The 115,343-nt window shown below is 55.3% G+C and carries 106 protein-coding genes, 2 pseudogenes and 1 riboswitch (1 of these 109 running past the window's edge); of the genes and pseudogenes, 81 read left to right on the forward strand and 27 right to left on the reverse strand.

Annotated elements, in window-relative coordinates; translation table 11 throughout:
- Window positions 1-198 precede the first annotated feature (198 nt).
- The 5 genes from H522_RS0104415 to rfbC all read left to right on the forward strand — a co-directional run bounded on the left by H522_RS0104415 (window position 199) and on the right by rfbC (window position 5,461).
- Window positions 199-1,065: a 3-hydroxyacyl-CoA dehydrogenase family protein gene (locus H522_RS0104415; protein WP_035452618.1), complete on the forward strand. Its 867-nt coding sequence runs from the start codon at window positions 199-201 to the stop codon at window positions 1,063-1,065.
- Window positions 1,066-1,506: 441 nt separating this feature from the next.
- Entirely contained in the window at window positions 1,507-1,770 is a 264-nt protein-coding gene (locus H522_RS0104420; protein WP_026961378.1) for a hypothetical protein, read from the forward strand.
- A 202-nt stretch (window positions 1,771-1,972) separates the two neighbouring features.
- Window positions 1,973-3,121 (forward strand): glycosyltransferase family 4 protein, encoded by a 1,149-nt coding sequence (locus H522_RS17565; RefSeq protein ID WP_035452620.1) that lies wholly within the window; start codon window positions 1,973-1,975, stop codon window positions 3,119-3,121.
- A 55-nt stretch (window positions 3,122-3,176) separates the two neighbouring features.
- Window positions 3,177-4,769 (forward strand): oligosaccharide flippase family protein, encoded by a 1,593-nt coding sequence (locus tag H522_RS0104430; RefSeq protein WP_026961379.1) that lies wholly within the window; start codon window positions 3,177-3,179, stop codon window positions 4,767-4,769.
- Between the two features lie 116 nt (window positions 4,770-4,885).
- Window positions 4,886-5,461: a dTDP-4-dehydrorhamnose 3,5-epimerase gene (gene rfbC, locus H522_RS0104435; protein ID WP_026961380.1), complete on the forward strand. Its 576-nt coding sequence runs from the start codon at window positions 4,886-4,888 to the stop codon at window positions 5,459-5,461.
- A 186-nt stretch (window positions 5,462-5,647) separates the two neighbouring features.
- Here the strand turns inward: rfbC and H522_RS21410 are convergent, their stop codons facing one another.
- Complete coding sequence (locus tag H522_RS21410; RefSeq protein WP_155836184.1) at window positions 5,648-5,845, reverse strand: hypothetical protein; 198 nt, start codon at window positions 5,843-5,845, stop codon at window positions 5,648-5,650.
- Between the two features lie 451 nt (window positions 5,846-6,296).
- On the opposite strand from H522_RS21410, the gene H522_RS0104445 reads away from it, so the two are divergent.
- From H522_RS0104445 to H522_RS0104455, 3 genes are read left to right on the forward strand one after another with little or no spacing between them, the layout of a single operon-like run.
- Window positions 6,297-6,698 (forward strand): hypothetical protein, encoded by a 402-nt coding sequence (locus H522_RS0104445; protein WP_026961382.1) that lies wholly within the window; start codon window positions 6,297-6,299, stop codon window positions 6,696-6,698.
- A gap of 47 nt (window positions 6,699-6,745) precedes the next feature.
- The gene (locus H522_RS0104450) at window positions 6,746-7,150 is read left to right on the forward strand and encodes a hypothetical protein (RefSeq protein WP_026961383.1); all 405 of its coding nucleotides are present in this window, start codon (window positions 6,746-6,748) and stop codon (window positions 7,148-7,150) included.
- A 50-nt stretch (window positions 7,151-7,200) separates the two neighbouring features.
- Window positions 7,201-8,307 (forward strand): alpha/beta hydrolase family protein, encoded by a 1,107-nt coding sequence (locus H522_RS0104455; RefSeq protein WP_281173069.1) that lies wholly within the window; start codon window positions 7,201-7,203, stop codon window positions 8,305-8,307.
- 145 nt (window positions 8,308-8,452) lie between these two features.
- On the opposite strand, the pseudogene H522_RS17570 reads toward H522_RS0104455, so the two are convergent.
- Together H522_RS17570 and H522_RS0104465 are read right to left on the reverse strand one after the other, a co-directional pair.
- A pseudogene (locus H522_RS17570) lies at window positions 8,453-8,623 on the reverse strand (VOC family protein); the annotation flags it as partial.
- A 183-nt stretch (window positions 8,624-8,806) separates the two neighbouring features.
- Complete coding sequence (locus H522_RS0104465) at window positions 8,807-9,850, reverse strand: hypothetical protein (protein ID WP_026961385.1); 1,044 nt, start codon at window positions 9,848-9,850, stop codon at window positions 8,807-8,809.
- A 225-nt stretch (window positions 9,851-10,075) separates the two neighbouring features.
- On the opposite strand from H522_RS0104465, the gene H522_RS17575 reads away from it, so the two are divergent.
- The 4 genes from H522_RS17575 to H522_RS0104485 all read left to right on the forward strand — a co-directional run bounded on the left by H522_RS17575 (window position 10,076) and on the right by H522_RS0104485 (window position 14,286).
- Window positions 10,076-11,002: an AraC family transcriptional regulator gene (locus H522_RS17575; protein WP_051343889.1), complete on the forward strand. Its 927-nt coding sequence runs from the start codon at window positions 10,076-10,078 to the stop codon at window positions 11,000-11,002.
- A gap of 120 nt (window positions 11,003-11,122) precedes the next feature.
- The gene (locus H522_RS0104475; RefSeq protein ID WP_026961386.1) at window positions 11,123-12,418 is read left to right on the forward strand and encodes an ABC transporter substrate-binding protein; all 1,296 of its coding nucleotides are present in this window, start codon (window positions 11,123-11,125) and stop codon (window positions 12,416-12,418) included.
- A gap of 70 nt (window positions 12,419-12,488) precedes the next feature.
- Complete coding sequence (locus H522_RS0104480) at window positions 12,489-13,361, forward strand: carbohydrate ABC transporter permease (protein ID WP_026961387.1); 873 nt, start codon at window positions 12,489-12,491, stop codon at window positions 13,359-13,361.
- Between the two features lie 31 nt (window positions 13,362-13,392).
- Window positions 13,393-14,286 carry a carbohydrate ABC transporter permease gene (locus H522_RS0104485; protein ID WP_425386996.1) on the forward strand — a complete coding sequence of 298 codons (894 nt, stop codon included), beginning with the start codon at window positions 13,393-13,395 and terminating at the stop codon, window positions 14,284-14,286.
- 133 nt (window positions 14,287-14,419) lie between these two features.
- Here the strand turns inward: H522_RS0104485 and H522_RS0104490 are convergent, their stop codons facing one another.
- Together H522_RS0104490 and H522_RS0104495 are read right to left on the reverse strand one after the other, a co-directional pair.
- Window positions 14,420-15,286, reverse strand: a complete 867-nt coding sequence (locus tag H522_RS0104490) for a phytanoyl-CoA dioxygenase family protein (protein ID WP_026961389.1) — start codon at window positions 15,284-15,286, stop codon at window positions 14,420-14,422.
- 141 nt (window positions 15,287-15,427) lie between these two features.
- Window positions 15,428-16,207 (reverse strand): phytanoyl-CoA dioxygenase family protein, encoded by a 780-nt coding sequence (locus tag H522_RS0104495; protein ID WP_026961390.1) that lies wholly within the window; start codon window positions 16,205-16,207, stop codon window positions 15,428-15,430.
- A 96-nt stretch (window positions 16,208-16,303) separates the two neighbouring features.
- Here H522_RS0104495 and H522_RS17580 point away from each other — a divergent pair, with 96 nt between their 5' ends.
- Window positions 16,304-17,236 (forward strand): AraC family transcriptional regulator, encoded by a 933-nt coding sequence (locus H522_RS17580; RefSeq protein ID WP_051343891.1) that lies wholly within the window; start codon window positions 16,304-16,306, stop codon window positions 17,234-17,236.
- A 123-nt stretch (window positions 17,237-17,359) separates the two neighbouring features.
- Window positions 17,360-17,863, forward strand: a complete 504-nt coding sequence (locus H522_RS17585; RefSeq protein WP_051343893.1) for an alcohol dehydrogenase catalytic domain-containing protein — start codon at window positions 17,360-17,362, stop codon at window positions 17,861-17,863.
- Between the two features lie 196 nt (window positions 17,864-18,059).
- Here H522_RS17585 and H522_RS0104510 read toward each other — a convergent pair whose 3' ends face one another.
- Window positions 18,060-19,235 (reverse strand): helix-turn-helix transcriptional regulator, encoded by a 1,176-nt coding sequence (locus H522_RS0104510; RefSeq protein WP_026961391.1) that lies wholly within the window; start codon window positions 19,233-19,235, stop codon window positions 18,060-18,062.
- Window positions 19,236-19,525: 290 nt separating this feature from the next.
- Between H522_RS0104510 and H522_RS0104515 the strand changes: the two genes are divergently transcribed.
- The 12 genes from H522_RS0104515 to H522_RS0104570 all read left to right on the forward strand — a co-directional run bounded on the left by H522_RS0104515 (window position 19,526) and on the right by H522_RS0104570 (window position 33,018).
- A complete protein-coding gene (locus tag H522_RS0104515; RefSeq protein WP_026961392.1) occupies window positions 19,526-20,680 on the forward strand; it encodes an acyl-CoA dehydrogenase family protein in 1,155 nt (384 codons plus the stop codon).
- Window positions 20,677-21,897, forward strand: coding sequence for an acyl-CoA dehydrogenase family protein (locus H522_RS0104520; protein WP_026961393.1), 1,221 nt, complete (start codon window positions 20,677-20,679; stop codon window positions 21,895-21,897). Before H522_RS0104515 ends, H522_RS0104520 begins: the two co-directional genes overlap by 4 nt.
- A gap of 36 nt (window positions 21,898-21,933) precedes the next feature.
- Window positions 21,934-22,746, forward strand: a complete 813-nt coding sequence (locus H522_RS0104525) for an enoyl-CoA hydratase/isomerase family protein (RefSeq protein WP_026961394.1) — start codon at window positions 21,934-21,936, stop codon at window positions 22,744-22,746.
- 65 nt (window positions 22,747-22,811) lie between these two features.
- On the forward strand, window positions 22,812-23,654 hold the full coding sequence (locus H522_RS0104530) for an SDR family NAD(P)-dependent oxidoreductase (RefSeq protein ID WP_026961395.1): 843 nt from the start codon (window positions 22,812-22,814) through the stop codon (window positions 23,652-23,654).
- 64 nt (window positions 23,655-23,718) lie between these two features.
- A complete protein-coding gene (locus H522_RS0104535) occupies window positions 23,719-24,867 on the forward strand; it encodes a thiolase family protein (protein WP_026961396.1) in 1,149 nt (382 codons plus the stop codon).
- A 19-nt stretch (window positions 24,868-24,886) separates the two neighbouring features.
- On the forward strand, window positions 24,887-25,810 hold the full coding sequence (locus H522_RS17590) for a R2-like ligand-binding oxidase (protein WP_245578013.1): 924 nt from the start codon (window positions 24,887-24,889) through the stop codon (window positions 25,808-25,810).
- A gap of 25 nt (window positions 25,811-25,835) precedes the next feature.
- Window positions 25,836-27,353: an aldehyde dehydrogenase family protein gene (locus H522_RS0104545; protein ID WP_245578014.1), complete on the forward strand. Its 1,518-nt coding sequence runs from the start codon at window positions 25,836-25,838 to the stop codon at window positions 27,351-27,353.
- A 47-nt stretch (window positions 27,354-27,400) separates the two neighbouring features.
- Complete coding sequence (locus H522_RS0104550; protein ID WP_026961398.1) at window positions 27,401-28,591, forward strand: iron-containing alcohol dehydrogenase; 1,191 nt, start codon at window positions 27,401-27,403, stop codon at window positions 28,589-28,591.
- A 37-nt stretch (window positions 28,592-28,628) separates the two neighbouring features.
- Window positions 28,629-30,326, forward strand: a complete 1,698-nt coding sequence (locus H522_RS0104555; protein WP_035452631.1) for an ABC1 kinase family protein — start codon at window positions 28,629-28,631, stop codon at window positions 30,324-30,326.
- Window positions 30,327-30,365: 39 nt separating this feature from the next.
- On the forward strand, window positions 30,366-30,770 hold the full coding sequence (locus H522_RS17595) for a hypothetical protein (RefSeq protein ID WP_051343896.1): 405 nt from the start codon (window positions 30,366-30,368) through the stop codon (window positions 30,768-30,770).
- A 192-nt stretch (window positions 30,771-30,962) separates the two neighbouring features.
- Window positions 30,963-31,298 carry an SCP2 sterol-binding domain-containing protein gene (locus H522_RS0104565; protein ID WP_026961400.1) on the forward strand — a complete coding sequence of 112 codons (336 nt, stop codon included), beginning with the start codon at window positions 30,963-30,965 and terminating at the stop codon, window positions 31,296-31,298.
- Window positions 31,299-31,476: 178 nt separating this feature from the next.
- Complete coding sequence (locus H522_RS0104570; protein ID WP_026961401.1) at window positions 31,477-33,018, forward strand: long-chain-fatty-acid--CoA ligase; 1,542 nt, start codon at window positions 31,477-31,479, stop codon at window positions 33,016-33,018.
- 121 nt (window positions 33,019-33,139) lie between these two features.
- Here H522_RS0104570 and H522_RS0104575 read toward each other — a convergent pair whose 3' ends face one another.
- The 3 genes from H522_RS0104575 to H522_RS20340 form a co-directional block, all read right to left on the reverse strand.
- A complete protein-coding gene (locus H522_RS0104575) occupies window positions 33,140-33,652 on the reverse strand; it encodes a hypothetical protein (RefSeq protein WP_026961402.1) in 513 nt (170 codons plus the stop codon).
- Between the two features lie 148 nt (window positions 33,653-33,800).
- Window positions 33,801-34,340: a DUF6230 family protein gene (locus H522_RS17600; protein WP_051343898.1), complete on the reverse strand. Its 540-nt coding sequence runs from the start codon at window positions 34,338-34,340 to the stop codon at window positions 33,801-33,803.
- Window positions 34,341-34,440: 100 nt separating this feature from the next.
- The gene (locus H522_RS20340; protein WP_051343900.1) at window positions 34,441-34,977 is read right to left on the reverse strand and encodes a DUF6114 domain-containing protein; all 537 of its coding nucleotides are present in this window, start codon (window positions 34,975-34,977) and stop codon (window positions 34,441-34,443) included.
- Between the two features lie 306 nt (window positions 34,978-35,283).
- Here H522_RS20340 and H522_RS0104590 point away from each other — a divergent pair, with 306 nt between their 5' ends.
- Window positions 35,284-36,801: a response regulator transcription factor gene (locus tag H522_RS0104590; protein ID WP_026961403.1), complete on the forward strand. Its 1,518-nt coding sequence runs from the start codon at window positions 35,284-35,286 to the stop codon at window positions 36,799-36,801.
- A gap of 302 nt (window positions 36,802-37,103) precedes the next feature.
- Here H522_RS0104590 and H522_RS0104595 read toward each other — a convergent pair whose 3' ends face one another.
- Window positions 37,104-38,555: an MFS transporter gene (locus H522_RS0104595; RefSeq protein WP_245578015.1), complete on the reverse strand. Its 1,452-nt coding sequence runs from the start codon at window positions 38,553-38,555 to the stop codon at window positions 37,104-37,106.
- Window positions 38,556-38,705: 150 nt separating this feature from the next.
- A riboswitch (cyclic di-AMP (ydaO/yuaA leader) is annotated at window positions 38,706-38,837 on the reverse strand.
- Window positions 38,838-39,478: 641 nt separating this feature from the next.
- Here H522_RS0104595 and H522_RS0104600 point away from each other — a divergent pair.
- The gene (locus H522_RS0104600; RefSeq protein WP_155836190.1) at window positions 39,479-40,108 is read left to right on the forward strand and encodes a hypothetical protein; all 630 of its coding nucleotides are present in this window, start codon (window positions 39,479-39,481) and stop codon (window positions 40,106-40,108) included.
- A 109-nt stretch (window positions 40,109-40,217) separates the two neighbouring features.
- Complete coding sequence (locus H522_RS17610; protein WP_051343902.1) at window positions 40,218-41,324, forward strand: MFS transporter; 1,107 nt, start codon at window positions 40,218-40,220, stop codon at window positions 41,322-41,324.
- Window positions 41,325-41,431: 107 nt separating this feature from the next.
- Here H522_RS17610 and H522_RS0104610 read toward each other — a convergent pair whose 3' ends face one another.
- The gene (locus tag H522_RS0104610) at window positions 41,432-42,481 is read right to left on the reverse strand and encodes a zinc-dependent alcohol dehydrogenase family protein (RefSeq protein ID WP_026961406.1); all 1,050 of its coding nucleotides are present in this window, start codon (window positions 42,479-42,481) and stop codon (window positions 41,432-41,434) included.
- Between the two features lie 313 nt (window positions 42,482-42,794).
- Here H522_RS0104610 and H522_RS0104615 point away from each other — a divergent pair, with 313 nt between their 5' ends.
- Together H522_RS0104615 and H522_RS17615 are read left to right on the forward strand one after the other, a co-directional pair.
- Complete coding sequence (locus H522_RS0104615) at window positions 42,795-43,814, forward strand: LCP family protein (RefSeq protein ID WP_245578016.1); 1,020 nt, start codon at window positions 42,795-42,797, stop codon at window positions 43,812-43,814.
- A 22-nt stretch (window positions 43,815-43,836) separates the two neighbouring features.
- Window positions 43,837-44,523, forward strand: a complete 687-nt coding sequence (locus H522_RS17615) for a FadR/GntR family transcriptional regulator (protein WP_051343903.1) — start codon at window positions 43,837-43,839, stop codon at window positions 44,521-44,523.
- 11 nt (window positions 44,524-44,534) lie between these two features.
- Here H522_RS17615 and H522_RS0104625 read toward each other — a convergent pair whose 3' ends face one another.
- On the reverse strand, window positions 44,535-45,425 hold the full coding sequence (locus tag H522_RS0104625; RefSeq protein ID WP_026961408.1) for a fumarylacetoacetate hydrolase family protein: 891 nt from the start codon (window positions 45,423-45,425) through the stop codon (window positions 44,535-44,537).
- 300 nt (window positions 45,426-45,725) lie between these two features.
- Here H522_RS0104625 and H522_RS0104630 point away from each other — a divergent pair, with 300 nt between their 5' ends.
- The 9 genes from H522_RS0104630 (at window position 45,726) to H522_RS0104675 (ending at window position 52,602) form a co-directional block, all read left to right on the forward strand.
- Window positions 45,726-46,514, forward strand: coding sequence for an alpha/beta fold hydrolase (locus H522_RS0104630; RefSeq protein ID WP_026961409.1), 789 nt, complete (start codon window positions 45,726-45,728; stop codon window positions 46,512-46,514).
- 24 nt (window positions 46,515-46,538) lie between these two features.
- The gene (locus tag H522_RS17620; protein ID WP_035452641.1) at window positions 46,539-47,834 is read left to right on the forward strand and encodes a metal-dependent hydrolase family protein; all 1,296 of its coding nucleotides are present in this window, start codon (window positions 46,539-46,541) and stop codon (window positions 47,832-47,834) included.
- 78 nt (window positions 47,835-47,912) lie between these two features.
- Window positions 47,913-48,194, forward strand: coding sequence for a hypothetical protein (locus H522_RS0104640; protein WP_026961410.1), 282 nt, complete (start codon window positions 47,913-47,915; stop codon window positions 48,192-48,194).
- 301 nt (window positions 48,195-48,495) lie between these two features.
- Window positions 48,496-48,669: a hypothetical protein gene (locus H522_RS21415; RefSeq protein ID WP_155836192.1), complete on the forward strand. Its 174-nt coding sequence runs from the start codon at window positions 48,496-48,498 to the stop codon at window positions 48,667-48,669.
- An 83-nt stretch (window positions 48,670-48,752) separates the two neighbouring features.
- On the forward strand, window positions 48,753-49,058 hold the full coding sequence (locus H522_RS21420; protein ID WP_155836194.1) for a hypothetical protein: 306 nt from the start codon (window positions 48,753-48,755) through the stop codon (window positions 49,056-49,058).
- A 24-nt stretch (window positions 49,059-49,082) separates the two neighbouring features.
- The gene (locus H522_RS0104660) at window positions 49,083-50,093 is read left to right on the forward strand and encodes a DMT family transporter (protein ID WP_026961412.1); all 1,011 of its coding nucleotides are present in this window, start codon (window positions 49,083-49,085) and stop codon (window positions 50,091-50,093) included.
- Window positions 50,094-50,107: 14 nt separating this feature from the next.
- Entirely contained in the window at window positions 50,108-50,374 is a 267-nt protein-coding gene (locus H522_RS0104665; protein ID WP_026961413.1) for a hypothetical protein, read from the forward strand.
- A gap of 163 nt (window positions 50,375-50,537) precedes the next feature.
- Entirely contained in the window at window positions 50,538-51,791 is a 1,254-nt protein-coding gene (locus H522_RS0104670; protein WP_026961414.1) for a Tm-1-like ATP-binding domain-containing protein, read from the forward strand.
- The gene (locus H522_RS0104675) at window positions 51,775-52,602 is read left to right on the forward strand and encodes a phosphoenolpyruvate hydrolase family protein (RefSeq protein ID WP_026961415.1); all 828 of its coding nucleotides are present in this window, start codon (window positions 51,775-51,777) and stop codon (window positions 52,600-52,602) included. Before H522_RS0104670 ends, H522_RS0104675 begins: the two co-directional genes overlap by 17 nt.
- Before the next feature lie 131 nt (window positions 52,603-52,733).
- Here H522_RS0104675 and H522_RS0104680 read toward each other — a convergent pair whose 3' ends face one another.
- Together H522_RS0104680 and H522_RS0104685 are read right to left on the reverse strand one after the other, a co-directional pair.
- Window positions 52,734-53,639, reverse strand: coding sequence for a DMT family transporter (locus H522_RS0104680; RefSeq protein WP_155836195.1), 906 nt, complete (start codon window positions 53,637-53,639; stop codon window positions 52,734-52,736).
- Between the two features lie 271 nt (window positions 53,640-53,910).
- Window positions 53,911-54,687 carry an IclR family transcriptional regulator gene (locus H522_RS0104685; protein ID WP_026961417.1) on the reverse strand — a complete coding sequence of 259 codons (777 nt, stop codon included), beginning with the start codon at window positions 54,685-54,687 and terminating at the stop codon, window positions 53,911-53,913.
- Between the two features lie 187 nt (window positions 54,688-54,874).
- Between H522_RS0104685 and H522_RS0104690 the strand changes: the two genes are divergently transcribed.
- Entirely contained in the window at window positions 54,875-55,945 is a 1,071-nt protein-coding gene (locus H522_RS0104690) for an LLM class flavin-dependent oxidoreductase (protein WP_026961418.1), read from the forward strand.
- A gap of 49 nt (window positions 55,946-55,994) precedes the next feature.
- The gene (locus H522_RS0104695; protein WP_026961419.1) at window positions 55,995-56,468 is read left to right on the forward strand and encodes a flavin reductase family protein; all 474 of its coding nucleotides are present in this window, start codon (window positions 55,995-55,997) and stop codon (window positions 56,466-56,468) included.
- Window positions 56,469-56,596: 128 nt separating this feature from the next.
- Here the strand turns inward: H522_RS0104695 and H522_RS17625 are convergent.
- Window positions 56,597-57,560 (reverse strand): annotated as a pseudogene (locus H522_RS17625) (NAD(P)H-dependent flavin oxidoreductase).
- A 219-nt stretch (window positions 57,561-57,779) separates the two neighbouring features.
- On the opposite strand from H522_RS17625, the gene H522_RS17630 reads away from it, so the two are divergent.
- The 11 genes from H522_RS17630 (at window position 57,780) to H522_RS20345 (ending at window position 68,809) form a co-directional block, all read left to right on the forward strand.
- Window positions 57,780-58,730, forward strand: coding sequence for an ROK family protein (locus H522_RS17630; RefSeq protein ID WP_051343904.1), 951 nt, complete (start codon window positions 57,780-57,782; stop codon window positions 58,728-58,730).
- 20 nt (window positions 58,731-58,750) lie between these two features.
- A complete protein-coding gene (locus H522_RS22275; protein ID WP_035452644.1) occupies window positions 58,751-58,969 on the forward strand; it encodes a hypothetical protein in 219 nt (72 codons plus the stop codon).
- Between the two features lie 142 nt (window positions 58,970-59,111).
- Window positions 59,112-60,494, forward strand: coding sequence for an ABC transporter substrate-binding protein (locus H522_RS0104710; protein ID WP_026961420.1), 1,383 nt, complete (start codon window positions 59,112-59,114; stop codon window positions 60,492-60,494).
- Window positions 60,495-60,545: 51 nt separating this feature from the next.
- Window positions 60,546-61,526 carry a carbohydrate ABC transporter permease gene (locus H522_RS0104715; protein ID WP_211230649.1) on the forward strand — a complete coding sequence of 327 codons (981 nt, stop codon included), beginning with the start codon at window positions 60,546-60,548 and terminating at the stop codon, window positions 61,524-61,526.
- Complete coding sequence (locus H522_RS0104720; protein WP_026961422.1) at window positions 61,523-62,389, forward strand: carbohydrate ABC transporter permease; 867 nt, start codon at window positions 61,523-61,525, stop codon at window positions 62,387-62,389. The genes H522_RS0104715 and H522_RS0104720 overlap by 4 nt, the downstream gene beginning before the upstream one ends.
- A gap of 64 nt (window positions 62,390-62,453) precedes the next feature.
- Window positions 62,454-63,005, forward strand: coding sequence for a sugar phosphate isomerase/epimerase family protein (locus H522_RS17640; RefSeq protein ID WP_035452706.1), 552 nt, complete (start codon window positions 62,454-62,456; stop codon window positions 63,003-63,005).
- A gap of 105 nt (window positions 63,006-63,110) precedes the next feature.
- The gene (locus H522_RS17645; protein ID WP_051343905.1) at window positions 63,111-63,998 is read left to right on the forward strand and encodes a sugar phosphate isomerase/epimerase family protein; all 888 of its coding nucleotides are present in this window, start codon (window positions 63,111-63,113) and stop codon (window positions 63,996-63,998) included.
- 111 nt (window positions 63,999-64,109) lie between these two features.
- Window positions 64,110-65,300, forward strand: coding sequence for a Gfo/Idh/MocA family protein (locus tag H522_RS0104735; protein ID WP_026961423.1), 1,191 nt, complete (start codon window positions 64,110-64,112; stop codon window positions 65,298-65,300).
- Window positions 65,301-65,411: 111 nt separating this feature from the next.
- Entirely contained in the window at window positions 65,412-66,428 is a 1,017-nt protein-coding gene (locus H522_RS17650; RefSeq protein ID WP_035452648.1) for a thiamine pyrophosphate-dependent dehydrogenase E1 component subunit alpha, read from the forward strand.
- Between the two features lie 47 nt (window positions 66,429-66,475).
- The gene (locus tag H522_RS0104745; protein WP_035452710.1) at window positions 66,476-67,474 is read left to right on the forward strand and encodes an alpha-ketoacid dehydrogenase subunit beta; all 999 of its coding nucleotides are present in this window, start codon (window positions 66,476-66,478) and stop codon (window positions 67,472-67,474) included.
- A 111-nt stretch (window positions 67,475-67,585) separates the two neighbouring features.
- On the forward strand, window positions 67,586-68,809 hold the full coding sequence (locus tag H522_RS20345; protein WP_051343906.1) for a dihydrolipoamide acetyltransferase family protein: 1,224 nt from the start codon (window positions 67,586-67,588) through the stop codon (window positions 68,807-68,809).
- Window positions 68,810-69,089: 280 nt separating this feature from the next.
- Here H522_RS20345 and H522_RS0104755 read toward each other — a convergent pair whose 3' ends face one another.
- The 7 genes from H522_RS0104755 to H522_RS0104785 all read right to left on the reverse strand — a co-directional run bounded on the left by H522_RS0104755 (window position 69,090) and on the right by H522_RS0104785 (window position 77,616).
- Window positions 69,090-70,589: a sodium:solute symporter family protein gene (locus tag H522_RS0104755; protein WP_026961425.1), complete on the reverse strand. Its 1,500-nt coding sequence runs from the start codon at window positions 70,587-70,589 to the stop codon at window positions 69,090-69,092.
- On the reverse strand, window positions 70,589-70,786 hold the full coding sequence (locus H522_RS0104760; RefSeq protein WP_155836197.1) for a DUF3311 domain-containing protein: 198 nt from the start codon (window positions 70,784-70,786) through the stop codon (window positions 70,589-70,591). Before H522_RS0104760 ends, H522_RS0104755 begins: the two co-directional genes overlap by 1 nt.
- A gap of 240 nt (window positions 70,787-71,026) precedes the next feature.
- Entirely contained in the window at window positions 71,027-71,851 is an 825-nt protein-coding gene (locus H522_RS0104765; protein WP_245578017.1) for a carbohydrate ABC transporter permease, read from the reverse strand.
- A gap of 50 nt (window positions 71,852-71,901) precedes the next feature.
- Complete coding sequence (locus H522_RS0104770) at window positions 71,902-72,819, reverse strand: carbohydrate ABC transporter permease (RefSeq protein WP_035452650.1); 918 nt, start codon at window positions 72,817-72,819, stop codon at window positions 71,902-71,904.
- An 80-nt stretch (window positions 72,820-72,899) separates the two neighbouring features.
- Window positions 72,900-74,171, reverse strand: a complete 1,272-nt coding sequence (locus H522_RS0104775) for an ABC transporter substrate-binding protein (RefSeq protein WP_026961429.1) — start codon at window positions 74,169-74,171, stop codon at window positions 72,900-72,902.
- Window positions 74,172-74,229: 58 nt separating this feature from the next.
- The gene (locus H522_RS17660; protein WP_051343907.1) at window positions 74,230-76,470 is read right to left on the reverse strand and encodes an amylo-alpha-1,6-glucosidase; all 2,241 of its coding nucleotides are present in this window, start codon (window positions 76,468-76,470) and stop codon (window positions 74,230-74,232) included.
- A gap of 141 nt (window positions 76,471-76,611) precedes the next feature.
- Window positions 76,612-77,616, reverse strand: coding sequence for a LacI family DNA-binding transcriptional regulator (locus H522_RS0104785; protein ID WP_026961430.1), 1,005 nt, complete (start codon window positions 77,614-77,616; stop codon window positions 76,612-76,614).
- A gap of 221 nt (window positions 77,617-77,837) precedes the next feature.
- Here H522_RS0104785 and H522_RS0104790 point away from each other — a divergent pair, with 221 nt between their 5' ends.
- The 15 genes from H522_RS0104790 (at window position 77,838) to H522_RS0104850 (ending at window position 94,177) form a co-directional block, all read left to right on the forward strand.
- On the forward strand, window positions 77,838-79,001 hold the full coding sequence (locus H522_RS0104790) for an ROK family transcriptional regulator (RefSeq protein ID WP_026961431.1): 1,164 nt from the start codon (window positions 77,838-77,840) through the stop codon (window positions 78,999-79,001).
- Between the two features lie 76 nt (window positions 79,002-79,077).
- On the forward strand, window positions 79,078-80,136 hold the full coding sequence (locus tag H522_RS0104795) for a BtaManbiosPhlase (protein ID WP_026961432.1): 1,059 nt from the start codon (window positions 79,078-79,080) through the stop codon (window positions 80,134-80,136).
- A 17-nt stretch (window positions 80,137-80,153) separates the two neighbouring features.
- Window positions 80,154-81,470, forward strand: coding sequence for an ABC transporter substrate-binding protein (locus H522_RS20350; protein WP_081411879.1), 1,317 nt, complete (start codon window positions 80,154-80,156; stop codon window positions 81,468-81,470).
- Window positions 81,471-81,608: 138 nt separating this feature from the next.
- Window positions 81,609-82,511, forward strand: coding sequence for a carbohydrate ABC transporter permease (locus tag H522_RS0104805; protein WP_026961434.1), 903 nt, complete (start codon window positions 81,609-81,611; stop codon window positions 82,509-82,511).
- Entirely contained in the window at window positions 82,508-83,392 is an 885-nt protein-coding gene (locus H522_RS0104810; protein ID WP_081411880.1) for a carbohydrate ABC transporter permease, read from the forward strand. The genes H522_RS0104805 and H522_RS0104810 overlap by 4 nt, the downstream gene beginning before the upstream one ends.
- 82 nt (window positions 83,393-83,474) lie before the next feature.
- Entirely contained in the window at window positions 83,475-84,452 is a 978-nt protein-coding gene (locus H522_RS0104815) for a glycoside hydrolase family 130 protein (RefSeq protein WP_026961436.1), read from the forward strand.
- A 229-nt stretch (window positions 84,453-84,681) separates the two neighbouring features.
- On the forward strand, window positions 84,682-84,891 hold the full coding sequence (locus H522_RS21425) for a hypothetical protein (protein WP_051343908.1): 210 nt from the start codon (window positions 84,682-84,684) through the stop codon (window positions 84,889-84,891).
- Window positions 84,863-85,393 (forward strand): MFS transporter, encoded by a 531-nt coding sequence (locus H522_RS17670; protein ID WP_245578018.1) that lies wholly within the window; start codon window positions 84,863-84,865, stop codon window positions 85,391-85,393. The genes H522_RS21425 and H522_RS17670 overlap by 29 nt, the downstream gene beginning before the upstream one ends.
- A gap of 14 nt (window positions 85,394-85,407) precedes the next feature.
- Window positions 85,408-85,938 carry an MFS transporter gene (locus H522_RS17675; protein WP_035452655.1) on the forward strand — a complete coding sequence of 177 codons (531 nt, stop codon included), beginning with the start codon at window positions 85,408-85,410 and terminating at the stop codon, window positions 85,936-85,938.
- 278 nt (window positions 85,939-86,216) lie between these two features.
- Entirely contained in the window at window positions 86,217-86,936 is a 720-nt protein-coding gene (locus H522_RS17680) for a sugar transferase (protein ID WP_051343910.1), read from the forward strand.
- A 42-nt stretch (window positions 86,937-86,978) separates the two neighbouring features.
- Complete coding sequence (locus H522_RS21905; protein ID WP_081411883.1) at window positions 86,979-89,513, forward strand: nucleotide sugar dehydrogenase; 2,535 nt, start codon at window positions 86,979-86,981, stop codon at window positions 89,511-89,513.
- Window positions 89,501-90,661 carry a glycosyltransferase family 4 protein gene (locus H522_RS0104835; protein ID WP_026961437.1) on the forward strand — a complete coding sequence of 387 codons (1,161 nt, stop codon included), beginning with the start codon at window positions 89,501-89,503 and terminating at the stop codon, window positions 90,659-90,661. The genes H522_RS21905 and H522_RS0104835 overlap by 13 nt, the downstream gene beginning before the upstream one ends.
- 24 nt (window positions 90,662-90,685) lie before the next feature.
- Complete coding sequence (locus H522_RS20360) at window positions 90,686-91,864, forward strand: glycosyltransferase family 4 protein (protein WP_051343911.1); 1,179 nt, start codon at window positions 90,686-90,688, stop codon at window positions 91,862-91,864.
- Complete coding sequence (locus H522_RS0104845; RefSeq protein WP_026961438.1) at window positions 91,861-93,294, forward strand: O-antigen ligase family protein; 1,434 nt, start codon at window positions 91,861-91,863, stop codon at window positions 93,292-93,294. Before H522_RS20360 ends, H522_RS0104845 begins: the two co-directional genes overlap by 4 nt.
- Before the next feature lie 22 nt (window positions 93,295-93,316).
- A complete protein-coding gene (locus H522_RS0104850; RefSeq protein ID WP_155836199.1) occupies window positions 93,317-94,177 on the forward strand; it encodes a glycosyltransferase family 2 protein in 861 nt (286 codons plus the stop codon).
- A gap of 182 nt (window positions 94,178-94,359) precedes the next feature.
- Here the strand turns inward: H522_RS0104850 and H522_RS0104855 are convergent, their stop codons facing one another.
- A complete protein-coding gene (locus tag H522_RS0104855; RefSeq protein WP_026961440.1) occupies window positions 94,360-94,722 on the reverse strand; it encodes a helix-turn-helix domain-containing protein in 363 nt (120 codons plus the stop codon).
- Window positions 94,723-95,046: 324 nt separating this feature from the next.
- On the opposite strand from H522_RS0104855, the gene H522_RS0104860 reads away from it, so the two are divergent.
- The 11 genes from H522_RS0104860 (at window position 95,047) to H522_RS0104910 (ending at window position 109,370) form a co-directional block, all read left to right on the forward strand.
- Window positions 95,047-95,313: a PqqD family protein gene (locus tag H522_RS0104860; protein ID WP_026961441.1), complete on the forward strand. Its 267-nt coding sequence runs from the start codon at window positions 95,047-95,049 to the stop codon at window positions 95,311-95,313.
- Window positions 95,314-95,318: 5 nt separating this feature from the next.
- A complete protein-coding gene (locus H522_RS0104865; protein WP_026961442.1) occupies window positions 95,319-95,933 on the forward strand; it encodes a S24/S26 family peptidase in 615 nt (204 codons plus the stop codon).
- A 14-nt stretch (window positions 95,934-95,947) separates the two neighbouring features.
- A complete protein-coding gene (locus H522_RS0104870) occupies window positions 95,948-96,490 on the forward strand; it encodes an ABC transporter transmembrane domain-containing protein (protein WP_026961443.1) in 543 nt (180 codons plus the stop codon).
- Window positions 96,491-96,601: 111 nt separating this feature from the next.
- A complete protein-coding gene (locus tag H522_RS0104875) occupies window positions 96,602-98,470 on the forward strand; it encodes a sigma-54-dependent Fis family transcriptional regulator (protein WP_026961444.1) in 1,869 nt (622 codons plus the stop codon).
- A 271-nt stretch (window positions 98,471-98,741) separates the two neighbouring features.
- A complete protein-coding gene (locus H522_RS0104880) occupies window positions 98,742-99,734 on the forward strand; it encodes a thiamine pyrophosphate-dependent dehydrogenase E1 component subunit alpha (protein ID WP_026961445.1) in 993 nt (330 codons plus the stop codon).
- A 21-nt stretch (window positions 99,735-99,755) separates the two neighbouring features.
- Complete coding sequence (locus H522_RS0104885) at window positions 99,756-100,796, forward strand: alpha-ketoacid dehydrogenase subunit beta (protein WP_026961446.1); 1,041 nt, start codon at window positions 99,756-99,758, stop codon at window positions 100,794-100,796.
- 22 nt (window positions 100,797-100,818) lie between these two features.
- A complete protein-coding gene (locus H522_RS0104890) occupies window positions 100,819-102,117 on the forward strand; it encodes a dihydrolipoamide acetyltransferase family protein (RefSeq protein ID WP_026961447.1) in 1,299 nt (432 codons plus the stop codon).
- A gap of 265 nt (window positions 102,118-102,382) precedes the next feature.
- Window positions 102,383-103,909, forward strand: coding sequence for a Wadjet anti-phage system protein JetA family protein (locus tag H522_RS0104895; protein ID WP_026961448.1), 1,527 nt, complete (start codon window positions 102,383-102,385; stop codon window positions 103,907-103,909).
- 3 nt (window positions 103,910-103,912) lie between these two features.
- Window positions 103,913-104,596, forward strand: a complete 684-nt coding sequence (locus H522_RS17695) for a DUF4194 domain-containing protein (protein ID WP_051343912.1) — start codon at window positions 103,913-103,915, stop codon at window positions 104,594-104,596.
- Window positions 104,593-108,102, forward strand: coding sequence for an ATP-binding protein (locus H522_RS0104905; RefSeq protein ID WP_026961449.1), 3,510 nt, complete (start codon window positions 104,593-104,595; stop codon window positions 108,100-108,102). Before H522_RS17695 ends, H522_RS0104905 begins: the two co-directional genes overlap by 4 nt.
- A complete protein-coding gene (locus tag H522_RS0104910) occupies window positions 108,099-109,370 on the forward strand; it encodes a Wadjet anti-phage system protein JetD domain-containing protein (RefSeq protein WP_026961450.1) in 1,272 nt (423 codons plus the stop codon). Before H522_RS0104905 ends, H522_RS0104910 begins: the two co-directional genes overlap by 4 nt.
- 327 nt (window positions 109,371-109,697) lie before the next feature.
- On the opposite strand, the gene H522_RS0104915 is transcribed toward H522_RS0104910, so the two are convergent.
- Window positions 109,698-110,033 carry a hypothetical protein gene (locus tag H522_RS0104915; RefSeq protein WP_026961451.1) on the reverse strand — a complete coding sequence of 112 codons (336 nt, stop codon included), beginning with the start codon at window positions 110,031-110,033 and terminating at the stop codon, window positions 109,698-109,700.
- 227 nt (window positions 110,034-110,260) lie between these two features.
- Here H522_RS0104915 and H522_RS0104920 point away from each other — a divergent pair, with 227 nt between their 5' ends.
- The gene (locus tag H522_RS0104920; RefSeq protein WP_026961452.1) at window positions 110,261-110,812 is read left to right on the forward strand and encodes a hypothetical protein; all 552 of its coding nucleotides are present in this window, start codon (window positions 110,261-110,263) and stop codon (window positions 110,810-110,812) included.
- Window positions 110,813-110,989: 177 nt separating this feature from the next.
- Here H522_RS0104920 and H522_RS0104925 read toward each other — a convergent pair whose 3' ends face one another.
- The 3 genes from H522_RS0104925 to H522_RS17700 all read right to left on the reverse strand — a co-directional run bounded on the left by H522_RS0104925 (window position 110,990) and on the right by H522_RS17700 (window position 114,251).
- Complete coding sequence (locus H522_RS0104925) at window positions 110,990-112,429, reverse strand: aldehyde dehydrogenase family protein (RefSeq protein WP_026961453.1); 1,440 nt, start codon at window positions 112,427-112,429, stop codon at window positions 110,990-110,992.
- A gap of 145 nt (window positions 112,430-112,574) precedes the next feature.
- Window positions 112,575-113,513 carry a hypothetical protein gene (locus H522_RS0104930; protein WP_026961454.1) on the reverse strand — a complete coding sequence of 313 codons (939 nt, stop codon included), beginning with the start codon at window positions 113,511-113,513 and terminating at the stop codon, window positions 112,575-112,577.
- A gap of 66 nt (window positions 113,514-113,579) precedes the next feature.
- Window positions 113,580-114,251 (reverse strand): FadR/GntR family transcriptional regulator, encoded by a 672-nt coding sequence (locus tag H522_RS17700; RefSeq protein ID WP_051343913.1) that lies wholly within the window; start codon window positions 114,249-114,251, stop codon window positions 113,580-113,582.
- A 471-nt stretch (window positions 114,252-114,722) separates the two neighbouring features.
- On the opposite strand from H522_RS17700, the gene H522_RS0104940 reads away from it, so the two are divergent.
- A protein-coding gene (locus H522_RS0104940; protein WP_026961455.1) for an MFS transporter crosses the window boundary here: on the forward strand, window positions 114,723-115,343 show its 5' portion. The gene runs 705 nt beyond the window's last position; 621 of the gene's 1,326 nt are visible here — the first part of the coding sequence; its start codon is at window positions 114,723-114,725; the stop codon falls past the right edge of the window.

Raw genomic sequence — 115,343 nt, forward strand, 5'->3', positions numbered from 1 at the left:
TCCTGGTCGATGGTTGGTTTGGGCAACTACCACGATACCAGGAGGTTTTTTCATGCCGCAAACCTCAAATTACTTCGTTACAGGACTGCTCATATCAGAGGAATTATACCAGTTCTATTGATAGAATGTACCTATTTATCAGATGTGAGCTTCAATTTATATTGTGAGCGATAGAATCCTTGGGTTGAGGTGAAGTGAATGAGCGACGTGAAGAGGATTGGTGTGGTCGGAGCCGGCAGTATGGGAACCGGGATTGCGCATCTGGCGGCGCTGAGCGGATTTCAGGTGACTCTTACGGACACGGTGGAGGCGGCGCTCGGCCGGGCGCTTGGACACATGCGCAAGCTGATGGACCGGTCCATTTCGAAAGGGAAACTGACGCCTGAGCAGATGCACGAGACGCTGGCGCGTATCTCGGTCGTGCGCGAACTGGAGGCAATGGCCGAGGCGGACTTCGTCATCGAGGCCATCATTGAGGATCAGGCGGCGAAACAAGACCTGTTTACCCGCTTGGACAAGATCTGCCGGACCGGTGTGGTGCTGGCGACCAACACCTCCTCCATCTCCATCACCAGCATCGCTGCTGCCACGGGGCGCCCCGAACGGGTAGTGGGGATGCACTTTTTCAATCCCCCGCAGGTGATGCGTCTCGTCGAGGTGGTGCGCGGTTACGAGACCAGCGACGCCACCGTCGCCGAGACGAAGGCGCTAGCTGAACGGATGCGCAAGACGACGGTCGAGGTCAAGCGGGATACCCCGGGATTCATCGTGAACCGGGTGATGATTCCGCAGCTCATCGAGGCCATTCGGTTGGTGGAAGAGGGGGTGGCGAGCAAGGAGGACGTGGACACCGCCGTCAAGCTAGGCCTGAACTACCCGATGGGTCCCTTTGAACTGCAGGACTTCGCGGGGGTGGACATAGGGCTGCACGTGATGGACGTGTTTTACAACGAACTGAAAGACCCTCGTTACGCGGCGCCGCAGTCGCTGCGCGCCCTCGTTCGCGCGGGGCGGTTGGGAAAAAAGGTGAAGAAGGGCTGGTACGATTACGGGGACAAGGATTGACGCGCCATCTCCACGCCGCGGCTATGCGTTCTGGAGACCGGGTGACACCCATCGTCTCCAGGCGCCCGTTCAACAGCGGCTACTGGATGTGCAGGAGCTGCTCCGAAATAGACGATCGAGAGTTCATTCTCTTGTTTGGCTGTACGGCTCGCTCGGTGTTGTTATGACTTTAGCAGCTGGAATCGTGATTATGCAGTTCTCAGGTCGCGTGTGACAGCAAGTCCCTATGCGAGCCGTGGACACAACTAGAGAACTTTTTCATTTCCAAATCAACGACCGCCAGGTCGCCGACTCTTGCTCGCGGAGATACTCAACCTGAACAACATTGCTTGTTCACGAACGGATGGGTACAATGGTCATGAGATGTTCTTTATAACGAACAATATTCGTGGAACATCCTTCATGGTCGTCCTATGGCCCGGGGGACGGAGGCTGAGCGGAGTGGGGATTTTGCATATTTTGAACCATATGAAAAACGTTGGGAATGGCATCGTGAATGTTTGCGTCGACCTGGCATGTGTTCAGGCTCGTCATGGTCGCAAGGTGGCTGTGGTTTCTGCAGGCGGCGGGTTTGTCGAACTGTTGAACCAACACGGGGTGGGTCACTACGAATTGGACCAGCGACGTAATGTGTCCTGCAAAATCCTGCCCTTAAAAATGAATTGTCGATCCGCTCGCGCACCGGGATCGAGCGGTTCCATGTGAACCGAGTATACGAGGAAACCCAAGCGGTCTATGAGGAGGCGACGGCACGGGGACACGGAACGTCGTTTCCGGTGAAAGCCGTTCATATGTAGGTGTATATAGCGGATTCCCCATAGAAGGGAACCATGAAGGAACATGTCGATGCTTTTTGCCGAACTGGAGGGCCGTTTAAACTCAGCCGGTATGGGGTGGGGGAGCACGCATGAAGGTTTGCATCGTCACACACAGGGTGGTGCAGGGGGATGGGCAGGGCCGGGTCAACTACGAGATCGCCAGGCGTTTGTTAGACATGGGGTACAAACTGATTCTGATTGCCAGCGAGACTGAGGATACACTCACCGATGACCCACGCGTAGAGTGGGTTCGAGTTGATGTCCGTGCCTATCCGACAGAACTGCTCAGAAAACAGGTCTTTGCGCTGCGGAGCGTGCTCTGGCTTCGTCGCCATCGTCAGCGATATGACATTCTTCACGTCAACGGGTTCATCACATGGTTTCCGGCAGACGTAAACACGGCTCATTTTGTACATAGTGCCTGGATGCATTCATCGGTCCATACCGCGAAGATTCGCCGTGGGCCATACGGTTGGTACCAGTGGCTGTATACGACGCTGAACGCCGCCCTTGAGCGACGCGCCTACCACCAGGCCCATGAAGTCGTTGCGGTGTCTGAATTGGTGCGCAATCAGTTGACTAACTTCTGCAGGGTTCCGAAGGCTTGCATTCAGGTCGTCGTGAACGGTGTCGACACCGAGGAGTTTCGGCCGGATAGCCTTTCACGCCCTTCATTAGGACTTCCGGAGCAGGTGCCACTGGCCTTGTTTGCAGGGGACCTGCGTACGCCTAGAAAGAATTTGGAAACCGTATTGGCGGCGGTGGCTCGGGTGCCAAGGGTGCATCTGGCTGTGCTGGGGGATGTGGAACGGAGCATCTATCCCAAAATGGCGGAAGGCCTTGGGATACTGGAGCGTGTTCACTTTCTGGGTTACCGGAGTGACGTGGCTCGGGTCATGCAGGCCGCGGACCTGTTTTTGTTTCCATCAAGATATGAGCCATGCGGCCTGGTGATTCTGGAAGCGCTCGCGAGTGGACTCCCCGTTATCACGGCAAGAACGGCAGGGGGAGCGGAACTGGTGACTTCCGAATGCGGTTTTGTGCTCGAAGACCCAGACGATGTGAATGCACTCACGCGGTATCTAACGTACTTAGTGGATAATCCCGAGGCTCGGCTGCGATTCGGTCGTGAGGCAAGGGACGTTGCTGAAAGGAATCACTGGAACAGGATGACGGACGAGTACATCAAGATTTACCATCGGGTGGTTCAAGCGAAACCACGAGGAGTCTGCGTGTGACCTTTTTTGCGACGGGGCCATGGGTGCCTTTGTTTGTGCGGATGGGGGCTCGAAAATGAGGGGTGCCGGCAACGCCACGAGGAGGGTGTTTTTCAATAGTACCGCTCTGACTGCCATGAAAATGTTAGGATTGCTTATTAGCTTCTTCGTGACCCCCATCACCATTCATCAGCTGGGGATGGCCGATTATGGCCTGTGGGCGATCTTAAGTGGGATGGTCAGTTACTTTACGCTGCTGGATTTCGGGACGGGTAGCACGTTCATGACCCAGTTTGCGTTGTTTTATGCTGCGGACAATCGTCAGAGAATCCGCGAAGTGATGACCTTTGGTATCGTCTTTTACCTTGGACTGGGTATCTTGATGGTTCCTGTCGCCTGGCTTGTGGCGTCCCACCTAGTCCGTTGGTTCCATGTTTCAGCCGCCGAATCCTCGATGGTCGTTCGCGTGTTCTGGTACACGTATGCTTACCTATTCGTCTCCCGGGCACTGGGCGGATTTGGTACACTACTGAACGCGGCACAGAAGATGGTATTTATGTCCGCTCTCGGATTTGCATGCCAAGGGCTTAATTCGGCGGTGTTGCTCATCGCTCTCGTGCTGCACCTATCGCTGGATTCATTCGTGATTGCGAACTATCTGTCGCTCATAGTGAGTATAGTGGTCACAGTCGTGGCTGCCAGGCGCCTAGTTCGGGGGCGGCTTACTTGCGCCCCATGGCATATTCGAGGAGACACGGTCAAAGGGCTGCTTTCTTTCGGTGGATGGATGCAGCTCACGAACTTGGCCAACCAGGTGAATATGGAAACAGATAGGATTCTCATTGGCCACTTCGTAGGCGCTGGGGCCACCGGAGTTTATCAACTGGGGAATAAGCTGGCCCTCATGTCGAGATACCTTCCCTTAACGATGCTGAGTGCCATGCTTCCGGCCATCTCCGAGCAGTACGCCACCCACTCGGAACACAAGATTCGCTCCTCCTACATCGAAGGGACTCGGTGGCTGGCCCTCGTTACATTTCTCGTCTCCGGTTTTCTCATCAGTGCAAACGATCCGCTGCAGGTGTTGTGGCTTGGTCATTCCATCCCCTCCCTTTCGTTCATGACGGAAGCTTTGTTGGTCGGGTATGTGACCAACAATTTGACCGGCGTTGGAACAACCATCCTCCGTGCAGTTGGAACTCCGCGACTGGAAGCCTACTACATGGTTGTCGGCGCCGTGTTAAACATCCTGTTGACAGTCGTGCTGGCGCCAAGGTTTGGCGTGTGGGGGATTCTTTGGGGGACCGCATTGGGGATGACCCTGAGTTCGTGGTACTTCCTTTTCGCGTTTCACAGGTACCTAAACATCCGATGGTGGTCCGAATTTCTACGATATATCGTAGAGCTTGCGATTGCGGCTGTCGGTGCGGGATTACCCACCTATGAAATCTCGCGGACGATAGGCGAGCTACCGAACCGAATCCTCGCCTTGACTGCGGTTTTCGGCCTTGGGGCCTTCTTTACCTTGACTTTCTTATTCCTGGTGACCGTACTTCGCTTCTTTCAGCCGCGAGACGTCGAACGCCTGAAGAGATTGGTTCCATTCAGATTTGTGGACTCGCGTTGGTCACGTTTGCTATTGGATGTGGCGGATCGGATGGTTCGATGATGAAAGCCTCCACGAGGCTGAAGCCTTGGGCTGGTTATGTCACGGCTATACACGCCAGCAGGGATGAACCTAGCCTTTGGCCTTAGATAACATGTCATCGAAACGGAGGATGGAAATTGAAGATTACCCCTACTGATCTGGAGGGCGTCATCCTTATCGAACCGGACGTCTTTGGCGACCACCGTGGCTATTTCACGGAAACCTACAACAAAGCTCGCCTTGCCGAGGTCGGTATTGAGCTTGATTTTGTTCAAGACAACCAATCCTTGTCCGCTCAGCCAGGCACTCTCCGCGGTCTCCACTACCAACTGACGCCCAAGGCACAGACGAAACTCGTCCGTGTCATACAGGGCGCCGTTTACGATATCGCCGTTGACATTCGCAAAGGTTCCCCCACCTTTGGCAAGTGGGTTGCGGTCATTCTCACGGCCGACAACCACCGCCAACTCCTGATTCCCAAAGGCTACGCCCATGGTTTTTGTACCCTGGTACCCAATACAATTGTCGCCTACAAGGTGGATGAGTACTATTCTCCAGAACACGACCGAGGTATTTTGTGGAACGACCCGACGCTGTCGATTCCATGGCCGACTTCAAATCCGGTATTGTCGGCGAAGGATGAGAGGCATCCAGGGTTGGAAGAGGCGGAGGTGTTTGAAATAGAGAACTGGAAATGTCTACAAGATGCGTAGTACTTCGCGGACGGGTTACAGGCCACCGAGTTCCCGTCGCGCACCCATCCAGACAACGACATTCGCGTGGAAAACCCGGACGGCACGTATACGGATTACTCTGTAAAGTCCTATGCCGATCCGTCCGAGTTTGCGCACGCGGTCGCTTCACACCCGAATTCCCATCATTACATCATTAACCACGATCTATACACGCAACTGTCCCAAGATGGATTGCTTCAATCGTATGCGGACAACGGGATCGACATCCAAGATGGTGGATATTTGCATGCGGATTTGCAAGCGCAAGCCACTGACGCTTTGGATAACATCCACCAGGCTGCCGATGTAGGGCATCACATCCCATACATCGGACTGGTCATGCTCGGTATCCGGAGTTTTCATAATATCCGACGCTTCAAAAAAAGAGCAAAGTAAGGATGAACTGGCTGTACATCTGGTAGGGGACGGTACTCGTACGGTAGCAGCAACGGGTGCAGCGTGAACTCGTGATTCAGAGCGAGGACCCTTTTAGTACCTGGATTGGCCTGGTGCTATGTCGACGAATTAGCTGCATACCAGAAAAAGGCCGCGAAGTATCCCCATTACCCGCACCGTTTTTCAAAACCCGCCGTTCAAATTGTTGAGGCACTGGCCTGGGATGCGTTAATGCGGACTCCGGAACCAGATACCTCAAGGAAGCGGCATAGACCGCACTTACTTCCTCTGGTCGCAGCTTTGTCGGGGATTGGAGCCGTACTTTTCGCGTGGTGACTCAGATTTTAAGTGCAGGCTCAGTGCGATTTTACCGTTTATGAGTCATTGCAAATTATTATGGGGTTGGGTGACATGAAACGTGAAACGGGATGGAATTAAAATCTTGGTCGGCGTACTTTTGGCGCTTGCTCTGGCTTTGATGCATTTGTTGTTCTGGGGGATTGTGGTATGTGCCGCTCTGTGGTATTTGTGGAGAACGGATACCTTTTCTTTTCGTACGAAACTTCTTGCTATCTGGTCGCGGCGCGATCAGCATCTCTCTGACATGGAGATCATGGCGCACCGATTACTACAAGAGATAGAGAAACGGCTTTACGGCCAGCAAGACAGATTCCTGACATTTCTACAAAGGCGTAACGAAATGTACCAAGAATTATTGGTGAAAGAAAGCGCCTTGCATCAATTTCGACAAGAGGCGGCCGAGTCACAAAGACAGCTTAGAGGCCCAGCAAAAACTAGTTCATGCCACTACACAACTTGATACCTTACGTCAAGCCCATGAGGAAGCACTTGGGCGCTTAAGGCAGCTTGAGAACGCTCAGCAGGCTAAAGGAGTTAGACTCCCTGCGGACGCAGCATGAAAACGCCTTAGTTCAGGCCGAGGATGCTGAGCACCGGGCATCGCTCTATCAATCCGAATTACAACAGTTCGAACAGCAACTGCGAGAGAGAGTAGAAGCGGAACAAAAGCTGAAAGAGCGGCTTGAAGCTGTGGAATTTGAATATCAAAACCTTCAAGAGGTTCATAACAACATGTTGAAGGCACATAATCAGCCCGTAATTTTACGGGTCGGGGGAGAGAGTCGTAACAAGGGCAACCAAGACCAGATTATTCATTGGTTAAAGAAACATGAGGATTGGATTTCTCAGTTTATTGGAGATCCGGAAAGAACAAAGAAGTTGGTAACTGGGTCTGTCCAGCGGGATCATTAAGCGGCGGTTGTTGAGGTAAAGTCGACTCCCAATTCCCCCAGTCTCACCTTTTGCAGCGTCTAGCGTTAAGCGTTATTACGCGGTCCGGCACTAAATTCCTATGGGAACTCTATAAAATTCAATGTATCGGGAGGTGCGATATGCCCCACTTCAACACGAAGGCATATGTCGAAAACGCTTACGAATCAGCGAAGCGCGAATACGATTTGAGACACGCCCTCGATGCGGGCGATTTGCAAACCTGGCAAGCGTCTTTTCGTTCGCGGTTGGCAAGCCTGCTCGGGGTGGCTGAGATGCGAGACCGTTATCGAGGCGTACCCTTGTCCGCTCGGAAAGTGGGGGAGTGGGTGTACGATAGTTATCGTTGCGAGAAGTTGTATCTTACAAGTGAACCCGAAGTTGAACTTCCGTTTTATGTTTTTCTACCGAACAAACTTGATGCACCTTTTCCATTGTATATTGCCCTGCACGGGCACAACACGACGGGGAAGGAGGTGTTTCTTGCTGAGGATGCGGTTGAACATGATTTGCTGCTAGCCGCCCTCCGTGAGGGATACGCCGTCATCGTCCCTGATGTTCGGGCATTCGGCGAAATGTCCCGAGCGGAAGACCGAAAAGCAGGCCACCCAAATTCGTGTGAAGAGCTCCAACGGCGCTCGCTCATGATGGGGTGTACACTCATTGGCGAACGCGTGTATGACGTGATGCGGCTGATTGACTACGCCCACACGCGCTCCGAGATCGACTCTCACCGAATCATCGTCAACGGGCATTCGGGTGGCGGCGCGGTGACCCTTTTTGCGGCCGCTCTGGACACCCGCATCACGGCGGCCATTCCGACTTCCTACCTCTGCACGTTTAAGGAATCGATATTATCGATCCGCCATTGCGTATGTAACCTGATTCCAGGCATCTTGCAGCTCGGGGAAATGCAAGACGTTGCGGCGCTTTGTGCACCAAGACCTATCTTATTCATACATGGCAAAGAAGACCCCATCTTCCCGGTATCGGCTACGAAGCAAGCATTTGCCGAGATTCGTGGACTTTACCGTCAACTTGGTGCCGAAGCGTGTTGCGAGCTGTACGTAGGTGAGTTTGGCCACATCATCCATCACGATCCGATATGGCCGTTTCTTCGTAAAATAGTCTCCTTGTAATCGGTATAAATGGTGTTATGTGTATTTCATTCCGGGATCTAAGCCCGGGACCATCTAGATGCCCCAAGAAGATGGCACAGGCTATGCCTCGTACAATTCTAGAGGAAGATTATCCGGGTCTTTAAAGAACGTAAACCGCTTTTTCCAGCTCAATTTGATCCCCTTTGTCAAGCTGCAAATCGAGTTTAAATGACTCCCGCTCCGGACGGTACGTTTCGTTCACGACCCTGAAACCTAGCACGTTTGTGTAAAAATGCTTGGATACCTCATAGTCCGAACAGATGATGGCCACGTGATGAATCCGATTCAGCTTCATCCGGTGCCGTCCTCCTCGCTATTTGTACGTGTACCGGCCGCCGGCGGTGTAAATCTTCTGCCCGGAGTTGGTCAAAGCATAGATAATATCTTGATTATCCGTGTTTTCGTCCCCCTTTGCAAAAGAGAGCGATTGGACTTCGTCAGGTCTGGCTGTGATTCATGCAGTGGTAACTGCACTCCGTTACTTGTCCACGATAGCTGGATTAGCGCTAAGAATAGCCTCCGTAGTCTCCCAGAGCCTAGGTAAGAACTGGACGACCTCCTCGGCACGACGGAGGAGGTCGTGGGTCGAGGTAATCCCGAGGTCAGCGACGACTGCGTCAAAGGCCGGCGCCAGCGCTCGTTGCAGGTCAGGAGGGGCGTCTGCAGAAAGAACCTTGTGACAGCGTGCAAAGGTGGCTACAATCCAGAAGACGGCTTCCCGGTGATAGCCGGCCTTGATGAGTTCATAGCTCCCGTCGATTACTATGGGGCGTGCTGCGGCGGTGATATCACTACTGAAGAAGAACGGTGTTTTTGCCACGGCTGCAGCAGCGTCGAATGTTTTCGCGAGCTCGTCGACATGATATTCGACACGCTGGGGGCTCAGGTGCGCACAACCGAGCAACTTCATCAGTTCCGGGTAGAGATCCGTATGGCCGTATTCTGTAAGTACGTCGCGTGCGGCGAGGTAGCGCAGCCGCACCGTAGGGTTGCGTAACGCGGCCACCAGCAGGACGTGGGTCGTCACCCCAGTCGGGAATAGCCAAGCTGTCACCTGGTCATGCCACGATGCGGACGGATCGATGGATCGCAGTCCATTTACAATTTTCTCACGCGCGTTCTCGCATCGACGACGTACCCAGACTCGTTCAGCAAAGTGGCGGGACACTTGTATTTGCAGTTTTCGTAGACGACCCGTGGGGTCGGCAATAATCGTGTCCACGCGGAAGCTTCCTGCCAGGTGATAAGATGTCAGGACCTTCTCGACCGAGGAGAGCTGGTTCCAAGATAGGTACGTGACCTCCAGTAATGTATCGCGATACAATAACTTCCCAAGTTTGAGTGGCGGATTATCCTCTGCAATGACAACTACGACGTCAACATCGGATGATCCGGACAACTCCGCGTCATCAGGCAATCCTACCGTAGAACCGCTGAAGTACGCCCCCAAGAATCTAGCTTGTTGGTGCGCGTGTTTCATGACCCACTCAGAAGCCGCAGCCCGTGCTTCTGCAACTTTCATGCACCATTCCTCATTTCCTCGCGAGATTAATCCGTGCCACCGTAGACGGAAAACTGTAAGAAGGTTTTTGCTCATACACCTGAGTGTTACAGTATATTCAATATAGTATGATGTTACTCCCGGCCACTGGACCCCTTTTGACTGAACTGCCAAATGCGACTGCATAACCCTGTGCGATTTCCGTCAGAAATAAGTTCAAAAGATCCGGGAGGGAAAGGAACGGCGATGGCTGATTTACTAGATTCCGGGTGCTACGAAGGACCTATTGGCATACCCCGTGTCACGATGGCTGGCGACTTTGTTGTCAAGAGTGGATGGTCACTGGGGCCCAGGGAACTCTCGGAGTATGAGTTGGTCTATTTTCCGACCTCTTCACGCACCCTTTATAGTGTACATGGGGTTTCACACATTCTGGATAAACCATGCTACGTCTTCACCCGCCCTGGTGAGCGTCACCACTATGTATTTGATCCGTCCCAATCAATCCGCCATCTGTTCATTCATTTTACACTTGATTCACAATCTGGGCTGTTGACCGAGGACAGCTCGCTTCTACGTCAAATCCCTCCGTTGACGTTACACGCTACAACGATAATCATTCCTGTGCTGCTCAAGCACATCCTCCATTTAGCCAATTCAAAACCCCATTTCTGGCGAGAACGATGCAGCCAGTTATGTTTCGCGGCGCTTGCAGAGCTTGCGGGACTGGCTGCAATGAACAGGGCTGGGCTTGGCGATGAGATGGAAACAATTCCGTATAAGATTGTACAAGCGCTTCGTTATATTGATGACAACCTAGATGGAAACCTATCCATTCAAGAGATCTCAAAATTCGTAGGCTGGACCCATGAGTATTTTACCAGAATGTTTCATCAGTACATTGGAAAGTCGCCGCGCACTTTCATTCTAGAAAGAAGAATTGACCGCGCTTGTCAGCTCTTAATGCAACAGCAGCACACCATAAAAGAAATTGCATACATGGTCGGTTTTCGTGATGAGCATTACTTTTCCCGTGCCTTTGTAAAACAAAAAGGAATCACTGCCACTGACTACCGGGAGAAATTCGGGGATCCACGAATGAGACATTTGGCACCTGCGAATGAATATAGTGCCTCCTATCCAGTAAATCAGTACTTGTACGTCTCGAAATAATCAAGTCTGTCCACCAAAGCATCGATTTACTTCATTCACGATAAATTTCCAAACGGCATATCATATAAACGTCAGATAATTTTGATGTAATCGGTTTCGATGGAGGGAAGGAGGCAATGCATGAAGTTACGAAAAAAACGAATGGTACTAGTAGTTGCATTGGTTCTATCATCTACCGCAACAGCTTGTGGACACGACGATGTTTCAGGCAACAAGGGAGTTATTAATATGACCTGGTCGACATGGGGGAATCCGGGTGAATTGAAGAGATTTTTTCAGTTGACCGACGACTATAACAGAACGCATCCCCATGTCCACTGGACATTAATACCTGTTCCAGCCAACGGGTACTTGCAAAAGATACAGACAGAGTTGGTGGCTGGAAATGCTCCCGATGTTTTTTACATGGGAGACGGAGACATGTCGACATACGTCAAGGATCACGTCTTGGTCAACTTGACGCCGCTGTTAGGGACTGGCCCCTATCCACACAAAATTAGCGATTGGCCCAGCGGTGTGTGGGGTGCCGCGAAGCAAGGTAAGAATGTTTATGGGTTGCCGCCTGATATCAATCCAATGGTGATGTATTTTAATAAAACCGTTCTCGCAAAGGCTGGGGTCAAAACGAGTCCGAGTCAGCTATACAAAGAAGGAAAGTGGAACTGGAAGACGTTTCAGTTGATTTGCAGCAAGGTCAAGGCAACTGGAAAGTATGGCTATATTGTCGATAATGCTTGGAACACAACGTATTCTTGGGTGTCCGCGAACGGCGGGCAGGTCTATGACAGTCAGGGGAATTTTATCGCCAACAAAAACTCGAAGGCCATTCAGGCCTTTGAATACCTACAACGAAACATCAAAAACGGAAACTTCGTGTATTCCGGTTCGTTGCCAAAAGGCCAGGGTGATGACGCGATGTTTATGTCCCAGCAAGCTGCGTTTGTTGCCGCTGGCCGTTGGCTTGCTCCGGAATTTAATGCAGATAAAGAATTGAATTACGATATTGTCCCGTGGCCGACGAATACCGGAAACAAGAACGAACCGGCCGGAATCGCTGCGGCCTATGTGGGGATTAACAAGCCTACCAAAAACGTCAAGCTGGCGTGGGATTTTGTCGACTATTTTTGCTCGGCTCCGGGTGTCAAATTCCGCTTATCCAATGGTGGTAATGCAGTTCCCGCCTTGTCCCATGGTGCCGATCAAGTCGTCAGTGAGGGCAAACCTGCACACGCGGAATTTTGGCTGCAAGGGCGGAATACTGGATTCGCGATTCCCAAAGCAGAAACCAAAATCCCGGGCGTCAGCCTGGTCATTACGCAAGATTTGGACCTCGCTTTTCTCGGTAAACAGGATATAAAAACTACGCTGAATCAAGTTGCCGCGGACATTCAACGCGCCAAGCAAAACAACTATTAAACTCGCCGATACTCATCGACAAAAAAGTACGGCCGGTTGGCCTATTCATGACAAGGGGGCTAGCCACGATATGAACTTAAAATCTCAGGGACGTTGGGCCTATCTTTTTCTCGCACCGCAACTCATCGGCTTGATAGTCTTCTCCCTTGGGCCGCTCATCTTTTTATTCGTGTTGAGCTTTTATAGTTGGGACGGTTTCGGAAACAATCACTTCGTTGGGTTGCGAAATTTTCAATTTACATTAACCGATCCGGACTTTTGGACAGCGCTGGTGAACACGATCTACTACACGGTTCTAACGGTTCCGGTTGGGATTTTTTTGGCCATCCTCTTGGCGGTTGGCTTAAATCGAATTCGACTGCGAAACGTCTATCGCGTGTTGTACTTTATGCCGGTCGTGACCAGTTCCGTTGCGGTGGGCATCATGTGGATGTGGTTGCTCAACGGAAAGTTTGGCGTACTTAATCAACTCCTCCATTCGATTGGAATTACAGGGCCGGATTGGTTGACGGATACACGTTGGGTCATGCCTTCGATTGCCATGGTGAGCATCTGGTGGGGCCTGGGTTTCAACATGATTTTATTTTTAGCTGGACTCCAGAACATCCCCAAGGTGTTTTACGAGGCCGCCGAAATCGACGGTGCGTCGAAGTTTCAGCAATTCTGGCGCGTAACCATGCCTCTCCTATCTCCAACCACCTTGTTTGTCACGGTCATCACCATCATCGGGTCTTTCCAGGTCTTCGACCAGGCGTACGTGATCACCAATGGTGGACCCGCAAAGGCGAGCTACACACTGGTGTTTCACATTTACCAGCTGGCGTTTGTCAATTTCACGTTCGGTAAGAGTGCCGCAGCCGCCGTTTGCCTGTTCGTGATCATTCTGCTGTTCACGGCCCTCCAGTTGAGCCTGTCGAAGCGTTGGGTAAACTACGCGAATTGACGCCTACCCTACCGCGAAGGGAGTTATTCGTATGAATCCGATGGAGACGTTGCCTGTCAATCAGGGGGTCTCAAGTCGACTTTCACGTCCGCGGCCGCTGTTATCGAGCAACATAGGGAGAGCCTTACTGCACGTTGTTCTGAGCATCGGCGCCATCGTGATGGTGGCTCCGTTCGTCTGGATGGTGCTCAGTAGCCTGAAAACCCCGGCGGACATTTTTCGAATCCCGCCCACCCTCTTTCCGACCACGTGGCAGTGGTCGAATTTTCCGGAAGCCTTGTCGGAGTTACCGTTCGGGCGTGCGTACTTTAACAGTTTTTACATCAGCGTTCTGGTTGTTGGAGGTCAGTTACTGACCTGCTCCATGGCAGCGTTTGCCTTTGCCAAGATTCGTTTTCGTTTTCGTAACGCGTTGTTTCTGCTGTTTCTTGCGACGATGATGGTGCCAGCGCAAGTCACCATCGTTCCCCTATTCCTCATCATGAAAGAGTTTGGTTGGCTCAACACCTCTCTGTCCCTGATAGTGCCCGGAGCCTTGTTCAACGCCTTCGGGGTGTTCCTGTTACGGCAATTCTTTATGAGTATTCCGGATGAGATTCAGGAAGCGGCCATCATGGATGGGGCCAACTTGTGGCATATCTATGTACGCATTATGCTTCCGTTGGTTCGGCCAGCCTTATCGGCTTTAGGTGTCGTATCGTTCATGGGAAGTTGGAACAACTTTTTCTATCCGCTGGTGTTTCTAAACTCCCCGAACCAGTTTACGGTTCCGGTGTTGTTGAACCTGTTCAAGGGGCTGTACAGTGTCAATTGGCCGGATATGATGGCCGCATCAACCATTGCGGTGATCCCGGTGTTGATAGTCTACATCATCGGCCAACGCTATATCATTGAAGGCATCGCCATGACCGGGATCAAAGGTTAAGAGACGAGGAGCATGCATCGAACCTAAGACCGACATGCGAAGGGGAGCTTGCTTCGCAGGTCGGTCTGTTTAGCCGTCGCATTAGTTGTCAGGCGTTCACCTGTTTCCCAGCGTCTCGTTTGTCTCCCGCACCTCACCGTACGTCAAAGGTGTCGTATACAGGGGCTTTGAAACGGTCGGCGTATTCGCCACTCATCTTCATGCGTAAATACTCATGTTCCCAGGGGGATTCCCGGAGTCGGGCCGGGCCATTGCGAATGTCCAAGCCAAGGTTAACGCGGGACGGATAGTGGCTGTAGATCAACATCCGCCGTGGGCGAGGCGTTGAATTTGGGCGAGAATTGTGAACCAACAAAGCATGGAAAAACATCACCGAACCCGGAGGCGTCAGAATGTCGACGCCGCCGTGCGGATCGATCAAACCGGGCGCGACCTCAAGACCGAATTCACCGGCGACGTGTTGCAAGTGTTCCCGGTGCGAGCCCGGCCAGACATGCAGGGGGCCATTGTCGACCGTGCACGCGTCGATAGAAATGGCGGATGAGATGATGTCTTGCGGATAGTTTTGCGCCGCGAAGTACGCCCAGTCGTTGTGAATGGGGAAGCGATCATCCCGCTTTTCGATGCTGAGGCCTTCGATTCGGGTCTCCAGGGGTTGCTTGTAATTTAGCTTTTCCTCCATGAGCAGGGGATCACACCCCATGATTTGACGCATCGGCTCAATCAGCCGTGGGTCTTCCGACAGGCGGTTAAGAAACAGTGACAGGTCATTAATCGGTTGAATCTTGCGAACGTGCTGGGTCCCGTCTGGGTATTCGGTCCAATCCAACCTCCCGCTGCGGCGTTCGTGCGCAATGGACGAATTTAGGATTAACTCGAGGATATAGTTGGCCTCTTCGCGCATCCGCTGGACTTCGTGTTCGTCAAATACCCCTTCAAGGACCAGGTAGCCGTCACGTTGGAACTGGTTGATCTGGCTCTCGGTCAGAGCCCCGTTCATACCAAACCATCTCCTGTCTGCTTCATCTCCAATTTCTTTCGCGCAGTTTCAACATAACCTTGCCGCGTGCAGAGGTAAATGAACGCAGTTTTCACTTTGATGGACACATTTGATATGAGGGGCTCCACCGCGTACTTAGACTCACTCGATATCGCTTACCGTGCTGGGCCTGTACTCCTTAAACACCGGGTTGTGCCCGCATACCATCAAGCCCTGCCCCCAGTTCACATGCACGTTGGCCGTCGGGGGGTCCATCGGATCGCGATACTGGAACAGGACATTGCGACGAATACGGTCACTCCGGTTGATATCGGAGCCGTGGATGGTTAGGTAGTTGAAGAACAAGACGTCGCCGGCCTGGGCCGGACAAGGCGTGGCCATGGAGAGTGGGTATTCGTGCGCATCTAAATAGTGCGATCCGATGTGCGGAATGGGGCCTTGTTTGTGTGATTTCGGAATCACGCAGATGCACCCGTTCTCCATATTCGCGTCGTCCAGGTGGACACTCGCCGCCAGCATGGTGTGCCGTTCATGCGGGAAGTATGGATAGTCCTGGTGAAGTGGGAAGGCGGCTCCCTTTTCCGGTGGTTTGACGAGCATCTTGGAGTGGTGCAACTGGACATTCGGGCCGATGAGCTGCGAAAGGATGGCGGTCATGTTGGGATGGGCCAGGGCACGCAAAAAGGCGGAGTCATGGTAATGGACGTCATGGAAACCCTTTAAGACCAGTTTTTTCAGTTGTTCGGGGGGCAAGTAATCCCCTTGCCACGTGTGCGATTTGTCGAATTTGGACTTCGCCGCCCGGTCCAAGATCCCGTCCAGAGCCGTGCGCATTTCCTCAACCTCGCTCGGGGAAAACACGCCCTTGACCAATAAGTACCCATTCTCCTTGTAGAATTCGACGTCTTGCGGTGTAATCAACGTTTTGCGCCTCCTTGTAGACTGAAAAATAGGCCAACTTGAGTCACAATAAACCTGCGACAAGGTTATCGTAAGGAATCTGGGGGTCTCGTGTCTTTGAGAACCCAGGCCACGCGTTTGCACTTTTCCGCCAAAGTGGGGATGGTCGTGTTTGATGCAACCGTTATGAAAGCGCTACCCATATTGAGCCACTACGCCCATTCTGTTTCGGGTACGGAGGTTTCTTTTACCGTTCACTACTGGGGAGTCGACCAGCGACACTTTGACAATCCTGTTCATAAGCACTCTTTTTTCGAGGTCTGCTACGTGGTGGATGGACAAGGAACATACCGAGATGGAGAGGCTATCTATGACCTAAGGGCGGGGGATCTCTTTCTATCACGTCCCGGCGTACTGCATCAAATTCGCAGTCGGAGCGGCCTGTTCTTAGTCTTTGTTGCTTTCGAGGTGAACGAAGAAGACTCCTCGTCACAGTGGATAAAGCGATTTGATTCGCTGTGCCAAACCAATCGTATCTTCATACGTGACGCTGGGTACTCACCGAGTATCCTGGTTTGGGCGGCCATGCTGAAGGAAGCCGCAGGTTACCGGTCTGCGTCCCCCGACCTCACGCTGCAATTCGCGCACACGTTACTGGAATCCTTCTACTTTACGTTTACCGAGCTACGAGAGGGCGTGGCCCTGCCGGTGGCACCGCCTGTGTCCAACCGGATCGTTCGACAAGCCGTGCGGTTTATCAAGGACAACCTGTCGCAACCGTTACGGATGGATGAGGTGGCGTCGTACCTGCATGTGTCCCAACGTCATCTGACCCGGCTGTTTGCAAGCGAGTTAGGCATGAACTATGCATCCTATGTACAGCGGGAGCGTATCCAATACGCGCAAAAACTGCTGCTGTACACGGATTTGTCTATAAAATCGATTGCCGAGGAAGCCGGGTATAGTTCGGTTCACTACTTTACCCGCGTGTTCAAGAAGGAAGTGGGGGAGCCGCCTGGGCGGTATCGTGCGATGAATAGTATCCGGTGAGCTAGATATTATATAATTTGAAACATTTTTAACTATAGTTTAATTCAAATCATAGACTTACAGTTCATGACTTCTATTCGTGGATTTTAACCGAAAAATAAGTCTTGACAGGGGGGACCATCCATGAAAGCACTCGTCGTGGAAGGACCAAAGACTGCCGTTGTAAAAGAGGTTCCCTATCCGGAACCTGGGGCAAACGAGGTCGTCATTCGGGTGAAGCGGTGCGGAATCTGCGGCACGGATTTCCACATTTTTAAAGGGGAGTTTCTCTCTCCGTACCCGCTGATACCCGGACACGAATTCTCGGGCATCATTGAAGAAGTGGGGAGTGCGGTCACTCAGTTTCAGAAAGGGGACAGGGTCGCCGCCGATCCGTCCCTGTTTTGTGGGCATTGTCCTTACTGCCTGACGGGCCGGGGCAATCACTGTGTCAATTGGGGAGCGATTGGAGACACGGTCAACGGAGCACTGGCGGAATTCGTCAAAGTCCCAGTAGACAACGTCTTCAAGTTGGCCGACAACCTATCGTTTGCAGCCGGAGCGATGATAGAGCCGTTAGCCTGGTTCCATGGCCATCAATCATACCTACAGCGCGGCGGTGGAATGGATTCAATCTGGGCGATTTGACCTCGATTCGCTGGTTTCCACGGTGGTCAGGCTCGAGGAAGTTCCGGACCTTTTAGCAAACGGGAAGGCAGCCAATGTAATGAAGGTTCAGGTGGCGTTTGATTAAGCTAGGGCCCTATCACTGGTCTCAAAACAACGCAAGATTCGAGCCGGCGTCGCCCGTTGTATTGACCACGGGGGTCCGGGGTGGTCCGACTCACTGAATGATACCCTCACGAATGCCCTTGGCGACCGCCTCCGTCCGGTTCTTCGCCTGCAGCTTGCGGAGGATGGAACCGACGTATTCCGTGACTGTGTGTTCGCTGATATGGAGCCGTTTTCCGGTCTCCTTGGTGTCATGACCATCGGCGATGCACTGCAGTACTTTACGCTCGCGCTGTGTGATTCCGCGCTGATTCCCGACGGCCTGCGCCGGCATGGAGTCGTACATACTCCGCTGCAATACCTTTCCGACACGGCTGAGCAGGCGGCTGACCAGACTCATGGTCTCTTCATCGACGGAAAACGGATGGCCTGCCTGATCGAGCAGGAGCGCTCCCATCGGGTGTTCTGACGGCCCGGGAATCGGGCAGACGAACAAGGACTTCAGCTGGAATCGCCGCACGTAGTGTTCCGGCAGGGCGGGCGTGACGTCTTCGTAAAACGCCGGATAGGAAACGTGCATCGCCCATTGCAAGACCGGAAGGCTGCGTTCGCTCTCATGAATGCGCACAATCTCGTCGACGTCCAGATTGTGCCCGTAGACTCCTTCCGCGGAATAGGTGAGGGGATTGTACAGGAACAGTGCCCCGCGTGCGAAATGGGCCACCCGGCACACGTACGTTACGGTGATCTCGAAAACGTCCGCCAGGTCCTTTGCACCAAACAGCGCATCGTCAAAGTCGAGCACCACGTCGTACGCCTCGTAGCGTCCACCCGCCGGGGCGTCGGTACTCGCGTTCTGCATGCGGGGAAGGTTTTCGATGACGGATCTCGAAAGGGCGCCCGTAACCGAGTGAACCCAGAGAAAGACCGCCTCCGCGTCCGTCACGTCGCAATCCTGCCAGAGGACGGAGAGAATCAGTTCCTCCCAATGTTGGAGCAGCAGGATGAGGTCCGCTAGGCTTACGTGCGGCTGGTACGCGAGAATTTCTTCTTGAAATCGTTCACAAAAATCGCCTTCGTCCGCCAGTGCCGTATCTATGCGACCAAGTAGAAACCCGAACAGCGAGCGCAGGCTTTCCTGCGTGGGTCCAGGCAATCCAAGCTTCGCAAGGCGGGCTGCAAACGCGGCGCGGCACTGCGGTTCACCGGACTTGAGCGTTCGTAGGATGGTGTCAGCGGTGTGTTTGCGCACTCTCGGTACGAGCGGTGCGCCGTGGCGACGTGACACTAGAACGACCTCCGTTTCTGGAATATCCTCTCCAATCCATCATAGCTTTGCACTTTCTGGCAGCGATGGCTGCCCCGGGCCCTCGGACAATCTCCTAAACGCAGCCCCCTTGATTTCCAGGGATACACTTCCCGCAGACCAGGGGTTCTCACAATATTCTACAGGATTTTAAATAGAGCTGTGAAGAAGCTTCACTACATAGCGCATATGGTGCCTTGTGGATTCCTGCCTAGGTGACCGAGTCTGCTTTTTTCAACCGATGAATGATGTCCCCGACAGGAGTGATGGTCTTGATCTCGTTTCGGCCCACGGAAGAAGAAGTCGGATTAATCCAGGTCGCGCGGGACTTCGCCAAAGAACGCATACGTCCCGCCGCCCGCGATGCGGAGGACGCACTGTCCGTCCCCACAGAACTCGCCGCGAAGGCGGCCGAACTCGGTTTTCTCGTCATGGAATTGCCGGAATCCCTGGGCGGCCTCGAACTCAGCGTCGTCTCGCAGGTTCAGGTGTGGGAGGAACTGGCCTATGGCGATCTCGCCCTTGTGCAAGGCTGGCCCGGCCTTGGCGACGCTGCTTCGTTGCTCCGGTTTACCGCGTATCTACCAAACATTCGGTCGCAGCTCACGAGCGTCGAGATGGACGGCTGCGGACCCACCACCGCCTGGCTCGACGCGAGCGATCCGAATGTGGCATGGGACAGTGCACCTAGCCTCGTGCAGATTGGCAACGGATACGTCCTGCGCGGTACGTCGCGCCCCGTACGCATGGCGCGGGACGCGACGTGCCTGCTCGTCAGCGCGCGCGACGAACAGGGCGTCCCCGTCATCCTCTGGCTACAGCGTTCGCAATCGCCCTGGACGGTTGAGGAGGGGGACGTCCGGCTCGGCCTGCTCTCTGCGGGCGTGCGGCGTCTTCGCTTCGACGACCTCGAGGTGGGGCCGGAAGATGTCCTGGCCCGCGGCGAGGGAGCCGAAGCCTTGCTCGCACGCTCACTGCCACGCGTGCGGACGCTGCAGGCGGCCAAGGAGCTCGGGCTGATGCGCGCCGCGCTCGAGTATACGGTCGAGTATACCGCGGGCCGCAAGGCGTTCGGGCAGGAGATTGCCAAGTTCCAGGGGGTGTCGTTCGTGGCCGCCGACATGCAGATTGAGATGCAGGCCGCGCGCATGCTCGTCCTAAAGGCAGCCCTCGATATCGACCAGGAGCGCCCGGAGGCGGATGAGTCGTCGCTTTACGCCTTGGCGAGGGCCCATCGCGCAGCCCGGTTTGTCAGCAACAACGCGGTGCAGTTGCTTGGTGGATCCGGATTCGTCAAGGAATACCCGGTGGAGAAATGGATGCGCGACGCGCAGGCGCAGGTCATGCTGTACGGGCGCGAGGCCGGCTTCCTGCTCGACGCGGGAGAGCGGCTCGTCCATCCGAAAGGAAAGGTGGCGGTCTCGTGATTTCACTGGAATTGACGGAACCGCAGAAGCAGGTTCGCGATCTCGTTCACTACTTCGCCGAGCATGAGATGCGCCCTATCTCGATGCAGGCGGACAAGGAAGAGCGCGTCCCGGACGACTGGCTGGCGAAGGTGAACCGTATGGGCATCACGCTCAGCACGCCGGGCGGGGGCGGTGGGACCAAGTCGAAAAGCGCCGAAGACGAGAGGGTAGACCTGGAGGTGCGCCGCCAGGCGAACCGCCTCAGCGTCATCGCGGCGGAGGAAATGGGCTGGGGCGATCCGGCCATTGCCCTCACGCTTCCGGGCCCTGGACTCGGCGGCCCGCCCGTGCAGGCTGCGGGTACACCGGAGCAGCGCGAACGGTTCTTGTCCATCTTCACGCGGGATGAGCCGCGCTGGGGAGCGTACGCCCTGACAGAGCCGGGGGCCGGATCGGACGTGGCGGGCATTCGCACATCGGCCAAGAAGGTGGACGGCGGTTATGTCCTGAACGGGCAGAAGATCTTCATCACCAACGGTGGGCGGGCGTCCTGGGTCGTCGTGTTTGCCACCGTGGACCCAAGTCTCGGCCGGGCCGGGCACCGTGCGTTCGTGGTCGAGAAAGGGATGCCAGGGTTCAGCTGTTCGCGCATCGTGCACAAGATGGGCATGCGCGCGTCGGAGACCGCGGAGCTCGTGTTTGAGGACTGCTTCGTTCCGGATGAAAACCTGCTTGGCGGCGAGGCGTACTACGCCGAGCGCGCGAGCGGCAAGTCCGGTTTCCGCGTGGCCATGTCGACGTTCGACACGACTCGCCCGGTGGTGGCGGCGATGGCGGTCGGCATTGCCCGCGCGGCCTACGAGTACACGTTGGAGTACGTACGATACGAGTACCCGAAATCCGGGCGGTCCTATCAGACGGCCTGCGAGCGCCTCGCCGCCATGCACCAGGACATCACGGCCGGTCGCCTGCTCACCTGGGAGGCGGCCTGGAAGGGGGACATTGGCCAGCCGAACGCCAAGGAGGCCGCCGTCTGCAAAGCGTTCGCCGGCAAAATGGCGCTCGACGTGTGCGCCAGCTGCCTCGAGTTGCTTGGACCGATTGGACTCAACGGTCACATCGTGGAAAAGCTCTATCGCGACGTCAAGGTCTACGACATCTTTGAGGGCACGAACCAGATTCAACACTTGATTATTGCGCGCCGGCTCTACGAGGAACAGGGGCTGCGCATTTAAGAGGTTGTGCAGACACGCACCACGGGGGGACGAGGAATGTCATACCAGACGCTCAAGGTGGAACGGCGCGATAAAGGCGTCGTCCTTTGGACCATCGACAACCCACCGGCGAACGCCATCGACGACACGTTGCTTGAAGACCTCGACAAGGCGGTCGAGGAGTTTGGCACAGATCCGGAGACGCGGGTGATTTTGGTCACCTCCGCGCACCCGAAGACGTTCCTGGCAGGCGCCGACTTAAAGATGATGATGCAGAATGCCGGTGATGTAGCCGGAAAACCGGGTGCAATCGCCGCAAAAAGCCGCCGCATACAGGAGACATTCGCGCGGATTGAGCAAATTCCGAAGCCGGTTATCGCCGCTATGAACGGCCATGCGCTCGGTGGTGGCTGCGAGTTCGCCCTCGCCTGCGACTTTCGCTTCCTCTCTAAGGGCTACATCGGCCTCAGCGAAGTATCGCTCGGTCTCATTCCGGGTGCCGGCGGGACGCAGCGCCTGACGAGGCTGCTCGGACGCGCCAAGGCGACGGAACTGATTTTCCGGGCGAAGCGGCTCACGGCAGAGGAGGCGGAGGGGATTGGCCTCATCACACGTGCCGTGGAAGAGGAGCGGCTGCTGCCGGAGGCACTTGCGTTTGCGGAAGAACTCGCGGAGGGTGCGGTGCAGGCCATGGGCCTGGCCAAGGGCTGCATCCTGGCCGCGAGCGAAGGGAGAGAGGACGGTTATCGCTGCGAGAGCGAGGCGTTCGAAAAAACGCTTGCGACTGGTGAACCAATCGAAGGTTTCGCGGCGTTCTTCCAGAAACGCAAGCCGCAGTTTCTTCCTTCTAAAGCGGGCAACCGCACATAGGTTGTTTTTTCGGACACGCATCAATGGAGGAAGAACCTATAGCACTGCAGAGGAGGAGGACCAAGATGTCATCCTGGGATCTATTGTTGAAGGGCAAGGTCGCACTGGTGACCGGCGCTTCGCGTGGAATCGGGCGGCAGGACGCCTTGGCGCTGGCAGAGGCGGGGGCGGACGTCGTGGTCACCGACATCCTGATTGAGAGTGACGATACGAGCGCGGACACCGCGAAACAGTTCGGGCCACTCGCTCAAGTCATGAACAGCACAAAGGTCGTGTATACGGAAAAGACGGCGCAGGAAATCCAGGCCATGGGTCGGCGATCGTTTGCCATCAAGATGGACGTGACCAACCGCGATGAGGTGCGCTCCGTCGTCGAGCGCGTGAAGGCGGAGTTCGGGCGGATCGACATCCTCGTCAACAACGCCGGCACGCTCGATCACATCGCACAGATTGAGAACCAGAACGACGACCTCTGGGAGCGCGACCTGCGGGTGAACCTGACCGGTGCGTACAACTGCACGAAGGCGGTCTGGCCCATCATGAAGGAGCAGGGATGGGGCCGCATCATCAACATGTCCTCGGTGGCCGGTACGCTCGGCGGATTTGGGCAAGCGAGCTACTCGGTAACGAAGGGTGGGCTGCTCAGCTTCACGAAGAGCATGGCGCTCGAGGGAGCGCGCCACGGTATCAACGTCAACGCGATTATCCCCGGCATCATCGCCACCGAGGCGTTTAAGATGGGCAACCCGAAGATGAACGAGCGGATGACTCAGCGCACGGCCTTTCGCCGTCCGGGCGATCCGGAGGACATTGCGAACGCCATCGTCTTCCTGTGTTCCGACAAGGCGAAGTACATCACCGGCATCGGCTTGAACGTCTCCGGCGGCATTGAGCTGTTTACGTTTTAAGTCCGTGTCCGGACAACCTCTAGCGGCGCAGGATGCGCCCCATGGAGGAAGGAGGGATGCCATCATGAACCGCGAGGCCGTTATCGTGGACGCCGTCCGGACGCCCATCGGCAAGCGGGACGGCGCATTTGCCGCAACACATCCGGTCGACATCCTGATTCCCGTCTTGCAGCGCCTCATTCAGAATTCGGGCATCGATCCCACAAGCGTAGAAGACGTCATCACGGGCTGCGTCACCATGACCGGAGAACAGGGTGGCAACATCGGGCGCCTGGCGGCACTCGGCGCTGGCCTTCCGGTCGAGGTGCCGGCGGTGTCACTCAACCGTATGTGTGCCTCCAGCCAACAGGCCTTGCATTTCGCCTGCCAGGCGATTCTTTCCGGGGACATGGACATCGTCATTGCCTGTGGGGTCGAGAACATGTCGCGCGTGCCCATGGCGGCCGATCTCGGACCCTTCAGCACGCAGGTCACGAGCAAGTACAACATCGTACCACAAGGATTCTCGGCGGAGATGATTGCGGAGAAATGGAACATTTCCCGCATGGAGCTTGACGAATTCTCGCTCGCCAGCCACGAGAAGGCGGCGAAGGCGGCCGATTCGGGCCAGTTCGAGCGGGAAATCCTCCCCATCGAACCCGCCAAGGGGGGCGGCGCCTTCTCAGCGGACGAGGGCATCCGCCGCGACACGTCGCTCGAGAAGTTGGCCGGCCTGCGGCCGGCGTTCCGGCCGGATGGTGTGGTGACAGCCGGGAACTCGAGCCAAATCAGCGACGGTGCCGCCGGGTTGCTGCTGATGTCGGCCGCGAAGGCACAGGAGCTTGGGCTGCACCCGCGCGCCCGCGTCGTGGCGCGGGCCGTGGTCGGCGTCGACCCGGTCATCATGCTGACGGGCGTTATCCCCGCGACGCAGAAGGTCCTGCAAAAGGCAGGCTTGTCTCTGGAGCAGATGGACGTCATTGAGATCAACGAGGCGTTCGCCTCCGTTGTACTCGCCTGGGCCCGCGAGCTTTCCCCCGACATGAGTCGTGTAAACCCGCGCGGCGGTGCCATCGCACTCGGTCACCCGCTCGGCGCAAGCGGAGCCCGCATCACCACGACCCTGCTGCACGAATTGGAGGATTCTGGTGGCCGGTACGGCCTGCAGGTCATGTGCATCGGCTTCGGCATGGCCACTGCGACCATCATTGAGCGCCTGTCGGCAGGCGATTGACAAAAGTGAGGTGTTGAGGATGTCCAGCAAGATGTCCAGCGAGGTGATGAACCTGCGGACCTTCAAGACGACCAGTGAGGCGAGTCTCCAGAGTGAGAGCTTTCCGCTGCGCCTGTACGAAAAGGCGAAGAAGCTCGGGATTTGGGATCCTGCGGACATCGACTTCCAACAGGACAAAAGAGACTGGGCCGCCATGTCGGAGGCGGACAAGGAAACGTTCCTGCGCCTGTTGTCCCAATTCCAGGCTGGGGAGGAATCGGTAGCCCTCGACCTCGTACCGTTGATTGACGCGGTGGCCCGAGACGGCCGTCTGGAGGAGGAGATGTTCCTTACTACATTCCTGTTCGAAGAGGCTAAGCACACAGAGTTTTTCCACCGCTTTCTAAAAGAGGTCGTGCCCGGGGCAGGAGACCTAACGCGGTTTCACAGTCCCGCGTACCGCAAGATCTTCTACGAGGAGCTGCCGGAGGCGATGGGCCGCTTGCGCGAGAATACGTCCCCGTCCGCACTCGTCGAGGCCGCGGTCACGTACAACATGGTGGTAGAAGGGGTTATCGCCGAGAGCGGCTACTACATCTTTTTTGAGACCGCGAAGAAACAGGGCAAGCTTCCCGGCCTCGTACAGGGGATCACCTATGTCAAGATGGACGAGTCACGCCATATTAGCTATGGAACCTATCTCATCCAGCGTTGCCTTCAGGCGGATCCCAAGCTGTGGGACGTCGTCAATCGCAAGCTGACGGGCTTCGTGCCCACACTGCTCGGTTATATCGAAGAGAATTTCGATCCGCAAAGCCTGCCCGAGGGCATGGATTACAATAACTTCCTGACCTATTCGTCGAACTTGCTGAGAAATCGCCTAACCGTCCTGGAACGGGCCCTCAAGCAGCCCATCGATGAGATTTACCGGATCGGCCAACGTGAGGTCGAAGTCATCGAATAAATTCGCAGTTCTAGGAGGTTCTGTGGTGGCACAATTCTATCCGTTATTTATTGGCGGCCAGAAAGTACCCGCACGGTCAAGGGAAACGTTTGACGTAATCAATCCGTCCGATGGTCAGGTCTGTGCAAGTGTAGCTAAGGCTGGAGTCGAAGATGTCCATGAAGCGGTTCGAGTCGCAAAGGAAACCTTTGAATCCGGTGTCTGGAGTCGAACTTCCGTCACAGAACGCGCCGATGTGTTGGTGAAGATAGGAGCGAGGATTGCTCAACGCGCACAAGAAATTGCCGTGCTCGAGTCTACACAATCTGGCGGTACGCTCCGCAGAACGATGGGAAGCGACGTACTCCAGGTCGCTCAACAGTTTACGGTTACGGCGCAGATTCTGCGGAACTTTCCCATGCGGGAAGAGTTGCCGAGTCTTGCGTTCCCGGGTCCTTCCGTCAATATGGTGGAAAGAGAGCCAATGGGAGTATGCGGATTGATTACTCCGTGGAACTTCCCACTCATTCTCGCGAGCTGGAAGTTGGCACCGGCTCTCGCAATGGGGAATTCAGTTGTCATGAAGCCGGCGACAAACACACCTCTCACCACGTTATTGCTCGCTGAAATCTGCCAAGAATGCGGTGTCCCCGACGGGATCGTCAACGTCGTCACCGGGCCGGGAGCCCTCGTTGGGGAAGCACTTGTGACTCATCCGGATGTGGATAAGATCTCGTTTACCGGATCGACCGAGGTGGGGCGTCGTATTATGCAAATGGCTTCCACCACAGTAAAGCGTGTGACGCTTGAACTGGGTGGGAAAAGTCCGACGATTGTATTGCGTGACGCAGATTTAGACCTTCTCGAGGAAGGTGCTCTGTTCGGGGCATTCTTGCACAGTGGCCAAATTTGTGAATCCGGAACCCGCCTCATCGTACCGCGTGACATGCAAGATGAAATTGTGGAGCGGCTTGTTGCCAAGGCAGCTACGATTTCTATCGGAAATGCGCTCGACCTGAAAACGGGTCTCGGCCCTGTTGTGTCCAAAGCCCAGCAAGATACGATTCTGAATTATATCAAGATTGGGCTTAAAGAGGGAGCCGAACTCGCTTGCGGCGGTGCTGTTCCGGAGAACGTACCCCCCGATGGATTTTACGTACAGCCAACGATTTTCAAGAACGTGGATAACTCCATGCGGATTGCTCAGGAAGAAATCTTTGGACCTGTCCTATGTGTCATTCCTTACGATACGGAAGAGGATGCCATTCGTATTGCCAATGATACGATTTACGGTCTCGCGGCAGGCGTTTGGAGCAAGGACGTCATCAAGGCGCAAACCATCGCACGGAAACTTCGGGCAGGTACGGTCTGGATCAATGACTGGCACATGCTTCGTCCGGACGCTCCGTTTGGTGGTTATAAGCAATCTGGGTTCGGACGTGAGTCTGGGTATCAAGTCCTCTTTGAGTACTCACAAACCAAACATATGCACACCTCGATGATCCCGGATAAGGCGCAGCGGCCGTGGTATTCCATCTTGTTCGACAGTTGGTTAACCCAGTAATTCCATTCGCAACCACAATGTATGCAAGACTCGTCAGGAGGATGCACATGCCAAAGCAAACGTATTTTCGATTTGATTTTCGTACATCCGTCTCGGCTGGAGCAGGGGCACGCGCTTTTTTACCCGCTCACATGAAAGAACTGGGCGGAAAACGTTGGATTGTTATTACCGATAAGGGAGTCGTGAATGCAGGGGTTGTCGATCAAGTTCTTTCGGCACTCGATGGCCCGAACGACCTGCAAGTCGTGTACGTATTTGACGAAGTTCTGCAAGATGCCCGGATGTCTTTGGTCAACAAGGCGACAAAAATCGCGAGAGAGTATTCTGCAGATGGAATTCTCGCCGTTGGCGGCGGGAGTGTTCTGGACACAGCAAAGGGCGTAAAGATGCTGCTCACGTCTGGATTCACGGATATTGCGCAAACCGTTCCAGGCAACTTGGGACTGTATGTAGGAGAATTGGCCAAAAGACTTCCGATTCCTCACATTGCCATTCCCACGACGGCGGGTACTGGCGCAGAGGTTTCTCCCATCGCGGTATTCATGAACGAAGAAGACCACGTGAAAGCGAACTTGCTTCACCCGTATATCAACGCGGATATCGCCATTCTGGACCCAGATCTCACGGTAGGTCTTCCGCCCAAGATTACTGCCTTTACAGGCTTTGACGCCTTAACCCATGCCGTCGAGGGTGTGGCTTGGGCGAATCAGGGACCGATGTACGACGCACTCGGACTGCAAGCCATTCGACTCATTGATAAAAACTTGGCGACCGCCGTGCATGCAGGAACCAACATAGAAGCGCGTATGAATATGCTCACAGCGAGCTGTATGGCCATCATGTCGTTTCCAGCTTCCGGTGCAATTCCGGTGCACAACTGTGCGCACGCGCTGGGCGCGATGTACGGCATACCTCACGGGCTCGCAAATGCCGTACTCTTGCCTATCGTGATGGAAGCGCTACCAGAGATATACCTACCGAAGATTGAGTGGATTGCAGATGCAATGGGTATCAAGGAAACGGGTACATCCGAACAGCTGCACCAAAGAACGTTAGCTCGGATTCGAGAACTGCAAGCTGAGGCGAACTTACCGACCAACTTCCTGGAATTTGGTCCGAAACAGTCCGAACTGCAGCAGGCCATGATAAACGTACTGAACGATCCCGCTGGGGTCGTGTTCAAGATTCCGGTAGAAAGGTTGATTCAAATCCTAACCAAGTCGTTATTTGGGATGTAGTAAATGCCCTTCGGATTATGAGTCAGGAGGGACAATCATGCCAGCTCTCGCGACGGATACCGAGAGCCTCGACCTGACTGCCGTGAGGCACCGCCTCAGGAAAGAAGGCGAGGCCATAACGCCAAGAAAGCGCTTTCGAACTACGACGAGAATCCTCATGAAACACGGGGTCTTCCATATCCTGCGCGATCGCAGCAAGGACGATGAGACGAAGCATCGCCTGCTCGGGAAACGGCTGCGTCTGGCGTTTGAAGAACTCGGCCCAACCTATATCAAACTGGGTCAGGTTATACTGACGCGCCAGGAACTGTTGCCGGACGCGCTGACGAAAGAACTGGAACCCCTGCTCAGTGACGTCCCGCCCCTGTCCTTTCCCGAGATGCAAACCGTGCTGGAAGACAACATTCCGGATTGGCGGGAAATGTTTGACTCCATCGATCCAACTCCCATCGGCTCAGCTTCGCTCGCGCAGGTCTATCGGGGCAGACTGAAGGACGGCCGCCCGGCCGCCGTCAAGATTATCCGGCCCCTGGTCGGAAAGCTGTTCCAGGCCGACATCACGGTCATCCGCAAGCTGGTCCGACGTGTATACCGCATGTTGCCGCCGGAGATGACGGTGTCACTCGACCTGCCCGGCCTCCTTGAGGACTATTACAGCAGCTCGCGCGACGAACTCGACCTGCGGCGCGAGGCTGAAATCATGAACATACACCGAGAGATGATCTCCGAATTCGCGACACTGCACATTCCCGAGGTCTACCACGTCACAGAGCACGTGCTCGTGATGGAATACATCGACGGGTGGAACCTCAAAAACTTCCCGGTCGATTTTCTCACATTTGAAGAGCGCATGGAGCGCATGCTCGATCTCGGGCACTGGTACGTAAAGACGTTCGTAGCAGGCTATTATCACGCCGATCCGCACGGTTCGAACATCATGATTGACCGCCATACAAAAAAAGCTGTGATTATCGATTGGGGCATGACGGGGACCATGGACGCCGTCCACACGGAAGCCATCTTTCGGCTACTGATGCACGTCCGTTTGAATCAGGCGGAAGATGCCATCGAGGCCGGGATGGACGTCTGTGAACCAACTCGCTACACCGATACGGTCAACCTGAAGGACCAGCTGCGCAGTCTCTTCATCCATTACACCATGAGCCATCAAGGAAGCCGTTACAACTGGGGCAGCCTGCTCATGAACACGATTCTTATCTGCGCGAAAAACCACTGTCGTATCCCGACGGGGCTCGCGCTCTGGACCAAAGGATTCTCCGCGGCGGAGGCGACTGCACGTTGGCTGTGCCCGGAGATTTGTTACCACGACGTCGTGGAGACGGCAGATGTGCAGATTATGCGCAGCTGGCTGAGCCGGCGCCTGAACTATCGGGCCAACGCGAGCCTACTCGCGGAGACCGCAAAGCTGGTCACCACACTGCCGCGGCGGCTGAACAAGTTTTTGGAATACCTGGAGTGGAACAAACTTCATTTTACGATGGACGCCCAGCTGTCAAAGCCGACGGCGCGCCTCTTGCACAAGGTCAGCAATCGTGTGTCGTTGTCGTTTCTGGCAGGAACCTTCTTTCTCGGCGGCTCACTGATGCTCTCGTTCGGAGCGCGAAACGGGGCAGCTCTAGGCGGAATTGAGACACTTGGCACGAGCGCAGTCATCGTCAGCGCTGTGCTGACCCTGCTTGTGCTCTGGAGCGTGTTCCGCTCACGACGCGTTTAACACGCCGCATTTTATGATGCATAAGCGGAGGTGTATCGTATGCCTGAACCTCGACGGGATGGACTTTGGACTGAATCCGAAATGAAGGACGAGGAGGCTTTCACGCTTAGACAGCGCATGGAGGCGTTTTATCGCCAGAGCGGTGGACCGAACAATCCGGACATCCAGCGCATCCTGAATAATCACTTAAAGAACGGTAAGGACCACGGCCGACGCGGCCATCGCCAGACGGTGGAAGACGCCTTTATCGAGACCATCGTAGGGGATCCTACGCTCTTGCTTGTGTTTGAACGCGTCCGGCAGTGGCGTAATCGCAAGGAGCAAACGACGAAAGGAGTTCCATCTTCCTTGCAGGACGACATCCGTCATCTCCGGTCCGAAGTCGCCGCGTTGCGCGAGGAAATTGCTTCAGTGAAGGCCCTGCTTGGAGCCCCCACGAAGTAAACCGTGGGTAAGGGCCAAATGCCGTTGGTACCATAGAAGGTTCGAGCCGGTACCGACAGTCGGAGGATGCAGCCACGGTCCCCTGAATTCTAAGGGAGATAGTACCCCCAGAACAGGGGTTCACACAGTTTAGCGTAAGATTTTAAATAAAATCACAGACCTATCTCAAGGATGACGAGGAGGAGCATACCTATGCCGACGACGAAAGAAATTTTCGAGAAGATCCAGGAAACCTTACAGGCCGATCCGTCCCGCACTGGCGGCCTGACTGCCATCTATCAGTTCAACCTCACCGGGGACGATGCCGGCGTCTACCAAATCAACCTGACCCCCGAGAGTGCGAAGGTTTCTGAAGGCGAGCAGGACACTCCTCAGTGCACGTTGGAACTGTCGGCTGACGACTTCAAGGAGATGGTGCAAGGCAACCTGAACGGAACAGTCGCCTTCATGAGCGGCAGGTTGAAGGTGCACGGGGACCTTGGACTTGCGTTACGCCTGGAATCTGTACTCAAGGCGTATAGTGCTTAACCTCAGTGGGAACGACTTGGGCCGAGTACGGCTTGAGAGCCGGGGTGCCATCGGGATCGTCATCGGGATTAGCATGGCGCCCTCACGTAACTCTGACGGAAGTCGAGGATGGCGGCGCTGCCCGTGCAGGCGGCGCCATTGTCCGTTTTCCCGTGCTCGAAGACAGGAGGGAATGCCCATGAACCTAGCCCTGCTTTGGCGCGAAAACATCAAAACGTTCGGTAGATATATCAACCTGATTTACCAGGGACGCGAATTCACCAATGTTGAGTGTAACGAGGTCTCTGCGAAACTCGCAAACCAACTGCACAAACTTGGTATCGGGCGGGGAGACAGGGTCCTCGTCTCCATGCCAAACTGCCCGGAGGTCGTGTTCGCATATAGCGGTATCATCAAGGCCGGTGCCGTGGTGGTACCCGCCATGCCGCTCCTGCAGCCGGATGAAATCCGCTACATTGTGAAAGACAGCAGACCAAAAGCCGTTCTCACCATGAACATGCTGCTGGCAAAGATCGAGGAGGCCGTCCGGGACCTTCCGGATTCACCGAAGGTCTATTGCCTGGACGAGGGTGGCGGCCCAGACTCGTTTCGCTCTCAAATGGAGGATTGCCCGACTACACCGCCGAGTGAGATACCTGCAGACGACGACCTTGCCGTGCTCCTCTATACGTCCGGTACCACAGGGCGGCCCAAGGGCGTGATGCTCAGCCACAGGAATCTCTACTCGAACGCCAAGGAAGCAGCAGAACTCGCCAAGGCCTATCCGCTCAAGTCAAAACGAGTCGGGCTTGGCATCCTGCCTCTATCGCACGCCTTTGGCTTCACCACGATGCTCACCACCCTGTTACTGGGGGAAACGGATGTGCTCCTGCCGTACTTCGACCCTATACAGGTATTCCAAGCGATAGAGCGCTACAAGGTGACACATTTCACTGCGGTACCCGCGATGTTTTACGCCCTCTACAACCACCCTGACGCGGACAAATACGACCTGTCGTCCTTGTCTGTCTGCGTTTCGGGATCAGCCCCATTGCCACAGTCGTTGAGCGAGGACTTCGAGAAAAAGTTCGATTGCCGGATTTACGAGGGATACGGGCTCTCCGAAGCGTCCCCGATTGTGACGGCACCGCGGCCGGACCTTCCCGTGAAACCGGGATCGGTAGGCCTTCCCCTGCCGGGAGTCGAAGTCAAGGTCGTCGACGATAGCGGCCGGGAGCTGCCGCGACACGAGGTTGGCGAGCTGCTTGTGCGCGGCCCCAATGTGACCCATGGCTATTACAACATGCCCGACGAAACCAGGGCCGCCATACAGGACGGGTGGCTACACACGGGTGATATGGCGCGCATCGACGAGGAAGGCTACGTATATATCGTAGACCGCAAGAAGGACCTCATCATTCGGGGTGGGTTCAATATCTACCCGAGAGACCTCGAGGAACTATTACTTACGCACCCGGCCGTGGCAGAGGTCGGGGTCGTAGGGACGCCATCGGATGCGATGGGCGAGGAGGTTGTGGCCTACGTGGTCAAGCACTGGGGTGCGGATACCTCGGAGGAGGAACTCATCGAGTTTTGTCAACGCAAACTCGCCAAATACAAGACCCCGCGCTACATTCGGTTTGTCGGGTATCTTCCGCGCAATCTGATAGGTAAAGTTGACAAAAAGATACTCAGGGAATGGGCAGCTGACATCGGTGTGGTGGTCGAGCAAAGAGACTAGGTGGTGGGAGGAGATAGCGCCGACGACGGAAATGACCGTGCCAAATTCAATGTTCGCGGGCCAGCGTGGGTCATCCGCCGGTCCGCTTGATGGCACATCTACGCGTAGATGCCCGAAGCTTTCAATCCATTTTCATAGTGAGATTCGGGATATTGAGGTGACTCGCCTCCATCCGGTTGATTTTCATGTTATGCACGTTTTTCAGTTCTAAGTGCTTCACCGTCCCGCCTGCCGCGAGGACGAGCAAGTCCGCCTTATTCGTAAAATTCTCAAGCCCAACCGTTACATCCGTCAACAGGGGTGAATCAATCTTCACGTCCGATCCGGTGACGGGTCCGGGGGACTGCATTACCATCTTATGTCCGGATGTGAACGGGTACGTGAGCGTCATGCCCGTGATGGATATCTCCGTACACGTGAGTTCGGGTGTAGAGGAAAGCGGATTGTGCAACTGCGCGTTGTCGCATTCCACTTCGTTGGCGTCCAGGTAGAATGGGCCTTGCATCGTCTGCGTGGCCGCGTCTGCCACGGCTGTGGATGTCTCATAGGCAAGGCCGGGCAGTGTTAGCCAGGTGACAGGCAGAATAAATGCGAACAGTACGGTGACATAACGCAGTTTACGAAATGATTTCAAGATGCGCCCCTCCTTACTCGTTCGTAAAACCCAGTTGAGCGCGCAACGGGGCGGCTAGGGTTCGCCGTCCCGCTTCCGTGGCCGTTTTTTCTCAGACAGACTATCCTGCTGACCTAGTTATTCTCAGGAAAGTATTTACATGCGAGTCTCATTTCATGCTGACGGACAGATGCATATCCGGCAGCGTCATGCTGTCCGCACTCAGATACGGGACTTGCAGAGTGGCATCTTTCAGGGTGATGCCCTTCGCCGATATGCCGCTGTTGGCATCCATGACCATGCCATCGAACGAGTTCACGCCAGCCTGGATGTCACTGGCGTCGACCAGGACACCGCTGCCCTGTACGGGCGATCCACTGCCCGCACTGATGTTCAGGCTTAGTGTGTGCCCGGCAATGCTGACCGATTTGGTAATCGTCATGTTATGGAGGGTTTGGTCCATCTTAATGACGCTGATGGCGCCGCCGTGACTACGGTCATAATTCGGCACTAAAGAGAAGTTGTCACCGGTGATGCTGTCCGCGTAAATGGTAAACGGCATGGGAAGGGTGCTCGCCAATGCAACCATGCCCTTGGAAATCATGGCCGTCAAGCCGGCAAGAGCGATGAGAGCCAGTGCCATGACCGCCCAAAAGTGCTTCCAGCTGGTTTTCCCAGGGAGTTGGGAATACGCGAGATTGGTCTCCATGGTACACGCTCCTTTTTGACTGTGGGTTTCAGGAACGGTGCGATTCGGATTCGGATATTCGCATACATCGTAGATGCATCGATTCAATACGAATCTAGAATTACGAGGAAATCGTAGACGAATGGCCGCTTGGAAGTTTTGCCTTCCAGGTCTTGCGCTTGCCCTTGTCCTGCAAGTCTTCGGGGTTGATTCGTTTCCAAGCGACGGCCATCGCACCACCGACAAGGCCAAGAATCATCCCGACGACGAAGCCACCCATGGTCACCAGCAAGGAGACAAGGGCCAGAACCATGGTGATGGAGCCGGTGAGCAGGGAATAGAAAGGGGCAATCCATTCCAGAACGCCCATGAGAATCATCAAAGCGCCGACCACAAGTCCGGCCCAGATGTTGCTCCCAGGCAGGACAGCAAACCGCAGCAGTGCCAAGGGGCCCCAGATCACCAGTCCCCCTGCCAGGATGCTGAACAGTCCTGCCCAGAACGGACGTCTTTGCCGCCACCAACGAAAGCGCTTCCAGGCGGCCGCTAAGAAATTCGCGCTTTGTTCATTCGCAGCCGGGGCGCTTTTCGTTGCCGGAACGACGTCTTTCGAGGCAGCCCGGACTGGTACTTTGCTGTCGTTGCCCTTCCATTCCATTGAAAAACACCTCCCCCAAAATATTCGTGGACGGATGGGCCCGAATGTTCAGTATAATTATAGTGGAGTAAAAGAGTACGGCAATGATTCGCTGATCCGTCCCTAATTCTATTCTAGGACGTCCGGAGAGCCGCGATAATCCCATCTCCATAGGGTTTGTGTACCCCAATATATTGGGAGGGTTGGGGCCGGCGAGCGAATCACAGCGAATCACGTCGAGAAGTGTCACACTTCGGACGGTGTCAGGATGCGTCCCGACCGACCGGTCGGATCGACCCGAAATTGATGAGAAGGGGGGCCATGGTCATGCACTCCTATCCGGCCGTATCCATCACTCCGCCGCGCGTGGCGAGCCGGATTATCCGCACGGTGCAGTCGAATCAGGCCGCCTGCCAGGCGAACTGGATGACGCATATCGCGACTCTGAATGTGACGGATGAAGCCAAACGCCGCATGCAGTATTTGTTTACGTTTTTACTCGAACAATTCGAAGCCTTGGCAGCAAACGACTCTACCCGATTGGAAGAGTTTCAGATTAAGGTCTTGAAGTGCCAACCGTTTATCGGTGCATCCGATATTATTTTTCTATTGGCTGAGTTTGAAGAGATCCTGATGTCTATCGTCTGGAAGGAAGCGGATGTGACGGAGGCAGAGCAGGCGTTTCGCTGGATTCATTCCACAATGATGAATATTGGCGGCGTAACGTTACGGAATGCGTATTTTCCCGTACGGACCCCAGCCTTGGCGAGCAAAACCCAGTGGGGATCGGCGCTCGTACGGTTATTGCACGGGCTGGCGGTACCCGGCCATTGGGAGTGGATAGCCATCGTTCAATCGGAACCCATGTTTCGGATTCAAGACGCGGCCGTATTCGACAAAGATGAATGGCAGCGTGCGACCATCGATGCCGCGCTGCACCGGGACGTTCATGAACAGTTCGAGGCCCAGGACGGTTTTATTTCCCGTATCATACCGGGGCTGTATATGATGGCCAAGGGGTGCGGAGCGGGGGATGACGTGTCGTGGTTTATGTTCCGGCAAATCGGCCACTGGGTGCGGATTGGCCTGGATATGATAAAGTATCAGAGCCAGACACCGTCCGACGATGACCGCTTCTCTATGTACCAACTGCTGCTCGAATTGGATGAAGCCTTGATGTCCGCAAAGAACCTTGAGGAGATATTCAAAATCACGGCGACTTATGTCTGCCGTTTTGGCGATTTCACGCGCAGTGCACTGTTCCTGTACAGTCCGTTTACATACACCATCGAAGGAATCTATGGCTATAATATCGATCTTGAGGCCATACGTCAGGTGCGTGAAACAGCGCGAAACGTACCCTTGCTGTACCAGTTTCATCGTTTAACAGGTCCCATCTACTATCGGGATGTTTCTACGATGTTCCCGGATTATTACGTGAGCTACTTCAAGCTTACGTCCCTGCTTTTATGTCCGCTTATTGGGCCGGATAATAAGCCGATTGGGCTCTTGATGCTCGATCAGTCCGGACAACCGTTTGAGCCGGACGAGAAGTCCATCATGATTGCGGATGTCATGACCTCGCGGGCCGCAAAAACACTTGCCGCACATATGTACGAGTCGTATGGCTTCTCTGCTGCAACGGTAACGCGCGGTTTGACGCAACGTGAACAGGAAGTACTCCAGTGCATCGCGGACGGTCTTGGGACCAAGCAGGTCGCTGAACGACTTCATATCAGCGAATATACGGTGACGGAGCATGTAAGCTCGCTGATGCGCAAGCTGCGTGCGAAGAATCGAACGGAAGCCGTAGCCATCGCGTTTCGCAATCAGCTGATTCGGTAAATATACGCGATATATGAGCATGACAGAGCAACCATAGGGGACCGGGCTCTGTCGCCTTTCACTCCGGTCAGGATGTGAATAGCGAATTCCAGCTCGATATCCAACAACTTCTATCCGAGCTACTGCGACGGGAATTGCCAGTTAAGCGGTTTTTTGAACCTCCGCGAATTGAGAATGTAAAAATAAGGTGATTCCAATTCGAGGTGTTCCGAATGGGACAGCAGAGGAAGTACGACAAGGAGTTCAAAATCAACCAGGCAGGCAATGTGCCTGCCCTGGTTCATCAAAGAGTCGTACGCCTTTTAGAAAATACTTACTGCACTTTTGCCAGATTCCTTGACCCGCTCTTCAATCTCTCTCCGCTCTTCCCGCCACCAGAGCGATCCCCCATTCTCCTTCAGTGCTTCGGGGATTTCATCTTCGCTCGCAACTGCCGGCGGCGACCCACGAAGCGGTTTTCCGGACGTATCCTTCACAAACACTGTCAGGACGACGAGGCCAATCACGCAGGAGAAAATCAGGTAATACGCGGGAATCATGCGGTTGGCCGTAAGATTAATCAGCCATGCCACGACCAAGGGCGCTGTTCCCCCAAACATGGAAGTTGAAATATTGTACGTGATGGCAAGACCGCCGTATCGGACATTTGTAAAGAAAAGCGACGGCAGCAACGCGGGCATATTGCCCTGGAACGAGGCGAGGAAGGCGGAAAGAATTAACAGGCCGAAAAACACGGCGAGATTACTACCGCTGTCGATCAGCCAGAACGACGGGATCGACAGGACAATCAGTCCGGTCAGCCCCAGCTGAACCACCCGTTTGCCGCTCAGGCGGTCACCCAGGTAGCCCATCGCGAAAACTATCGGGATCATGATACACATGACAATCAAGATCATCAGTAGGCCTTTTGTGGCGCCATAGCCGAGGACGGCGGTCAAGTGCGACGGCATGTATGACAGGACGGTATAGTCGACGACGTTATAAAAGAACACCAGGATTAAACCAATCAGAAGTGGACGCCGGTGGTACAACAGAATTTCCTTGACACCCACCTGTTTCCTTTCTTCGCGGATCTTTTCCATTTTCACGAACGCGGGGGTTTCTTCCAGGTGCGTGCGCAGGTAAAGACCAATCAGACCCAACGGTGCCGCGACAAGAAACGGGATCCGCCAACCCCACTGCAGCATGGCGGTTTTTCCAAGCCAAAAGGTTAGCAACGTGACAATGCCGGATCCAAAGATGTATCCGACGAGTGTCCCGATTTCGAGTCCGCTCGCCATCCTGCCACGTTGCTTATCCGGTGTCGATTCTGCGATAAACGTCATGGCTCCGGCGTACTCGCCCCCCGTCGAAAACCCTTGAACCAATCGGGCGAGTAGGAGCAAAATGGGTGCCGCCACGCCAATCTTCGCGTATCCAGGGATCAACCCGATGCCAAGCGTTGCCAAGGACATCAGCAGCAGGGTGAACGTTAGGACTTTCTTGCGCCCGATGCAATCTCCCAGGGTTCCGAAGAATACGCCGCCGATGGGGCGCACGAGAAAGGAAATCGCAAAGGTGGCGAGACTGTAAATCAGTTGTTCCGGACCCGTGACTTCCGGAAAGAAGACCTTGCCAATGGTTGCCGCTAGATAGGAGTAGATTCCGAAGTCAAACCACTCCATGGCATTGCCGACTGCGGTTCCGACAACGGCTTGTTTGGCCACGCGCAGATCCACAACCGTAACGTCGTCTCTTCGCAATCGGTTTTTCACCGCCAATAAAACCCTCCTAATTTGTAGTGATTTATCCGTAGGGATTTCAGAAACGGACCGTGTCCACACACCTCCAGAAAATATGGAAAACCCCCGTAGACGCTCTACGGGGGTCCGGGAGACAGCTTGGCAGAAGTGGTCATAAATCCACTCTCCTCTCTTAACGCTTACGAAGTTAGCTGTCGGATTAGGGCTAAGAGATTGCCCTTCCAGTTCATTGAACTGGATTCACCCCAGAAATCGGTTCCCCCGTTCCCTTACGGGATTCAGCGAAAGCATTGTTCAGTTATGCATATTTGGTTGTGCATATCAGTTTATTTTATATATGATGAAACATCAACCAGGGTTTTGGGTAGGAAATGTTAAGATCTCGGTGGATTTTAAAGGATACGTTGACTGACAGACTGTCATTATGCATGAGAGGGATTATGGCCTACCGTAAGTTGACTGGCATCACGAGTGTGTAGGTCACGCGACGGCCTCCGCCCAACCCTTGACTATGTAAGCCCCAGTATATATAGATTGACACAACGCATTGGAAAATATAAGATATCCATGCCAATGATATCTTCAGGCGTAATGGACGACTAGAAACGGTATTGTGCAAGTTGATCGAAAGGTTTTCGCGCACTCTGAATTTGAAAATTTTGTTTTATTTAACATTTAGATTCGTGATCAAATAAAAACAGAGTCACGACTTGGGGTGGGGAGATATGCTGGGGAAAGGCAAGAGTATACAGATCTCCGTTTGGACGGTGGGAGCTTCATTGTTGCTTATGACTGGGTGTGCTTTCCAAAGCACGTCCGGATCACAGGTGAACGAGAGCACTCAGCCATCTTCGCGCGTCTCGAGGCCACAAGTAGAAATCTCGAATGTTCACGTCACGAAAAACGATGGTCGAAGTCTGATTTTGAGTTTCCTCATGGACAACAGGGCAGACATCGCTCTGCCTTTGCAGCCTTCGGATTTTGCATTGACTAGCAAAACCACCACGTTGTCCCCATTGTCCGACTCATTCATTCCCGGACAGGTGCCGGCCCATTCGAAGGCCAAGGTGGTCCTCCATTTTCAGACGGCGGGTCACCTGTCCGGAACGATTAAGCCGACGTTGGACTTTCAGCCAAGTAGTAAAGAGCCCGAAAAGTTCGTCTCCATCGGATCCGTCACAATTCCGTCCGCGCGCCATGTGACTGGACATACGACCACTTCGTCGTCACTCCATGGGACACAACTTGCAACCACGGCGACACGCAACAACACAGCCATAAACTCATCAAGTGCGACTACCACAAATTCGACATCCAACAGTAGCTCTGCGCATAGCAGTGGCTCGACAAATCAGAGTGATCAGTCTGCCAAGAGCAAGTCAACGCCAAGCCCAACCGTACGGAATTCCACAGCGGATATCGCCAAAGATGTGGAGCTGGTCAAGGCGAAGGCCGGCAAAGGAATGATGGTTCCCAATCACCCCAACGCCCAGGTTTCGGACGGTTCTGGGCATATGTTGTACGCCTTTAATATCGCGTCCGAAGGGGACGGCAGTATACAGTAAATCTATTTCTTTCTCGACGATAAATACTTAGGTACGGATACGTCCGCTCCTCATTCCGGAGTCGTGGACATTTCACCTGCTGGCACTGGGTCGATAACGGCGCAAAGCCATGTACCTGGTCGATTTGCTGACGTTCGTCGTGTTTGCTGGATTGACGGCGCTCGCGCAAAACGTTTGGGAACTTATCCTGTTTCGGTTTTTGCTTGGGGTCGGCATTGGCGCCGACTACCCGATATCCTCGACACTCTTGTCTGAATTCAGTCCCAAGAATCGCCGCGGCAGACAAATCACCACCTTGGGAGCGATGTGGTTTGTCGGGGCGGTGGCGGCCTACGGAGTAGGTATCGCGCTGACCCCGCTGGGACTTATCGCTTGGCGCTACATGCTGCTGGTAGGCGCCGCCTTGGCCGTGGTGGTTATCCTGTTTCGCGCCTCGATTCCCGAATCGCCACGTTGGCTGTTGGCTCAAGGGCGTGCAGATGACGCGACCAACGTGCTGCATGCGCTAACGAAGACAAACATCGATCCGGGCGTGAAGATGGAGCCAGAACATCGTGGGTTGGATGTGTTTACCCCGAAGTTGCTGCGGCGGATTGTCTTCGTTTGTGGTTTTTGGTTCTGCTATACCGTCGCGTATTACGGAATTTCCATGTACACCCCGACCATTTTGACCCCGTTCACGCATGGCAACCAGACCGCCGCCAACATCGGATCCGCCATCATCAGTGCCGTGGGTGTGCTGGGGGCGTTTGTTGGAAATTTCTTGGTTGATACCTGGGGCCGCAGGCCGCTGCTCATCACCTCGTTCGCCGGCTTGACCGGGGTCTTGGCCGTACTTGCGCTTAGTACCACGCCGACCATCATGTGGCTGGTGATTCTGTTTGCGCTTGCGGTGTGTTTTGCCAACATGGGGCCAGGCATCCTCAACTTCGTCTATCCCACTGAGTTGTTCTCTACTTCCATTCGAGCGGGGGTGACTGGGTTCGCTACCGCCGTCAGTCGGGGTGGCTCCATCCTCGGGGTGGTCGTGTTTCCGAATCTCGTGGCCACCTGGGGTGTCAACAAGGCGTTATGGCTGTTTGTGGCGGCCGGGCTCATTGGACTCCTGTTGTCCATCTGGCTGGCACCGGAAACAAAAGGCAGGAGCTTGGAGGACATCAACACGTCCGAGCATGCCAAAGCGGCGCCAGTGACCGGGATGAGCGTGCCAAATTGAATATCAGCGGGCCGGCGGAGAGGAATCCTCCGGCCCGCTGATGGCCCGGGCATTCGTATATACTCTTCAAACAGGTGGAATGTGGAGGATTTTATACGCTCCGTTCATCAAAATTTCGTGATGATATTAAATCCTTTGGTACGGAAGTTTGTCATGTTATCAAACACTTCGTTGACATCTTCTAAACCGACTTCCCGTTCAATGAGCGACTTCGGATTCAGTCGACCTTCTGCAACCAAGGACAATAATCCTTGATAATCCGGATGCGGAATGCCCAGACTGCCGACGATTTCAATTTCTGAACAGGTTACTAAGTCCATGGGCAAGGCAACATAGCCGCCTTCCTCGGAGGTTGTCAAACCAATCTGCACATGCCGGCCGCCTTTACGCAAGGATAGTACCGAATTGAGTACCGTGTCTTTAATTCCTAAAGCGTCAATGCCGACATGCGCACCGCCTTTGGTGATTTCGCGAATGGCCTCAGGTACCACTTCCCGCCGTGCGTTCACAACGGCGGTTGCGCCTTCTTGCTTTGCTTTTTCGAGTTTCTCATCGTCCACATCGACGGCAATCACTTGTGCACCTATCGCATAAGCGGTTTGAATCGCAGACAGGCCTACGCCCCCAGCACCTTGGACGGCCACCCATTGTCCGGGCTTGACGTTTCCGCGCATAACTCCGTGATAGCCGGTCATATATCGGCACCCAATAGCAGCCGCCGTTAAAGGTTCGACATTTTCTGGGAGGGGAACCATGTTGAAACCCGCATTCCGTACAACCACGTATTCGGCAAAACTTCCGTCCCAACTAAAGCCGTAAATGCCTACGCTTTCACACCGATTCGGTACCCCAGCATGGCAGTATTCACAGTGTCCACAGGCGTAGTGAAAGGGCACCGTTACTTTGTCCCCGACTGCAAATCCTTGCACGTCTTTGCCAAGCGCGACCACTTCACCGCCAAATTCGTGTCCTGGCGTGATGGGCAAACTGGGAGACAATCCAACCCACGACCAATCTCCCATCCACCCATGCCAATCACTTCGGCAGATTCCGCTGGCCTCTACACGAACAACCGCGTCCTGGGGCCCGGGGGTGGGGTCAGGAACCCTCTCTACGACCAATGGTTTACGAAATTCAACCACACGCGCAGCTTTCAATGTATGCGCCCCTTTCTTCGGGATTGGGTACTAAAGAGTCTATCAATAGTGTGTATTCCGTTGAATTCGTTTGCATTACATGAGAAAGTCCGACTTTCGTGTCGATCCGCTCCGGGACGCGGGATTGGGGCTAAATCTGGCTCGCTGTTGACTGTGACTGACAAACTGATGACGGCCGGATCGTCGAAATCATGGAGTGATTTGTCGCATCGAATCAGATTCTGTGCTGTTCGGAGGTTCGTATCCTTGCGTTTTGATGGTATATTGGTGAGAGATGCGTTGTTGGACGAAAACCCAGAAAAAGGAGCTCATCATGGGAAAGGGCAAGCTACGGAAACCCAGGAAACGTCGCAAGATTTTGTGGGGTACGCTCGCAGCACTCGCGGTTGTGGTGGTCGGCGGGGCTGGGGCTGTGGCCTATGAATACAACCGGCTGCAACCGCAAAACCACTTTCAGAATATACCTTCAATTACCGCGCCCAAACCGTCGCAGCACACAACCAAGCCGGTGGAACTGAATGTAAAGCCCAAGGCCGGCGAGTTTAACGTATTGTTAATGGGATCGGACGCGCGACCGGGACAGAAAGCGGGGCATTCCGATTCGATTCTGCTCATTCACGTCGACTTGAATCAGCACACCTATGATGTCCTGAGCATTCCGCGGGATACGCGGGTGTACATGCCCGGTTACGGGTATACCAAGCTAACCTCCGTTCAGTACCTGGATCAGGTGAATCACGGCGTTCAGCAAGGCACCCTGGATGCCGTGCAGGCCATCTCACAGCTCACAGGTGTACCTATCAATTATTACGCGGAGACCGATTACTGGGGAATTCAGGATATGGTCAACGCGGTTGGTGGCATTGAGATGGATTTGCCCTTTGATGTAACCATTAATCACGCGTGGTACCCAGAGGATAATGGCAAGACATTCACGAAAGGGACACACTTTCTCAATGGGCGCATGGTGACGGAGCTTATCCATACTCGGTACGGGTTACCGGGGACGGACTATGGCCGGCAGCAGCTGCAAGAAGCGGCGTTGGTGGGGATTGCGAAAGCCATCATGAAACCTGAGAACGTCACGAAGCTGCCTGCACTTTCCAAATCCCTTTCGAAATTCTTGATTGCCACGAACCTTTCGTCGACCGACATGATTAGCCTAGCGCTCGGGGTAAAGGAGGACTTTCACCCGTCGCAGCAGATTCATTATCGTCAGGTCAAGGGGCAAGGCGAAGTCGTCTACAACGACGTACTGAAAGCCAAGGATGACGAGATTATCCTCAACCAGGGCGAGCTGCAACGGGTGGTGCAGAAGTATTTTGTAGGGTAGTAGGGCTGAAGGGGGGAGCATCTTGAACGACAAGCCTGCGGATATGGTCCGGGATTACGTTGTAGAGAAGATCAAAAAACATGAGCTGCTGCCAGGTGATCAAATTCCTTCGGAACGTTCGTTGGCTCAGACCTTTGGCATCAGCAGAACCAGTGTGCGTGAGGCTTTTCGTACATTGGAGGCCATGGGGATTATTGAAACACGGGTTGGAAGCGGGAGCTACGTGACCGAATTGGCTCTCCAGATTGACGACATGTCTGGGGAGCTGCAGAAATATACGAGCCCGTTTGAGATCATTGAGGCCCGGTTGTGTCTTGAACCCCAGCTCGCGTATTTGGCAACGATGCGGGGAACCCCGGCGGAAATTGACTATCTCGTCAGGAGCCACGAGCAGGCGAAGGCTTTCACGCAACAAGATAATCCGGATGTCGGAGCGTTCGAGAACTGGGATGCCGCTTTCCATCTGGCAATTGCGCGCATGGCCAAAAATGGGATTTTGTTGTCTGTCGCCACCTCCATTCATGCCACGCGGTCGGAGAAGCTGTGGGGAAACATGAAGCTGTTGTCGCTGTCCGATCGAGGCAGGCTGGCCACGTACCATATGCAGCATGAAGAAGTGCTACAATCGATTTTACTGAGAAATCCATCGAAGGCTCGAGATGCCATGCAAAAACACCTCGAGCAGGTTCGTCAGAACCTGCTCAGTTGAACGTTTATCTGTTAAATAATTGTGTTTACAAGCTCTCCAATCTGTGAAGAACCCACGGTGACAACATCTCCCGGTTTTAGGAATCGAGGCGGCGTATAGCCCATACCCACGCCCTCTGGTGTTCCGGTTGCGATAATGTCTCCGGCTTGCAGACGCATCCCGCGCGATAACACAGAAATAATTTGCGGTATATCGAAGATCAGCTGTTTCAGACTGGACCGTTGCCGCTCTTCACCGTTAACAAGACAGTACACGTCGATATCATTTACGCTGGCGATGTCGTTCATGGTGACGACGCAAGGCCCAAACGGGCAAAATCCATCTAAGCTCTTCCCCTTAAACCACTGTTGATGCTTTTTCTGCAAATCTCGTGCGGTCAAGTCGTTGATGAGGGAGAACCCAAACACATAATTCCAGGATTCTTCCGGCTCAATATTGATACCCTCGGTGCCAATGATAACCGCTATCTCAGCTTCGTAATCCAACTCCGATGTCAACTCCGGGTATGAGTAAACGGATTCTTGTGTAGCCACGACGGAACTCGGAGGTTTCGTAAAGATAATAGGTTGATTGGGAATGGCCGAGTCGTCGTTTCTTCCGTCGAATTCCTTGGCATGAGCAACGTAGTTCTTGCCGAGACAAAACACGTTTCTTTCCGGAAGGTAAGGGGCTAAGATTTTGACGTCCTGCGCGTGAATCACAAAATCTGGGTCAAAGTTTTTTGCTGCCTCTTCAACAAGGGACAATCCCGTTTGACCGTCCTTTATGACAGCCAGAACATCGTGATAAACAATGCCACGATTTGCGGACTTCATCACTCTGGTTACATCGAGAATCTTCTCTGAGTCCAGCACCACACCGAGTTTCACTTCATTTTCTGCTTGAAAACGAACAAGCCGCATGATTTTCACCCCAAACCGCTTAATTGGTAGGACCAGTCGTACCGAATGCTAGCGATTATTTTCTGCGAAGTCAAGCGCGAAAACTGAATTGATTTGCATGGGACAGGCATTCACCATCTTGTCGACACCTTTTGAGGGCTTTCGACTTCGAAAAATACCTAAAATATCTCGTGGCAATAGAGGGCACGTGCCGGATTTTCTGCACAAAAAAGTTTTAATTGATTGCATATTGACAACAGTCCAGTCATGATATAACGTATGGGATGGATTAAGTGGTTAGACCAGTTTGGAGGGCTTAACATGTGGGTTGACGTGAACGGAGTCAGACATTTCGTTGAGGTAAGGGGGGAGAGTCACGAATCGGTCATTCTCATTCATGGTCTGGGAGGGACGAGCAATATATGGTACCCCTTGATCCGCAGTCTCTCACGCAGCTATCAGACGGTCTCCTATGATTTGAGAGGATCTGGACGCTCTGGGGTGGGTGAAGGGGCATATTCGATTGAGGGATGGGCCGATGACCTGACTGCGCTGATGGATACTTTGGGAATTCATACGGCACATTTCGTGGCCCACTCTATGGGAACCGTAATTGCCCAAGCGCTCGCGGTGCGTCATCCGGCACGCTGTAAATCTCTCACTCTACTCGGACCCATCATTGAGTTTCCGCCGGCCGGAAAGGAGGGGCTTGTCGCGCGGGCCGCCAAGGTTCGCGAAGGTGGGATGGAAGCGGTCGTCGACACCATTCTCGAGTCGGCACTGAGTCTGGCCACACGGGGAGCCAGACCTGAAATTGCAGCCGGAGTGCGAGAAATTCTGCTCGGGCAGCCCGCCGAGGGGTATGCGCGGTCCTGTGAAGCCATTGCTGGTTGGAACGCCTTGGATGCCCGTCAGGTGCGCTGTCCTGCCTTGATGATTGCGGGATCGGAAGACAACACGTCTCCACTCCAAGTGACAAAGACCCTCAGCACCTTGCTTTCGCGAGCTACAGTCCGAGTCATTCACCAATGTGGTCACTGGATGTCTCTAGAATATCCGGGGTTGGTTGAGCGCTATGTCCTTGAGTTCTTAACAGGTCTAAAGGATTGAATAAAAGGAAGAGGAGTGATAGGTATGGCGTCCATCTTGTTTCGTAATGCCTATCTCATCGATGGTACCGGAGCTGAGCCGCAAGCAAACGTTGATGTCCTTGTAAGCGCTGACAAGATTGTTGCCGTAGGCCATAACTTAAATGTGTCTGAGTACGGGGTAAACCTTGATGAACTGAGTGTCATGGAGTTAAACGGCAAGACTCTCATGCCTGGTATGACGGAGGCGCACACCCATCTGACTTGGGCCAACGCTATATACATTCAGGACATCGACCAAAAGCCGATTGAAGAGACGATGGTTGAAGCTATTTTGAACGCCGAGACACTTATCAAGAGCGGGTTCACGTCGGCCGTCAGTGCGGCGGCCCGGGGTCGTGTCGACATCGCAATCAAGAACGCCATCAACCAGGGGCGTCTGGTTGGGCCCCGCATGCTTGCCAATGGCCCTGAGATTTCAGCGACGGGCAGCTTTACGGACTTATGGCCAAGTCACATTCAGGTCCTCGGTCTATCCATCTTTGCCGATGGCGAAGATGCTGTACGCAAGGCGGCCAGAAGCCTTTACAAGGAAGGGCAGGACCTCATCAAATTGAACGTGAGCGGCGAAAGCCTTTCTCCCAATGCGCGCGGTGAAATGACGCTTTATACCTATAGAGAGGTCCGTGCGGCGGTCGAAGAGGCGGACGCGCGCGGGAAGCGGGTGTATACGCACGCTCGCAGTGCCGAGTCGGTAAAGCATTGCGTGCGAGCAGGAGTGCACATAATTGGCCATGCCGACTTTATTGACGATGAAGCGTTTGAAATGTTGGTGGAAAATAAGGACCGCCTTTTCGTTGTACCGGCCATGAACTGGTTGGTGTCGACCCTTGAGCACGGAGCCGAGTATTTCGGTCAGGAGGCACTGGACGCCACCGGTTATGCACAGGGGCTTGAAATATGCGTTGGCAATATGAACCGCCTGTACAAGGCTGGGGTACGGGTGCTGCCGGGCGGTGACTATGGGTTTGCTTGGTGTCCGCACGGGGGATACGCTCGCGATCTGGAGCACTTTGTCAAACTAGTCGGGATGTCTCCGATGGACGCGATTGTGGCCGCGACAAAGTACGGATCGCAAATTATGTTGACCGAAGACAAAACCGGAACGGTTGAACCTGGAAAGCTAGCGGACCTCCTGGTGGTGGACGGGAATCCGCTTGAGAACATCGCCATCCTGCAGGAACACAAATGCCTATCCGTGGTCATGAAGGGCGGGGAATTTGTTGTCAATCGCCTGACGTCGAAACCGGCCAAATATGCCATTGGGGAGTCGGTCCGGTAAATCTTTCTGCGAATCTACAGAATTTGGTGGGGGCACTATCCATGCCCCCTAGCATTCGAAAGAGGAGAGGAATCTTTCATGACGCGTACCCGTATGGCTCTGCGTGATGAGTGGGAGCTGCAATTCGAGAAGCTCACGGAACAATACACGGCCGAGCAGAAAGAATACATCGCGTTGGGTCTTTGTCCAATGTGCCATCCCGAGAAGGTTCCCTATCGAATTCTCACCACGGAGCACTGTCCAGATTTCGGATTCGATGTACATCGAGTCAAGTGTATGAACGTCGTTATCTGTGACTGGGATGGAATGATTCCAGCAGTTCGTCCATCCAGTGGCCTGGATGATTTCTTCCATTCGTAAGACAATGCGAATTGGGAGGATGTGAACCGGTTGGAGGAGGTATGGTGTTGTATACGGAACCGGACTTGGCGTGAGCGGAACGAGATCTTGGCTCATTTGGCGGAAATGGGGCTCGAGTCGACAATTGTTCCGTACAAATGTCTGCGGCTTTGCATGTTTTGCGCAAATCTATATACCTTTTACTTTCGCGAGCGACCCGTCATCGGACGTACCCAGGAGGAGCTGTTCCGCAAGGTTGCCGAGCGATGCAACATGGATGACGGCCATCCGCGTACTGACTATTTATTAGGGGGGGCTACGCATGAAACTTGAGGTCATTGAGTTGACGGAAGAGAACGCTGCACAGTCCGGTAATCCTCTTCCTATGCTCAACGCCAAAGTATGGTCGCTGTGTTTTTTGCTCATTGGGATTGTCCTTACGATTGTTATGGGGTTGACGATGCCTGACTTTTTTGCGCAGGCGTACGGAAAGTGAGCTTTCATTGGGCGCACAGTTCAGGTAGCTGATTGGTTCTCGGCGGCTCGGTCACATATTCGAAAAAGGGGACGTGAATTTACGTGCCTAAACCTTCTATTAAATATGCTGTGATAAGTCTGCTGTGTCAGGAACCGGAAGGGCTTTGGGAGCATGAGATTTATGAACGTCTTCGGGGTCATTACGCAAAAGCCAATCTATGCTGCATTCGGGAGGAACTCACCAGCTTTAGTACAGTGGGATGGATTGAAACGGCAGCCATCGCCGAGTACAAGGGAGAATTGATCCGCAAGTTTAAATTGGTGGACTCGCATCGAGCATTCATTCACTATCAGCTGGATGCTTCCAATTTGCTGGCAAATTTGACTGTGAACAGCATGCCGTCGTAACCACGATCTAGGAGAGTGATTGAGGTGGCGATTGACGTTTCGCGTCTTCGCAGTCGAGCGCTGGGGCACGACGCGCTCAAAACACGCCTGGGCATGTTGTATGCCCTCTTGGCTGGTCCCGCTCTCGGAATCGCACTGGGCTTGTTGGGTACATTGGTCGGAAAGGCGCCGTTTAACCACCAATACCCGACGGGCGCTTTGGCCATCGTTGTGCTTCTCCAGTATCCCTTTGGTCTGCTTGCCATCACGATATTCGTCGTCATCACAGGTGCCTGGAGAGATGTGTTATCCATTTTTCATAGTCGCATCTCGTGGTGGACTTTGTTTGTCGGCGTGGGCGGATTCGTAGGGGACCTATGTTACGCATGTTCGGCGGTCCTTATCGGTTCCGCATTGGCCGGACCGATTGGCGGACTGTTCGGTGTGGTGGGTGCCCTCATTGTGGCGGCACTGTACAAGGAGAACATTAAGCGATGGAGCACGGCTATCGGATTATTGTGTGTGGCCGCCGGGATTTGGCTTGTCCTCAGCGGTGGAAAACTCGTATCTCCAACCCACGGGGTCTATGAATTGGTCGGTGTACTCATTATGATCTTTGGTACCTTAACCTGGGGGTTTGAAAACTTTGCCATCGCTGCGGGAACGGATCTGATGCGAGCAGAGAGCTTCATTTGGTGGCGAGCGGCGCTCGCGTACCTCATCGGTTTCCTGCTCATGATTCTCTGTTTTCCGGCGTCACGCGCTATGACTGTGCAGGTTTATACCGACCCAAGAATGTTGGCCTATGGTGCGGTCATCGGGTTTGGATGGGCGATATGGATTATCATGGGCTACTATATCGGGATCGCCTACGCGGGTGGTGTCCGGGGTGGCGTCATGGCGGGGACCTTCGGGTTCTTCTTCATCTCATTTTTGTCCATGACAGTCTATGGCGCACCGTTTAGTTGGATTATCATTCTTGGCTGCCTGGTGTTGTTCGTAGGAGCGGTGCTTATCATTACGGAGCCAAAAGAAGTCCTAGCGAAAAAGAGATAGGGGGGATTTAAAGCATGGAGTCACATGTCTATGAATTCGACCCACAAAAATTAAATGAATATATGAAATTATCTCGGTTATTCATCTACCGGCGACTGGCGGCGTTGGCAGTGATTTGCCTGTGTCTCTTGATACCTCTGTTTATTATCAATGCCCAAGGCTGGTCTGAGTTGGTTGGTGGGCAACATGCGGGCGGTGCCTGGGTGTTAGTCGGTATAGGGGTGGTCATCTGTTCGGTTGGTGCCGTCGTGTTGGACGTATTCCTGCGTTGGAGAAGGTAGTCATTCGTCCACGCCCGGAACGTAGAAACCTCAGTACCAGCTAGACCCATAGTCATGCTAAAATTCGTCATTTTAAATCTGTATCCGTCTTGTGGACTTGTTCTCATCACTTACACCTCTGAACGAAGTTACTTGATGAAATCCGCGTGACGGGGGAGTATGTATGTCGGAGCCGACGGTTCTTCTTATTGGAGCACTGGATACGAAGGGAGAAGAGTATGCGTTTGTCGCATCTTTGCTGCGACGAGAAGGCTTAAGCGTACTCACGATGGACATTGGGGTCGTCGGGGAGCCCTTTCATATACTCTCCCACATCTCGGCGGAGACGGTCGCGGAACGAGGAGGGGAACACCTTGGCACACTGCGGAAGCGCGCGGATAGGGGACATGCGATGGACGTCATGAGCCGTGGGGCAGCTATATTGACACGCGAATTGTTCGAGACCGGGCGCATCCAAGGTGTCTTCGGCATGGGGGGATCCGGTGGGACGTCTGTCATCAGTGCGGCCATGCGAGAGCTTCCGGTAGGCGTACCCAAGGTTCTGGTGTCGACGATGGCCAGTGGGAATACTTCACCCATCGTGGATACCAGGGATATTGTGTTGATTCCAGCTGTCGTTGATGTGGCCGGTCTGAATCAGATTAGCCGAACCATTTTTACTGAAGCAGTGGGTGCTATCTGTGGGATGCTACGAATCCGAGAAACCTCCATCAGCGCTTCTGAAGCGGAAACGGAACACCCTGTGGTCGCGATCACCATGTTCGGCAACACCACGGAGTGCGTCACTCGTTGTAGGGAGCTGTTGACTAGGGCGGGTTGCGAGGTGCTGGCCTTTCACTGTACAGGTGTGGGCGGACGCACCATGGAAGACTTGGTGGAAGATGGACGTGTTGCCGCTGTACTCGACATCACGACCACCGAATGGGCAGATGAATTGTGTGGCGGCGTGCTCAGTGCTGGCCCACATCGTCTAGAGGCTCCGGGTCATCGCGGAATTCCTCACCTCATCGTGCCAGGGTGTCTAGATATGGTCAATTTCGGACCTATCTCTTCCGTCCCCGAGCGATTTCGGCATCGGACATTTTACGTATGGAATCCCCAAGTCACCTTAATGCGAACGACGCCCGAGGAAAATCAGGCCCTCGGACAAATCCTTGCCGACAAAGCCAATCAGGCGCAAGGGCCCGTGGCGTTTTTACTTCCGCTCAAAGGACTCTCTGTCTTGGATGCACCAGGAAATCCGTTTTGGTGGCCGGAAGCGGATACGGCGTTATTTTCAGCCATTCGCCACCATGTACGAGAAGGCATTCCTGTTGAGGATGTAGACGCCAACATCAATGATGTGGAATTCGCTGAGAAAGCGGTTGCTACGCTGCTGGATATGTTCGGGAGGGCTAAGAATGAATCGTGTCCGTGAAGACATATTGTCGAGTCTGCGCGACAAGGTGGAGCGCGGAGAAATCATTGTCGGAGCGGGTGCAGGGACAGGAATATCCGCAAAGTGTGAAGAAAACGGGGGCGCCGATCTCATCGTCATTTACAACTCGGGACGATTCCGTATGGCTGGCCGCGGATCCTTGGCTGGTTTGCTCCCCTATGGGGACGCGAACGAGATTGTTGTCGAGATGGCGCGTGAAGTCCTGACTGTTATTCACCATACCCCAGTGTTGGCCGGAGTCTGTGGGACCGACCCGTTTCGAGACATGAAACAATTTCTTAGTGAGCTCCGGGATATGGGGTTTTCTGGGGTGCAGAACTTCCCGACCGTGGGTCTCTATGACGGGACGTTTCGGCAACATCTCGAGGAGACCGGTATGGGATTTGATTTGGAGGTCGACATGATAAGGAAGGCCCGGGAGCTTGACCTATTGACCTCGCCCTACGTATTCAATCCAACAGAAGCGCGTAAGATGGCCGAAGCGGGCGCGGATATTATCGTGGTGCACCTGGGCTTGACTACAAAGGGAACCATTGGTGCCAAGACGGCCGTGTCGCTTGAGGAAGCACCAGAATTTATCCAGCGCGTTGCCGACGCTGCACGAGAAGTGAATCCTGAGGTGATAATCTTATGCCACGGTGGCCCCTTGTCTGAACCTGAAGACGTCGAATACGTTCTGCAGCGAACAAAGGGGGTTCACGGTTTTTACGGTGCCAGCAGTATGGAGAGACTGCCCGTGGAAGTCAGTATCACGGAACAAGCTCGACGGTTCGCAAGGATTCGTAGGTAAAATGGGGAATTTATCTTGGCACAGAGTTAGGCTAACTAGGACGAGTAAGGCGAGTGAACCTCCATGCGTCACTCGCCTTTTACCCGCTGAGTAAACCTTTGCGGCTTCCACGGCATGTAAACCAACGAACCTTATCTATGACTAGATCTAAGTTTCACAGGTACAGTAACCTTCGACGTTCTGTTGACCAGGTAGATACTGAAGATAATCAGGACAAGCCCGATAAACAAGGAAATCGTGACGGGCTCATGCAAGAACACGCAGCCGAGTACAACGGCCAACAAGGGGACGAGAAACGTCCACGAAGCGACTTTACTCATGTCACCGGCGCGAACCAGGGTGAAAAAGATGACCCAGGAGATGGCAATGCCAAACACGCCGCCGTAGATTAAACCAATCAAGTACGGTCCATTCCATACAATGCTCGACACATGTTCAGCGTCGAGCCCAATCCCATTCATGGCAAGGCCACCGAGGATACACTGAAAAGCCACGAGCCAATATGAATCGACTCGAGGTCCAACCTTTTTCACATAAACCGTGCCGATGGCCCAACTCACCGCCGTGGCGATAGCGAGCAGAATGCCGAGCAGGGATATGTGCCCCGAGATACTCGTTACACTAATCACACCGACGCCGATAAACCCGAGAAGTAAACCAATCAGTTTTCTCGCGGAGAGGTGTTCCCCAAGCCAGAGCCTCGCGAGGAGTCCGATAAGCACCGGTTGTAAATACACGATGACGGTGAACAATCCCTCGGGTACATACCTGAGCCCGACGGTCTGGAGCCCGTAAAACAAGAACGCGTTAAAAAGCGCGGAGATGAGATAAATATGCCATGTTTGTCTCCAGCGAATGTGCTTGTATCTTGGCAGCATGACAGCAGCCATTAGGATTCCGCCGAGCAAGGTGCGCATGCCGGCAAACAAGATGGGCGGTGTATAATTCAGGGCGACTTTATAGATGGGCCAGCTGACACCCCACAGAACAATGAGTGTAGACAATAAGACCGTCGCCTTCCAGCGTGACAGCTCCACCCTAATATCTCCTCCTTTACGTTTTGGCAGTTCGTCCGTGGTCTGTTTCTTCAGATGTTTCTCCGGAACGGCACAAACAGAACCGCCCGACCTTTATCCGGCGGGCGGCCCAATCCGTATTTTCGAGAGAACTTATATGGAACATTACAAGATTACAAGCCCTTTGCGGCTCTTATAAGAACGTATACCATCCGAGAAGAACCAACATTCAACTGTAGTAATCTCTATTTTACTATGCGCTTGTAGTATGTGTCTAGTAAAGGCGTGTCCCTTATCCTCCAAGTTGAGCATGGAATCCCAGGTCTTTCGACAGGCGTTCTGCCGCGTCTTGGAGTGCGAGGAGGAGTCGTGAGTCCGATTTTGGCTGAATGTCAGGTTGTGTTCCGACTACAGTTAGGGCACCTTCAAGGAGGCCCAGCCGGTTCAAGACGGGGACGGAAATCGCCGCGATGCCAGGGATTAACTCCCCATCGACCGAAGCATACCCTTGCTTTCGAACCCTGACCAGCCGTTGTTGCAAGACAGACGGATCGAGTTGGTGCCTTTGTATTTCCTGGTCGATTAAGCATTGAGTCTCCTCACTATCCATAAAGGCGGAGAAAATTAGTCCAGCCGCACTGTGCGTCAAGCTGACTTGACTACCAGCTCGGATGCCAATATTCACCGTTCGGTCACTGTCTTGCCACAAGATGAAGAACGGTCCACTTTCTCCCCAAATCGCGAGCGCAAACGTCTGATTGAACGTGGCATGCAGTTCATCAATGTAGGGTTTCGCCAGCTCTCGAATGTCCTTTTGCTCGGCGGCAACGAGGCCTAGGAGAATGAGTTCATTCCCTAAGCTATATTTAAAATCACGGTGTTTTGAAAGAAACCCAATTCGCGTCAAACTGACCAGATATTTATGCAATCGAGTCTTTGACATACCACATTGTTGCGCGAGTTCCATCATCGATAATGGTTTGTTTGATTTAGATATTATTTTAAGAATATGGTATGCTTGCTCGACAGACTGAATTCCCTGTGGTTGCTTTTTCGCCTCCGCGTTCATGGCGAAATCCCCTTCACGGTATGGTCTCCAGATCCAAAGGTTTAACGCAAACCTATTATACGTCGAAAATCTGATCGATGCTTTTTCTAATGCCGCAATTGACACAATAGCGAATCAGGATATAAACTTCATATAAATGATATATAGTTAACGCAGTTCACTATAATTACACAAGGGGTGTACGCAAATGAAATTTGGATTATTTACATTGACGGATAATCCGCCAGCATACGGAGATGAAAGAAAAGATTCGAATCAAATGTTGCTGGATTTAGTTGAACAGGCAGTCTACGCAGAGGAACTTGGTTTTCATTCCGTCTGGGTGCCGGAGCATCACTTTTCGGTGCTGGGAGTCTTGCCGTCTCCGTCCATGCTTTTGTCCCATATTGCGGCCAAAACGAAAAAGATTCAGTTGGCACCCGCAGTCGTCTTACTGCCAGCCAGCCATCCCCTGCGAATGGCCGAAGAGTACGCCCTGCTGGACCTGTTGAGTAACGGGCGAGCGATTTTTGCCGCAGGTCGTGGTTATGACAAGCGCGAGTATGATGCATTTGGTATCGACTTTAATGCCAGCCGTGAGATTTTCTTTGAAGGGCTCGATATTATCAAACTGGCCTGGAGTCAGAAAACGTTCTCATACCAAGGAAAGCACTTTCAAATTCCTCAGGTGAGCATCACGCCGCGACCGGTCCAAGACCCGTATCCACCCATTTATGTGGCTTCCTTCAGCCGGCCGTCATTGGAAAAAGCCGCTGAAATGGGGGAGAATGTAATCTTTGCTCCGTTTGCAGCCAGTATGGTTTTTGGCAGCATATCGAACGCAGTCGATGCGTTCAAATCGGCCTCAAGTCAACACGGTTTTGTAAATAAGTCGGTTCGTTGCTCCTACTTTTTGAATGTCACAGAAACCAAGGAAGAAACGGAGCGGACAAAGCAGCGGATGCTGAAGTATTTTCACGGTCTTATTCCAGCCTTCCCCTCCGATCCGACGAAGGCACCTCCTAATATTCGTTATTTTGTTGATATTGTCGATCGATTGAATCGTTTGACTACAGAGGATTTGAGTGAACAGACCATCATTGTCGGGGACGCGGAATATTGTGTAGAAGCCTTGAAAAAGGTGGAAGCCGCCGGTGTGGAAGAGGTGATTCTCTATTTTGATTTTGGCGGCCTGAGTCATGCGGAGACACTCAAATCGATGGAGCGATTTGCCAAATTCGTTCTGCCTCACTTTCAAAACCACGTGTTGAGTCCATGATGGTCAGTAGGGAATACTCGACAACAATGTTTTTAGGGAGGAGAATGGCATGATTGCGCAGTTCACCTCAGTAGATTTTCGCAGGGCGATGGCTGAGTTTGCCACCGGAGTGACCGTGGTGACAACGTCTGACGGTGAAGGGGTTCATGGGATGACCGCGAATTCTTTTACGTCAGTTTCTCTCGATCCGCCCTTGGTCCTCATCTCTGTGGATAAGAAAGCCAATCATAACCGCTATATACCCGAAACTCAATGCTTTGGCGTCAGTGTTCTCGCTGCCCACCAAGAAGCGGTTTCTCAACACTTTGCGGGCAAAACGAATCGGGCCATAGAAGAATCCGTGCGCTACAAGTGGTATGATGGTGTCCCGGTTCTCGAGGACTGTCTCATGAGGGCAGCGTGCCGACTATGGGCCACGTACGACGGCGGCGACCATTCGCTGTTTGTCGGTCGAGTTTATCAATTAGATCGATTCGAAGGGAATCCCCTGCTCTTTTATAAAGGAAAATACCACTTCCTCTGACACGTGGACAGGTAGCATCACCCGCTGGTCGTTGTGAAGACGCAACGAACCAAGGCGGGTGATGCTAAGGGCGAGAGATTCTCTTTGATGGATTCGAAGAGTTCTTTACCCGACACTTTTGCGTCCGTTTACGACTTCATCACCTGATTGATCCGTCCCAGCATCGCCTCGGTTTGCTGTATAATTCCGCTTATCAGCTCAGCCACGGAAGGAATATCGTGGATAAGCCCTGTGGACTGGCCGGCCCAGGCGAATCCCTCGTCCATATGCCCCTCCAGGATGGCGCGGCGGTTTCGATCGCCGCTGGTCAGTGGCCACAGGTCCTCGGTTGTGGCACCTTTCATCTCTTGCGCAAACTTTATCCACCCAGGCGGACGGGAGTACTCGGCCTGGCGCGCCGATGCTGCGCTTAATAATCCGCGTGTCTGTCTCTTGTCCCTCTACCAGCGCCTGTTTATAGGCAGGATGGGCGATGCACTCCTGCGTCGCCACAAACCAAGTCCCCATTTCCACCCCTTCGGCCCCCAGAGCGAGCGCCGCGAGGTGACCACGACCATCGGCGATGCCGCCACTGGCGATGACGGGAATCTGGACGGATTCCACCACGCACGGCACGAGCACGATGGTGCCCGTATCCACGCGGCCAATGTGGCCGCCACCCTCCTGGCCAACCGCCATGACCGCATCAGCCCCCGGGGCTTCCACCTTTTGGGCCTGCCGTACGGTGCTGACGAGGACCAGTTTCTTTATCGGCGTGTCCTGTAAGCGGCGGAGGATGGCCTCCGGATTGCCGCCGGTCAGTGAGACCGCAGACACCCGCTCCTCCACGAGAACTTCGACGAACGCATGCACACTTTTATGTTGGCTGATGGCAATATTGACGCCAAACGGGCGATCCGTCAGCGCGCGTGTCTTTCGGATCTCTTCCCGCAGCTTCTCTGGACCAGGCAGCGACGTGACCGTGATTTGCCCCAAGCCGCCGGCGTTGGATACCGCCGCCGCCAATTAGTGATAGGCAAGATTGGTTAAGCCACCTTGGATAATCGGCACTTCAATCGCAAGCAACTCGGTGATGCGCGTTTTCAGGGTAATCACGTCCTTTGCCCACATTGTAGCACCATTCGCAAAACCGGTGATAACAAACGTCCGATGGAGATAGACGGGTGTATTGGCCTGATTTGCAATAATAGATTTAATATACACTCTTTAATGGCGACCGTTTGCGTTGATGCAGGTAAGCTATTCGTATTAGTATGTAAACAAATTCGTCGATCCTATCCAAACCAATTCCAACGCCAAGGACGGATGTCGATGTTGGTTAGGCAAGGCTTGGAGGTCATTCCTACCAAAGAATACCATAAAAGACTTGTTTTGGATTTGATTCGCACGCAATATCCAATTTCAAGAACGCAGATTGCAGAAATCACACGTTTAAACAAGGCGACGATTTCTTCCATTGTTACGGAATTTATCTCAAAAGGTGTGGTGGCGGAGATTGGCAGTGCCACTTCATCCGTCGGCCGTCGCCCGATTCTCCTTGGCTTTGTGCCAGACAGCGCCTACGTCATCGGACTCGTGGTCTATGTCGACTACATTCATGTGGCGGTAACTAATTTGGAAGGGCAAATTGTCTGGGAGGTCAAACGGGAACTGTATAACCGCAGCACCGATGAGGTCCTTTCCACTATGGTGGGGGGCATCACCGAGGCACTTGAGCATAAAGCCAGCAGAGCATCGTTGGGGGTTGTGGCCATCGGCGTGGGAGTACCGGCGTTGGTTGACTTTGAAAGCGGTACCATAATTCACAGTCCCAATCTGCATCTGAGTTCTATCAACCTGAAACAGTACTTGGAAATGATGTTTTCCATCCCAACCTTCGTCGACAATTCTGCCAATGTAGCCGCCTTTGGCGAAAAGTTGTTCGGCGTCGCGAAGCGGTTTAACCACTTCGTCTACGTGAGCGTGTCAACAGGCATTGGCGTTGGCATTTTCATGAACGGACAATTACAGCGAGGTGCCGCAGGCTTCGCCGGGGAGTTAGGCCACATGGTGGTGGAACCGCGGGGGCTCAAGTGTTCTTGCGGAGGGACCGGGTGCTGGGAAATGTACGGATCGCTTAAGGCACTGTATCGGCAGGTGGAGGATCATGTAAAGGACCGCTTGCCTGATTATCACCCGGACGTCTTGAACGAGGTGGTTCAGGCCGTACAGCGCGAGGATAACTGGGCTCTGGAGGGGCTTATTACATTGCCTACTACTTAGGCATCGGGATATCCAATATTGTGAATATATTCAATCCAGAAGCCGTCATCATTGGAAATAAGATTACGCCGCTGGCCAAGTGGATCCGCCCGATGGTCGAGACGGCTCTGCGGACTCGGTGTTCTACAAAACTGGTGGATCCGCTGCACCTTATTATTCCGGAAAATGGGGAAAACACCGTAGTCATTGGGGCCGCCTCTCTGGGCATTGACGGCTTTATTGAGGATATCACGCGATAAAAAGGCCATGGGAGAGGTGGCGGCAAAATCTTTTGTGCGGAAAGGAGGTGCTGCGAGTCGTGGAACACTTGGTTAACCTGTGACACTGTGTATTCAAATCAGTCTAAATAATTAGATTAATTGAATGTAAGGGGAGTAGAAGATGAGTAAGACGTCAACTAAAGCCAAGTTGTGCAGTGCCATCGCTGTCGTTACGCTCGGCGTAACAGTATCCGCATGTGGTTCCCAGTCGGGAACGGGTAACACCCAGACCGAGTCTTCAGGAAGTTCAGATTCCATCACCCTGACCATCTTTACGTCCAAATACACGGCCAACCCACAGGCCCAGGAGCAGTTCCTGAACAAGTTGGCGAGTGAATTTGAGCAGCAAAACCCGGGTATCAAGGTGGAATTCACGTATTATGACTCGGCGTCCCAGGAAAACACCACCTTACAGACTTCGTTGGCGACGAAACAGGGGCCGGACATCTTTGACATTGGCACCACCTTCGTGCCGACGGCTTATGCCATGAATGGTTTCCATGTTTTAAGCCAGAAAGATTGGAACAAGGTTGGTGGGATGGACAAGTTCTTTCCTGCTCAGTTAAAAATGTCGGGCCCCAGTCCGGACAAGTACATCGCCGTTCCGTGGGAAATGGTTCCATTCGGATTGGTATATAACAAGAAGTTGTTTAAGGAAGCGGGCATTGCTTCAGCGCCCAAGACATGGACGGAATTTGTGCAAGACGCTCAAAAACTCACCAACCCTGCGAAGAACCAGTGGGGTACAGCGATTGATCCGGCCGATTCCTTTGATCCTTGGCATGTGGGTTGGGTCCTGACCAAGCAATTGGGGGGCGACTTTGTCAGTTCGGACTTAAAACAGGCAACTCTCGGCTCCACTTCGGTCGTCAAGGGTCTCACCTTTTGGTTTGACTGGGTACAAAAGTACAAGATTGCGTCGCCCAACGATTTAACCTACAAGGGCACCGACCAGCTCCGGGAGTTTGAGAACGGGCATGTGGCCATGCTGGTGATGCAAGGAGCCTCGCTGATTCCATCACTTGAGTCGTCGGCGGTCAAGAATGATTATGCGTTTGCTCCTATGCCGACGATCCCCTACGGTATGAACGCGATGCCGAAGGGCGGTGTTCCGGTTCAAACGTTCGTTTCTGGCAACGATTTTGCGGTGCCTAAATACGTGACGGGTAAACGGTATGATGCTGCCTTGAAATGGATTAAGTTCTTCACGGACGTCCCGCAGCAACGAGAGATGTTCAAAGTGTACGGGAACATGCCCATCAATGTGAACGCTTTTAAGAACAATCCAGAACTGAACACACCGGTCATTAAGGCGTTTGTCGACGCAGAGAACCACGCGTATCCTATTCCTTTCACGCCGGCTTGGGCCAACATCGAGGTGGTGTACGGTGGTGTGGCCAACAAAATCGCGAATGAAATTGCAACCCATTCGTATCACGATGGCGACATTGCAGCGGCCTTGAAGGCGGCCAATCAACAGGCCCAGTCCTCTCTACAGCAATGAGGCGTCATGTTATAGGGGCCAATTTCGTATGGAAAGGGAGGGGTGTAGACGATGTCTAGCTCACAGATGCCGCTCGACACCGTGGAGACCGTGTATCCAGCGGCGCTCCCCAACCCGGTACGCCACCGACGCACCTCCAAGTGGCAGCGTCCTCCTAATTGGATGATGATTCCAAGCATCGTATTGCTCCTGGTGATTGTGGTTGCACCTTTTGCCGTCAGTGTCTACACAAGCTTGACGAAACTCAACCAGTACACCATAACCCAGTGGACCCATGCGCCCTTTATCGGGCTGGGAAACTATCTCGACGCATTTCGGCAAGGTAATGCCCTGGGGGCATCTGCGCTCCAAAGTGTATGGGTGAGTGTCGCGTTTTCCGTGGCCACGACGATTTTGATTACACCCATCGGCATTATCGCGGCTCTGCTAGTGAACAAGCCGTTTCGAGGTCGTCGCTGGGTGCGGACGTTGTTCTTGATTCCCTATGTCATGCCGGTCTTTGTCAATGCCATTGTTTGGAGAATGTTGTTCATGAACGGCTGGGGGTTGATAGACCAGGTGTTGGCTGCCTTGCACTTGGCCAGTAAAGACACGTTTTGGCTCATCGGGCCCAGAAGTTTTTGGGCTATGGTCGTGGCGGATGTGTGGGCCTCCTGGCCATTTGTCTATCTGATGGTTCTCGCCGGTTTGCAGGGTATATCCAGTGACTTGTACGAATCGGCGAACATCGATGGGGCGTCTCCAGTGCGCAGTTTCTTCTCTATCACCTTGCCGATGTTACGCCCGGTTCTTGGACTGGCCCTGCTTCTGTCGACATTGAATCACTTCAATAACTTCACCTTGCCGTTCATCATGTTTGGGACACCTCCGTCCCCGCAGGCCGATGTACTACCCTTGAACGTCTATATCACGTCCTTCCAGACGTTCAACTTTGGACTTGGTGCGGCGATGTCGTTGATTACCCTGGTTCTGATGATGATTCCCGCCGTCTTCTACATTCGCATGCTGCGCCTTGGGGAGGAGACATCATGACCCGGACCATTTCCGCCCAGCAGAGGTTCTGGAACGGGATGAGAGGCGTGGGCATCGTACTCATGGCCTTGTTCATCCTGATACCCCTGGCCTACATCGTTTTGATCTCGTTGACACCCGACACACAGGTGGGAGACGGCACTCTTTGGCCCAGCCACCTCGCGTTCGAGAACTACGCAAAGATGTGGCAGACCGTTCACCTGGGCCAAGGTATCCGCAACAGCGTTATTATTGCCGGGATAACGGGATTGCTGGCTACGTTGGTTGCACTCGGTTCAGCCTACGTGTTGGCCAGGTTTAAGTTTCGCGGACGCAAGACGTTCATGTTGTCGCTCATCACGATTCAGACCATTCCATCCGTGATGCTGTTGCTCCCTCTGTTCGTGATTATTGTCGTCATCCAGGATGCAATCTCGGTCCATCTTGTCGGACGGTACTTTACGGTCATTCTCACGTACCTAACGTTCGCGCTGCCGTTTGCCTGCTGGCTGCTCTATTCGTACATGTCGGCGATCCCGGTTGATCTGGAAGAGGCAGGATTCGTCGACGGATGCACGCGCCTGCAGGCACTTCGACACGTAGTCTTTCCGCTATTGCTGCCCGGCATGGTCGTGACCTTCGTGTTCTCCTTTTTATTGGCGTGGGGTGACGTTTTGTTTGCCAGCGTGTTGACTTCGGCCCAGACGCATACCGTGGCGGTCAGCCTGCAGGCTTATGTATCCTCTGGCGAATCCGGGGGTGATGTCTACTGGGGACAGCTCATGGCGGCCAGTTTGGCGAGTGGACTGCCCGTTATGGTTATCTTCCTCATCTTCCAAAAATACATCATCGGTGGTCTGGCCAGTGGCGCGGTGAAGGGTTGAATATAGCGAGTAGATGGAATCCATGCGACTTATCCTAGTTACGTCCCATCGGGAGGTAGATGCCGTGGTTACAATCTCGGCTTTTGCGGACGAGATCTCATCCGATTTAGAGGAACAGGTGCGGGTCCTACGCGACGAGGGGATTGCTCATCTGGAGCTGCGCAGTGTTTGGAACAAGAACGTGTTGGATTTGAGTGACAATGAGGTGGAGGAAATTCGGCGGACGTTGCGCGCGAACGGGATTCAGGTGTCAGCCATCGGATCGCCCATTGGCAAAGTCGAATTGACAGTCGACTTTGACGTCTATATGGAGAAATTTCAGAGGACGATAGACTTGGCGGAATACTTCGGTGCACAATATATTCGGATATTCTCGTTTTTCATTCCCAAAGGTCGGTCGCCGGATGGCTTTCGGGAACCGGTGATGGCTCGCATGAAGCGATTGGTTGAGGCGGCGGAGGCGCGGGATGTTACGCTACTGCACGAGAACGAGAAGGGCATCTATGGGGATACCCCGGAGCGTTGCCTGGACATTCTTCAATCGTGCGCATCCAGTACGCTGCGTGCTGCCTTCGACCCGGCCAATTTTGTTCAATGTGGGGTTTTTATCGATTGAACCGCACTTGGCCGCCGCCGGCCGCTATGGCGGATTCAGCGGCCCGGAGTTGTTTCACGTAGCTGCCGACGCCCTGAAAGCGCTGCTCAAAGAGCTGCATTGTCCTTGGAACTGACGGAGACTTGGGCGACCTTCAATGAATACGAGGTGTTCACGGTGAAAGTGGCGTACTCCAATCTGGCTTGTCCGGAATGGTCGGTGGAAGAGGTTTTTGAGAACGCACTCCGGTATGGGTATCAAGCGGTGGAGCTGCGGCTCCTGCATGGGGAGGTCATCCCGTCCGATGTCGATCCGGATGAAGCCCGTCTCCTGATGCAGGCGGCGCGAACGCGGGGCATCGAGATTGTCGGCGTGGGCGCGTCTACCCGATTTGCCAGCGTGGACGAGCGAGATCGCCAAGCGAACGTGGAGGAACTGCTCCGCTACCTGGAACTGGCGGCCCGGCTTGGAGCCCCCATGGTGCGCACTTTCGGGGGAACGCTGCCCGCGTCTGCCGGAGCGATTGCGGAGTCTGAGGTGAATCATTGGGTGGCTGAGGCACTCCGTAAGGTGAGTGATCGGGCGCGCGAACTGGGGGTCTACGTGGTCCTCGAGACGCACGACGATTTTTCCTCGTCGTTTCGGGTGGCAGAGGTACTGCGTGTTGTCGACAGTCCTTACGTGAAAGCGCTGTGGGACACCCATCACCCGTATCGAATGGGTGAGACGGTGGAGACCACCCTCGGCAACCTGCGAGAGTGGCTGCATCACGTCCATCTGAAAGACGCCCGCCGCCAAGGGGATGGGTGGGACCTGGTTCTGTTTGGCGAAGGGGAGGTCCCGGTAAAGGACATCGTACATCAGGTTTTGGACGCAGGTTATCAGGGCTGGTTTTGTGTGGAATGGGAGCGGAAGTGGCACCCGGAGATTGCCGACGCTCATACCGCCCTGCCGCAGCATCGGAAGGTGCTCGACGCGTACTTTCAGTCCTATCAAAAAACGCGAGCCCGCTAAAGAAGGCTGTTCGGAAGGGGGCCTCGGGCCCATCGCCCAGCCCTCGCCTGTGACCAAGCCCTCGGCGTATGACTTTCCACCACAAACGTGCGTGCAAAGGAGTGAAGCCCCATGCAGGGAACGGATCGAGTGAAAATCGGGGTCATTGGTCTCGGCAACATCGGCACCACCCATGTGGAGTACTTACAGTCCATGCCGGGCGTGGAACTGACCGCCGTCTGCGACGTAAACGGAGACCGGGCCAAGGCGTACGCGGAGCGTTACCACGCGCAGACGTATTTCGATAATGCGCAAGACTTGATGGACCACGGCGGCGTCAATGCCATTATTGTCGCCGTGCCTCATTACGACCACACCCCTATTACCATCGAAGCGTTGCGGCGCGGCATTCACACGTTGTGCGAAAAGCCTCTTGCGGTCCATATCAATGACGCGCAGAAAATGATTGCCGCGTATGAAACCGCAAAGCAGCAATATCCGCAACTGGTCTTCGGCATCATGTTCCAAGAGCGCACCTTGTCTATCTATCGCAAGCTGAAAGAGATGATTGACGGGGGCGATCTCGGTCGGTTGATGCGGGTGACCTGGATTAACACCGCCTGGTTTCGCTCCCAGGCTTACTACGACAGCGGCGGGTGGCGCGCGACGTGGGCCGGAGAAGGGGGTGGCATCTTGACCAACCAGTGCCCGCACAACCTGGATATGTATCAGTGGCTGTTCGGCCTCCCAGATCGTATTACCGGCCACGCCAACATCGGGAAGTACCACAACATCGAAGTGGAGGATGAAGTAACCGCATACTTTGAGCATGACAACGGCATGATTGGCCACTTCATCGTCAGCACCGCCGAATCACCGGGGACCAATCGGCTTGAGGTGGTTGGAGAGAACGGCAAAATCGTCTGCGAAAACGGCCTCATTACCCTGCAGAAGAATCGCATGTCCACACTGCAATTCTTGCGCGAGACCAAGGAGGCATTCGCCCACGTGGAGAGTGAGGAGAGCGAAGTGCCTCTGGACTTCGATCAGCCCGCCGGACACGCCGTCGTCACACGGCATTTCTTGGAGGCCATCCAGAGCGGCAACGATACGCATCTCGTGGCACATGGATTGGAGGGCATTCGTGGTTTAACCCTGGCTAACGGCATCATGCTCTCGTCGTGGAAGGGACAGACGGTCAGCGTCCCGTTTGACGGCGATGAGTACGAGGCCTTGCTTCGTGATCGCATCCGGACGTCGAAGTTTGTCAAGGCGACCACGGCGGATGTGGTGGTGGATATGAAATCGTCGTTTAGCAAGTGAGTACCACTCTCGACAAGAATAGACATACATTTCAATCTGTTTCATCTACAATCAACACAGACAACTGGGATACGGTACTTGAACGAATCGTACGCAAGGAGGTCCAGAAACATGGCCATTCCTGTCGAAAAGCTGACCTGGATGTACGAAACCATGGTCAAAATCCGCTGTTATGAAGAGACGATGGTGGACGTGTACGCGGAAGGAAAGGTGCCCGTGTTTAACATTGGCGCGGGTACGGTTCCCGGGGAGATGCACCTGGCGGCTGGGCAGGAGCCGGTGGCGGTCGGCGTGTGCTCCCATTTGCGGGCAGAGGACACGGTGACGGCCCCCCACCGCCCGCACCACCACGCGATTGCCAAAGGGGTCGATTTACGGCGGATGACGGCTGAGATTTTCGGGAAGGTGACGGGACTTGGCAAGGGCAAAGGTGGGCACATGCACTTGTTCGATCCGGCCGTGAAATTCTCCTGTGGCGGGATTGTCGCGGCCGGGGTGCCACACGCGGCGGGGGCGGCCCTGGCGGCGAAGATGCAGGGGAAAGACTGGGTGGCGGTGGCCTTCATCGGCGAGGGCGCGGCCAATGCAGGCGCGTTTCACGAGTCGCTCAACCTCGCGGCCCTCTGGAAACTGCCGCTGATTGTGGTGATTGAGGACAACGCCTATGGGATTTCCGTTCCGAAGGCAGCCTCTACTGCCGTCGGTTCCAATGCGGAGCGAGGAAGCGCTTACGGAATGCCGGCGGTGCACGTGGCAGACAACGATACACTGGCCGTCTACGAGGCGGCTGGGGAGGCGGTGTCGCGCGCCCGGCGGGGTGAGGGGCCTACGCTGATTGAAGTGGAGACTTATCGTTACCTCGGTCACTTCCAAGGAGACCCAGAAGCCTATCGGGACAAGGGAGAGGTACCCGCACTGCGCGAACGCGATCCCATCGTGCGCCTGCGTGCCTATCTGCTGGATCGCGGGATGGCGACCGATGATGAGCTGGCCGAGCTGGAACGGCGGGCACGGAACGTGGTGAAGGACGCGTATCAGTTTGCCCGCGACAGCGCGTACCCGCAGCCGGATGCGGCATTGACGGACGTGTTTGCGCCAGCGTCTGCAGACGTGACGGTGACTCATTAACACGCGGCGGGAAAGGGGAGTTAAGAGTGAGCATCGGAACGAAGCGCATGTTGACTGGGAACAAGGCTTTGGCGGAGGCGATTCGCCAGGAGATGGAGCGGGACGCACGTGTGTTTGTCATGGGCGAGGACGTGGGCGCATATGGGGGCATTTTTGGTGCGACGGAAGGGTTGTTCGCACAGTTTGGACCCGAGCGGGTGCGGGATACACCGATTTCCGAGACCGGATTCATCGGTGCGGCTATTGGAGCGGCAGCGGAAGGCATGCGGCCAATCGTGGAACTGATGTTTGTCGACTTTTTCGGCGTGTGCATGGACCAAATCTACAATCACATGGCGAAAATCCACTACATGTCAGGAGGCGGTGTCAAGCTGCCCATGGTGCTCATGACGGCGGTGGGCGGCGGTTACAGTGATGCGGCGCAGCACTCGCAGACCCTCTACGCGACCTTCGCTCACCTGCCCGGGATGAAGGTGGTGGCCCCGTCCACCCCGTACGACCTCAAGGGGATGATGATTTCTGCCATTCGCGACGACAATCCGATCCTGTTCATGTTTCATAAGTCCCTGCAAGGACTCGGCTGGATGGATCCGCTTGATGCAGCCATTGGGCCGGTGCCAGAGGAACCTTATACGGTGTCGATTGGTCAGGCGAAGGTGGCGCGAGAAGGGCGTGACGTCACCATCGTCGGCATCCAAATGATGACGCATGCCGCACTGGCGGCGGCACAACGGTTGGCTGAGGAGGGTATCGAGGCGGAGGTGATAGATCTCCGTACACTCGCGCCGCTGGACAAGGCGACCATCCTTGAGTCCGTGCGCAAAACGCACCGGCTATTGGTGGTGGATGAGGATTACCTATCTTATGGAATGACCGCGGAGGTGGCTGCGGTGGTGGCCGAGGAAGCGCTGTACGAGCTAGAGGCACCTATACGGCGGCTGGCCGTGCCGGACGTACCGATACCGTACAGTCGGCCGTTGGAGCAATTCGTGTTGCCCAATGCGGAGAAGGTGTACGAGGCGGCCAGGCAGCTGGTAGAACAGTAAGCCCGATTGGGTGGAGACGGCGCGGCGGTGTTCGGGGGTCGAGCGAATCGCACTCCCGAGGACTGCCGCGTATTTTGGCGATCACGACGGTATAAGTGGGAGGCATACAACATGCGGGAAGTGCACATGCCCCAGACGACCGAAGATGCGCAGGACAGCGTGGTTGTGTTCTGGTACAAGTCGGAAGGGGACCACGTAGAGGCGGGCGAGACACTCGTGGAGGTACAGACGGAAAAGGCTACATATGACGTCGAAGCGCCAGCCAGTGGTATTCTGCGACAGATTCAGGTGCCTCGTGGGCAGGCAGCTCCGGTGGGCGCTGTGCTGGCGTATATCGAAGAGACGGTGGCGGAAACACCTCCTGGACCAGAACCTCAGCCAGGTGTTGACCCTGTGGCCATGGAACCGCGTGATACAACGGCCGGGACTGCCACTTTCACCGGTGATACAGGGAGTTCCGATGCGTCGGCTATCCTTGGCGCTCCCCCCGGGCGCCGAAGTTTTGTGCCGGCGCCGCCGCGGGTGCGAAAATTGGCGGCCGACCTGGGCGTGGATCTGGCCGGGGTGCACGGTACCGGTCCGAATGGCCGCATTACGGAGGACGATGTCCGTGCTGCCGCCCAAGTGGCGAGTGGACAGGCGATAGCGTCGAATGTTCGGCAAAGCCAGCAGCGCAGTTTTATACAGCCCCTTCCCCCAGTGCGACGAACGATTGCCCGGCGGATGCTGGAAAGCCTGCGTGAGACCGCGCAGCTCACGTTGACCCGTTGGGTGGACGTGACCGCACTGGCCGAACAACGCCAACACCTGGCTCCTGGAATCAGCTGGAACACCTGGGTCCTTCGTGGCGTGGCACTGGCGCTGCGCCATCATCCGGAGTTGAACGCGACGTGGGAAGAGGCGGGGATTCACTACCACACGGAGATTCACCTCGGTGTGGCGGTGGACGCGGAAGCCGGGTTGGTGGTAACGGTCATCCGTGATGTGGACACACTGTCCTTATCTACACTGCACGAGGTGGTCAGTCGGCGGGTAGAAGCCGCCCGCAGTGGGCGTTTGGCAGCGACGGATTTGACCGGCAGTACGTTTACCGTCAGCAATCTGGGGGGATTTGGAGTGTCGTTTTTTACGCCCATTCTTAATCCGCCCGAATCAGCGATTCTGGGTGTCGGACAAGTTGAGGAAACCCTTACCCTCGCCAACGGATTGGTCCAAGCCCGCAAACGACTGCCGCTCAGCCTGACCATCGACCATCGGGTGTTGGATGGAGCGGACGGAGCTCGTTTTCTGCAGACGCTGGCCCGGTTACTGCAAGAACCGGCGGGGTTGGTATAGATTTTCTTGTTCGGTGATCCTCGTCTTTTCTTTTTTCTGGAAACGAGCAGTGGAACCAGGACCAGAGCATCATGCGCCTTTGCATGCGAGTCTCTGGCTTGGTTCCGCTGTTTCTCGTCTCACGCGTTCCCCAGAAAACCCAAATTACCATCTATATTCCGCTTTATTTCCGAACAAGCGGATACATTGGCTTGATTGGCCGTGTGTATGTGTACAAATAACACGGTTCTTTATTATGGTTACTACTGGCTCTTCCCGAACCTTGAATCCGACGAGTGGGTCAGCCGACTTGTTGCTCCGCGTGCGTCCGACGACGCTTCGCGTCAAATAGAAATTCCAATACACCGTTGGTGCGCTCACGTGCCCTGCCGAAGAACAGTGGGGTGAGGATGAGTATCACGGCTAGGTTGACCAGAAGACCCCAGAATCCTTCATACAGGCCGTGTGCGTTGTGGCTGGCATACATGTAAAACACGGTTGCTAGACCGGCCAATAAGCCTCCTGTCACAGCTTCTTTCGGTAGATTACGGAAGTATAAACTGAGCACCACCGCAGGGAACGTTTGCACGATTCCCGAGACCCCCATCAGCTGTAAGGAAACCAACGCCGTCGGGAAAGCCAAGCCGAAAATGAGGGCGAGACCAATGACGACGAAGACCATGGAACGTGTGACCAGGGTTAAGCGTTGCTGACTTGCGTCCGGGCGAATGAAATCCCGGTAGATGTTGTTGGCAAACAGGTTGCTTGCCCCAATCGCCATGATGGAACATGGAACCAATGAGGCGAGAGCGATGGTAGCGTATGCGACGCCCTGGCCAAAACCACCGTATGAATCATGAATGAGGGTAAGGAAGGCCAATCGCGGGTTTGTCCCCTGGGGGACCACCATGAACGCGAGAATACCGAGGAAAGTCACCAACATCAACACGATATTGTACAACGGGAGCACAATCGCGTTTTTGCGCAGGATGTCCGCGCTCTTTGAACTGAACGTACCGGTCGCGGTGTGCGGCCACATAAAGAGGGCCATTGCTGAAATCAATGCAGCCGTGGAAAACCAAAGAACGCCCTTGGGCCCTGAGGTCGGCAGAGTCAACATAGCGGGATGCTTCGTCGCCACGGTATGCACCATCTCACCCCAGCCACCAAAGTGGATGATAGGTAAAGAGATGACGAGGAACAGCATCACAACCCAGACAAGGATGTCCTTGATGATAGCCGTGTATGTCGGCGCTTTCAAGCCGCTGAAAAACGTGTAGAGGGCGACAAGCAAAAAAGACACGATGACGACTAGTTTGACGTTGACTAAGCCAGCCGCCGCGACCTGTAACGTGTCCAGGATGCCGCTTAACTGTAAATCGATATATGGAATCAGCATCAAGACCCCGGTGATGGCAATGAGGAAGGAAAGGAACTTGCTGTCAAACCGTCCTCCGACATAGTCGGCCAAGGTCATATATCCATGTTCCTTCGCCACTCTCCATAGTCGTGGAAGGAAGAAATAGGCCATCGGATAAGCGAGCACCACATAGGGTGTAGCAAAGAACGCGGTGCTACCGCCACTGTATGCCGAGCTTGTCAAACCAAGGAACGTATACGCAGTATATACATCCGCTCCGACCAGGAACCAAACGAACAGACTGCCCAGACGACGACCTCCGACAGACCACTCCTCGACGGAACTCCGGGCTTCTTTATTACGTCCGGCCAGGAAGCCAATAAGTACGACAGCCAGGACAATGATCGACGTCACAATGAATGCAAGGACGTTACCATGCATCACTCATTGACCTCCTTTCGTAGAAGTAGGTGCATACCTAGGGTAAAGAGTGGGGTTAAAAGCATCCAGATTAAAAGCCAAAAGTGCAACAGAGGAAAGCCAATAATAATCGGGTGAATTGTGTTGACCCAAGGTATGGCCACCAATTGGGCTAGAAACGGAACAATAAAGAGAATAAAGACGAGCGTCCGGCGCATGATTTTCATCCTCCTTTCGCAATATATAATGTAAACGTTTACGAATGGCTATTCTACGAGAGTTGGATATTAAAGTCAAATCATTGAAAGTTAAAAAGTGAGGATAGATAATAACATGGATAAATATTTATTGTGGGTAAGTCATAATGGGGACTTCCTTGAGGAGGGGAGAGTGCCCTCTCCCCGGATGGAAAATATACCGATTTATACACCAGCGTGGATATACGGCTGAGGTAAATTTCATTTGATACCCGTTGTCGAGATCCCTTTAACGAATTGTTTCTGAAACACCAAAAACACAAGAATCATGGGCAAGGTTAGCAAAATGACGCCAGCCATGACACTGTTCCAATAGGCATTGTACTGTCCGTAAAATGAATTTAATCCTACCGGCAATGTGTACATGTCTTGACTCGTCGCGAGCAGTACCGGCCAGAGAAAAGAGTTCCAATTGCCCTGGAAAGTAAAAATGGTCTGGGCAGCTAAAAGCGGGCGAGAGAGCGGGAGGAAAATGCGCCAAAAGATGCCCCAGTGCCCTAAACCGTCGATGCGCGCGGCTTCTTCAAGTTCCTTTGGCAATCCGAGAAAGAACTGACGCGCAAGAAAAATCATAAACGGGGACATAAGAAACGGAATGGTAAGTCCCTGATACGTATCAATCCATCCCCAATGAGCTAACAGCATATAAATCGGAACGAGCAAGACTTGTCCAGGAATCATCATGATGGCCAAAAATACATAAAAGAGAAATCCTCGCCCTGGAAAGCGCAGGCGAGCGAAGGCGTAGCCAGCGAGCGTGTTGACGCATAGGTTGCCAACGGTGACGATAGCCGCGACAACGATGCTGTTCAACAACCATCGCATAAACGGGAAATCGTGGACAAGCGCAGCATAACTTCCGAAGTTCAGATGGCTGATGGGTACGATAGTCGAAAATACCTCGGATGTGGGCTTCAGTGAGGTGTACACGGACCATATAAAGGGTAACAAGGATACAAAAGCGTATAGAATGGCAACGATATACATCCAGCGCTTGGGCCGGCGGTATGCGACTTCCGTGGTCAAAATCAATCCCCTCCTATCATCGACTCACTCCCCGTACGGAAAACGAGTGGCTAGTCTTCCCGTCCAAGGACAAATTGCTGAATCAGGGTTAGGATAAGAATGATGGCGAACAGGACAAATGCCATGGCAGATGCGTAGCCCATCTGCATGTCTTTAAATCCTTTGTTAAACAGATCTAAGATCACGGTTAATGTGGAGTTTAATGGCCCACCCGATCCGTCCGAGACGACGTATGCTTGGTCAAACACCTGAAAGGTTCCAATGAGCGACATCACGATGACAAGAAAGGTTGTTCGCCGCAGCATGGGGATCGTGATGTACCGAGTGACTTTCCATCCACTGGCTCCATCGATGGCTGCAGCTTCATAGAGTTCGTCTGGGATGTCCTGCAACCCAGCCAAATAGATAATCATAAATTGTCCGACCGTCGACCACACGGCCATCGCCATGATGGCTGGCAAGGCAAACGTCGGGCTGTTGAAGTAATTCGGGCCTTGTATTCCAAACAAGGCAAGGAACTGGTTTAACAGTCCATGTGGCTGAAAGAGAAAGATGAACATGACGCTGACCGCGACCGTAGATGTGACCGTGGGCAGATAATACGCGACTCGAAAGAACGTTTTTCCTCGAACCTGATTTACGACAATGGCCAAGAGCAGAGCAATGGCGCTTTGAACCGGAACCACACCTAAGGAGTAGAGTGAGGTGTTCCCTAGAGCGCGAAGAAAGACCGGATCGTGAAACAATCGGATATAATTCCCAAGACCGATGAACTTGGCCGATTGCGGATCGAGAAACGAAAACTGCTGAAAACTGATATAGAAGGCGTAAAAAATCGGACCGATTAAGAACACGGATAAGGCAACGATGGCAGGGAAGATGAACAGGTACCCTGCCAACGCCTGGTCGACTGCACTTTTTCGCAACACACGATGACCCTGGGGTGCGAGCGTAAGTCGAATAGTCATAGACTGGCCTCCTCTTTGACGGACTTGAAAATGGAGCCACTGGTACGCCAGTGGCTCCCCACAGTGTCGGACAGATAGACTTAAGATTGTTGCGATGCAAGGGTTTGCTTGGCTTGCGAGAGCACTTCGGCCGGGGATTCGTTTTGTAAAATGCCAGCTTCGGTGGCCTTGTTAATCGCATCGACGAAATCTTGGCCAAGCGTACCAAACTGATACGGTACGGCGTTGTTTACGCCGTCGATGAAGGCTTTATAGGTCGGATATTTGTCCAAAAACTTCCCTTGCATACTTTTCCGCGAGGGGATGGCCAAGCCCGACTCGGCCGTCATTTTCAACGCGTCGGTACCAGTTAGGTAAAAGAGAAGCTTGGCCGCCTGTTCCGGATACTTGGTCGATTTTGCCATCGAGTAGCTGACGGTATAGGTCATGTTGAAATCCTTCCCGTTCGCTGAGGGAAAATCGGCTACTCCGTAATCCAGCTTTGGAGCCGTCTGTTTCATGAAGGGGACAAGCCAGGCCCCTTCAACAACCATGGCTACCTTGCCCTGGGCAAACGGGATGCCCGCCCAGTCTCCGCCAAGGTCCTTGGGCTGCGCAATGTTCTTGTTTTTAAAGTTGTCGATGAAGAATCTCAAGCCAGGGATGTTGGCCTCATCGGTAAAAGTCGCCTTGTTCTGATTCTCGTTGTAATAGCTGCCCCCAAAGTCTTTGACAAAGGGATAATAGCGAGCCACGTCAATCGGCATGCTGAGCGGAGTAATGCCTTTGGCTTTCAATTTCGCGGCATCCTTTTCGAACTCGTTCCATGTTTTGGGTGGTGACTGGATACCCGCCTTGGCGAACAGGGACTTGTTATACTCAAGGGCCAGGGTGTTCATGTCTTTCGGCAGACCGTAGGTAACGCCTTTCCATTGAAACGCCTTCAAGAGGGCGGGGCTGAAATCGCTTGTATCGACATGATCTTCCTTGATATATTTGTCAAGCGGCATCAAGACCCCCGATGCCTCCAGCGTTGGAGCATAGGAGGAATCTACATAAAACACATCGGGCGCGGTATGGGAAGCCAACATGGGTTGTAAGGCCTGCAGATAATCTCCGGTAATTACCTGCAAGGAGACCTTGATGTTTGGATTCTTCTTTTCGAACGCTTTTACTTGCCGTTCGACCAACTGTTTTTCCGCGGGACTAGAGGACCACATGCCCAGCTTCAAGGTTACAGTCTGAGCGTTGCTAGCCGTGTGGGCACTGTTGGTTGCTCCTGTGTTCCCGGTTGTTCCGCACCCAGCAAGGGCCCCTGCACTGACAAGCAGAATACTTGTAGCTGCAAACCAGTTCCTCGACTTGATACGCATCAAATTCATCCCCCTTAATTAAATGGATGAGATAGCATTATCACGAGCTTTGGTGGTTTCAGCTTCCCTGGAACGACGAGTTTCCAACCGTAAACTCCTGGTCTAACACCTCCTCGTTCGCATCTGGGTGCACGGACAAGCCGGTGCTGTTGTCGAGAATTTGATACTGGGTATTGCCGTCCGCTGTCCGTTGCAACTCTAGGCTCAACGTGCCACTGCCTATCCTGAGGGACTCAATTTTGAGCCTCGGGATGGATGAGGGGAGTGACGGATTAAGGGATATATAGCCATCGGGTACGTTTGGATTGAACCCGAGAATGGCTGTCAGAACGAGTATGGGTGTTGCGGCTGCCCACGCCTGAGGTGAACAGGATACCGGGTATGGGACGGGTTTGGAGGTCTTTCCCGCCGGAATGCCAGCAAAGAGTTCCGGGAGTCGATAGAGATCGAACCCTTGCGCGGCATTCAACAACCCTTCCACCAACTGTGCGACTGCATCACGGCGACCATACCCGGCCACCCCAGCGATGATGATCGAATTGTCGTGCGGCCAAACAGAGCCGTTATGATAGCTGAGAGGGTTGTACGTGACCTCAAGAGTGGAGAGTGTCCGTATCCCAAACCCGCTGAACAGGTCTTCCTTCAGTAGCCGGTCAATGAGGCAATCCGCCAGTGCCTGCGGCAAGATGCCACTCCATAAGACCTGGCCCATATTGGACGTTAGCGTTCGCACTGGTTTTTTCTCCCCGTCAAGCGCGAGAGCAATCGCATCTTCGTCCTCCATCCAAAACGCCTGGATGAATTGGCGTTGCAACCGTTCGGCTCGTCTTTCGCATTCCATGGATGTGTCTGGAAGTCCAAGCCACCGATAGACTTGCGCCCAACGGGTGTATGCCCGGTAGACATAGCCTTGAACTTCGCAGAGAGCTATCGGGCCCTTCGCAAGTGAACCGTCCTTATGGTGGATGGAGTCGCCAGAATCTTTCCAACCTTGATTGGCGATCCCGTTTGATGATTCGGAGAAATACTCAAGAAATCCGTCCCCGTCTCGGTCGCCGTACTGTTCAATCCATGCAAACGCCGCTTCAACGTGAGGAAGAAGTCTGCGCAGCCACTCTGCATCCCCACTCCAAAGCGCGTAATCAGCCGCTAAATTCAGAAACAGGGGTGTCGCGTCAATCGTGCCATAGTACGGCCCGAATGGAACCTGACCAGTTCGGGTTAGTTCACCGGCACGCAGTTCGTGCATGATTTTCCCAGGTTGTTCGTCTCGCTCCGGGTTGACTTGCTGGCCTTGAAACGCGGCCATTGTGGCGAGCGTTCCGCGTACAATGTCGAAATTGGCAGGGAGCATCTGTAGCGCCGTAATCAGGCTGTCTCTCCCGAAGGGCACAGCATACCAAGGGACTCCGGCCACGGGAAAGTGCCCGTAGCCAACATCCGTAAGCAGCATGCGGATATCCTGTAAGCCACGGCGATACCAGTTGGAAAACGTAGTACAGCCAGAGACACCTGGCGCTTTATGTAACCAGTCTTCGTATTTCCTAGCAATCTGTTGTCGTACGGCAGCCACCTCTGCAAACGTAAAATCGCTGGTACTTGCATTTTGCAACGAAGTGTGTCCCTGTCCGGAGGAATCTTTCTTTGTGTGGCGTTCCACGGACGGTTGTACAGTGACGACCCATTGGCATTTTCCGCGGGCAGGGATTGTCAATTGTGCCTCGAACCGCGATCCGTCCCCTGCCGGTATCCATTCGCGTTCGTCCGCGATAAAACGTACGACGGTCGAATATTGGATTCCATCTTGTGCCGTATACCGGAAGGTTCGCGACGATGTCCCGGTTTCAACTTCAATGCGGCGCGCAAGCTTATCTCGTGGGTCCAACGTGACACCCGCACGTACTTCAAACATGTCGAGAAAGTCTGCGTCGAAACCATAGGTCACCCGTAGCGGAAGGGGCTGTGTCGAAAAGTTTTCAATCTCAACCTGTTCGTAAAAACAGTGTCCGTCCACGAATTGGGTACGCGTGATATACAGTGACTCGCGCGGAATGGTAACGTTTTCGGAAAGCCGATACTCCCTATTGGTGTAGTGATAAACCCCCTCGAAGTTTCGGGAAACATCAGAGTCTAACTTGACGAACGGGATTGGGCCAAAATCGCACGTCCATCGGCATAGGACGCGTGTGTCTTGCGTATAGAGTCCGTATCCGAAGGCATCGGTTTTTGGATCCGGGACGTTTCCGTGCGGATTCGAGACGTAGAACAGGTCATTTTCTTTGATAACGGAGAAGCTCATTTCGAAATATCCTCCCAGCAGAAACCAAAACGTTTTCGAGAAAGCGTTTAATACGCTGGTGCTCGTTGTACACGATGGGCCTTTTGCAAGTCAGCGGCGAACATATGTCGAGTGAAGACCCTCTTCTCCACTTATCCGGTTTCAGGTGCTCTCTCGGATGATGAGCTCGGGTGCCAGCAAGCGACCTTCGGGCGGGTCACCATGTTCAAGCATGCCAATCAACATGTCTGCTGCGGTTGTGCCCATCTCGTACCTGCGTTGACCAATCGTCGTCAAAGTGGGGGACACAAGTTCGGTAACATCGATATTATCAAATCCGACGATGGCGATATCGTCTGGCACACGTAAATCGCTCGCCATGGCTGCCCGCATACCAGCAATCGCCATAAGGTCGCTGGCAAAGAAGACGGCGGTCAGGTCCGGATTGCGTTTCCGGAGTTCATGAAAACCTCTTGCACCTCCTTCCAGGGAGAAGTCGGCCTCATAGATGAGTTCCGCTCGAATCGGAAGACCAGCAGCTCGCAGACCTTCTTCATAACCGCGTAGCCGTTCGATACTAACGGCCGCTTGCGAATAACCGTTGACAAAACCAATCTGTCGATGACCTCGCTCCACCAGATGGCGCACCGCAAACTTTGCACCGTTGATGTTGTCCGTCATAACATATCCGCAATGTTCACTGAGTAGGGGCAGGTCAATGACCACACTCGGTAAAGGCGATTCCACAACCTCGTGAACGTACGGATCGTCCAGGCGGATGCCCATAACAATCACGCCTTCAAAGCGTCGTTGGGTACAAAAGTCAAGATAGGAAACCAAATGTTGTTGAGCGGTGCTCGTACTCACGAGACTAACATCGTAACCCAATTCCGCCAGTCGTTCATAGACTCCGCATAGCACATCAAACATGAAGTGGTGCCCAGTCCTGGATTTACTAAAGTCAGATACCAGTAAACCAATCGTCTGTGTGCGATTTCGGACGAGACTCCGTGCCACATGATTCGGCCGGTAGTTCAACCGTTGGGCAATTTCTAGGATACGTTTTCGTGTTTCGGGACTAACATCGGTATATCCATTTAGCGCCCGAGAGACCGTTGTGATGGACACGCCTGCCGCCTCAGCCACGTCGCGAATGGTTACTGGCACCCTCGACACCCTCACATCAATTCATCTAGTGACGCTAGTGTAAACCAAAACGTTTTGGGAAACAAGCCCGGCTAGCAGACACGAGAGATTTAGAGAGAGAAGGCGTGATTTTCGAACGTATATAAACAAAACTATATCTGGACTTGATTAAAAACACTTGACGACCCTCTCGTTCCTGGATATACTTTCGAACAGTTAGTTAGAAAGGGGATAATTCACGATTGCGTGGCGATGCAGTTCTGTTGCGTCGATTGAACGAACGAAGAATCTTGAACGCGATTCGTGTAAAAGGCCCCATCTCTCGCAGTGACCTGCAGCGGGAACTCGGTTTGGCCCTGCCTACCGTTTCGCGGGGGGTAGATAGATTGTTGGCCCGCGGTTGGATTCGGTCGGTCGGCAGTGGCGACTCTACCGGCGGACGACCGCCAGAACTGATAGAGGTCAACCCATCGGGTGGTTTCGCCTTAGGGGTGGATATTGGGAGAGACAGGGTGATGGCGGTCTTGACCGACTTGTTTGCCCGACCCGTTTTCCAGGCGACATGGCCGCTGGCTGAACTCGAAGGACCGGGTGATTTGGTCACTTCCCTGGTGCAATTCGTAGAACGGAGTGGCAATCCGCGTCACCTCTTAGTCGGCATTGGTGTGGCAGCCCCGGGGCCACTCGACTCACTGACTGGGCGATTGTTAGACCCGGAAGACATGCCGGGGGTATGGCATGGAGCGGCTATCGTTCCTTTACTGGCGCAACAGTTTGCTGTTCCCGTTTATCTGGAGAACGATGCTAACGCGGCTGCACTCGGGGAGACGTGGTTTGGTGAACGTGGGGATGTGCGTCACGCACTGTTCGTACTGGCCGATACGGGTCTTGGGGCAGGGGTGGTCATCGACGGTTCGATTTACGCTGGGACCAATAACCTAGCTGGGGAATTCAGTCACATGACCGTCAACTTCAATGGCGAGTTATGTTCGTGCGGTCGCCGTGGTTGTGTGAACAGTGTGGCATCGCGTCACGCGATTGTATCGGCCGTACGCCATTCTAGCGGGCGCAAGTCCCCGGAGACGTTTGCAGAAATTGTACAGCGTGCGAAGCGAGGGCAGGAGCCGGACGCTTCCGTTTTGCAGACCGCGGTGACCTATCTGAGCGTCGGGATTGCCAATATCGCCTATATGTTTGACCCAGACCTTGTCATTTTGGGTGGTTCGACACTGTTGGCAGACCCGTTTGTCAGTGAAGCCGTCATGACCACCCTGAAGGCCCAGATGCGCAGTCGCTGCACGATTGTCGAGACCCGTTTCGGGCTGCAAGCGGTGGCGATTGGGGGGGCCACTCTGGCGCTGCAGGGAATCTATGACGTCAAGTCATTGGTGGCCATAGACCCATGATGGCTCTGTTTTTCGAATGGCTCGTTTCTTGGCGCAGAGTGAGTCAGGGTTGCACGAGAATGAAAGGATGGAGCTCATGACCCTATACCGTTACTCGGAAAATCCATTGTTGACACCGGCGCATGTTCCACCACACCGTGCCGATTTCGAGGTCATTGGTGTATTCAATGCCGGGGTCGCAAAGTACCGCGACGAGGTGATTCTATTGTTGCGGGTGGCCGAGCGACCGCTGGCTCAAGACGAACAAACCGTGAAGACGGCCGTCTTTGATGTAAGCGCTAAACAAGTTCGTATCGAGACCTTCCAGCGCGGCGATGACCGCTACGATTTTTCCGATCCACGCAGCATTGCGCCAGTGGGACACACGGGGAGCTTTGCATATCTTACGTCCATCTCCTACTTGCGGATTGCCCGCAGCCGGGACGGGCGTCACTTTCAGGTGGACGAAGACCCGTTTTTGTTTCCTCAGACCGAACAGGAGACGTTCGGTGTCGAGGACCCGCGGATTACGCAGATTGGCGATACATACTACATCACCTACAGTGCAGTGTCCGCGCACGGGGTTGGGGTGATGCTGGCGTCGACCCAAGACTTTCAAAGTGTCCGGCGCCACGGTATGATTCTGGCCCCCGAGAACAAAGACGTGGTCATTTTTCCAGAGCGCATTCAGGGCAAGTATTATTGCTTGCACCGTCCGGTCCCAAGCAGTACCGGATCGCCCGACATTTGGTTGGCTGAGTCGCCCGATCTTTCCCACTGGGGCAACCATCGGCACTTGATGGGTTGTCGTAAGGGCCATTGGGACAGCCACAGACTTGGGGCCGGGGTACCGCCGCTGAAGACCGAGCGTGGCTGGCTCGAACTCTATCATGCGGCCGACCAGGATGCGCGTTACTGCATGGGGGCGGTCCTGCTGGATATAAACGATCCCGCCCGGATTCTGGCGCGTTCCCGGCAGCCTATTTTGGTTCCTGAAGCCGACTACGAGACCAACGGCTTCTTTGGCAACGTAGTGTTTCCTTGTGGTGCGCTGCGCCAAGGCGATAGGTTGCAAGTCTACTACGGCGTGGCGGATACATCGATGGCATGCGTGGAGATTCCACTGCAGACCATATTTGACTCACTCGAATCATAAAAGGGGGATGATGCACGATGCGAAGCACTGTATCCAGGTGGACTGTAAGCGTCGTCATGGCGGGAGCGCTCCTCTTTTCAACCACAGCCTGCGGGAGTGGGGGGAATGCCAACGCGAGCTCAAGCAGTGGCAAAAGCGGATCGTCCGGTCCGGTGACGATTACTTTCGGCACCTGGGGCGGCGCCGAAGAGGACGCGCAGCTCCACAAGATTATCAACAAGATCAACCAAAAGTACAAAAACGAATTCCAGATTCGAGAAATCAATACGCCGGCGAACTATGACCAGAAGTTAAAAACCGAGATTGCGGCCGGATCGGCCCCGGACATTTTCTATCTGCCGGATGGTGAGGCGAGCACCTATGCGCAAAGCGGGGCTATCCTGGACTTGCAGCCGTACTTGAACAAGTACAAAGATAAGTATGTCGTGGCCAACTTAGACAACTACTATCCGAATACGCTCAAGAACGATAAGTATAACGGAGACTACTATGCACTTCCTTGGATTGGCCAGCCGACCGTCATGTATTACAACCCCAAGCTGTTTAAACAGGCGGGGCTGCCGGAACCAAAGGATGGCTGGACATGGCAAGACTTTTTGCATGATTGTCAGGTCATTAAGCAGAAGACGGGCACGTATGGATTTCTTCTATCGAACGGGTGGCCGCCGGTATACGACTTTGTTTGGTCGTACGGGGGGCACTTTTGGAACCAGGATATGACGAAAAGCACATTCGACTCTCCACAAACGGTAAAAGCGCTGACGATGTTGCACACGCTCGTCGCGCAGAAATTGGTTCCCAGCCAAGCTGAACTGGCCAACGTCGACATCGAGGACCTGTTCCGGCAGGGGAAAGTGGCGATGTTTGCCGGCGGTGCAGCGGACGGCAACTATGCCGCCAAAGGCTTTATGGCAAAGGTCGCCCCCTTGCCAAAGGGAGCAGTGCAGGTGACCGATTTGGGGATTGATGACATGGCCATCAATGCGCATACGAAGGTGAACAAAGACACCGTGTTTAAGGCGTTTGTGGCCCTGTTGGACGGGATTGACCACTGGAAGGTGGTGCCGCCGATTAAACAGTACGCGGCCAACCTGGAAGCGATGGACGTTCCGGACGCTCCCGGAGGGCACACACCCAAAGACCGGATTCAGCCGATTTTGACCTCGATGGATCACGCTCGGATGTTGCGCATGCTGCCGAATCCGACCGCTCAGCAGAATTTCTGGAATGTGCTATCCAATGACGTCTATGAACCTTTGTTGCTCGGCAAAGAGTCACCACAGCAGATTGCGAAAAAGACCCAGGATGACCTGAACGCTCTGCTGAAGAAGTAGGGTATTTGCGCCATCCCGGATTCTCGGCACCTTGCCAAGCCTTGTCCAGGATACGTCCTCGGCAAGGTTTGGCAAAGAGCTGCGGCTCCTGGTTTGTGCTGGAGCCGCAGCGCTCGCGGCAACAAGGGGGACTAGGCTGTGAACAGGAAACAACGCGAGGCTATACTCGGCTATCTCTATATCAGTCCCTGGTTAATCGGGTTTGTCTGTCTAACACTGGGGCCACTCTTGGCGTCTCTGTACTTTGGCTTTACTCAGTACAATCTGCTCAATGCGCCCAAGTTCATCGGCCTGCAAAACTACGCTCACCTCTTGAACGATCCGGACTTTTGGCAGTCGCTGTATGTCACTTTTTACTATGCGATTTTCTCGGTTCCGCTTGACTTGCTGGTGGCGCTCGGAATGGCCATTCTCCTGAATCAGAAGGTCCATTTCATGCGTTGGTTTCGCACCATCTTTTATTTGCCGGCGGTGCTGCCGCCGGTGGCCGTGGCTATCCTGTGGAACTGGATACTGAACCCGAAATACGGGATTTTGAACCGGTTTCTTGCCCTGTTCCATTTACCTCAGCCGCAGTGGCTGGTCACGCCGCAGTGGACGGTGCCGTCCTTCATCGTCATGAGTGTCTGGGGCGTCGGCACCTGGATGATTACCTTCTTGGCCGGACTGCAAGACGTGCCCGTGAGCTTGTATGAGGCGGCCATTATCGACGGCGCATCTGTCTGGAAGAAATTTTGGTATGTGACCTTGCCCATGATTTCGCCGGTCTTGTTTTTCAACCTCGTGATGGGGGTCATTGGTGCTTTCAGCTTCTTTACTCAGGCGTTTGTCATGGGGTCTGGCTATGGTGGCCAGGGTGCGGGGGTAAACAACGCAGGATTGTTCTATGCCCTTAACATTTATATCCAGGGCTTTTCCGATTTGAACATGGGTTACGCCTCCGCCCTAGCGTGGGTGTTGTTCTTGATAGTCCTTTTGCTGACCCTGATTATCTTTAAGAGTTCAGCATTGTGGGTGTACTACGGAGGTGAGAGAGAATGAGTGCACAGACGCCGATAGCCGTCTCACCGTCCGTTACTGCGGGCGTTTCTACGTCGGTCCGCCACCGTTTGTCCCGGTTGGTGACGTACTTGCTCTTAATCGGGACCTCCGTCTGCTTTTTGATTCCGTTTGCATGGCTGATTGTCAGCGCGTTTAAGACGAGTGATGAGATTTTCGTCTATCCGCCCGTATGGTGGCCGGAACACTGGCGCTGGGAAAACTTCATTCAGGCATTAACGACCTTGCCGTTCGGGCGTTATGCCCTGAACTCGATTTTAATCGCAATGGTCAATGTCATCGGCAACGTGGCCTCGTGTGCTCTGGTGGCCTACGGTTTTGCCCGCTTTCGATTTCCCGGTCGTCGAATTTTATTCATGGTTCTCCTAGCGACGATGATGGTTCCCAGCCAGGTGCTATTGGTTCCTCAGTTTGTTTTGTTCCATGAGCTTGGTTGGACGAACACGTTTCTGCCTTTGACCGTGCCAGCCTTCTTCGGATCCGCCTTCTATGTGTTCCTGCTGCGTCAGTTCTTTATGACGCTGCCCCCGGAATTGGAGGAGGCTGCGAAAATTGACGGTGCTGGCAGCTTTCGCACCTTCCTGACCATTGTCTTACCGCAGGTGAAACCGGCGTTGACGGCCGTCGCCATCTTTTCCTTTCAGGGCGCATGGAACGACTTTTTATCGCCATTGATTTACCTGAACGATCCAAGCAAGTACACGCTGCAATTAGGTCTCGCCCAATTCCAGGGTACCTATCATACCGAATGGAACTTGATTATGGCAGCCACTGTAGTGGTTATGCTCCCAATGCTCGTAATCTTTTTTGCAGCCCAGCGATACTTTATCGAAGGCATTACCATGACCGGGTTGAAAGGGTAGTCTCGTTCATGACACCCAGGTCACTCGGGAATGCCCAGAGTGCAGACAAGCCTACGTCTCATACCGTGAGGAGAGCTGTAGATTGAGTCCTGTTGTACAAACCGTTACGTTCCCGCTTGGTCCTTTTGTGAAGCACGGTGCCAATCCCATTCTCGGTCCCATTGGGGATACGTGGCAGGCGAAAGACTTGTTCAATCCCACCGCCGTCTGCAAAGACGGGAAGGTCTACTTGCTCTATCGGGCCGAAGACTATTCGGGAATCGGACATTGGAATGGCACTTCGCGCATCGGATTGGCCATCAGTGAGGATGGCATCCACTTTGAGCGACACCCTGAGCCCGTACTGGTTCCGACCGAGCCCTATGAGTTGCCTGGCGGGTGTGAGGACCCGCGTGTCACCCAAGTTGGCGATACCTACTACCTCACCTATTCCGCATTCGATGGCCGCAGCGCTCGCCTGTGCTTAGCCACGTCGACCGATTTGTACCATTGGACTAAGCACGGCGTCCTGTTCCCCGAGTGGGTGGGCGGTACGTCCAACCGGGTGTGGTCCAAATCCGGTGCCATTCTGGCCGATCCGCTGGATGGCCGTTACGTGATGTATTTTGGTGACACCAACATCTGGGTAGCCTACTCGGAGGACCTGTTGAGTTGGATTCCAGAGAAGGAGCCGGTATTGCGGCCCTCTGTGCATCCGCACGCGTTTGATAGCGCACTGGTCGAGCCTGGACCGCAGCCCATCTTGACTAAGGACGGGATTCTACTGATTTATAACGCGGCGCGGCGTTTAAATCCGGATCAACCCATATCTCCAGACGATCCGGTTGGCTACGGTTCCCTCCGGTACGCCATCGGACAGGCGCTGTTTTCCCGCGAGAACCCCGCTCAAGTCTTGGTCCGTACCGAGGAACCGTTCATGACTCCGGGATCAGAACATGAACTCACCGGGCAGGTGGACAACGTGGTGTTTGCTGAAGGGCTTGTTCATCACAACGAGACCTGGTATCTCTACTATGGAATGGCGGATTCAAAAATCGGCGTAGCCGTGTTTGGCAGATAGCCGTCCGGAGTGTCACAGCATGCGTTGGTCCTTGCGAGACCTACAAACCTGAAAGTGGGCTGTTTCAAGGTGTACACATGGCGCTTTGAAACAGCCCACCGCTGTTTATCACGGCTTCATACGATGGTGGGCAGACGAGGTTTTCTTATTTCTCTGGTCGACTAGCACCAGCGGCGTAGAATGTCTGTAGATGGTTTTCGCATGTTTTCGCATGGGAGATGTTTGCCATATGCGCGGGAAGCGGCTGAAGATGCACCCGAATGCGCACAAACTGATTTGGGTTCGCGGCCTGCGCAGTATCGATCAAGGGGCGATGGTCGTCGATCTGACCCTGTATTTACGAGATCTACACTGGAGCGGGGCGTCCCATTGGCGGTGTCACATCGGCCGCCGGGCTGATTGGCGCCGCCTTGATTTTCCTCGTAGGGGTACTCAGTGACCGCATGGGCCGTAAGCCGTTTTTGTTGATTTATGAAAGTTTAACCGTCTTGGCGGCGCTCGCGGCCTGTCTGACGATGGACGCTGTGGTTTTGGTTTTGGCTATCGTGATTGCAGGGTTTGGCCGGGGGCAAAGTGGCGCTGCGGGTCCCTTCAGCCCGGCGGAGCAAGCGTGGTTGGCAAGAGTGGTTGACCGAGACGACAGAGGCCCAGTATTCAGCCTCAATAATGCGGTAGGCTTTTTTGGTATGGCCGTGGGTTCCATGCTCGGAGGCCTACCCGGTCTGTTGCACGGATCGACTCCCTTAGCGAATTACCGTCCCGTTTTTGCATTGGTGATGGTGCTGTCGCTTATCTGTGTCGTCATCCTGATCACACTCCGAGAAGAGGCCGCGCGAGAAAAGCCTCAGTCCTTGGACACCTCTCGCCTTTCCGTTCCTCTGCGACTGAGGACGACGAACGACAAATTCGTCGTCAGGAAAACCGTTCTCTGCCCATCCTAGGGGCAGTCAATACCTTGAATGGGCTCGCCGTTGGCCTGACGGGACCGATGATGGCTTACTGGTTCAGCCTGCGGTATGGAGTCGGCACCGAAGCGGTTGGCGTCACGCTTGCGGTAGGATTCTTGGCCACAGGCCTGTTCTCAATTGTGAACGAGACGATGGCCCGGAAGGTGGGTATGGTCAAGTCTGTAACCTGGATGCGGGTAATCGGTTCCATGATGATGTTTGCTTTACCGTGGATGCCCAACTTTGCCTTGGCCTCTGCCCTTCATGTCCTGCGAAACGCCGTAAACCGCGGGACGCAGGGGAATCGGAGTGCGCTCAGTGCCAGTTTGACCCGCGACCAACGAAGGGGATTTGCCACCAGCGTCAATGCACTGTCGATGCGTCTCTCCTCTTCCATCGGCCCTGCCATCACCGGGAACCTGTTTGACCTAAACGAGCTCGCCCTGCCCTTGCTGTTGACAGCCGGCTTGCAACTGCTCAACGCCGGGCTGTATCAATGGGTGTTCGGTCGGTATGATCGAAAGGAAGAACCCCGGTGACGTCTCTCATGATTTTTCCTGAAAAAGTTCTCCATCTATCCGAAAATCCCCATTCTTGAACCGGAACGCAACAGAAAATATTTTTGTTCTATATTGAGAACAACAAGTTTCGGTTGTATACTCTATAAAGAACATAGTGGTTCTGCATAAAGCACTACCCGGTTCAGTTCACTTCACGTTGTCCCTGTCACGAATTTGCCGATACCACGTAAGGCACAACCGGCACAGTGCACGTGACCGGCTTCGAAACAAAGGAACTTGCCAGGAGGAAGGAATCAGTGTCGAGCCACGAGGAAGGCTTGGAAAAAATTGTACGTCTGCCTGTTGGCTATGTCCGTCGAGATAGATCGCCAGTGGTACCGTGGCCAGCTGTAGACGCGCAGGCCGTACGAGGATTCGGATGGCGGGTCGTGAAGCGCGCCACGGATGTGGGGATCAGCCTACTGCTTTTGCTGCTTTTATCCCCAATCATGCTGCTGGTGGCCTTGGCCATCAAGTTGGACGACGGCGGGACGGTCATCTACCGACAGACGCGGTTGGGTTTGAATGGGCAGGCTTTTCAAATGCATAAGTTTCGCAGCATGCACAAAGACGCGGATAAACGGCGGGCGGACCTGCTCCACCGAAACGAGATGTCCGGACCGGTCTTCAAGATCCGGGACGATCCGCGCGTCACCCGTATTGGCCGCTTCTTACGGCGCACGAGTTTGGATGAACTGCCACAGCTCTGGGATGTCCTGCTCGGGCACATGAGTCTCGTTGGGCCGCGTCCCCCATTGCCAGACGAGGTGGAGCAGTACACGGTTGAACAGCGTCGCCGGCTCAGCGTAAAGCCTGGGATTACGTGCACCTGGCAAGTCAGTGGTCGCAATCGAATTGATTTTGAGCGGTGGGTGCAGATGGACCTGGAATACATTGATACCTGGTCCTATCTGAAGGATTGGGCAATTCTGCTACGGACCATTCCAGCCGTGGTGAAGCAAGACGGCGCCCACTGATTTGGTGGAGTCCATGGATGTGGGTGGTGGGGAGGCGCTTGCATGAACCAGGAAAACAGTCTCGAAAACCGTATCGAAACGGCGTGCGGATCGCTACGCATCGTCTTGGTTCATGACTACCTGAATCAGCGTGGAGGCGCAGAAAAGGTGGTGGGGGTACTCCATGAACTTTTTCCGGAGGCTCCCATTTACACGTCGATTGTCGACCGGGCGCAACTGTGGCCCAGCTTGCTTGAAGCCGAGATTCGGACCAGTTTCGTCCAAAAGTGGACGTTTGTTTGCGCGCACTTCAAGTGGTTTTTCTGGCTCTATCCGCTTGTCTTCTGGACGTTGAAACTGCCCCGTTGTGACGTGGTCATTTCCTCCAGCAGCGCGTACGCAAAAGGGGTGCGCCTGCCGCGGCGGGATCGGCCGCTGCACATCTGCTACTGTCACACACCGATGCGGTTTGCCTGGAACTTTCCCGGTTACGTGGAGAAAGAGCGGGTCCCCACGCTGGTCAAACACTTGGCCCGTTGCTTCGTTCCTTTCCTCAAGGCCTGGGATAGGGCTACCGCGAAACGCGTCGACGTGTTCATCGTCAATTCGCGGGCGGTACAGAAGCGGGTGAAACAGTGCTATGAACGCGAGTCGGTCGTGTTGCATCCTCCGGTCGCGTTGGCGGCCCGTCTGGAACGCACGGTCGAGGACTTCTTCCTCGTCGTCTCGCGGCTCGTCGCATACAAACGGCTAGACCTGGCCGTCATCGCCTGCACTCGGGCCAAGCTGCCACTGGTCGTCATTGGTGATGGGCCGGATAAAGCGCGTCTGGAATCGCTGGCTGGTCGGACGGTGCGATTTCTGGGTTTTCAGGAGCAAGCCGTCGTAAACGACCACTTGGCCCGCTGTCAGGCGTTCATCTTTCCGGGCGAGGAGGACTTTGGCATTGCGCCCGTAGAGGCTCATGCACAGGGGCGGCCGGTGGTGGCCTACCGCGCCGGCGGCGCGTTGGATACGGTGGTAGAAGGGGTCAATGGTGTCTTCTTTGACCAGGCAACTCCCGAGTCCCTGCTCACCGCGCTCGAGCGGGTGGCTGCCCAGCCGTGGGACGGGGCGGTGATTCGCGCAACGGCGGAGCGATTCAGTCGGGAAAGGTTTGTGGAGGGTCTTCATCGGATCTTGAACCGTGCGGTGGCGAAAACGGTCGGAGCGGTGGACACACCTCCAGTAGACGTGGAGGACGCACCACCCGCAACTGTACGGGTCAGAGCAAAGGGGGGGGTCGTCATGAACGTCCTCATTGTCGGGACAGGGTACGTTGGCTTGGTGACCGGTGTCTGTTTCGCTGGTCTGGGCCATCAAGTCCTCTGTGTCGATGTCGACAAAGACAAGGTCTCGCGATTGCGGCGCGGCGAGGTGCCGATACATGAACCGGGACTGGCGGATAGACTGACGGCTGCGTTGACCACCGGTCGCCTGACTTTTGCGGCGGAGATTCCAAAGACCAAGGCTACGGATGTGGCACTGATTACAGTCGGTACTCCCTCCCTGCCGGATGGGGACGTCGACCTGCGCGCGGTTTGGTCCGTGGTCGAGGAATTGGCCGTGAAGCTTCCTGAACGGGCGGTCCTGGGAACGAAGAGCACTGTCCCTGTGGGGACTGGGCAGGCTATCCGAAGACGATTGGACGCTTTGGGCCGCCACGACCTCTCGGTGGTTTCGGTGCCGGAGTTTCTGCGCGAAGGCAGCGCCATCATGGATACGCTGCACCCGTACCGGCTCGTGTTCGGCGTGACGGACGCCCATGGAGAGGCTGCGTTGCGTGCCTTGCATCAGGGGTTGAACGCCCCTGTCCTGGTGACCGATACTGCGACGGCCGAGATGATGAAGTACGCGTCTAACGCGTTTCTCGCCACGAAGATATCCTTCATCAACGAGATTGCCAACATCTGTGCTCGCACCGGCGCTGACGTCAGCCAGGTCGCGCTGGGTATGGGGCTCGATCCGCGCATCGGTCCGGCCTTCCTGCGCGCCGGCTTGGGTTACGGGGGCTCTTGCTTTCCCAAGGACACCCGGGCGCTTGTCCACATCGCCGGTGCGGCTAACTATTCTTTTCAGCTGCTCAAGGCGGTCGTGGAGGTGAACCAGCGGCAACGGCTGCAGCCAATCAACCAGTTGCGCGCCTGGTTTGGTTCTCTCAAGGGCCTGACGGTGGTCCTGTTAGGGGTGGCGTTCAAGCCAGGAACCGACGACACGCGCGAGTCCCCGGCCAACGACCTGACCATGCTGTTACAGGTGGAAGGGACCAACGTGCGCTTGGTCGATCCGGTCGTCCGTCAGGTCCCGTGTCTTGACGGGGGGATGGTGCCGGTGCTGGAGGACGCGTACAGCGCGCTGACGGGGGCAGATGCGGCGATTCTCGTTACAGAGTGGCCCGAGTTTCTCGAGTTGGACTGGAAGAAGGTGGCGGCGTTGATGAGGAGGCCGTTTGTGTTTGACGGCCGGAATGTGCTGCCTTCGGGCGAGTTGCAGGCGGCAGGGATCACACTCGCGAACGTCGGGGGTCGGGTCGAGGAGGCGACACGGTGGATGTCTTGATGACGGGCCTGGAGTGGTTTGGCCAGCGGCCGGGCGGATTGCCGCGCTATTTAATGGACTTCTCTCGCGCCTGGTTGGAGCGGGGACACCGGGGGCGCGTCTTGGTCCGCGTTCCTCCCACAAGTGGGCGGAGTGCGCTGCCGACCTACGTGCGGGGGGTCGAAGTGGCGGGCGGCCCATGGGCGGTTCGACGCGCCTGGGCTGATGTCTACCGGGAAGAACTGGCGAGGCGGTCTTTTGACGTGTTCAACCCGCACTTTGCCTACTACGCTTGGGCGTGGGATAGAGGAGCGGTGGATATTCCCGTGGTCACCCACTTTCACGGCCCGTGGGCGTATGAGGCGCGGGCCGAGCGCCAGGGGCGGGCGCCGTGGGTGACCGACCTGATTTTCCGGGCACAGCGATCCATTGAGCAACGTGTCTATCGGACATCGGATCAATTCATCGTGCTCAGTGAGGCTTTTGCTCACCAGCTCAGGGACTTGTACGGCGTACCCGAAGACCGCATCCACGTCATTCCCGGTGCGGTCGATACGGAGCGTTTTACACCTGCCCAGGATAAGGTGGCGGTTCGCCGTCAGTTGGGGTTGCCACAAGACCGGCTTGTCCTCTTGACGGTGCGGCGTTTAGCCCGGCGGATGGGTATCGAGAATCTGTTGGAAGCGGTGGCCGATTTACACCGCGAATTCCCAGAGGTGTACCTGGTCATTGTGGGCGGTGGGAGTCTGCGTCTGGAGCTGGAGCGGCGAGTCGCTGCACTGGGCCTGACCGACAAGGTTCATTTCGCAGGTCGAATCGCCGACGAATGGCTGCCCAAGTACTACCAGGCGGCCGACCTCATGGTGGTACCGTCACTGTCCTGGGAGGGGTTTGGCTTGGTCACGGTGGAGGCGATGGCCTGCGGGACGCCGGTCGCGGGTACACCAGTAGGCGGAACGAAGGAAATCTTGACGGGGTTTTCCCCTCACCTGCTGTTTCCGGGCGCCACGGCTACCGATATTTGCAATGGATTGCGTCATATTTTGGCGGCCCCCCAGCGTTTGCCGCGCGCCGCGCAAACACGCCAGTATGTCCTGGCCCATTACACCTGGGATGCGGTGGTGACGCAGGTGGAGCGTGTGTTTCAGTTGGCGGGTGGGCGTGGATAGCGAGCGCCGGGGGGAGGGAGTCGGTTGCAATCACGGTTGCGGCTCTTGTACTACAACCATACAGCGGAAGTGAGTGGCGCTGAAATCAGTCTCTTGACCGCCTTGGTTCAGCTGCGCAGACAGGCGGAGGTGGCATTGGCGGCCCCGGAAGGCGAGCTATTGACCCGGGCGCGGGCGTTGGACATCCCGGTTTACATCCTGCCCGGGTACAGCGCGCGCATGACGACCCATCCGTTGCGACTGCTGAGCGGCGTATGGGAGATGTATCGGTGTAGCCGCCACTTAAAAGCCCTGCTTCGGGCCATTCGGCCGGATATCCTACACGCGAACTCGATTCGTGCCGGCCTGATTGCTGCCGCGGCCGTACGGGCGCAGTCGGTGGGGGTGGTTTGGCATGTGCGCGACAACCTGGAGACTAATCTTGTGGGGCGTGTGATAAGGCGCATCGCGGAGGCGCGGGCGGACACGGTGGTTGCGATTTCCGAGGCGGTGGCCGCCCACTTCGCCACTCGACCGAGACTGCGCCACAAGACCCGGGTGGTCTACAACGGCGTCGATGTCGATCCACTTACTTGCGCGAGTTCGCTGCGGGCGGAACTGGGTCTGTCCAAAGATACATTTGTCGCAGCGGTGGTGGGGCAAATCACCCCCTGGAAACGTCAGCATGACGCCATCGCCGCGTTTCGGCGTATTGCCTTTGCGTGTCCGAACAGCGAGCTGTGGATTGTCGGGGCGGCGAAGTTTCGGGTGGAGAACCAGCAGTACGAGGAGTGGCTGCGGCGTCAGGCAGCCGCAGCGGGACTGGTTGAGCGGGTACGGTTCTTGGGCTTTCAAGCGGATATCCAGCGTGTGATGGATGCGATTGACGTCCTCCTTGTTCCGAGTGACCACGAGCCTTTTGGCCGCGTCATCATTGAGGCGATGCTGGCAGGAAAACCGGTGATTGGGACCGCGGGCGGAGGGATTCCGGAAATCATCGTGGATGGCGAAACCGGATACTTGGTACCTGTGGGGAATGTGGACGGGTTCACGGAGCGAATGTTGACCTTGCAGGGTGCTCCAGCCCTGCGCACTCGGCTTGGAGCGGCTGGACGGCAGCGCGTGCTTGAACGCTTCACCTCGGTTCAGTCGGCTCGTGGTTTAGTGCAAGTATACGAAGCCCTGAAACATCCGTTCGAGGTTCAGGCGGGGGTGTCAGGATGAGTCTGCGCCGGGGACTGTTATGGGGCATGAGCGCGATAGGGGCCCTCTTGTTTGCAGCGATGCTTGGCCGGGTATCCGTCACTTCGCTCAGTTCCCCGAGTGACCTCGCGTTCGTCTTGTTGGTGGCACCCGCGCTGGCGCTGGTCAGGAGCCAGGCGCTCCCCATCTACATCCTGGCCGTATGGGTATGCGCCCCCGAGGTGCGCCGGTACGTGGACTTTGTGAGTGGACAATATCATGCGCTATCCCCAATCAGCATTGCGCCGGTGGTCTGTACCCTCACTTTGCTCATCCCGCTGCTGACACAGCCGCCGCGCTTATCCCGTAGTCTGCGCCTTGCCCTGCAGGGGTTTGTCCTCGCTTTCCTCTACGCGTTCGCGCTTGGGTTTTGGCACAACCATTTTGCCGCCATCTGGGAGATGCTCAATTACGCCGTGCCGCTGCTGCTCGTTCTCTATGTACAAAGCCGACAACCAGACACTCAAATCCGCGATCGCTGGATTATGTCCCTGTCGGTTCTGGCGGTGCTGGTCGCACTGTACGGTTGGGTGCAGTTTCTGACTGTACCGCCCTGGGACGCGTTTTGGATGGAAAACAGCGGGATGGCCTCCATTGGCCAACCCAAGCCGCTGTTGGTGCGTGTGTTTTCCACCCTCAACTCGCCCGGACCTGCGGCGAATTTCTTTGCTATCGCCCTGGCGCCGATGCTGTTTGAGCGGAAGTGGCGTCGTCCATTCGGCTTTGCAGGCGTATTCGTAGTCGCCTCCGCTTTGGCCCTCACCTTAGTCCGATCCGCTTGGCTGATGCTGATGGTGGCGGTTCTCATCTACGTCTTCCGTGCCCGCCGTGCAAACCGGGTGCGGGCTCTTGTCGGCATCGGCGCGGCGTTTATTGTCGTCTACCTTCTGATTCCGCACTTGCCAGGGGCGAGTGTGGTGATGGCTCGTGGCCAGACGTTTGCCGACTTGAGCCAAGACCACTCGGCGACGGTCCGGCTTCGGTTCACGCTGGGCTTCCTCCCGCAGTTGCTGCACCACTTGACCGGGGTTGGGTTCGGATCGACTGGCGTGGCGACGAAGCTGACCAACGATGGACAGCTGGGTGTGTATGGAAACTTTGATAACGGGGTCTTGGACCTGTTCTACACCTTCGGTCTGGTCTGCGGTCTGGTGTTTTTCATAGCCGAGTGGATGGTTGGCAAGGCGCTTGCGAGCATTTCGCCGCTCGCTCCACACAGCTCGCTGGCGCTGGCGCTGTTGCTGGCGATGAATCTTGAGCTTCTTTCCGTGAACGTCCTATCCGGGATGGGCGGCCTACTGCTTTGGTATGTAGTCGCTGTGGCGCTGCCACCCCCGCCGGTGACCGCTGTCGACGTCCCAAACTTGGAATGCCCGTCCCGCGCGACTGTGGGACGAGGAGCCTGGCGATGATTTTACAGGGGGGATGGGCACCGTGAACATTCCGTTACAACCTACGACGCCGCTGGCGTCTGACATCGGACCGAACACTCCGCCGTCGCCCAGTGTATCCATAGTGGTCCCCAGCTACCGCCGTCCGCGGGACCTGATGCGTTGCCTGGTCGGTATCGGAGCGATGGATGAATGGCCGGAGGAAGTTGTGGTGGTGTTCCTGGACGATGATGCGGAACCCTTGCCCGACTGGCTGCACCGGCTGCGGGCGTGGTTTGCGCGGGACTTGGCTATTGCCGGCGTCGGTGGGCGTGACATCCTGATGGGCCCGAGCCATGCGGCGGAACGGCAGCTGCCTCCGGTCAAACGCGTGGGTCGAGTCACCTGGTATGGCCGCTGTATCGGCAACCATCACCGAGGGACGTTAGGGCCCGTGGATGTGGATGTACTCAAGGGTTGCAACATGGCCTATCGGCGGGAGTTGGTTTGGTTTGACAGTCACCTCCGGGGCCATGGCGCTCAGGTGCACAATGAATTCGTGCTTGGCTTGTGGCTGCGCGACCAAGGGTATCGCCTAGTTTACGATCCGCACCTCGTTGTCCGACACTATGTGGCGGAACGATTTGACGAAGATGGCCGAGTAGTTCGTACACCAACGGCCATCGCCAACGAAGCGTTTAATCAGCTCTACGCGCTGGCCGTCCGGCCGTGCCGTGTACGCGCTTGGCTGGGCGTCGGCTATGCTTTGTCGGTGGGCAGTCGAGCGGCCCCCGGAATCCTGCGCGGCCTTGTCGCTGTTCTCCGGGGTGAGCGACAGACCATACGCGCCCTGTGGCCATCTCTGCGAGGGAAACTGGCAGCCGTACCCTGTCTGTGGGGCGGCGCATGGTACGTACGAAAGTGAGTAGAACTGTACAGATTGGCTTCCTTGGTTCTAGACCTCCGATTTCCGCCCCAGGGCTCGGGGAGCGACGCGGTCAACGAAAGAAGAAAGCGACAGCCTATTGATGGACGGCCGCTCGGAGATGGTTTCTGTTCTAAAATCAAACGAGACAAATGTCAGGAAACCGGCAGCCGAAGTACAGCTCAAACCTCACCATTTTGTTTGCGCCACTTCTGAAACTCGAGGAACTCGCGAAACTGCTGTTTGCTAACTCCGGATTCCATAGCCTCCCGAACCAGTCCCAGCCAGGCCGGATCTAGATCCTGAGGGTCGGTTTCCGGCTTCTCCTGCAATAGGTCCTGAACAGATACGTCCAGTACCTGAGCGAGCTTATCCAAGACTTGTACGGTTGGGTTCGCTTGCAGTCCTCGTTCGATGGAGCTTAGATAAGATTTAGCTATGCTAGCTTTCTCAGCCAGGTCGGACAGAGAAAGTCCCTTTTGGATTCGTAGGTTGTGAACGCGCTCTCCGAGACTGAGAGGGCGGTCATGTTCGTTGCTGTCCATGGCTTCATCCATCCCGTCTCCGCGTTTTAGGTGTGGCGGGAGAAATCGCTGTTATTATACCAAAAAAATCGGGCGTAAAATCACGCGCGCCAGGCTTCACTCGAACACATTACGAATTTATTTTTATTCCCGTGGCTGTAAGCCGCATGCGACTAAGTGGCCCGGTCTCCGTTCGTTCTAGGATTATTGTTTGAAGATTCTATTGGTCCCACGATGCCCACGATGGTGGGTGATTGTTGCGGATGTATAAACGACTCACCGCAGTCGTACCGATTTATACACTGGAGTTTACACTGAGTGACCGTTTTTGGGAGGTGATGGAGGGTGATTCTGTACTGTCGCAGTCGTGACGTGGAGGCGGTGGAGATGGACGGGGAATGGTTGATTTTACACACGCGGCATTTTACCGTAACCCGCCTCAATGAGGCAGGCGGTTGGATTTGGGACCAGCTCCGTCAGCCTAGAAGCGCGCTCGATCTCGCTGCGGATCTCGCGGCGGTCTACGAGGTATCCACTACTCAGGCTTTGTCCGATGTGGGCGCGTTCCTGGCGCAGCTCCAGGCGGCTGAACTGATTGAAGCGGTGGGTTGAAAGCCATGGGTCAGCAGGAGGTTTCGCTGCCCGGGCTCGGGCCCGAATTCGAGATTCCACGACACATCCAGGCGCTGCGCAAGCGTCTGGTGGCTATGGGCCACATGGAGATTCTCACTGGACCGGAGCACGGAAAGAGTATGTGGCCGACCCTTCAGTCTGGGGACGTATGTAACCTGGTCCCGGCAGAGCAGATTCGACGCGGGGACATGGTGCGCTACTGGTCCCCGGCTGGATATTTCATCCTGCACCGCGTGCGGAGCGTGGTGTATGGTCGGTCGAATCCCATCCCGTGGGTTGTCTGTCGTGGGGATGCCAACGTGAACGAGGACAATCCTGTCCCTGTTTCGTGGTTTGTCGGACGCGTGGTATCTCATACTCCGCATCCGCGGTCGGTTTCTCTGCGCGCCTTGTCGCTCGTATGGAGGGTGTCCTTGTTTGGACGCCGCTTGTTCTGGCAGATGCGCCGTGCGGCCGCGCGGCAAGGGCGGTCTCGATTATGGACTGCGGTTGCGGGCGTGCTGCGGGTGGGACGTGGGCCGTTCCATCGGAACACGTGGAGGTGGATGCCGGGGAAGCCCCCAACGCCCCCGTGGGCGAGTGGTAAGCAAGACAGCTGAGGAGGCAGAACGGCATGCTGGGGCCGATAGCTCGCTTGTTGCCCTACATTCGCCGCCACGCTTGGGTGTATTTCGGGCTGGCCGGCACGTTGGCCATCGACATCGTGCTCTCCTTGTTTTTCGCCTGGTATTTTCAACACCTGACCGAAGCCGCCACGTCCCGCCAACTCGCCGACGTTGAGGGTCTGGTGGTTTTGGGGCTGGGCGCGGTGATCGTGGGCAGCCTACATGCCTACGCCCTCACAGTCCTACGCGCGGCGGCCATTGGGCGCGTTCAGGCGGACCTGCGCGAAACCCTGTATCGACACTTGCTGCATGTACCGTACTCTGATTTGGCGCGCCACACCGTGGGTGAACTGGCGGCGTGCCTACTCAATGACATCGACAAGGTCGAGGGGGCGATTGGCGACAACCAGCTCAATTTGATTCGTATGCCACTCACCGGGCTGTGCGCCTTTGTCTACCTGTTGACCATCAACGTACAGCTTGCACTCATTTCCGTTCTTTTGGCTCCCCCTGCATCCTCGTCGGGCTATTGTTCTAACAAAATAGAATGAATAGTTTGTTTGATGTGTGCTATCCTTCAGTGTGACGGATGGTCGAGCGATGTGAGAAGTGGCACTTATCGAAACGCGTCTAGAGACGATGTGTAGAGGAAGGGGTCCTCGATGCCTGGTGAGAAGTGGCACTTGTCGAATCGCGTGTGGAAACGGTTTGTGGAGGAAGGCGTGCTGGATGCCTATCGGGTGAGCTATCAGATTGCCGAGTCTTGGTTGCGGTGTCGTCAGATTGGGGTCAACCCGTATGCGGGCCGGGGACGAGAGATTTTAACGGGGCCAGAGTTTTCGGCACGCAAGCGCCAGTCCGCGCGTCTGCAGGCCGTGGCGGAACCACACCTGCGGCGCCTTTACCAGAACCTCCGTGGGGCGGGCTTCATCGTGTTGCTGATTGATGCGGACGGATACGTCCTGTCCATGATGGGGGATGAGGACATCGTCCGGAGGGCGCGTGACATCCAGTTTGTAGAAGGCGTCCGGTGGACGGAGGCAGAAGTCGGAACGAACGCGATAGGGACTTCACTCGTGGTCAATCAGCCCCTGATGCTCATCGGTTCTGAGCACTACGCGGTGGCGTCTCAGGACTGGAGCTGCGCGGCCGCCCCCATTCACGATACGGACGGGGCGGTTGTGGGGGTGGTCGACGTCTCGGGCCTGCCGGATGCGGCCAAACTGGATACGCTCGCCGAGGTAACCTTGACGGCCTACGCGATTGAACAAGCCTGGCGCAGCGAGGAACAGGCGATTCTCACGGAGCTGCTACATGTGGCGCACCACGTTGTGGCTCAAAAACAGGTGCGGTGTACCATTCTTACAGACGGACAGCAGAGAATCGTGCACGTCAGCCGTGACCTCGAGCGCATCGGTCGACACGGCTTTCGCCGCCCCCTGCAGGAGTTTCTGAACGAAGGTTTTCGTGTGCAACACATCCAGCCCATCGCATCTCCTACGAGGTCCGATAGGGAAGTCCCCATCGGCTATCTTGTAAGCGTTTTAGCGATTCCGAAAGACAAGAGCGTCTTGGCCCCGGGGCTCGGCGCTGCGTTTCGTTTTACAGGCGAGCCCGGGATGAGCGCCGCGTTCCAAAGCCTATTGTCCGAGGTCCGGCAGTTGGCCGGGACCGACACGTCTGTTCTCATCTGTGGCGAAAGTGGGACGGGGAAGGAACTGGTTGCGCGCGCGATTCACGAGAACAGCCCCAGGCGGCACGGACCGTTTGTTGCCCTGAATTGTGGTGCGGTGCCCGACAACCTGTTGGAGAGCGAGCTATTTGGCTATATCGAAGGGGCTTTCACCGGGGCACGCAAGGGTGGGCACAAGGGGAAGCTCGTTCAAGCGGATGGCGGAACCCTGTTTCTCGACGAGGTCGAGGCCATGTCGCGATCGCTGCAGGTGGCGTTGTTGCGGGTGCTGCAGGAGCGCGAGGTGGTTCCCGTGGGCAGCAGCCGCGTTCAACATGTTGACTTTCGGCTCATCAGCGCGAGCAACCAAGACCTCTGGGAGCTGGTGCAGCGGGGGGAGTTTCGCGCGGATTTGTACTATCGTCTTTGTGTCTATCCATTAACCGTGCCACCCCTGCGCGAGCGCAGAGAGGACATCCCTAGCTTGATTCAATTTTACGCCCGACGCCACGGATGGCGGGCTGTCCTCGCGCAAGAGGTGCTCGAGCGCCTGACCGCATACGATTGGCCTGGAAACGTCCGTGAACTGTTCAACGTGCTGGAACAGCTGCGGGTGAAAGCCCCGGACGGGGTGGTTGGTCTTGCGCACCTGCCTGCTTTTCTTTCTCCGCCATCGCAAATGCAAGGTGAAGACATCGATTTGGATAACCAGGCTCGGCTTTCCTATCGGGAGCAAATTCAGAGGCAAGCCATGATGCGCGCGTTGACAATGACCGGCGGCAACGTCACCCAGGCTGCGCAACGATTAAACGTGCCACGGAGTACGTTCTACCGTCGTATGCGCAAGTTTGGGCTTTAGATGTCCTCACCCTCAAGCCTTGCTAAGACATCGCGAGACAGATTGGGACCTAGGTCTCATTCTGTCTCGTTTTTTCGATCCGCCCGTATCTGCCACGGCATTCAGCCAGGTGCGGCAAACCGGAACGGATCGAGAAAACGTGAGGTATCCACCAGTTGGCACGAACTTTGCATACTCTTCGGGACAGGAGGTGGTAAACGCTTACGTCAGCTTTGGGCAACGCCGGTAATGGGATGAGAGACTTGACACTTCACCGAAGGGGGAAGCGTTCATGACGATGGTTCAGACGGAACAACCGGCCTTCACCAAGGAGAAGGCTCTGTGGATGTTTCGCAAGATGGTGGAAATCCGCCGTTTTGAAGACGCAGTCCATGAATTGTTCGCCAAAGGCAAGCTGCCCGGTTTTGTCCACCTGTACGCCGGGGAAGAGGCGGTGGCGGTTGGCGTCTGCGCCCATCTGACAGACGCGGACAGCATTACCAGCACGCACCGCGGCCACGGCCACTGTATCGCCAAGGGGTGCGATCTCGACGGCATGATGGCTGAGATCTACGGCAAGGCGACTGGGCTTTGCAAGGGGAAGGGCGGATCGATGCACATCGCCGACCTGACGAAAGGGATGCTCGGCGCCAACGGTATCGTCGGGGGCGGGTTTCCGCTCGCTTGTGGCGCGGCCCTGACGGCCAAGCGCAGGGGAACAGAGCAGGTGGCGGTGTGCTTTTTCGGCGACGGGGCAAACAACCAGGGTACGTTCCACGAGGGCTTGAACCTGGCTGCGATTTGGCGGTTGCCGGTCATCTTTGTGGCGGAGAACAACGGCTACGCGGAAGCCACGCCGTTTTCCTATGCCTCTAGTTGCAAGCGAATTGCCGATAGGGCGGCAGGCTACAGCATGCCTGGGGTGGTAGTGGACGGCAAGGACGTTGTCGCGGTGTATCAGGCGGCCGCCGAGGCGGTGCAGCGGGCGCGCCAGGGCGATGGGCCGACCCTCATCGAGTGTATCACTTACCGGAACTACGGCCACTTTGAGGGGGACGCCCAGACCTACAAGGTCAAAGAAGAGCGTAAGCGTCATCTCGAAGATCTGGATGCCATCACCCGTTTTCGCAGCTATCTCGTCGATGGGGGACTCGCTCAGGAGGCGGAATTGACCAGGATTGAAGCGGAGGTGCAGGCGGCCGTCGAACACGCGATTCAGTTTGCTGACGAGAGCCCGCTGCCGTCGGTCGACGACCTGTACGAGGACGTCTACGTTTCTTACTAATCGGGGACGGAGGGATGGATGATGCCGAGAAACCTTTCGTTTTCTCAAGCGATTCATGAAGCGTTGACGATAGCCATGACGAGCGATGAGAACGTGGTGCTGATGGGCGAGGACGTGGCGGGCGGGGCTCAGGTGGACCATCTGCAGGATGAAGACGCTTGGGGCGGTGTGCTCGGGGTGACGAAAGGGCTGGTACAGCGGTTTGGGCGTGAGCGGGTACTCGACACCCCCATCACGGAGGCCGGGTTCATCGGTGCTGCCGTCGGCGCTGCGGCCACAGGCCTGCGCCCGGTTGCCGAGCTGATGTTCAACGACTTTATCGGCAGCTGTCTGGACCAGCTGATGAACCAGGCGGCCAAGCTTCGCTACATGTTTGGCGGCAAGGCGGAGGTGCCGCTGACTATTCGCACCATGCACGGGGCCGGGTTCCGCGCGGCAGCCCAGCACTCGCAGAGCCTCTACGCCTTGTTTACCCACATCCCAGGCCTGAAGGTAGTCGTTCCCGCCACTCCCGCCGATGCGAAAGGTCTGTTACTGACGTCCATTTACGATAACGATCCGGTCATTTTCTTCGAGGATAAGACGCTCTACAACATCCAGGGCGAGGTCCCGGAAGGGGACTACCGGGTGCCGCTCGGCAAGGCGGACATCAAGCGCGTAGGCGGCGACCTGACCATCGTGGCCATCGGCAAGCAGGTGCATACCGCCCTGGCAGCTGCCGACGCTCTATCCGCACAAGGCATCGACGCGGAGGTGGTCGACGTCCGCAGCCTCTCGCCGCTCGATGAAACGACTATCCTTACCTCGGTAGAAAAGACGAATCGGCTCATCATCGTCGACGAAGCCACGGCGCGCTGCGGCGCCTCGGCGGACATTGCTGCCTTGGTTGCGGAGAAAGGGTTTGACAGCCTGGATGCGCCGATTAAGCGGGTGACCGGTCCCCACACTCCGGTGCCCTTCTCGCCCACCCTTGAGGATGCTTACCTACCAACGCCCAGCAAAATCATTCAGGCCGTAGCCGAACTCCTTGGCGACAGTTCGATTGCCGCGGCTGTCCGGTAAACGCGAGGAGGAGGAATTGAACGTGCCCACGGAAGTCATCATGCCCAAGTTGGGGATGGGGATGGAGCAAGGAACCGTCGTGGCCTGGCAAAAGCGAGTGGGCGATACGGTGCGCAAAGGGGAATGTGTCGTCGAAATCCGTTCCGAAAAGATTGAGTTCGAGGTCGAATCCCCAGTAGACGGGGTGTTGTTGGATATTTTGGTCCCGGACGATGGGGTTGTGTCGTGTGGGACCGTCATCGGATATGTGGGAGAGCTGCAGGAGGCTCGGCCCGCGGCTGGGGACACTGAGGTCTCTTCGGCCTCTTCACCCGGAAGTGGGCTGGCGCCAACCCGGTCTGAGGGCGTCCCGAAAATCTCCCCGGCAGCCCGAAAATTGGCTCGCGAGCTCGGGGTGGATGTACGTAGCGTGACCGGAACTGGCCCTGGAGGGCGCATCACCAAGGAAGACGTGGAACGGGCGGCCGAAGTCCTCAGACAGGCGGGAGGAGACATCACACGTACGGCCGTATCCGCACCAGCCGTGTCTGCTGCTCCTGGGGGGGGCGGTACATCCAGCGCGGCTCCACGAACGGCCGTCGAGCCTGCCGCAGCAAGTCCCATAGCAAGCAACCTGATACCCGACAAAGGCGCGCGCGAGGTGGTTCCTCTGACGCCGATGCGTCAAGCCATTGCCGCACGCATGATGCAGAGCCTGCACCAATCCGCACAACTCACCATCACCATGCGGGCCGACGTGACTGCAGCCGTAGAGTTGCTTCATTCCCACGCGGATTGGCTCAAACAACGTTACGGGGTGAAGTTCACATTAACCGATTGGGTCGCACGCGCCACCGTGCTGGCTTTGCAGGACCATCCGGAGGTCAACGGATGGATGATGGAGGGCGGGATCCAACTTGCCCCTGCGGTTCACCTGGGCATCGCCGTAGCTTTGGACAATGGCCTCGTGGTGCCGGTGGTGCGCGATGCCGACAGGCTGTCATTTGGCGAATTAGGCCAGGCAATCAAGTCCGTGAGCCAGCGGGCTCGCGCCGGAAAACTTGAGCCGGGGGAGACGGGCGGATCGACCTTTACCATGACCAACCTTGGGGGATACGGGATTGAATTCTTTACCCCCATTCTCAATCCGCCTGAGATTGGAATTCTAGGGGTGGGCGCAGCACAGGAGACCGCGGCTTTTATTGCGGGGGGGTGGCAGGCATGTACTCAACTGCCACTCAGCCTGACGTTCGATCACCGGGCATTGGACGGAGCTCCCGCAGCGGCCTTTCTATCGAGTGTGAAGCGGTACTTGGAGGAACCGGTGCGGATGGTCTTGTGACTGGATGCTGAAATGTGGGCCGTGGTCGGATTCGAGATCTTCACTAAACGAGAGAAATCGTTTTAAGAGGAACAGAGTAGCGCACTCTGTTCCTTTTTGGTGTACGGGAGGATGTGTGGGGGTGAAGAATCGGTTTGCACGTATGCCATAAGTAAATTTCCACCATGTGTCGCGTCATTCGACGAGATCCGCTAAACTAATGAGATACAAGAATAGGACGTTCTTATGTTTGCGGAATATCCATGCAGTCTTAAGGCGGTTCGTCATGCGCGATTTATTCGAAGTGATTCCCGACAACCTATTTTCCGTTCTGGCAGCGCCGAATCGGCGCGTCTATTTTCGCGCCCTGATGGTGCTGCGCGATTGCTACCAGCGCGAGGTGCAATTCCGGCGCAGTGACTTAGTCACCTACCTCATCAGCCAGATGGAAGACGATTTGGCGATGACGTCCTTTGCGGATGACGAGGTTACCGTTGGCGCCCTGGCCGACGGGGCAGGCGCCTTGCCGCCGTCTACGTCTGTCAACGCCGCGGATGGGAATGGCGAAGCTGGGGTGGACGGGGATGATCTCGATGACACGGCGACTGTGTCCGGGCGGGCGCACGCATTGGTAAGGAAGTTGATAGATACCGGTTGGGTGGCTTCCATCACCGAGGCCAACACGTTCGAGGAAACGCTCATTGTGCCTGAGTACGCCAGCATTCTCCTCGACGCGTTGCACGCGATTGTCGATCCGCCCGAACAGCGCTACAACGCGTTTGTCTATTCCATCTACTCGACCCTGCGCACGGCCCATGAGGACCGAGACGAGTTTATGTTCCAGGCGCTGCAGAGCGCTTATGACAACACGGTCGCCCTGCGTGAGAGCCTACGTAGCCTCTTGCACAATATTCACCTTTTTTATCAAAAACTTCAAGACCGCAAAGAGATTCGCGAACTTCTCCAGGAACACTTTGACGAGTATCAGCTCGGGGTGGCGCTCAAGGTCTATCACCCGTTGAAGACCGTGGACAGCGTGTATCGCTTCCGGCCGCGCATCCTGCAGGTCCTGCGCGCCTGGCTGCAAGACCCGGATGTCCTTGCCGATATGGCAAAACGCCTACGCCTACAGCGTCCGGAGTGGGACGAATCGGAAGGCCGATACGAAGTGGTCCGCATGATTCAATTCATCATCGATACTTTCGAATCGATCGATGATACGCTGCGCGAGATTGATCGGCGTAACACGGCATACAGCCGAGCTTCGGCAGAGCGGTTGCAGTACCTGCTCAACACCGATAGAGATGTGAAGGGAAAGCTGATTGAACTGCTCAAGGCCTTACCTCCCATCGACGCTGCGGAGGATTCTCCGCTGCTTGAAGAAATGCGGCAGCTGCCCCTGTATCAGGTTCAGTGGGTGGATGCGGACGCCTTGTACACAGAACCCACACGCAGGCAACGAAGTAGACCACGCCCGCTCCAAGTTTCCCAGCAGGTGGCTGAGGCAGCGTTTGCGGCTGAGGCCGAGGAAATGCTCGAGCGCATGGATTCCATCTTTTCGGAGGCACGAATTGTCGAGTTTATCCTTCGACAGATGGATGAAAAAGGCGTGTTGCACACGCGGGCGCTGCGGTTGAAGGAGATGGAAGACTTCTTACGGACAATGATGGCCCTGATTAAGGCGGATGAGCCAGAAGTTCCGTTTGATGTGGAGTGGGACGAGGAGAACCAGGCGGTGGTCATCGGGGAATACCGGATTCCGGCCTTCGCGTTTGTTCGCACCGTGAATTCACAGCTGCCGAGGAGGGAATAGCCTATGGATTGGCAGCGGGAGTATATGGCACTGACCGAGAGGGACCGGGAAGAGTTGGCTCGAATTGTCAGCCTGCTGTTTGAACAGACGTTTCTGCTGCGGGATGTGTGGGATGCCAAGGAACGCCGGACGGTTACGAATCGCGATTACCGGTTTGTGGAACGGGTGCTGCCGGTGTTGCAGGCCTATCTGGCGGTGAGTGGGTTCCAACTCCAGGTGGATGGTCGGCGGGGCGTGATGGCGCTCTACAATCGCTTTGGCCGCAATCGGGCACGCGTGGACAAGCTGACTACCTACGTGCTTTATACCCTGCGGCTCATCTATGACGAGCAGATGGAACAAGCTTCGATGCGGCACGAAGTGGTCATCCCCCTACAGGAGTTGATTGCGAAACTGCACACCTTGGGCCTGGTGGATAGGAGACTGGCTGCCACGCAGTTGGAACAGACCCTCAACCGGTTGCGCCGACGCGGCATTCTGGCGCGGGTGGCCGGGAACGCGCGGGATTTGGACAGCCGCTGGCTCATTTACCCGAGTATCACCATTTTGGTTTCGGACGAGCGTATCAACCTCCTCTACGACCGGCTGCAGGGAAGCCAGAGTGGGACGTTGACAGAGAGCGACGACTTGGGTGTGGAGAACGATCCGGATGAGGAGGCGGACAACGATGTGGAGGTGAATTTATGATTCAGCTGCGACGAATGCTGCTCGTCAATTGGCACTACATCGTCCATCAGGTGTTCGATTTTGAGCAGGTGACGTTCTTGACCGGGAAGAATGGCGCCGGCAAGTCGACCATTCTGGACGCCTTGCAGTTGGTTGTATTGGGGGACACCAGTGGTCACTACTTCAACAAGGCGGCCAATGACAACTCGAAGCGGACGTTACGCGGGTATTTGCGCGGCGAGGTGGCGGAAGAGGAGGATCACGGGGTGATATACCTACGTGACGGTCAGTTTTCCTCCTACATTGCCGTCGAGTTTGAGGATACACGCAAGCGGCGGCGTTTTTGTTTTGGTGTGGTCTTCGACAGTTATCCGGACGCAAGTTATGACCACCGGTTTTTCTCTTTCGACGACGCACTCCCTGACTTTCACTTTATTCGTGACAACGTGCCCTTGGACATCCAGGCCCTGCGTCAGTGGGGACAACGGCAGCGAAAACGGTTTGAGATGTATGAGAGCAACAAGCGGTATCAGGAAGTCTTCTTGGCCAAGATGGGTCGTCTCAACGAAAAGTTCCTACGCTTGTTCCGCAAGGCGGTGCCGTTCACGCCGATTATGGACGTGGCCGGCTTTATCTCGGAGTTTGTCTGCGATGTCAAACACCAAGTGGACATTGAAGACATGCGCGAGAATATTCGTCACTACCGGCGCATGGAACAGGAATTGGAGCACGTCAAAAAGCGGATTGAGGCGCTTTTGCAGATCCAGGAGACGTACAAGAACCTGGAGACGGTGCGCGGACGGCTGCGCGTGTATCACTATCTGCTCGATCGCGCCGAGGTCCAGCGCGTGGAGGACGAGGTGACGGCGGCGCAAAACCGCCTGTCGCACTGCCAGACGGCGTTGGACCAGGTGTTGACCGAATTGACGGCGGCGGATGCAGAACACCACCAATGGCAAGACAAGCGCGACCGATTGGTCGAGGAGCGGGCGCAATCCGATGTGTACGTGAAGCAGCAGACCTTGCGAGCTGAGCGCCAGCTGCTGGAGACTCAGTACGCCGACATCAGCCGCGCGGGAGCTCGGCAGTCACGACTGTTGACCGAACATCGGGCGCGCTGGCAGGCGGTGGAGAAGGGCTTGGCCGAGGCGGTGCGCTGGTTCCAGGCACCCGCTCTGCGCGGGGACGGAGTGCCAGGTGGGGCTGGCGCGGGGGCGCAGAATGCGGCCCTAGCCGCTACAGGCGGCCACGGTGTCGACCTGGAGGCTGAGGCCGACACACTGGGCGCGGTGGCTTCCGAGTATGAACAAGCTCTCCGCCACTTACGGATGGCCCTGGCCGCGCTGCCGACCGGCTACGTGTGGCAGGGACGCACGCTCGTGGACGTGGATGTGGAGGCTTGTCGCATTGACCTGGGGGCCCTCGCCGAAGCGGTGGAGCACTTTGAAACGGTGCACGAGGCACTGGTGGACGCCCATCGCCGGATTCGCGACGGGTTGGGCGCTTGGGAACAGGAGATGAGGGATTTACAGCAATCCATCGCCGAATTGCGCCGTGGCATCAAGCAGTACGATGCGCCCATTGTGCGTTTGCGCCAGGTGCTGCGCGAGGGATTGAAACGTCAGACCGGGCAGGATGTGCCAGTGGAGATTTTCGCCGACTTGCTGGAGGTGAAAAATCCAGAATGGCAGCCGGCCATCGAAGGGTATCTGCATACGCAACGCTTCTATCTCATCGTCCCGCCGGAACACTTTATCGCCGCCCTGCGCATTTATGACGAGGTCAAGCGGATCGATAAAGTGTTCGACGTAGGTCTGGTGGATATCGGGAAGATTCTTGAGGAGCACCCGCAGCGGATGCCGGGTTGTTTGGCCGAAGAGGTGGAGACGGACAACCCGTATGCACGGGCCTACGCTGATTTCCTGTTGGGCCGCGTCATCAAGTGCGACCGGGTGGAAGATTTACGTCAACACCGTACCAGCATTACGCGTGACGGGATGCTCTACCAAAGCTTTGTGGCGCGCCAGTTGAACCCACGCCGCTGGCAGACGATGTATATCGGGAAACGGGCGATTGCTCAGCAGCTCGAGCAGAAGACATCACGCCTGGCCTTTGTGGAGCAAGCCTGCGAGCGCTGGCGGCCGCGTCTGCAGCAGGCACAGGGGTGGAGTCGGCAAGCCGTTCTCACTGGGGCGGATGTTGAAGCAGCCCGCGAGACGGACGCACGCCTGGCGGAACTGGCCGCTTTGCAAGAAAAACTGCGCGAGGTGTTGGACAGGCTCGGGTCGCTCGACCTCACGTACTTGGCGTCGCTCGAAGCGCAGATTGCGGAGTGCGACCAGGAACTCGCCCACATCCGCGCGCGCATGGATGACTTGCAGCGTCGCCGGGGGAACCTTGTCGGCGAGCGGGATCGCCTAGAAGGAGAGGTGCTGCCCGAGTTGAACCAACGGCTGCAAGACGCCAAATTACGCCTCGCCTCCCAGCACGATCCGCTGTTCGCTGCGGACATTGGTGAGCCTCGCTACCAACAGGAAATGGAGCGGTTAGGGTCGGTCGACACGCTTGTAGCCAACTTCGCCCGCCAGCGCTCAACCGACGCGAATCGTGAACAGGAGTACCAACGGGAACTGATTGACCAGCGAGCGGCGTATAACAGGCAGTTTTTGGCCGGGTTTGACATTCAGCGCAGAGACAACGATGCGTACGAGGAAGAACTCCGTTGGCTCACCGAATCCCAGGCGACCGAGTACGAGGAGAAGATTCGCGAAGCCAAGGAGCGCGCTCAAATCCAGTTCCAGGAGGACTTCATCAGTAAGCTGCGCAGTAACATCGAGACGGTGGAGCAGCAGATTCGCGATCTGAACCACGCGATTCAGAGTGTGCCGTTTGGTCGTGATCGCTACCACTTTGCTGTGCGGCCGAATCCGCAGTATGAGCGCTTCTACCGCATGATTACGGATGATATGCTGCTCGAGGGCTACGGGTTGTTCTCGCAGTCGTTCCAAGAGCGGCACGGAGATACGATTGAAGAACTGTTCCGGAACATCGTCGATGTGGACGAGCAAGACCCGATGGTGCAGACAGAACTGGAGAACAATCTGAAGCGGTTTACCGATTATCGGACGTACCTTGATTTTGACCTGGTGGTCAAAGACGAGGAAGGGCGCCAATCCCGACTCTCCCGGGTGATTGCGAAAAAGTCTGGGGGTGAGACGCAAACTCCGTTTTACATTTCCGTGCTCGCTTCGTTCGCCCAGATGTACCGCGTGCGCCAGATGGGTTTGGATAATACGCTGCGCCTGATTGTGTTCGACGAGGCGTACAGCAAGATGGACCATCAGCGCATTCGCGAGAGCATCCGCCTCACACGTGAACTCGGGCTGCAGTTGGTTCTTTCCGCGCCGACTGAGAAAATTGCGGATATTGTCCCGCACGTGGACAGAACCCTGGTCGTGACACGCATCCGCAGCGAGACGCGCGTGTCCGCGTTTGACGCCAAACGGCAGGGGGTCAAGTTAGGGTGACGAGATCGCCGTGGGCAGAACGAGTGGTCGCCGAGCTTCTGCATCGCTACGAGTCCAGCAAGGCGTTTGCGCTGGGTCAGCCGACTGCACGCAGGGTTCAACTGCGCATTGAGGAGCGCTTCGTGCCTGGCTATCTATCCGGCTTGGCCGATCCGGACCTAATTCATGCGTTTCACGCGGACCTGGTGGGCCTTGAACGGACCGGCGTGCTGGAACTGAAGTGGGTGAAGCATGAGGAGGGCAATCTGCTCGAGCGGGTGTATCTACAGTGGTCGGGTATTGAGCGTGCCTACGCGTGGTTGGGGCGGCGGCCATTGCGGGACGAATTGGCCGACATCGCGACGGAGTTGGAGGCATGGCGCCCGCGCTTGCGTACATCGTGGCTGCAGCAGTGGCTGGACGATGTGCTCGTTCACCTCCGCGAGCAGGGGCGTTTTCCAACCAGTCTGTTGCCTGTGGAAGCGGATCGGCGTCAGTTGCTTTTGGCCGCTTTGGCCGGATGGGTGGATAAGGGTGACGAAGAGATGACCCTGCGCTTGTTCTCAAAGCGCTATTTGCGTGACAGTAAGGCGTTTGAACGCCAGGTGCAAGAGCGCTTTTTGGCCGTTGTACGCCGTTACTGGCCACCCGCACAGCGTCTGCTTGAGGTGGGAGTGGGCGACGCGGAGTTGCTGGCGGAGTTAGGCATCTCGACAAGTCACGACGATGTCGCGTTTGCCGGACCGCTCGGGCTTCGTCTCGACGGCCACGAGGTGGATGTCTCTTCGTTTCCTTATGGACTTGCGCTGGGGACGGAATCACTGCGCAAGTTTCATGTCGTGTCAGCGCCCATCCAGCGCGTCATCACGATTGAAAATAAAGCCAACTACCGGTACTATGTGCGACAAGACAGGGCGCGTGACGAACTCGTGGTTTATCTGGCCGGATTCGCGAGTCCGGCGGTGCGCAGGTTGTTGCAGGCGGTCCGCGAGTGCTTTCTGACCCGGAGACAGCCCTTGCCGCGCCTTCAGCATTGGGGCGATTTGGACTACGGGGGCATCCTCATTCTGCAACACCTGCGCGAGTCGGTCTGGCCCGAAGCCATCTCCTGGCGGATGGAGCCGGTGTGGCTGGACAAGCTGCGGGAGTACGTGGCACCGTTTGATGCCCGTTATCGGGACAAGTTGGCGAGGTTGCTGGAAGACGAGCGGTATGTAGCCGAATGGCCACTCGTGCGAAAACTGCTCGAGGTCGGCGGGACTCTGGAGCAGGAAGCGTTTTTGGTGTAGGGTGCACGCCGGCACCGTAGGATGCTTTCGGTGGACTCATTGTTCGTTTTCAGCCGTTTTTTATCTGCCTCTGCCCGTCTGCGGAACAGAGAATGGCGCCGATTTCAGGGTGCAGGCAGAGAATACGTTGGTGGCCAAAACAAGATGAAAAGCCGCACTGATGTAGAACAACTCTCCCATCGGTTATGGACGCTCTCGTTTTCCTGCGGTATCCTGTTCGTGAGGTCAAGCTTGAACATCCTGGAGACCGTGGGAGTGCGTTATGGAGCCTCGTCCGCCGGGCAAGTGGTCCTCGCCCAGCAGCGGCCCGATTGCAAGTTGATACTTCTAATGCACAATCCGGTTGCGTAGTTCCTGGAGGCGATTCCACTGTTTCCGTAAGAGGTCCAGGCGCTGATCAAACGGAATGGTATCCCAGTGCTCGTACAGGTGTCGATTGGCCTCCTCAAAGCGTTCAATGGTATTAAAGAATGCTTCCGACCGTTTGTCGTAATACTTTTCGTCCGCGTAAGACCGCTCTGCGATTTGCTCAAGTCGGTGCTGCTGTTTCTCCAGGATGGCGTCAATCTCCGCTTCGTCTAACCGGTTCCAAGCGTTCATCAAGGCCTGATTCGCCAGTTCGTAACTCTGCAGCGTCTGAGCAATAACTTCCTCGTTTTTCACATTTTGGCTCCTTTCCTCATCTGGACTTTGTTGCTAGGATGTCACGCGCTGCCGAAAAACATGTGACCAAGACGGCATTGGTTGAGCGCGAGCAGCCATAACCAGCCATCTGGACACCCCCTCTCGTCGCCGTGGATGTGGTAGATGGGGCAAATACAGGGAGCCACAAAAAAACAGCAAACCTGGCCACATTGCGTCGGGCCAGGTAGAAAACAGGGGGCGACCAAATGGACCCAGAATTAAAGGCTTTTCTGGAAGGGATGGAAGGCCGTCTTATCGACCGACTGGACCAAAAGGTGGACGAGGGGTTACAACGTGTCAGGTTGCAGCTCGTCGAGACGATGGACGAAAAGCTGCAGGCTATGGAACAGCGTCTGGATGTGAAGATGGACGAAAAGCTGCAGGATATGGAACAGCGTCTGGATGTGAAGATGGACGAAAAGCTGCAGGATATGGAACAGCGTCTGGATGCGAAGATGGACGAAAAGCTGCAGGATATGGAACAGCGCCTGGATGCGAAGATGGACGCGAAGCTGCAGGATATGGAACAGCGGTTCCATGGAACCCTGCAGGAATTTGCGTCACAGATTTTGGATCAGGTTAACGTTAAGACAAATCAATTACTTAAAGAAGTCAATCAGGTCAGCCGAGACTTGCGAGATGTAAAGGAAAGGCTTGAGCACATTGAAGGTATGGTCCTTCGTCACGAAAAAATTCTGGACATCCATACCCATAAGATCGCGGTGATTGAGCAGGAAATGGAGATCGCGCGGCGGTAAGCCCGTGGATGGGGAAAATCGCTGCGTTTGTTCGAGCGCTGTAACCTTCCGTTTCATAGCGTGGTTTTCGGGCAGCGTTTCGATGGCACCCTTCCAGGGACACCGCCTTTATGCAGGCGGCGTCACTGGTGTATTCAAGGTTACAGTGTTGGCACGTGACCGCCCGATTTTCGGTGTCTATCTCCCATAATAAACCGCGCAGGTCTTCACCTGGCTGTAAAAGTCCAGCGCTGCCTGGCCCTGTTCGCGGGTGTGGGAGCTGGACCACTTCATGCCGCCAAACGGAGCCTGGTACTCGACCCCAGCCGTTTCCAGGTTGATGCGGACCATGCCTGCCTCGACCTCGTCGAGAAAGCGCAGGCCGTACGCAAGATTTTGCGTAAAGATGGAGGCGGAGAGCCCGTACATGGTCTGGTTGCAAAGGGCAATCGCCTCTTCGACATCGGCTACAGGTAGGAGCGTGGCCAACGGTCCGAAGATCTCTTCCTGCACCAACGGGTGATTGGCTTCCACCCCGGTCGCCAACAGGGGCCGGACGTAGTAGCCGTTTGCCACGTCGACGGTGGTGGGACCAACGGCCAACGTCTGGGCATCCGCCTCCACCTGTTTCACGTACGATTGCACCTTATCGTATTGGGCCTTCGACGCTACCGGTCCCAAGTAGGACTTGGCGTCGAGCGCGTGGCCCAAAGGCGCCTGTTCCAGTCCTTTGGCCAACGCCTGTACCAAGGTATCGAACACGGTCATTTCTACAAAGATGCGGCTGGTCGCCGTGCATTTTTGCCCGGCGGATCGGAAGGCACCACTGAGGATGGCCGGAACCGCCACGTCGAGGTTTGCGTCGGCGAGCACGATGGCGGCGTTTTTTCCGCCCATCTCCGTCTGATATTTGATGTTGCGGCTGGCGCATGCGGCGGCCACTTGACGGCCGGTTTGGGTCGATCCGGTGAAGCTGACGGCATCGACATCCGCTTCTTCCACCAGTGCCCGGCCCACGTCCTGACCGCGGCCGATGACCAGATTTAACACCCCGGCCGGCAAACCGGCTGCGGCAAACAGCTCCGTCACGCGGGTGGCGGTCAGTGAAGCGGTCTCGGCCGGTTTCCAGACGACCGTGTTCCCGCAGATGAGGGCGGGGGCAATCTTCCAGATAGGGATGGCCACTGGGAAGTTCCACGGGGTGATGATTCCCACCACCCCGAGCGGTACGCGCCGGGTGTATTGGAGCACCTGGCCAGCCGTGGAGGGGATGACGTCGCCGACGGCGCGGACGCCCTCCGCCGCATAGTAGCGCAGGAGGTGGATGCCGCGGGTTACCTCTCCGCGCATTTCAGAAATGGGTTTGCCCATCTCCGTGCTGGCCAACTGGGCCACTTCGTCCGCGTGCTGTTCCAGGGCCTGGGCCAATTTATACAGTACCTCGCCGCGCGCTGCGCCGGTCAGCCCGGCCCATCGTGGCAGGGCTTGCCGAGCGGCTTCTGCCGCCTGCTGCACGTCCGCAGGGGCGGAAAACACCACGGTCCCCACGTGCTCCTGAGTGTTGGATGGGTTCACCACCGTCAACTCGTCAGCCTTAGGCACAATCCACTCGCCGCCAATCCAGTTCTTTGAGTTCATTTGGCCACCTCCAGAAACGTCAATTCGCTGCATCCGGAACGAGTGCCTGTATTCCATACGAACATTGGCAGAAAAACCATTACGACCGATACCAATGCCGAGCAGGTGCTGAACCCGCGACTAGGCTTTTGGGGCCTATCATTTCTTAGCGCTTCGCAATCGCCGGGACGCCGAGGCCTTCCGCGCCCAGTTCCGAATCGACGGCGTCCGGCGCGTAGCGCTTGAGCAGTTCTAGGCCAATCGCCGCTCGGCGTACCCGCTCGCGGGTCAGGGTAATCGCTGTGTCTTCTAAGTGCGTACCCGATGGGTAGATGTTCGGCGCGTTTCTCAGGCCAAATTTGATATAGACGGGAGACAACACGCGCACAATCTCCGGCAGTTCGTAGTGGCGGACAAAGCCACCGAAGTCGTCCGGCGCCTCGACGTACATGTCGATAGGGATGTCCACCACTTGCCGAACCGCGGCCAAACGCGGCAGGGTCTGGTCGGAAGCGATGTTAAACGTACCGGCGCCAAGGTCCTGCAGGATGCGGATGGAGACCGGGTTGCTGGCACCCTGCAGCACCGACACCTTGACGACCAGGTCGGCGGGGAGCTTACCAAGCTTCTTGAACTCGTTGACCAGCCAAATCAGACCTTCGTCCGCCACCAACACGCTGCGGATGCCGAGGGAACAGGCGCGATGAATGTCCTCTAAGGCGTAAACGAGCTGGTCCATTCCCGCGTGCCGCCAGCCGATGTTCTTGCCCGCCTGGGTCAAGGGCTGCGACGCCACGTCAAACGGCGCCCGGGGTCCCACAAACAACGAGACCTCCATGCGGTTTTCATAGCCCAGTTCCGCCATTTCGCGAATCTCGTCATCGGTGAGCAGCATGATACCCGAGCCCTGCGAGATGCGGTGGACCCGAATCCCGTACCGCTTGATTTCCTCCAGGGCGGCCCGCATGGCCCTGGGGCCCTCCACGCTAGGAATTTCCACTCGGTATTGTGATCCGTCCGGAAACCGTTTTTGTGACGTCGGCAGGTCGTACGCGTCTCCGGTGGGGAGATTGAGCGCTTTCAATCCTGCTTTGGCCCACTCCATCCTTGCATCACTCACTTTCACTTAATTTTAGAGGTTATCCGGAAGGGGGTCCTTTCGGACAAGCATTTACATACCGTCGGATTGATGGGTCAAATCACTGAGTATGTAGGCCATCATGTCGTCCACGTGGGATTTCATCAGCGACTTGGCCTGCTCAGCGTTCCGTTCCTTCAGGGCACTGGCAATCATCCGGTGATAGTGGGCGGCTTTCTCAATCATGCCAGGAATCATGTTGGTGTAGCTGCGCCCATGACGGAACTGCCCTTCAATGGATTGAAACATGCCAAACAAGACTTCATTGTGTGCCGCCCGAGCAATCAGATGATGAAACTTTACGTCAGAATCGAGAAAGTCTTGGCGTCGTTCCACTAACTCCGACATTTCCGCGGCTGCCTGGTGAATGGCTTCGATTTCTTGCATAAATCCGCGTTGTGCCGCGAGAAAGGCGAGTTCAGGCTCGAGCAGGCTGCGTGCCTCAAACAGGTCTTTCAGAGAAGCGGCGGACAAATCAGGACCGAGCGCGTGCGTTGCGGTCAGGTCGGTGCGCACGAACATGCCGCGGCCTTGTTCAATCGTGATGATCTTGCGGTGTTCCAGGATACGCAGCACTTCGCGCAACGTGGAGACAGCCACGTTCAGGTCCTCGGACAGTTGCTGAATCGTCGGCAGCCGGTCTCCCGGGCGCCAGATGCCGCTGCGAATGTACTCTTCAATCGTGGCCAGGGTGGCCTCAAACACGCCCTGCTTGCTGGTCAGGTCTGTTCACCTCCTCCGGGACGCAGACATACACGACTAAACAAATCATATGATGAATATAGCGGATCGTCAAATGGATTTTGGAAACAATGTGAGGATCGGCGCGGATATGTCCGATTTTAACCAATGACAACGATTACATTGATCATATCAATTAACTCTTGTAAAATGGCGACTGTATAAAATCATCGGATGTGAGGAGCAGGGGGGAAGGCGAATGTAGCGCATAGGGTTCAACTGATTTTTTGAAACCGCTTTATCGCGGTTGCCTGGAAAGGGGTTAGAACTCCCCGGCGCATTGCTTCGTCAGCGCCCAAAATGCTCCCTCACGTACTAAAAGACGTACGCTCGGTACGCATTTTGAGCTAGCTTCCTCGCACTGCTTGGGTCTTACCTAACACCTTTCCGGACACGCACTCATACTTGCTAGGAGGGTGGATGCCCGTGAAAGAAATCAGTTCTCCGGCGGTCGGCGTTACCGCAGTCAATCGCAGCAGAACGCGAACGCGTCGGCGCTATGTCATCTTAACCATCTTGTTCATCAGCACGGCACTGAACTACCTAGATCGAACCAACATCTCGGTGGCCGGGCCGTTCATCAAATCGGACCTGCACCTGAACTCGGTCACTTTGGGTCTCATCTTTTCCGCCTTTGGCTGGACGTACGCCCTGATGCAGATTCCCGGCGGGTGGGTGTTGGATAGGCTGGGGCCGCGCTTGACGTACGGTTTGGCGATGTTGTTCTGGTCTTTGTTCACCCTGCTGCAAGCGTTTGCTCGCAGCTTTGCCGGGCTGTTCGGCCTGCGCCTGGGGCTTGGCATGTCGGAGGCGCCTGCCTTCCCGACCAACAACCGCCTGGTGGCCACTTGGTTTCCGAAACATGAACGAGCCTTCGCAACTGCGGTCTACACCGCCGGCGAATACATCGGGCTGGCGTTTTTGTCGCCACTGCTGGCGTGGATTGTGGCGACCTACGGCTGGAGCGCCATCTTTATCGTAACTGGCGTGATTGGTCTCATCTGGGTGCCGTTTTGGTTCCGCTTTATCCGCATGCCGGAAGAAACCCGCGGTGTC

The organism is Alicyclobacillus herbarius DSM 13609 (assembly GCF_000430585.1).
Lineage (GTDB): Bacteria > Bacillota > Bacilli > Alicyclobacillales > Alicyclobacillaceae > Alicyclobacillus_G > Alicyclobacillus_G herbarius.

Bases quoted from the DNA above. Each gene is read 5' to 3' on its own strand.
- H522_RS0104415 (WP_035452618.1), top strand. From the start codon at position 199: ATGAGCGACGTGAAGAGGATTGGTGTGGTCGGAGCCGGCAGTATGGGA.
- H522_RS17565 (WP_035452620.1), top strand. From the start codon at position 1,973: ATGAAGGTTTGCATCGTCACACACAGGGTGGTGCAGGGGGATGGGCAG.
- H522_RS0104430 (WP_026961379.1), top strand. From the start codon at position 3,177: ATGAGGGGTGCCGGCAACGCCACGAGGAGGGTGTTTTTCAATAGTACC.
- H522_RS21410 (WP_155836184.1), bottom strand. From the start codon at position 5,845: ATGAAAACTCCGGATACCGAGCATGACCAGTCCGATGTATGGGATGTG.
- H522_RS0104465 (WP_026961385.1), bottom strand. From the start codon at position 9,850: ATGAAAGTTGCAGAAGCACGGGCTGCGGCTTCTGAGTGGGTCATGAAA.
- H522_RS17575 (WP_051343889.1), top strand. From the start codon at position 10,076: ATGGCTGATTTACTAGATTCCGGGTGCTACGAAGGACCTATTGGCATA.
- H522_RS0104475 (WP_026961386.1), top strand. From the start codon at position 11,123: ATGAAGTTACGAAAAAAACGAATGGTACTAGTAGTTGCATTGGTTCTA.
- H522_RS0104480 (WP_026961387.1), top strand. From the start codon at position 12,489: ATGAACTTAAAATCTCAGGGACGTTGGGCCTATCTTTTTCTCGCACCG.
- H522_RS0104485 (WP_425386996.1), top strand. From the start codon at position 13,393: ATGAATCCGATGGAGACGTTGCCTGTCAATCAGGGGGTCTCAAGTCGA.
- H522_RS0104490 (WP_026961389.1), bottom strand. From the start codon at position 15,286: ATGAACGGGGCTCTGACCGAGAGCCAGATCAACCAGTTCCAACGTGAC.
- H522_RS17585 (WP_051343893.1), top strand. From the start codon at position 17,360: ATGAAAGCACTCGTCGTGGAAGGACCAAAGACTGCCGTTGTAAAAGAG.
- H522_RS0104525 (WP_026961394.1), top strand. From the start codon at position 21,934: ATGTCATACCAGACGCTCAAGGTGGAACGGCGCGATAAAGGCGTCGTC.
- H522_RS0104530 (WP_026961395.1), top strand. From the start codon at position 22,812: ATGTCATCCTGGGATCTATTGTTGAAGGGCAAGGTCGCACTGGTGACC.
- H522_RS0104535 (WP_026961396.1), top strand. From the start codon at position 23,719: ATGAACCGCGAGGCCGTTATCGTGGACGCCGTCCGGACGCCCATCGGC.
- H522_RS17590 (WP_245578013.1), top strand. From the start codon at position 24,887: ATGTCCAGCAAGATGTCCAGCGAGGTGATGAACCTGCGGACCTTCAAG.
- H522_RS0104550 (WP_026961398.1), top strand. From the start codon at position 27,401: ATGCCAAAGCAAACGTATTTTCGATTTGATTTTCGTACATCCGTCTCG.
- H522_RS0104555 (WP_035452631.1), top strand. From the start codon at position 28,629: ATGCCAGCTCTCGCGACGGATACCGAGAGCCTCGACCTGACTGCCGTG.
- H522_RS17595 (WP_051343896.1), top strand. From the start codon at position 30,366: ATGCCTGAACCTCGACGGGATGGACTTTGGACTGAATCCGAAATGAAG.
- H522_RS0104565 (WP_026961400.1), top strand. From the start codon at position 30,963: ATGCCGACGACGAAAGAAATTTTCGAGAAGATCCAGGAAACCTTACAG.
- H522_RS0104570 (WP_026961401.1), top strand. From the start codon at position 31,477: ATGAACCTAGCCCTGCTTTGGCGCGAAAACATCAAAACGTTCGGTAGA.
- H522_RS17600 (WP_051343898.1), bottom strand. From the start codon at position 34,340: ATGGAGACCAATCTCGCGTATTCCCAACTCCCTGGGAAAACCAGCTGG.
- H522_RS20340 (WP_051343900.1), bottom strand. From the start codon at position 34,977: ATGGAATGGAAGGGCAACGACAGCAAAGTACCAGTCCGGGCTGCCTCG.
- H522_RS0104590 (WP_026961403.1), top strand. From the start codon at position 35,284: ATGCACTCCTATCCGGCCGTATCCATCACTCCGCCGCGCGTGGCGAGC.
- H522_RS0104600 (WP_155836190.1), top strand. From the start codon at position 39,479: ATGGACAACAGGGCAGACATCGCTCTGCCTTTGCAGCCTTCGGATTTT.
- H522_RS17610 (WP_051343902.1), top strand. From the start codon at position 40,218: ATGTACCTGGTCGATTTGCTGACGTTCGTCGTGTTTGCTGGATTGACG.
- H522_RS0104615 (WP_245578016.1), top strand. From the start codon at position 42,795: ATGGGAAAGGGCAAGCTACGGAAACCCAGGAAACGTCGCAAGATTTTG.
- H522_RS0104625 (WP_026961408.1), bottom strand. From the start codon at position 45,425: ATGCGGCTTGTTCGTTTTCAAGCAGAAAATGAAGTGAAACTCGGTGTG.
- H522_RS0104630 (WP_026961409.1), top strand. From the start codon at position 45,726: ATGTGGGTTGACGTGAACGGAGTCAGACATTTCGTTGAGGTAAGGGGG.
- H522_RS17620 (WP_035452641.1), top strand. From the start codon at position 46,539: ATGGCGTCCATCTTGTTTCGTAATGCCTATCTCATCGATGGTACCGGA.
- H522_RS0104640 (WP_026961410.1), top strand. From the start codon at position 47,913: ATGACGCGTACCCGTATGGCTCTGCGTGATGAGTGGGAGCTGCAATTC.
- H522_RS21415 (WP_155836192.1), top strand. From the start codon at position 48,496: ATGAAACTTGAGGTCATTGAGTTGACGGAAGAGAACGCTGCACAGTCC.
- H522_RS0104665 (WP_026961413.1), top strand. From the start codon at position 50,108: ATGGAGTCACATGTCTATGAATTCGACCCACAAAAATTAAATGAATAT.
- H522_RS0104670 (WP_026961414.1), top strand. From the start codon at position 50,538: ATGTCGGAGCCGACGGTTCTTCTTATTGGAGCACTGGATACGAAGGGA.
- H522_RS0104675 (WP_026961415.1), top strand. From the start codon at position 51,775: ATGAATCGTGTCCGTGAAGACATATTGTCGAGTCTGCGCGACAAGGTG.
- H522_RS0104685 (WP_026961417.1), bottom strand. From the start codon at position 54,687: ATGAACGCGGAGGCGAAAAAGCAACCACAGGGAATTCAGTCTGTCGAG.
- H522_RS0104690 (WP_026961418.1), top strand. From the start codon at position 54,875: ATGAAATTTGGATTATTTACATTGACGGATAATCCGCCAGCATACGGA.
- H522_RS0104695 (WP_026961419.1), top strand. From the start codon at position 55,995: ATGATTGCGCAGTTCACCTCAGTAGATTTTCGCAGGGCGATGGCTGAG.
- H522_RS17630 (WP_051343904.1), top strand. From the start codon at position 57,780: ATGTTGGTTAGGCAAGGCTTGGAGGTCATTCCTACCAAAGAATACCAT.
- H522_RS0104710 (WP_026961420.1), top strand. From the start codon at position 59,112: ATGAGTAAGACGTCAACTAAAGCCAAGTTGTGCAGTGCCATCGCTGTC.
- H522_RS0104715 (WP_211230649.1), top strand. From the start codon at position 60,546: ATGTCTAGCTCACAGATGCCGCTCGACACCGTGGAGACCGTGTATCCA.
- H522_RS0104720 (WP_026961422.1), top strand. From the start codon at position 61,523: ATGACCCGGACCATTTCCGCCCAGCAGAGGTTCTGGAACGGGATGAGA.
- H522_RS0104735 (WP_026961423.1), top strand. From the start codon at position 64,110: ATGCAGGGAACGGATCGAGTGAAAATCGGGGTCATTGGTCTCGGCAAC.
- H522_RS17650 (WP_035452648.1), top strand. From the start codon at position 65,412: ATGGCCATTCCTGTCGAAAAGCTGACCTGGATGTACGAAACCATGGTC.
- H522_RS0104745 (WP_035452710.1), top strand. From the start codon at position 66,476: ATGTTGACTGGGAACAAGGCTTTGGCGGAGGCGATTCGCCAGGAGATG.
- H522_RS20345 (WP_051343906.1), top strand. From the start codon at position 67,586: ATGCGGGAAGTGCACATGCCCCAGACGACCGAAGATGCGCAGGACAGC.
- H522_RS0104755 (WP_026961425.1), bottom strand. From the start codon at position 70,589: ATGCATGGTAACGTCCTTGCATTCATTGTGACGTCGATCATTGTCCTG.
- H522_RS0104760 (WP_155836197.1), bottom strand. From the start codon at position 70,786: ATGCGCCGGACGCTCGTCTTTATTCTCTTTATTGTTCCGTTTCTAGCC.
- H522_RS0104770 (WP_035452650.1), bottom strand. From the start codon at position 72,819: ATGACTATTCGACTTACGCTCGCACCCCAGGGTCATCGTGTGTTGCGA.
- H522_RS0104775 (WP_026961429.1), bottom strand. From the start codon at position 74,171: ATGCGTATCAAGTCGAGGAACTGGTTTGCAGCTACAAGTATTCTGCTT.
- H522_RS17660 (WP_051343907.1), bottom strand. From the start codon at position 76,470: ATGAGCTTCTCCGTTATCAAAGAAAATGACCTGTTCTACGTCTCGAAT.
- H522_RS0104795 (WP_026961432.1), top strand. From the start codon at position 79,078: ATGACCCTATACCGTTACTCGGAAAATCCATTGTTGACACCGGCGCAT.
- H522_RS20350 (WP_081411879.1), top strand. From the start codon at position 80,154: ATGCGAAGCACTGTATCCAGGTGGACTGTAAGCGTCGTCATGGCGGGA.
- H522_RS0104810 (WP_081411880.1), top strand. From the start codon at position 82,508: ATGAGTGCACAGACGCCGATAGCCGTCTCACCGTCCGTTACTGCGGGC.
- H522_RS21425 (WP_051343908.1), top strand. From the start codon at position 84,682: ATGCGCGGGAAGCGGCTGAAGATGCACCCGAATGCGCACAAACTGATT.
- H522_RS21905 (WP_081411883.1), top strand. From the start codon at position 86,979: ATGAACCAGGAAAACAGTCTCGAAAACCGTATCGAAACGGCGTGCGGA.
- H522_RS0104845 (WP_026961438.1), top strand. From the start codon at position 91,861: ATGAGTCTGCGCCGGGGACTGTTATGGGGCATGAGCGCGATAGGGGCC.
- H522_RS0104855 (WP_026961440.1), bottom strand. From the start codon at position 94,722: ATGGACAGCAACGAACATGACCGCCCTCTCAGTCTCGGAGAGCGCGTT.
- H522_RS0104865 (WP_026961442.1), top strand. From the start codon at position 95,319: ATGGGTCAGCAGGAGGTTTCGCTGCCCGGGCTCGGGCCCGAATTCGAG.
- H522_RS0104870 (WP_026961443.1), top strand. From the start codon at position 95,948: ATGCTGGGGCCGATAGCTCGCTTGTTGCCCTACATTCGCCGCCACGCT.
- H522_RS0104875 (WP_026961444.1), top strand. From the start codon at position 96,602: ATGCCTGGTGAGAAGTGGCACTTGTCGAATCGCGTGTGGAAACGGTTT.
- H522_RS0104880 (WP_026961445.1), top strand. From the start codon at position 98,742: ATGACGATGGTTCAGACGGAACAACCGGCCTTCACCAAGGAGAAGGCT.
- H522_RS0104885 (WP_026961446.1), top strand. From the start codon at position 99,756: ATGCCGAGAAACCTTTCGTTTTCTCAAGCGATTCATGAAGCGTTGACG.
- H522_RS0104895 (WP_026961448.1), top strand. From the start codon at position 102,383: ATGCGCGATTTATTCGAAGTGATTCCCGACAACCTATTTTCCGTTCTG.
- H522_RS17695 (WP_051343912.1), top strand. From the start codon at position 103,913: ATGGATTGGCAGCGGGAGTATATGGCACTGACCGAGAGGGACCGGGAA.
- H522_RS0104905 (WP_026961449.1), top strand. From the start codon at position 104,593: ATGATTCAGCTGCGACGAATGCTGCTCGTCAATTGGCACTACATCGTC.
- H522_RS0104920 (WP_026961452.1), top strand. From the start codon at position 110,261: ATGGACCCAGAATTAAAGGCTTTTCTGGAAGGGATGGAAGGCCGTCTT.
- H522_RS0104925 (WP_026961453.1), bottom strand. From the start codon at position 112,429: ATGAACTCAAAGAACTGGATTGGCGGCGAGTGGATTGTGCCTAAGGCT.
- H522_RS0104930 (WP_026961454.1), bottom strand. From the start codon at position 113,513: ATGGAGTGGGCCAAAGCAGGATTGAAAGCGCTCAATCTCCCCACCGGA.